Raw genomic sequence first — 115343 nt, forward strand, 5'->3', positions numbered from 1 at the left:
GTGAGTCCGGCTTCGAGGGTGGATAACGCCGCCTCTACCGACGGGTCGGTGATCGAGGCGGGGTTCGAATCCATGTTCGAATTATATCTCGAAATTCTTTGTTGGACACCCCTTTTCACATACCATCATTGGAGAACCGGTAACAAATATTTACTGTTCACCGCTCCTCGATATCACATCGTGCATCGTTCCGCGATACACCCGACGAAGCTGTCCGTACGGCAGAAAGCCGCAGCCCTGCTCGTCGCACACTCCGGCACCGCTTGCCATTCCACATCATGAAATCATTGTCAATTCCGTTTCGCAGTGATCGGCGTTGGTGAAATGGCTATCGACGGTAGTAAAAATGGCGGCAGCGAACGCCCATAAAAACACCCTATGACTACCTTTCGTTACTCAAACCGCTTGTAACGCAACCATAGCCAGTCCTCACGCTGGAAACCGGCGCCTGCCCGCCCGAGTCGCGGTAGAGAAAGTCGGGTACCCCACCTGACGTGCCCAGCATTACCCCCGGCAAAACCATTGACCGCCAACCCCTCCTGGAACGCTGATCCCGAAGAGTTTCTGCATGACCACCACCCCAAACCGCAGCCCGACCAACCCCCTCACCCAACCCACCCCCAACTCGACCCAACCCACCCCCAGCGCCCGCCCACCGACCGCTCGACACGCACCTCCCATGCCGCTGCCACCCCCGAGCGGTAAACTCCCCCAGATGCACGTCGTCGTCATCGGTTCGGGGATTTCTGGTCTCTCGTCAGCGGCCGAACTGCTACGCGGCAGCCACGATGTGACCGTCGTGAGTGCGGAACCGATCAGCGCGACGACATCATTTCTTGCTGCGGCCGTGTGGTTTCCGACCGCGGCAGGCCCCGCCGACCGAGTCGATGCGTGGAGTACGGAGACATTCGCGCATCTGGAAAAGAAGGCCGCCGCCGGTACGCCCGGCGTGCGTATGTGCGAATCGCTGGCCCTGTACCGGAACGAGCCCTCGATTCCGATGTGGTCGCACACCGTCCGCGGGTTTCGCGCCGCCGAACAGGACGTGCTCCCGCCCGGCTACACCTTCGGTTTCCGATTCGCGGTGCCGCTTGTCGAGATGCCCGTCTTTCTGCCGCATCTTCGCGACCAGGTCGACGCGGCAGGGGCGCGGTGGGTCCAGCGCACGGTCCACCGGATTGATGACGTCGCCGATCTGACACCGGACGTAGTGATCAACTGTGCCGGGTTGCGCGCCGGAGAACTGGTCGACGATCACACGATGTATCCGATTCGCGGACAAATCGTTCGCGTGAGCAATCCCGGACTGTCCGTATCGGTCCGCGACGAGACGCATCCGCTGGGCCGTGCGTATGTCCATCCACGCGCGAACGACTGTATCCTCGGCGGGTCTCTCGATACCAACGAGTGGGATGTGACTCCCGATCCCGCTCTGACACAGTCGATCCTCGACCGATGCCGCGACCTCGCCCCACAGCTGGCCGAGAGTCGAGTCCTCGAAACGCTCGTCGGCTTGCGGCCTGGCAGGAGCGAGGTTCGCCTCGAACTCGACCGATCCACCGCCACGCCCGTGATTCACAACTACGGTCACGGCGGGTCCGGCATCACCATCGGTTACGGCTGCGCACGCGAGGTCGCGACGATCGTCGACAACCTCTGAGAGAGCGTCTGGAAACTCAGATCTTTGGCGGGTGGTGCGGGCTGTTCGTTGAGTGAAGGCACGATGGTCTGGTCAGAAGGGAAGGCGTCCGACAGCGCCGACGCGCACGTGGGTATCGAATGAGCGGACGTTGGATGCGAGAGGTTGGTGGGACGGCGGGGTGAGCGAGTTGGACACGGAGTCGAGTGCTGAGGAGATGTGGGATCCGCAGGTCGCGCGGTGGCGTGATCCGGAGGGTGACTATGTCCTGCCCCGCGCCCTGCGGTCCTTGCCGCAGCCCTGGGACGAATGCGACTGGAGCCGGATCCTAGACCTGCCGCGCACCGACGAGCGGGTGGCCGAGGCCCGCCAGGTGGTAGCCGTGCTGCTGGAGGACTCGGAATTGGCGCCTTATGTGCCTGAGCCGCCGTCGCCTGGACTGTTGTGGCACGTGTGGGAGGAATTCCATCAGGCCGTCGGGATGAGGATGCCCCGCACCAGTCAGGTGACGTGGGCCGGTGTGGACGAGCTCGTGCGGGAGTGGCGGGGGCGGGAGAGGCTGTACTCGTTGCAGCGGCACGTCGTGGATCACGTCGAAGTGGTGATGCGGGCGCTGATCCCGTTCCTGCGGCATGACACGGCCGACTCGGTGTTCCGCTGGCTGGCTCTCGACCCAGATCCGGGCCGTTTCGCCGAGTGGGCGGTGGAGCTGACCGAGCGGTGCGTGATCGAGGACATCGGTGCCGACTCGGCCATCGAGCTGCTGGGCGCGATGGGTGGCCCGGAAGCCATGGCGGCGCTGGAGCGTCTTTCGGTGAAGCCGAGTGGTCCGGCGAGTTGGGACAACGCGGAGGCTGCACTGGGGATGCTCTGCTGGCCGGTCCTGTGAGCTAATCGACGGGTGAGGGTTCGGATGGCGGCGATGTAGATCATCGCTTCGTGGTGGTTGGGGCGGGTTTCGTAGTCGCGGACCAGGCGCCGGTGTTTGGTCAGCCACCCAAATGTTCGTTCGACAACCCAGCGGCGGGGCAGTACCTCGAACCCGGCGGCGGTGTCGCTGCGCCTGACGATCTGAATCGCTGGCGCAACAACGGATTTCGACCAAAAACCAGGCGGCCTGCGTAGCCGCCGTCGGCGAACACCAGCGTGATGGTGGCGAAGCGGGCGCACACGGCGGCCAGCAGCCGGTGTGCGGCGTCGCGGTCCTGGATGCAGGCGGCGGTCACCACGACCGGCAGCAGCAGCCCGGTGGTATCGGTGGCGATATGGCGCTTGCGGCCCTTGGTCTTCTCGGCGGCATCGTATCCAGTTATGCCGGTGGCCACGGTGTCGGCGCCGCGGACGGTTTGTGAGTCGATGACAGCTGCGCTCGGTTGAGGGTTCCGCCCGGCGCGTACCCGGACGCGATCACGCAACATATCGCGGATACGTTGCCACGCACCGGCTTTCGCCCACCCTCGATAGATGTCGTAGACGGTTTTGGCTGGCGGGAAGTCGTGCGGAAGCTGCATCCAGGCGATGCCGCCACGCACCAGATAGAACGGGTACTTCGGCGAGCCGGCCGGCGACTTGCCGTGGGCCGGGCACGACGAACACGAGCAGGTAAGCGACACTGGCACAGGGACTCTCGGTAGTGACGTCATGGTGTGGAAATCTCAGTCGTACCGGGAGTCCTCTCAGATCCCACGCCTGACACGCCGACCAGACGCCGAGTTCTCAGATGCGCTCTGAGACAACGGCACCGTCTATACGGCATCGGGCGCGACCTACCGACCAGCCATGCGCTTCGCCGAACACACCGCCCGTACACCCGCCGTCCGACCTCAGAGTGCCGCTGCCGCCGTCACCAGCTCCGAGATCGCCTCGAAGTCCTCGTCTACGAACGCCCCCGACCGCCCGAGCACAATGTGCTCTATCCCGATCTCGGCATACCTGCCGAATGAATCGACCTGCTCGGCAACAGATTTGTCCGGGTGAAAGTACTCCACCATCGTCTTCTCGATGTCTTCGTACGGCCGTCCGACCGACTCGCAGTGTCCGCGCAGGACATCGAGTTTGGTTGCCACGTTCTCGACCGAGCCGCCGAACAGATTGCACGCGTCCGCGTACTGCGCGACCAACCGGAGGGTCTTTCGCTCGCCTTGCCCGCCGATCATGATCGGCGGGTGCGGACGGGTCAGCGAATTCGGGACGTTCAACGGCCGCGTCAGGGTGTAGTGCTTGCCTTCGAACGGCCGATCGGAGCCTTCCCACATCTGCTTCGCGATCTGCAGGGTCTCTTCGAGTCTTTCGTAGCGCTCGGAAGTCGGCGGGAAGGATAGGCCGAGGCTCACGGACTCGTCGGCGTTCCATGCCGCACCGATGCCGAGCCAGGCTCGGCCGCCCGACAGCACATCGAGCGTGGTGACACTCTTGATCAGCAGGCCGGGGTCGCGGTAGCTGACCGCTGTTACCAAGGCACCGATCCGGACCCGTTCGGTCCGTCCCGCGATATACCCGAGCGCGGCATATGCCTCGAGCATGTCGTTCTCCGGCGGCCCGTTCGAGCCGATCTGGAACAGATGATCCATCACGAACACAGTGTCGAGCCCGACCTGGTCGGCGGCACGGGCGATCCGGTCGACCCGCGGCCCGATCTGTGCGGGCGAGTCGGGCCAGGTGAAATCGGCAATCGAAAGACTCAGGCGCATACACCAACAATGGCACAGCGACGGGCCGCCGGGCAGGCACCATCAGTCCTAGGACAGCGGTGCCGCCCGGAGACCGTCAACTATCGAAGGCGTCGAGTATCTCTTCGGCGGCGAGGGCAGCGGTGAGAGAACCCTCGCGGACCTGCCTTTCCACCGTGGCGCGGATGGCTTTCACCTTCGGGTTGTCCGCCAGGCGGCGTGACAACTGGTCGTGAACCATGGTCCAGGTCCAGTCGATTTGCTGACGGCGGCGCTTCTCGTCGAACTCCCCCGCGTCGGTCAGGACTCGTCGGTGCTCGAGGACGGTGTCCCAGAACTTGTCGAGGCCTTGGCCTTCCAGTCCACTCATGGTGAGAACCGGTGGGCGCCAGAGGGCGTTGTGTGGGTGGATGAGGCGCAGCGCGCCTGCAAGCTCGCGGGCGGCGCCCTTGGCTTCGAGTTCGTGTCTGCCGTCGGCCTTGTTCACCGCGACCAGGTCCGCGAGCTCGAGGACACCTTTTTTGATGCCCTGCAACTGATCTCCGGTCCTGGCCAGGGTGAGAAAGCAGAAGACGTCGACCATATTTGCGACCGTCACCTCGGACTGCCCGACGCCGACGGTCTCCACCAGGATCACGTCGTAGCCCGCTGCCTCGAGCAAGACGATGGTTTCGCGCGTCGCCTTGGCGACCCCGCCGAGGGTGCCCGCGGTAGGCGACGGGCGGATATAAGCGTTGCGCTCCAACGACAGTCGCGCCATACGGGTCTTATCGCCGAGGATCGAGCCGCCGGTGCGGGTCGAGGACGGATCGACCGCCAGCACCGCGACACGGTGCCCCTTACCGAGCAGATCCATGCCGAGCGCATCGATGAAGGTCGACTTGCCGACGCCTGGAACACCGGTGATACCAACACGATTCGACACCACAGCGTCCTTGGTGCCCGCGCCGGGGGTCAACCGCAGCAACAGTTGCTGCGCAAGGGCCCGATGATCGGCCCGTGTCGATTCGACCAACGTGATCGCCCGCGCCAAGGCGGCCCGCTCGTTGTCGCGGACCGCCTCGGCGAGTGCGTCTACGTCGATGACGCGTTTGCTCATTCGGCGCCGGTGGAGTCCACGGTGCCGCTCCCGATCTCATGTCCGAGTTCGGTAGCGAGCTTCTTCAACAGGTCGATCGCCGCATCGGCGATAACGGTGCCCGGCGGGAAGATGGCCGCAGCACCCGCCTCGTACAATTCGTCGAAGTCACCGGGCGGGATCACGCCGCCGACAATGACCATGATGTCGGGGCGACCGACGTCGGCCAGTGCCTGCCGCAGGGCGGGCACCAGCGTGAGGTGGCCTGCCGCGAGCGAGGACACACCGACGACGTGCACGTCGTTGTCGGCCGCCTGCTGCGCCACCTCTTCCGGTGTCTGGAACAGCGGCCCCACATCGACGTCGAAGCCGATGTCGGCGAAGGCCGTCGCGATCACCTTCTGACCTCGGTCATGGCCATCCTGTCCCATCTTCGCGACCAGGATGCGCGGTCGACGGCCTTCCGCCTCGGCGAATTCCTCGACCAGCTCGATGGCCTTGCTGATGTTGGTCACCTTCCCGGCTTCGTCGCGGTACACACCCGAGAGCGTACGGATCTCGGCCTGGTGGCGGCCGTAGACCTGCTCCAGCGCGTCGGAGATCTCACCGACGGTCGCCTTGGCGCGCGCGGCGTCGATTGCGAGGGCGAGCAGGTTGTTTGCCATGCCGCCTTCCGAAGAACCAGCGGCACGGGTCAATTCGGCGAGCGCACGTTCGACCTCGGCCGAATCACGTTCGGCGCGAAGCTGTTGCAGCTTCTCGATCTGCTCGGTACGCACCCGCGAGTTCTCGACCTTGTGGACCTCGACCACCTGGTCCTGTTCGACCTGGTACTTGTTGACGCCGATCACCGGCTGCTGACCGGTGTCGATACGCGCCTGGGTGCGGGCCGCTGCCTCCTCGATGCGCAGCTTCGGGATGCCCTCGCCGATGGCCTGCGCCATACCGCCGTGCGCTTCCACCTCGGCGATGTGGGCACGCGCGCGGTTGGCCAGCTGGTGGGTCAGCCACTCCACGTAGTACGAGCCGCCCCACGGGTCGATCGGCCGAGTGGTGTTGGACTCCTGCTGGATCAGCAGCTGGGTGTTGCGGGCGATGCGGGCGGAGAAGTCCGTCGGCAGCGCGAGCGCCTCGTCGAGGGCGTTGGTGTGCAGCGACTGGGTGTGGCCCTGGGTCGCGGCCATCGCCTCGATGCAGGTGCGCGCCACATTGTTGTAGGCGTCCTGCGCGGTGAGCGACCAGCCGGAGGTCTGCGAATGGGTGCGCAGCGACAGCGATTTCGCGCTCTTGGGCTCGAACTTCGCGACCAGCTCGCTCCACAGCAGCCGCCCGGCCCGCAACTTGGCGACCTCCATGAAGAAGTTCATGCCGATCGCCCAGAAGAACGAAAGCCGCGGCGCGAACTTGTCGACCTCCATGCCCGCCGCGATACCGGCGCGCAGATATTCGACGCCGTCGGCCAGGGTGTAGGCCAGCTCCAGGTCGGCGGTCGCGCCCGCTTCCTGAATGTGGTAGCCGGAGATGGAGATCGAGTTGAACTTCGGCATCTTCGAGCTGGTGTAGGCGAAGATGTCGGAGATGATCCGCATCGAGGGCTTGGGCGGATAGATGTAGGTGTTGCGGACCATGAACTCTTTCAGAATGTCGTTCTGAATGGTTCCCGCCAGCTGGTCGGGCGTCACGCCCTGTTCTTCCGCCGCAACGACATACAGCGCGAGGATCGGCAGCACCGCACCGTTCATGGTCATCGAGACGCTGACCTGATCGAGCGGAATGTGATCGAAAAGCTGACGCATGTCGAGGATGGAATCGATGGCGACTCCAGCCATGCCGACGTCGCCCTGGACGCGCGGATGGTCGGAGTCGTAGCCGCGGTGGGTGGCCAGGTCGAAGGCGACCGACAACCCCTTCTGCCCGGCTTGCAGGTTGCGGCGGTAGAAGGCATTCGAGTCGGCGGCGGTGGAGAAGCCCGCGTACTGGCGAATGGTCCACGGCTGGTTGACGTACATCGTCGGGTACGGTCCACGAAGGAACGGCGCGATCCCTGGCACGCTGTCGAGGGGATACCCTTCCGCGGCAACGGCATCCCGGTCCGCCTTGGTGAACACCGGAGGCACCTCGATGCCTTCCGGCGTCGACCACACCAGCTGCTCGGGCGTGTAGTTGTTCGCCTCGGCGGCAGCATGAACGTAGGCGTCCACCTGTGCGGCATCCACCGCGGCGGGCTCGGCGGGGCGCTCGGCCAGCGGCACGTCGGCGAAACTGCCGATCACGTGCTTTATCTCGCCCTGTCGTTCGATTCCACTCAGTGTCATCAGGCTCCCACCTTCTCCAGCAGGCCGGATAGCGCGGCGACCGCATCGATGCGCGCCGCGAGGTAACCGTCGGGGCGCTGCGCACCGGTCAAGTCCGCGACGGCCTTCGCGGAACCGGCCAAAAGCACCGTCACGACCCCAGTGGCACGCAAAGCATCGACCGCGTCGCCCGCATCGGTGCCGTAGCGTTTGTCCGAACCACACAGCACCGCGATCGTGGCACCGGATTCCGTTGCCGCCGGGCCGATTCTATCGGCCGCCAGTGGCCCGGGGTTGATCGATTCGATGCCGCCCGAGGCCAGCAGGTTGGCGATGAAAGTGACCCGCACATTGTGCTCGGCAACCGAACCGAGCGGCACAAGCAGTGCACGCGGCCGAGAACCGTTGGCCGCCAGGTAGGCATCCGACCGGTTACGCAGCGCCTCGAATTGCGCGCCGTAGCGAGCGATCCGCGCATCCTGACGCGCGGCCTCCGACAGTGGCTGCTCGGCCAGGTTCGGGAATTCGTTCACGCCGGTGACCGCCGTCTTACGGTGCGCGACATCGGAATCCCGCGCCGCCCTCGTCGCGGCGATCCGCTCGGCGATCAGACCGGACGCAAGCGCGGCCTGATAGCCGCCCGCCGCCTCGATCTCCTGCATGAACTCCCACGCCTTGGCGGCGAGCGCGGCGGTGAGGTCCTCGACGTACCAGGAACCCGCGCCCGGGTCCTGCACGTGACCGATGCGCGATTCCTCGAGCAGCAGCAACTGGGTATTGCGAGCCATCCGGTCGGCGAACGGCTTGGAAACTCCGAGTTCACCGGCGGGCAGGGCCGAGTCGAAGGGCAGCACCGTCACGGTGTCCGCGCCGCCGACACCGGCGCCGAACGCGGCAAGAGTGGTGCGCAGCATGTTCACCCATGGGTCACGCTGAGTCATCATGGCCGCGGAGGTCACGGCCTGCTGCGGCGCGCCACCGAACGCGGGTGCACCGCACACATGCGCGACACGGGCCCAGAGCTGCCGGGCCGCGCGGAATTTCGCGACGGTGGCGAACTGGTCATCGGTCGCGGCGTAGCGGAACTCGAGCTGGCCGAGCGCATCCGCGATGTCCTGGCCCTCGGCGAGGGCGCGGAGATACTCCAGACCGGCCGCTACCGCGGCCCCCAGTTCCTGGGCATCCGAAGCGCCGGCGTCGTGGAAAACGGTGCCGTCCACGGTGATCGCGCGAACGGTCTCGGCACGCGCGATCGCCTGCCCGGCAAGGCCGAGCGCCTCGGTGAGGTCGACGTCGTCGGTGCTCGCGAAGCGGCTGGTGAGCGGAGCCGCGCCGAGCCCGACCTGTATGTCCTTACGCGCGGACAGCTCGTAGCCGTCGAGGACGGTGAAGATCTGCGCGGCCGCCGCTGAGGCCGCATTACCGGCATCCAAGGTCAGCGGAGCCAGCTCGAACAGCAGCCCCGACAGAGCTCCTGGCACGTCGGCGACCGGCACGCCACGCTCGCCGACGCCGAGCCACACCGCGCTGACGCCGTTTTCCAAACCGAACATGATCTCGCGGTTCGCCGCCGCGGCATCGGCGGCGCCGACGTAGGCGCTCACATACCAGCCGCGGTTCACATCACGGGTCGCGTCCCGGCCCCGCACGAAGGGGAAGGTACCCGGCAGCGGCTGTTCGGCCCGCTCGTCGCGGCGGGTGTAGAGCGGGTTGACGGTCAGCCCGTCGTAGGTAGTCTCCGCGAGCAGCCGCTCGGGGTCCTCGGGAAGATCGGCGGCGTCGACCCTGCGAGCCTTCGCGAGAACTCCGGCCACACCCGTGCGCCACGCGGCGTACTCGGGCACCGGATCCGCTGTCGGATCTGAAGCAATCGGCATGCTGCTGTCCTCTTCCACTCGATTACGGGCGCACTCACTGCGTGGCCCGATACCGTCGTATTCGCCCAGCTCAGCGAGCATTTAGGTTAACGGTCATTCGTCCCGTTTCCTTTGATGCTAGCGGGAGGTTTCCGGTCGGTTGACCTTGGCCGCCACTACTACCCGGTAACCTCGCACGGGTGACCAGGTTGATCCGTGACCCGCGTGTCGTCGCGCTGCTCGTCGGCGGCGGCGCGCTCTTCGTCGCGGCGATGCTGATTCCGCTGCCGAGTCCGCAGCAGATGCAGGACTGGGCGAGCACGGTCGGTCCCCTTTTTCCGCTGCTGTTCTTAGTGGTGCACGCGCTGGTTACGGTGGCGCCGATGCCGCGAACAGTGCTGACTGTGAGCGCCGGTGTGCTCTTCGGTCCGGCACTCGGCATCGCACTCGCGGTGACAGCGACGACGGTCAGCGCGGCCTTGGCGATCCTGCTCGTGCGCGCCCTCGACCGGGACAGGGTGGCGGCGCATCTCACCCATCCGGCCGTGCGCGCCATCGATGATCGCCTCGAACGCCGCGGCTGGCTGGCAGTCGGATCGCTGCGGCTGATCGCGTTCGCGCCGTTCTCGGTGATCAACTACTGCTGTGGACTGTCCTCGATCCGGTTCTGGCCCTACATGATCGCCACGGTCGTCGGTATCCTGCCCGGCACTGTCGGCACCGTCATCCTCGGCGACGCGCTCACCGGCGGCACCCATCCGGCCATGTTCGCGGTGTCCGGTGTCTGTATTGCGGTCGGGATCATCGGCCTCGTCGTCGACGCGCGGTGGACGCAGACTCCTGAACCGGCGACGGCTGCCGATGCGCCCGCGCCGGTCTCGGTACCCGAATAGTCCCCACCCGGACAGGCCAACGCATCAGTCGACGGTCAGCTCGATCGGCACCGCGAAGACATCCACCATCGCCCCATTGCGCAACACCGTCACCGGCAGCGAGACCCCGATCGCCTCGGCGAACAGTTGACGCTGAATGCCTTGCGCATCACGAACTTCCGAGCGCGCCACGCTCAATACCAAATCGCCTCGACGTAATCCGGCATGGTCGGCGGGACCACCGCGCACTACTTCCACGACGCGCACGCCCGCCGGCTGCCCGGTGCGCGCGGCGACGGTAGCGGGCAGCGGCGCGGGCACCCCGACCAAACCGAGATAGGCGCGACGCACCCGACCTTCGCTGAGCAAGGTGGTGATGATCAGCCGGGTGGTCGTGTTGATCGGAATCGCAAGGCCGAGACCGACTCCCGCGACCGCGGTATTGACCCCGACGACCCGGCCCGCCGAATCTGCCAGTGCCCCACCAGAATTGCCTGGATTCAATGCGGCGTCGGTCTGGATCACATCCTCGATCACCCGTCCGGCGCGGCGTGACGCGACCGGGACCGCCCTGCCGAGCGCACTGATCACGCCTGCGGTGACCGAGCCCGCCAGCCCCAGCGGACTCCCGACCGCCACCACGAGCTGCCCGACGACCAGTCTGTCGGCGTCGCCGAGGACGACGGCGCCCGGCGCCCCGCCTCGCGCGCGCAACACCGCGAGGTCCGATAGGGGATCGACTCCGACGACATCGATCCGCGATTCCACCCCGTCGGCGAACACCACCTCGCCGCTGGCGCCCGAGCCGACGACGTGCGCGTTGGTCAATAGAAAACCGTCGTCGGTGAATACCACCGCCGACCCGGTCCCCCGGCGCGTTCGCACGCTGGCCACATGCGGCGTAACCGACGCCGCCACCGCGCTGACCGTACGCGAATAGGCATCCATCGCAGCATCTTCGGCGTTCGACGCCGAGGAACGAACCGAATCGTCGTCCACGACGGCCCCCATCTGCAGCCCGGTTTACACCTTCTCTCCACCAGGATGCGCCTGCCTGTGCCGATCGCGCACCCTCGTTCGCCGCCGGCGCAATCGGCGATCGCCGCACCGTCCGTCCGATCGGCATACCGATCCGTCCCGCACGCGGCACACACCCAGTCGAGCCGTGGCACGGCCTGCGGCGTCGACCGAATGCAAACCACTGCCGGAATCGGGGCGAGTGCGTATCGCGTTCGATCAGTGACCTCGGTGACAGGCGGGTCGCCGAAAAGCCGACCACCGGGCGGGTCCGTCTCAGCGTTCGGCTACCACCTTCGGGTCCGTCTCGAGATCATCGGTCTCGGCCATCACCGCTTCGCCGCGGGCGACCATGCCCGCCTCATCGGAGAGCTTCAGGTGCGGGATGAACAGGGCGAGCAGGAACGCCAGCATCGCACCGGGGATCAGGTACCAGAAGCCGGGCACGAGGGCGTCGACGTAGGCTCCGACGATCGCGTCGTGCAGGGTTTCGGGCAGTTGCTTGACAACCGACGGCACCAGGGCACTCGGGTCGAGTTTCGCCGCCGCCGCTTCCGGTCCGTTCGACACGAAGACGTCGGTGAGCCCCTCGGTCAACCGACTGGTGAAGATCGAGCCGAAGATCGCGACGCCGAGCGCGCCACCCATTTCCCGGAAGTAGTTGTTGGCGCTGGTCGCGGTGCCGATCTGGTTGGGCGCTACGGAATTCTGCACGACCAACACAATGATCTGCATGATCAAGCCGAGGCCGGCACCCATCACGAACAGCATGGCAGAAACAACCCACATCGAGGTGTTCGCGTCGAGTTGGGTCAGCCACAACAGGTCGAGACCCATGAGCGCCGCACCGACCGGCGGGTAGACCCGGTATCGGCCGGTCTTGGTGATCACGGTCATGGACGTGATCAAGGTGGCCATCATGCCGACCATCATCGGTATCAACAGCAGGCCGGAGACCGAGGCGGACGCACCGGTGGCCATCTGTAGATAGGTCGGGATGAAGGCGAGCGCGGCGAACATCACCAGACCGATCAGGAACCCGATCACCGAGGTCAGCACGAAGGTCCGGTTGCGGAACAGCCACAGCGGCAGCATCGGCTCCTCCGCGCGCGCCTCCACCATCACGAAGGCCGCGACCACGATCACGAACGCGGCAATCATCGACACCATCGTCGTCGAGCCCCACGCGTGCTGCTTGCCGCCCCAATCGGTGATCAGGATCAGCAGCGCGGTCGCCGACGACATCAAGACGACGCCGAGATAGTCGGGCCGGGTCTTGGGGCGGTGGCTGGGGATATTCAGGTAGTGGAATGCGATGACCAACGCCGCGATACCGACCGGCACGTTGATCCAGAAGCACCAGCGCCAATCGAGGTGATCGGCGAAGAAGCCGCCGAGCAGCGGACCGCCGACCGAGGTGATGCCGAAGACGGCACCCATCGGCGCCATGTACTTGCCGCGGTCCTTGGCCGGCACCACATCCGCGATGATGGCCTGCGCCAGGATCATCAGCCCGCCACCGCCGACGCCTTGCAGCCCGCGGAACACGATGAACTCCCAGAAACCTGTCGACGCGGCCGCACCGATCGAGGCTGCCGTGAACACGGTAATCGCGAACAGGAAAGGCCAACGCCTGCCGAACATGTCGCCGAATTTGCCGTAGATCGGCATGACGATGGTGGTGGCCAGCAGATACGAGGTTGCGGTCCAGGCCATATGGGAGATGCCGCCGAGATCGCCGACGATGGTGGGCATCGCGGTGCCGACGATCATTTGATCGAGGCTGGCCAAGAACATCCCCGCGATCAGCGCGGCGAAGATCAACCAGATCCGCTTCTGGGTCAGGATGATCGGGGTTGGCGGCGAATCAGCCGTCGTGGTCATCGACACGTCTCCTTTTCTGGTCCGCGGGCCGATCGAACAGCCGAGCGGCCATGGCACAGTGATCACGTATTGCGGTCGCCAGCGACCCGGTCGGGTCACCGGCCAAGGACATTGCTGCCCTGGAGGTGATGGTCGTTGTGAGTCCCGCTGTGAGCGCGACGAATTCGGATGACACCTCGGTACCGAGCCGCGCCGAGAGCAGCTCGCCGATGGCGGACTCCAACCGGACGCCGGAGGCTATGAAGGCCGCGAGCACCCGCGGTTCGGTCTTGATGATCTCCGTCACCAGCAAGATGCCCTCGCGCACTTCGCTTTCAGGCTCGAATCCCAAGGCGAACAGCCAGGTGAGATCGTCGATGAGGATGCCGCTCGGGCCACCCGCCCTGAACTGCTCGCGCAGTTCCGGTGTGCCGATCTCACCGACCGGACCGACCACCGCGTCCATCTTCGTCTCGTAATAGTTGAAGAACGTGCGCGGAGAGACTCCGACCGCCTTCGCGATGTCATCGACGGTCGTGGCGTCGAGCCCACGCTCGACCGTCGAACGCCGTGCCGCCATGCAGAGGTCGAGCAGGGTCCGGCGCTTCTTCTGCTCGCGCAGACCCATCGGCGGCTCGTCATCCCTCGCATGAGACATGATCGAGAATTTAGCACGATCTGCAATATTTCAGAAACTGCAAATTTCTGCCGAGGGCGACCTGCCACGCCACAAGAAGGCCGGAACCCCGGCCGAGCAGATACGGTGGTCCGGAAAGCCCGGCGTGCGAGAATGTGGTGCCCTGTGAAGCTGTTACTCACCGGAGCGTTCGGCAATATCGGCTCGCATGTGCTGGCCGAGCTGCTGCGGCGCAAACATGAGGTGCGCTGTTTGGCCACGCGGACACCCGCGGACGAGCGGCGTGCGGCGCGGTTCCCGACCGTGACCGATGTCCGTTGGGCAGACATCCGCGACGCGGACGCGGTGACCGACGCGGTGGCCGGTGTCGAGGCGGTACTGCATTTCGCGGCGGTGATTCCGCCCGCGAGCGATGACGATCCCGAGTATGCGCGGCAGGTGAATGTCGACGGCACCGCCAACGTGATCGCCGCCTGTCGCGCTCAATCGAAGTCACCGCGCCTGATCTTCGCCTCGACCTTCGACGTGCACGGTCGCACCCTCGACAGGCCGCCGCCCCGCCGGATCGAGGATCCGCTGGAGGCCAACGATGCCTACAGCAGACACAAGATCGAGGGCGAGGCGCTGGTGCGGCGCAGCGAATTGACCTGGTTCATACCGCGTTTCGCCGATGTACCCATCATCGGCGTGCGCAGGGCCGAGCCGATCATGTTCGAAATCGGCCTCGACAACCGGATCGAGGTACTCCATCCCGCGGATGCTGCGTTGGCGATGGCGAACGCACTGGAGACCGAACTCGTCTGGGGCACAACCATGTTCATCGGCGGCGGGGCTTCCTGCCAGGTCACCTACCGGCAGTTCGTCGCAGGAGTGCTCGAGGCCATGGGGCTGCGGATGCTGCCGGAGGCGGCATTCAGCGACAAGACCTACGTCACCGACTGGCTCGATACCGAGGCGAGCCAGCGGATGCTCTGGTACCAGCGCTGCGACTTCGACACCATCACCGCCGACATCGCGGCGACCCTCGGCTGGAAGCGCCACCTGATGCCGCTGACCCGCCCGTTCGCCGAACGCGCGATGCTGCGCCTGTCCCCGTATTACGCCGATGCCACAGACAACTCATGATCGAGTTCGTCAGCTGACCGATACCGGCCGCCCACAGTCCTCATGGTGGCCAAAATATGAGCGGAATATCCATTACGTGCTATTCCGCGCAGCATCCGCGTACGCTGCGAGAATGCTGGCCGCTCCAAAAGGGCGTCCGCGCAGCCGCTGACACATCGCGGCAACCACGATCGGCTCCCGGGCGTCCACACTGACCGGCCTGCTGGAGTCGCGGTCGGTACTCGGGGGTACCGGCGACAGCGATACCGCTGCTCGAGTGCGAAGCACTCCACCTGATGATGTTTTGCACCCTGCCTGGAATCTCGTAGCCCGCAAGACAGGTGGTCGACTCAATGACCCCATTGCAAATTTCCCTGGTCATCGTGATGATCGCGTTTGCAGCCATCGTCATATGGGGCGCCGCCTATCCGCACCGACTGCTCTCGTTCTCACCACCGGCGGCGCGACTTCGACGAGCCGCGAGTCACCGCCCTGGCAGCACCTCGACGAGACCCGCCCCCGTCCCGAACCCTCATGCCGCCCCCGAAACGTCATTGGCGATCCACGAAGCACACGAGGTGATGCAACAGCACATGATGTGTCGGGTAGATAGCTGCGCACGCAAGGCTGCCGCATTAACCACCCTCGTCGACGCTGGTCGCATCACACCGGACCGCTCCTATTTCCGATCCCGACTTTGAATTCACCTGGGCCGAGCGGTCAGCGCAACCAACTCTTCCGTTTGCTGTAGGCCAACGGAAGCAATAGCGACTGCTGTCGATAGCGGACCTTGTCGTGCTCGAAGCCGGCGTGCTCTTTCACGCCGTTTATGTCGGCGATCAGGACCGCGATCATCGCTTCGAGACCATCCAGGCTCTTCGGCGCATCCGCCATCAGGTGCCGAGCGGCTCGGGCAAGCTGGAGTTGAGTTTCCCGGACGCGAGACACGACCTGCTCGACCTCGTTCATCCGCGAAGTGATCTCGCGGACCTCGGCGACACCGACATCGCGATGTCCTTGCGTGGCCTTCTCGATATCGTCGCTGACCGCGTCCAGTGCATCGCTGCCGTCCCGAACAACGTCCGAGGACACCTCGTTCAAAGCCCACAGCAGTGCGTACATGACACTGTGCGACGACGCCGTCAGCGCAGGGTTGCGCTGCATCTTCGCGACAGCCTTGTCGAAGAGCGCGAAGTGCGCGTCCGGTTGCAGCGTGATCAAGAAATCGGCTCCGAGCGCGAAGACGATCGAATCCCGCTCGGTCCCATCGCCATGGGCGGAGTTCATCGCCACCGGCAAGTACAGGAAACTCTCGCTCTCGCGCACGCCGCTCCCGACCTGCGCGAAGTCCACACCCAACCGTTCGCGAAGCACCGCGGCCGTGTCGATGTCGGACTTGGACAGCGTAATCCAGTGCCGCTGAAGGACTTCAGTATCGAACCGGCCAGCGGGAAGCGCAAAGGTCGCCATTTCTAGCACCTTACCCACGAGCCCGCCGCCGACCTCACGGGCAAGCGCCGCTCGCAGGTCAGCTGGCAATCTCGCTGACCTCGTCGTTGTGCGGATGCAGCCTGCGAAATTTGCTCCCGTGGAACACGAGTGGCTCGACCTCGCCGGGGGCGGCCAGGCGGGTGACGCGAAGCAGAACCACTGCGTGGTCGCCCGCGGGCACCTGGACCTCCAGCACGCCTTCGATCCACGCCGCGGCCCCGTCGACGAAGATCGCGTCGGTGGCGCCCCGATAGAGCTCGACATTGTGGAAGCGGTTGCCGTTGCGGGTGCTCAACGCGCGCGCCGCGTCCTCCTGGTGGTTACCGAGCAGGCTCAGACCGAGGTGCGTCGCGTTGAGCAGCTTCGGCCAGGTCGCCGAGCTGTTCTGTACGCAGAACGACACCAGCGGCGGATCGAGTGAGACCGGGACGAAGGTGCTGACCGCGAGGCCATGCCGGACACCTTCGGTCTCGGCGCATACCGCGACGACACCGCTGGGGAAACTGGCGAAGGCGCGGCGAAGGCCTGCGCCGTCGGCGGGGAATTCGAAGAGATCATGCATGATCGGTGGTCCTCGTACCTAGTGCCTGCGCGACCGAACGCCACCGGTCGGTGTAGCGCTCGATCACACCGTCTTCCTGGAATGTGCGGTCCGACAGATAAAGACCGGGCAAGGCCGCCGTCGCGCCGAGCTCGACCAGTACCGGCTTGAGCAACAGATCCGGCGCGAGCGCGTGGACCGGCCCGGCGCCGAGCATCACCGGAACGGCGACGACATCGGCGAGGCCGGTGCCGCCGTCGAATTGTTCGAGAAACAGCTTCAGCAGGCCGGTGTAGGTGGCCTTGAAGGTGGGGCTGGCGAATACGACCAGTTCCGAGGCCGCGACGGCCTGCACCGCTGCGGCGACCGCGGGGTCGCCCCACGACAGCAGGCCGGAGCCGAAGGATACGAGGTCGATCACCGTGGGCTCCGAGTCCTGGCGCAATCCCTTCGCGACGAGACTCGCCGCGGTCAGTGTGCGAGAGGCGGGCTTGGGGTTGCCGACGACGACCGTCACTGTCACTTTTGTATCCTTCTCTCGCGCAATCATTTTCGGCGGCCAGCGGGTCAGATGACCCCATGCAGCGGTGGCGGCGTGTCATGCAGCAGCGCTCGGCCGATGTGCTGATACTTCCAGCGGACCGGGTCGTGCAGGGTGTGGGTGCGGGCATTGCGCCAGTAGTGGCTCAGGTTCAGATCCGCTGCGGCGCTGCGTGTTCCGCCTACTTCGAACAGTGCGGCGGACACCTCGGTCGCGGCCAGGTCGGCCAGCACCTTGGCCGTGGCGACCGCGAGCGAGGCGCGCGTCGCCAACTCCGGAACCCCCGAGCCGTCAGGAGATCCCGCACCGCCCGGCACGCCATGGGTGGCGGCATCGACAGCCGTGCCTGCGGCTACGAGCGTCGCCTCCGCTGCCGAAACCGCCACCGACAGCTCGCCGAAGCGCTGAATCAGCAGGGGGTCGTCGACCGCTCGGGCCACGCCTGCCTCGAACCAAGGGCGGCTGTTGGTTTGGACGAATTCCGTTGCGGCCGTGAGTGCGCCGCGTGCGATACCCGCATCGATCGCGGTGTGCAGCAGTTGAGCGAAGGCACCGTATCCGGTAGGCGCGTTGACCGCGGCCGCGCGCCCGACCAACTGGTCGCCTTCGACGACGACACCATCGAACGACACCGTTCCGCTGCCGGTGGTGCGCTGACCGAGACCGTTCCAGTCGTCGATGACGCGAACCCCTGGACTGTCCGCGGGAAGAAAGACGATGTACTCCCCCGCGGGCAAGCCGCTGCGATTGTCCGGATCCTCCAGCCGCGTGAGCACCGCGAGCAGATCAGCGAAGAGCGACCCGGTGCAGTAGTACTTGACGCCATCGATGCGGAACCGTTCACCGTCGGGCCGGACGGTGGTGGCGATCTCGGCGACTGTCGCGGCGCTTCGTTCGGACTGGGCGTTGGCGATTCGCCCGCCGTCGAGCACCCTGGCGAAGTACCGCCGCCGCTGCTTTTCGGTACCGGCCAGACGCAGCAGATTCAGATAGACGAAGTGACTGTGCGGAATCTGCGCGATATTCGGGTCGGCCGCGGCGAGAATCCGTACCACCTCGGCCACGGCGCTCGGCGGTAGATCGGCACCGCCGTGCACCGACGGCACGGTAACCGCGAGCAGACCGCTGGCAGCCAGCAGATCGATCTCCCGATGCGGTAGTTCCCGATCGCGATCCCGCGCGGCCGCCCCCGACGCGAAGTCGGCCGCGAGTCGGGTAGCAATCGAACGTGCCTGCGCCGCGGACTCGACACGGTCGGCACTGACCGCGGTCATCAGCTACCCACCGCGGCGGGGCTGCGCACCGACTCCAGCTCGCGCACCAGCGGCAGCACCTTCGCACCGAAGTATTCGACCTCTTCCTGGAAATGCAGGAAACCACCGAGGATCAGATCGACACCCAGCTCCTTGTAGGCGACGATTCGTTCGGCCACCTGCTCGGGAGTACCGATCAGCTGGGTGCGGAACCCGTCGTTGTATTGGACGAGATCCTCGAATGTCGAATCGGCCCACATGCCCTTGTGGTCCCTGGTCGACGCACCCGCCTGTTGTACTGCGCTCCGGAAGCCCTCTACCGCAGGCTTATCAGCCTTCTCGACGATCTCGCGGAGGGTGTCGCGCGCCTCCTTCTCGGTATCGCGGGCGATGATGAACCCGTTGAGCCCGAACTTCACTTCCCGATCATGCGCCCGGGCGACCGTGCGCAGGTCGTCAAGTTGTTCGGTGACGCCGTCGAAGTCCTTGCCGTTGGAGAAGTACCAGTCGGCGTGCTGCCCGCCATTGCGTCGGGCGGCCGTGGAATTGCCACCTTGGAACAGTTCGGGATTCGGGCGGTCGGAGGTGTTGAGGGGCTTCGGCTTCAGCGTGAAATCGCGAATGCGATAGAAGTCGCCGCCGTAGTTCACGTTGTCCTCAGTCCAGATCTTGCGAATCACCTCGAGAAATTCGGCGCTGCGTCGGTAACGTTCGTCGTGCTCGAGCCACGGCTCCCCGAGCGCGGTGAATTCACCAGCGAACCAACCGGATACGACATTGATAGCGAATCTGCCGTTCGAGAGATGATCGGCGGTGGCGCCGAACTTGGCGAGCACCGCAGGATGCCACAGCCCGGGATGAATCGCGGCGATCACCTTCAGCCGCTCGGTCGCGCCGAGCAGCGCCAAGCTGAACGAGGTCGATTCGTGCTGGAATTCGGCGCCGTAGGAGGCGGTGTAGCGCACCTGCGAGAGCGCGTAGTCGAAGCCGTTTCGCTCCGCGGTCTGCGCCAGCTTCTTGTTGTATTCGAAATCCCAGCCGGTGCGCTGTTCGATATCGCTGGTGACCAGTCCCCCGCTGACGTTGGGCACCCAGTAGGCGAACCGGATCTGCTCGGCGATGTTCTCCGTGGTCATGTTGCTCCAATGTTGTCGGGGAACCCGTCGATCGGAGGCCGGGCGGCCGTGCACCCGGCGCTTCTTCTACTCCAGCACCGCGCTCCGATAGGCACGAGGGTTTGAATCTGCGCGATCGGATCGGTGTATTCGCGGATCGATCAGGCGGTGGCCGAAGGTGGACCCACGGAATAGCTAGGGTTGCGGTTCGGCCGAGTCTGTGGACCCGACCTTGGCCATTTTCACCAGAACTCCGTGCAGAACGGTCGCCAGGCTGCCCGCCCGCTCCCCACGCAGCACGACCTCGGTGAACCCTTCGACCAACGCGTTGCCCGGGTCGAGCAGACCACCACCGAAACTTCCCCCGCCACGCAAACTTTCGGTGATCAGGGTGCGCTGCGCCTCCTGACGGGCGCGGAAGTTACCGGCGGTATCGAGTGCTCGACCGAATTCGCGAACGATCGTCGTATACACCGGCCGCTCGTCGTAGCCGAGCCGATCGGCGGCCGTTGCGCTTGCCGACGGGGCCGATCCCGGCGGAAGGCCCCAGTTCGCGACGGCCGCCTTGTCGAGGACGATCCACATCGCCGGGGACTCCGATCCACCCGCGCCCGAGCCTCGGTCCGGCACGAGACGTGCCGTCGCGGCGTCGCCGACATCGGCGATTTCGATGCCGCGCAAAGGGATCGGGTACTTCGCGAGCAGCTCGTCGACGGCGACCGAGATCTCGCGAACGGTGGGTTCATCGACGCCCGGCGTATCGAATCCGACGATCTCCAGGTCGTGCCGAACCGCCATCTCCCGTGCGATCCGCATGGTTTCGCCTCCGGGCGCGGTGCTGGTCGGCGGTCGAGGCACCGCAGAATCCGGGCGGCGAGACGGAGCCCGCCATCGAGCAGGCGGCACCGGTATGGCTCTGCGCCCAGCACGCGGCACGCTCGGCGTACTCGGCACATCCGGCACGCTCGATACATCCGGCGTACTCGGCACATCCGGCATGCGCGGCACATCCAGCGCACTCGGCACATCCAGCACGCTCGATACATCCGGAGCACTCGGCACATCCAGCGCACTCGATACATCCAGCGCACTCGGCACATCCGGCGCACTCAGCACATCCGGCATGCGCGGCACATCCAGCACGCGCGGCACATCCAGCACGCGCGGCACATCCAGCACGCGCGGCACATCCAGCGCACTCGGCACATCCAGCACGCTCGATACATCCGGAGCACTCGGCACATCCGGAGCACTCGATACATCCAGCGCACTCGATATGTGCGGCACGCTCGCAACATCCGACGCACTCGGCACGTGCGGTCTTCTCGAGACAGGCGCGCTCGCCACGCTGTGCACAGACGCTCGGGAGGATGCGGCCGTCGTCGGTGCACAGTGCGTGACGGGATTCGACAACGGCGTAACCTCTGATCTTCGTGACCATGGGGTAGGTCTTGCCTTGCGATCCACACCGTTGCCGCGGGCGGCCGGGCCTTCAACGTTCGCAACTACCGCATTCGCGCTGGTGACGCGCGACCGTACCGAGCGGCCCGTCACAGCGGACGGTGCCCGGTGATCGACGTCGGGGATCAGCGAGTCGCCGTCGCGATCGCGCTGGTCAGCACCCGAGTACGCTTCCGCATTCGCAATGGTGGCCTTCAATTCGGCAACGGTTCGATTCGCCTCGGAGATGAGACGCTCGAGCGACGACACCATCGCGCGTAGTTCGCCCGAGTCGATCCGTAGCGACTGACTCACCGGTGCCTCCCGCATGTCGTTCCGGCCGCCAGGATTTGCCGAGTCTGCTCGTGCACCAGCGTGCCGATCTCACGGTGGTCCGTCGGCTGATTGTCGCGCAAACCGGTGCCGCTCGACTCCGCCGAGTGCCTCCCAGCCCAGGGAAGACTCGACAATTGGAAGTCAGTATCGAAATGGGTTGATCGTCGCCCTTGCGACGGTCACGATTCCGTCAGCCCGCACCAACCTCACTGACCGGGCCGCGTCGTCGGTCGCGTCGCTGATGATGGTGGCCGGCGCTTAGATCAGGGCCGCGTATCGGTCTCGGTCGGCTGTCTCCCGCGCATCGCGGATGCGCGAAACCGTTTGTGCACGAATTCGTTTGGTCGGACCTGCAGCAAAGATCGCCTCGGCGTTCTCGGTGGCGAACCGAACTCCGGATGGTGCGGCACCCTCCCACGAGCCTTCCGCAACTTGCAGAGCACATCGTGATACGCATCCTAGAGCCCGGGCAGTGGAGAAGGCCTGCGAGGCCATGGCTATGCGGCCACCCGCAGCCATCCGCGCGCGGCGATCGCCGACCGGCCGTCGACAGCGGGTCCAGCTTTCTACCTGCCGAAAACCTCTCTGCCGCAACTGGTGTCATCGCAGGCAGACGCGGCGCGGTCGTAGCCGGGCCGCACCTCGACCAGATGTACTCGATACCTCGCGACACACTTTATCGGGCCGACAGCTAACGGTACATTTAACAGCGGGCCAACATAACTGGAATCTCGGTGTAACCTGAATTCCCGCCCATCGGCGGTGAGGAGCGATCCCAATGCAGAAGTCCTGGCTCGACGCGTGGGACGCGACGTACTGGGCGCCGAAGGCTGTGCGTGGGCGGCTTCGCGATTGGGTCGCCGCCACCTCACGCCGCCGCGCCGTGGTTCGGTTACTGATCATCACGCAAGCTCTCCACGTGGTCTCGGCCATCCTCGGCGGAGCCGCCGCCGCCAGAACCGATTCGGACGTCCCTGCCGGAAATCTGTCCGCCATCGACGGACTCGCTTGGACCGGCGTCAAGGACTCCGCCGGAATCCCGTTGTCGAATTACCTGTTGGTCACCGATCACGGCGGCCTTTTGGACCCGGGAAATGTTGTGTTATCAACAATACTCGGGTTGGAATTCACGGTATTCATGGTCATTGTGATCAGCGCCATCTGGCTGATCGATTATGTAGTGAGTTTCCGCTGGCTCGACTGGCTCGCCACGCCGTTGACGGCCGTCGGCGATCGGCTGACCGATCAGATAGCCACCCCGATCGTATTGACCTTGGCGGCGTCGATCGGCGCGTTTTTCGTGGCATGGTTCGTTGTGCGTGGATATCACGCCAAAGCCGTATTGCAGGTCGCGACAATGCTGGCGGTCGCCGTAATAGGTGTCACCTACCTGGCGAATCCACTGGCCGACGTGCTGTCGTCACACGGCCTGCTGGTCCAGGGACGCGACGTCGGAATATCCGTCGCGGCGGGACTAAACGGTGATGCCACCCCGGCGCCACAGACGATCGTCGACACGTTGAACGGCACCTTGGCCGACAACTTTGTACGGCACCCACTGCAGGTATGGAATTTCGGCCACGTGGTCGACGACTCGCCGAGCTGTCGCGCGGCATGGTCGGCGGGAGTCGGGGCGGGCAATGAGTCGCAAGTCGTGCGAGGCATGCGGGCCTGCGGCGACTCCCATGCGTATGCCCAGAGCACGAACCCGAGCATGGGGCAGATCGGTACCGGCCTGCTGCTGTTGATCTTCGGCTCGATCTTGCTGCTCTTTCTTGCCTATTTGGCCATTAAAATATTCCTCGCCGCGCTCTCGTCGGTCTATCACGCCATTCTGGCCATCTTCGGCTTCGCCGCGGGAGGATTCATATACGGCGCCACGCAGGTATTCTTGGTTCGCAACCTGGTCGGCATTGTAGGCGACGCTCTATCAATGGTGGCATACACCGTATACCTAGGCGTTTACGCTCTGGTGCTGGACAGTGTCTTCCGCGCGGCATCCGGCGGTGGTATGGCGGTGATATTCGTCGGTGGCATGCTTTTGATTGCAGGCTTCGCGCTACTGAGGCGACTCGATATCAGCCTCATCGGTGGCCAGACCCAGATATCTGAGCAGCTCCGTGCCGCGCTTGCCGGCCGACCAGCGCCGGCCCCGGCTGCTATGGCCGAAACGAGCCTTCGCTATACGCTGTCACCCGGCCACCTCACCGAGGCCGCAATGCGTCGCTTCAACGACATGAGCGCCGTCAACGCAAACCCCGCGACCTCTTGGATTTTCCGCCGTCCGATGCCGTTTACGCACTTTTCCAAAGATCAACAGCACATGAACTATCTGAATTACAGATTGCTTCTCGGCGAAGTGCCGACCGAGACAAACGAGAGCTGGATGGGCCGTCTCACCGCAGGAAAGAATGCGCATGATGCGTCCGCTCGGGCGGCGGTAGAAGAATTCGGCGGCCTCAACCCACGAGCTGCCGCAGCCGCCATCACGAATGTACTGCACCTCGGTGGGGACCGCGGCGACGCCATCGGCGCCCTGGGCGTTGCCGGATTCTCTCGAGAAATGTCCGCGAGGGCAATTGAGGCCAACATTCGCATGGACGCTGTAGCCGAAGATAACCAGGTGACATACAACCCGCTTGCACGAGCCGCTGCCTCTTTGGAACTCGCCGAAACCGCCCGAGGGTTCCAGCCCCAGGAGAGGGCCGCATATAATGCCCAACTCGCGGAATCCGCAAGTTTGTTCCGGCTGCTCGCGCCACGCCCGCTGGAGCAGAACAACAGAAATGTGGACCAAAATTTCGTTCACAAAGTCCAGCAGCATTGGGACAGGCCGGTGGAGGAATTCAGGAACGCCGTGCCTGTCACGGAATGGGGATCGGTCAACGACGACACTCGCCGGTATATCGGCAGCCAGCTCGCCCGGGACCTGAGCCAAGCGTCCGTACGCTATTCGAGGGACCCGACCGAGCAGAATCTTACCGACGCGGTCCGCGCTAAGACTCGGGCCGTAAATATAGATATGATCCTGTCCAATACTAATGTAGGCCCGTGGACCAATTAATATTTCTTTGACAAGTTGAGATGAACATAGGATGTCAATGGCTGAAACAGCAGTAATAAAAAGCTTGGTTCCGGCACGAATGGACCGGCTTCCGTGGGCCAAATTCCACTGGCTCATCGTCACGGGTCTAGGCGTGTCCTGGATTCTGGACGGACTCGAGATTCAAATCGTCAGCAGCATGAGCGGAGCACTACAGAACGCCGGGACCCTACACCTGACGAGTGGACAGGTCGGCGCTACGGCATCGTGGTATCTAGCAGGCCAGGTCGTGGGCGCACTCTTCTTCGGTAAGCTCACCGACAAACTCGGCCGCAAGAAACTTTTCATCCTGACCCTGGCGATCTACCTGATCGGCAGCGGATTGGCCGGTCTTTCCTGGAGTGCGTGGTCGCTGTATTTCTTCCGTTTCATCGCGGGTACCGGAATCGGTGGCGAGTACACGGCAATAAACTCGGCGATAGACGAGATAATACCGTCCAAATATCGGGGCCGGGTCGACATCGCTGTCAACGGCACCTATTGGGGCGGCGCGGCGCTGGGAGCGGCGGCCAGCCTGGTCCTGTTCAACGAGAACTACGTCCCGATCCATTGGGGTTGGCGAATCGGCTTTTTCATCGGCCCGGTCCTCGGGCTCATCATTATCTTCCTGCGTAAGCAGATCCCCGAAAGCCCGCGCTGGCTGCTCACTCACGGAAGGGTCGCCGAAGCCGAACAGACTGTCGACGAGATCGAAGCGCAGCTGCGCAGCCAAGGCGTCGAAGTTCCTCCGGTCGACGAGAGCAAGGCCCTGGAGATCGTCGACGCGGGTCAACTGTCATATGTGCGGATGGCCCGGATCTTCTTCGGCCAGTATCCTTCCCGTTCCTTCCTCGGGTTCACGATGATGGCCACCCAGGCGTTCTTGTACAACGCGATCTTCTTCACCGCGGGTATGGTTCTGATCCACTTCTACGGGATATCGAACGAGCACACCGGCTACTATTTCTTCCCGTTCGCCGTAGGCAATCTGATCGGCCCGCTGGTACTCGGCCCGTTCTTCGACACCATCGGCCGCAGGAAGATGATCTGCGGGACGTACGTAATTTCCGGCCTGCTCCTACTCGCCTCCGCGTGGGCGTTCCATGCGGGCATTCTGAACGCCACCACCCAGACCCTCTTCTGGTGTGTCATCTTCTTCTTTGCCTCGGCCGGCGCTTCCTCGGCATATCTCACGGTCAGCGAGATCTTCCCGCTGGAGCTGCGCGGTCAGGCCATCTCGTTCTTCTTCGCGATCGCGCAGGGCGCCGGAGGTGTTGTCGCACCGTATTTGTTCGGTCGCTTGATCGGAGGCGCCGATAACCCGAACCTCGATCGATTCCCGCTCACAATGGGTTACGTGATCGGCGCCGGTGCCATGATCTTCGGTGGCGTGGTCGCCTGGCGCTTCGGTGTGAACGCCGAGGGCCAGTCTCTGGAGGACATCGCGGACCCGCTGTCCAAGGCGAAACCAGCGGAGAAGATTCCCGATCCTGCCATCAGCGACTAGGGCTGCTTGCGCTTCTGTAAATCGAATACAGTCGCGTTGCCGACTGTGGTCGACGTGAAGTTCGCGGCGACCCATTCCGCGATGTCGCTATGACCACTGCCCTGTGGTCCGCCGCGTGCCCGGCCCGGGCCCGGCACCCGCCCCGATCCCGTGGCGGGTGCCGAATCCTGGCCGGGCTCTTGGCTCCTGGGGTTCCGAGGCTTCACCACGATGTAGTAGGCGACCTCGTCATTGCGCGCATAGTTCTGGAACTCACCGAGAGTCGGCGTCGGGTCGTTCTTGAAGCCCCCGATAGCCATTACCGCAGTGTTGCTGGACAATTCGAGGGCGGCCGCGGGTGCGGAGTGATCGATGGCGGCGGACCATCGTGTCGTTGTCGCTCGCAGTATCGCGTCGAGTTGCGGGCTCGCGATGTCCGCGCCCATATACCCGTTCCCACGCCCCGGCTCGGCCGGTCCGACGGATGGACCGCCGCCGGTATGTGCCTGCCCCAGAGTCGCTACCGCGTATGCCGAGGTGCCGCCGAGGCCCGCGAAGACACCGATGACGATCAGCACCGTCGAGAAGCGGCGCAGCGCAGACCACGAGGTGGCGACGACGCCGACGGCCGTCGCGATGGTCACCGCCAGGATGACCCAGCGCAGCGCTGGCAGCCACTCCGCATTGCGCTGTAACAGCACGAAGCCCCAGACGCCGCTGGCCAGAATCAGTGCCGCGCAGCCGTAACGGCCGAGGGCGCGGTCACGCAGCCGCCACATTTCATGCACGCCGAGCCCGAACAGTCCGGCGATCGCGGGAGCGATGGCGAAGGTGTAGTAGGCGTGCATGCCGCCGTTCATGTAGCTGAAGACCACACCGTCCACGATCAGCCAGACCCCGAAAACGATGGCGCCCGCGCGGACCAGATCGGTGCGCGGGCGGCGGCCGCGAGCGAACAGCACCAGGACGAGGGCCAGCAGCGCCGCCGGGATCAGCCAGCTGATTTCGAAGCCGATCTCACCGGTGAACAGCCGGGTGCTGCCCACCTGCGAGCCCATCGCGCCGAACCCCGAATTCCCGTGCGGTGGATAGGCGTCGGCGGGCGGCGTTGCACCGGCAGGCAGGTTCGGCCGTCCGGCACCGCCGTTGCGACCTTGGATGCGTTCGAGCCCGTTATAGCCGAGCACCAGATCCATGAAGGTGTTGTTCGTCGAACCCGCCATATAGGGCCGAGAATCCTTGGGCCACAGCATGGTCAGCACGACGTACCATCCCGAGGACACGACGAGGGCCAGCGCCGCACCGAGCAGGTGCACCACCCGCTTGACGAGTCCGGTCGGCGCGGCGACCAGATAGGCAATACCCAAGGCGGGCAGCACCATCAGCCCCTCGAGCATTTTGGCAAGGAACGCGAACCCGAGCGCGACCCCCGCCAACGCCAGCCACCACGCGCTCGCCCGCGGCAGCGCCCGGATCGTGCAGTACGCGGCCGCCGTCATCAGCAGCACCATCACCGCATCCGGGTTATTGAATCGAAACATCATGGCGGCCACCGGTATCAGCGCAAGCGACGCACCCGCGAGCAATCCGGCTCCATGACCGCTGACGCGTGCGACCGCGCCGTACACCAGCGCGACCGCCGCTACCGCCATCAAGGCCTGCGGCGCCAGCATGCTGGCACTGGAGAACCCGAACAGCTGCCCCGACAGGCCCATCACCCACTGCGACACCGGAGGTTTGTCGACGGTAATGAAGTTGCTGCTGTCCAGCGATCCGAACAGCAGCGACTTCCAATCCTCGGATCCCGCCTGCACCGATGCGGCGTAGAACGAGTTCCCCATCCCGTTGACGGTGATGTGCCACAGGTAGGCGACCGCGGTCCCTACCAGCAACACCGCTAGCCCGATCCGCTCCCAGGTTCGGCTCGACCACCGGGGCGACCGCCCATCCGCCCGGTCGGGCCCCTCGGTCTTCTCGACATCAGCACTGGTCAGGGTCACAGCGGCATTGGTCACAGCGAAATTCTCGACACCGCAGGATCACACCCGCTGTGTACAGCCTGTCAGTTTCCTGGGAGTCCGGGTCAGCCCGACGCACAGTCATTGCCGACCCGGGCGTACGGCGCTGTTGACAGCAGGCACGGTGCTGCGCCGGAAATCGATCAGCGTTCTTCGTACTGAATGTCGTAGGTCGCGGCGATCGGGTTGATCTTCGCCGGGTCGAGTTTGCCATCGGTCAGCACGGCGGGCCCGGCCTCGAACAAGTCCTCGAGGTAGTGCTCCCAGCCACCGGGCGAGGAGATTTGCAGTACCCGCGGCGGCGGAGTCGAGACGCACCGCAATGCGTGCGGGATCCCACGCGGCAACAGCGTGAAGGTCCCCTGCCCTGCGATATATGTCCGGTCGTCGTAGTCGATCCCGAGTTCCCCCTCCAGGACGTAGATGCCCTCATCGGCCGAGTGGTGGATGTGCCGCGGAATGTCGCGTGCGAGAGTCACTTCGAGCAGGGAGAAGCGACCATCGGTGTCGGCCGTCATGGCCTTCACCGCGAAGGCGGGCGGCATCGGCACGCGCCCTTGGCGTACCTGGGTGGGCTCGAGATAGATGAAACGGTCTTCTGACATGGAAACCTGTCCTCCATTGTGCGATACTGGAACCGGAATCCGATTCCATTTCAATTAATGCGAAGGAGCGCAGCCTTTGTCAACCCCCTCGACATCCGGCCGAAAAGACGCGCAGCGCAACCGGTTACGCGTACTCAAGACGGCACGCGCGTTGTTCGCTGAACGCGGCGACGACGTACAGATGCCGGAGTTGGCGCGGGCGGCGGGGGTCGGCGTCGGCACCGTGTACCGACACTTCCCCACTCGGCAGGCCCTCGTCGAGGCCGCCGCCGAGCACCGTTTCGCCGAGCTGGCCGCGTACGCGGGTACCGAATGTCGCAGCCGACCCGAGCTGGGCGGCGGGCTGGAGCGGTACCTGACCAGGGTCGGCGAGGTACTGGCCGCCGACCGCGGACTCTCGGCGGCCATCGAAGCCGCCCGAGGGACTTCGGAGACCGAACCGCGCGGCCCGGCCCTTGCCGAGCTCGAAGCGGCGATCGAGGTGTTGATCGCCGACGGCAAGGCCGCGGGAACGCTGCGAGCCGACGTCACGGTTGCCGACGTCTACATGCTCGTCGGAGCCTTGTCCGCGACCATCCGCACCGGGAGCGGTGACTGGAAACGTTTCATCGATCTCGCCATGAACGGTTTGCGTACAGCATGAATCGACCACTGCGACAACAAAACCGCCCTGAAGTCCAGGTGGACTCCGGAGCGGTTTCGTTGCCAGGAACTACTGCTGCGGGTTATTGCCGGGCTGCTGCCACGGCCGCCCCTGGGGATCGTCGGGGCGGGGTTGCTGCGGCGGGGTTGCTTCGTGCACGGGAAGCACCGGTTGGTGCGGCGAAGGTTCGTACGAACGACGCGGCGGGATGGCCCCTTCGACCGGTGCGCGGGCATCGGCCTCCGCGGCGCGGACCGCTCGTTCGATAGCAGGGTCGCGGGCGATATCGAACCAACCCGCGACATCGGAATCGTCCTCCGGCTTACTGGCCACATCCTCGGTAGGTGAGGGCTCGTACCGGAACACACCGTCCTCACCCTTGGTCGCGAAGTTCTGCGCGAAGCCTTCGAGCGCCTTACCGAAGTCGCTCGGCACCAACCACACCTTGTTCGCATCGCCGCGAGCGACCAGTGGCAGTGTCTGCATGTATTGGTAGGCAAGCAGTTCCGGCGTCGGCTTGCCGGATTTGATGGCGGCGAAGACCTTTTCGATGGCCTTTGCCTGCCCCTGTGCCTGAAGGTAGGACGCGGCGCGTTCACCCTGGGCACGCAGGATACGGCTCTGCCGCTCACCTTCGGCCGCGAGGATCGCCGACTGCTTGGCACCCTCCGCGGACAGGATCGCGGCCTGCTTAGTACCCTCGGCCGTCTTGATCTGCGACTCCCGGGTGCCCTCTGCTGTGAGGATCATCGCGCGCTTCTCGCGATCGGCCTTCATCTGCTTTTCCATCGACTCCTGGATCGACGGCGGCGGATCGATGCTCTTGAGTTCGACCCGCGCGACGCGAAGACCCCAACGGCCGGTCGCCTCGTCCAGCACACCGCGCAGTTGACCGTTGATCTGGTCACGGGAAGTCAGCGTCTGTTCCAGCGTCATACCGCCGACCACGTTACGCAGGGTCGTGACCGTCAACTGCTCGACCGCGGCGATGTAGTTGCTGATCTCGTACACCGCCGCCTGCGGGCTTGTCACCTGGAAATACACGACGGTGTCGATATGCAGCGTCAGATTGTCCTCGGTGATCACCGGCTGCGGCGGGAACGACACCACTCGCTCGCGCAGATCCACCTTCGCCCTGATCCGATCGGCGAAGGGCACCAAGAACGTCAACTGGCCGGACACGGTCCGCGAATATCGGCCGAGCCGCTCGATAACGGCCGCCTCGGCTTGCGGCACCAGCGCGATCGACTTGAAGACGACCACCACGACCAACAACACAAGAACGGCGGCCACGATCAGTACAGCCATTACGGCCCCTTCCACACGACGGCGGTCGCGCCGTCGATCTTCATGACGAACACCTTGGTCCCCTCGGGATACTCTTCGGTCGGATCGAACGGTCGGGCGGTCCACACCTCGCCGCCCAACTTGACCTGCCCGCTGTGCTCGGTCACCGGTTCGAGTACCAGTGCCGACTTACCGGGCAGCGCATCCGCATTCGTCGGTATCAGCGGCGGTTTTCCGTAGTGCCGCAACAGAACCGGACGCACACCGAGCATCAGCACCACCGACACCACCGCGAAAACGATCGCGTCCACGATCACCGATGTGCCTGCGGTGAAGCTGATTCCGGCGGTTAGGAGCGCCCCGCCACCCAACATCAGCAGAGTGAGATCTCCGGTGAGCATCTCCGCCGCCGCGAGCAAGATCCCCGCGACCAGCCAGACAATTGCGGCCACAAATCCACTGTAGTAGCCCGAACCTCATCTGGGGCGAGACAAACGCAAGATCAGTCACCCCTGTTGCCGTGCGCGTGCTGCCGCTGATGCGGGCGCAATCGCCCGCCGCGCCGGGCCGAGATGGCGCGCTGGACGGCCCCGGCCCGGTAGCTTCGGGCGGGTGAGTTCGCGTGACATGTATGGCAATGACATCTTCGGCGGGCATTCGCGCAAGCAGAAACGAGCGGTGCCACAGGTGACGGCCGAGCGAGATCTCGTCGTCGAGGATGCGGCCACCGGGTTCTGTGGCGCGGTGGTCGGATTCGATCGCAGCTACGATGGCGAGTTCGTGAAGCTGGAGGACGGGCGCGGTGCGGTACGGCTGTTCGCGCTACGCGAAGCCGCCTTCCTGATCGACGGCCGACCCGTCACCCTGATCCGGCCCACCGCCGTCGCGCCGAAGAAGGAGACCCGCTCGGCGTCCGGCTCGACCCGAGTCGATGGATTGCGGGCCCGAGTCGCGCGAACCAGCCGGATCTGGGTGGAGGGCGTGCACGACGCCGCGCTCGTCGAGCGGGTCTGGGGTCACGACCTGCGCGTCGAGGGCGTCGTCGTCGAGCATCTGGAAGGGTTGGACAACCTCGGCGAACGACTCGTCGAATTCGATCCCGGCTCCGGCCGCAAGGTCGGTGTGCTGGTCGACCACTTGGTCACCGGCTCCAAGGAAACCCAGTTGACCACCGGCCTCGGCCCGTACGTCCTGGTTACCGGCCACCCTTACATCGACGTCTGGCAGGCCGTCCGGCCCGCCACCGTCGGCATCGAGGCGTGGCCGCAGGTCCCACGCGGAGAAGATTGGAAAACCGGCATCTGCCGCCGCCTGGGCTGGGGCACTCCACAAGAGGGCTGGCGACGTGTCTACAACGCCGTCGAATCCTTCCGCGACCTCGAACCCCCACTTATCGGAGCGGTGGAGCGACTGATCGACTTCGTCACCGAACCCGAGTAGACGGCGCACGTTCCAACGAGCCAGCCGACGGTGCGCCGGGACGTCGATCCGACAGTGCCCGCGCGTTCTGCAAGACTCGATGGGTGACCAACCCTCGTGACGTGGACGCAACCCGGCTGGCTACTCGCTCGCTCGCGCAAGGCGATCCGACCGGATGGTTCGAGCAGTTGTACGCCGCCGCCCAGGCGGGCTCCGCGATCGTGCCATGGGATGCCGATGAGCCCAATCCGCTGCTGGTCGACTGGGCCGAACGCCATGAGCCCGCCGGCGTCGGCGGGCAGGCGCTCGTAGTCGGCAGCGGTCTGGGCCGAGACGCCGAACATGTTGTGCGACTGGGCTTCCGGACCACAGCATTCGATATTTCGGAGACGGCGATCCGTACCACGCGCGAGCGCTTCCCCAACTCGCCGGTGGACTACGTGGTGGCCGACCTGCTCGATCCGCCTTCCGAGTGGACCGCCGCGTTCGACCTCGTGGTCGAGTCCATCACCGTGCAATCGATGCCGCTGTCGGTACGCGCGGACGCGATCGCGCGTGTCGCGGGCATGGTGGCGGCGGGCGGTGAGCTGTTGGTGATCTCCGGCATTCGAGTGGAGGGCGAGCACGTGGACGGTCCGCCATGGCCGCTGACGCGCGCGGAGATCGAATCGTTCGCGGTCGGCGGGCTGCGAGCCATTCGAATCGAGCAGGTATCCCTGCCGACAAGGCCGGATGCGTATCGGTGGCGAGCGGTATTCCGCAAGGATCTGACACCGATGAGTTAACCATGTGCATTTCGAATCATTCGGCCCATCCGTGCACGCAGCTCACCGGGGTACCCGGCATGGATGCCCCCCAGTAGCGATCACCCTTTATGCTCGATGATTATGTGCTCTCCTAGTGCCACGCTGACGGTGTGGGCCGGCTCATGGCTGGCCGGCAGCAGCGCGCCCGACGACATCCTGGAGGCTTTGTACGCCTGGGCGCCGCAGCACACCATTGCCGCAGGTGACCCGGTGAGCGGCGGCCGCAACGATCTGCCGTGGTCCTCGCGGAGCAACCTGCCCGGCACCGGAGTCATGGCATTGCTCAAGGTGATTCGCGAGACCATGGCCGAACCCGGCGCACAGCTTCGGCTGGTGCTGCCGGTGCCCGGCGACGTACGCGGCCTGCCGACCGGCACCGTGTTCGCCTCCGACGCCGTTGACACCGCTGAGGGCTTGCTCATCGGCGTCCCAGGTACCGACGGCACCGGCCTCATTCCGCAGCGGGTCGCCGATGACACACTCCAGTGGACCGTCTACAGCACCCCCATCCCGCCCGCGCCAGGCCCGGACATGTCGCTCGGCGAGGCCGAATACGCCATGCGCGAGGCCGTCCGCGACGCCGCCGACGCCCTGATGCAACTGCACACCACCTCGGTGAACGCCGCGGATTCCGACCCACGCGAGCTCATCGAAGCCGAGCTCGCCGACTACTCGAAACACGACTACCCGGAATCGATCCCGCTGCGCGCCAGGCGAATTCTGAACACCGCCGACCACGTCGCCGCGATACTCACCGTGGCGCAACGAGAACCGGCGTCCTCCCCTACCTCGGCAACGGCCATCGGCGCGCAGGAAGATCTGCTGCGCCCCCTGTGGGACGCCATCCGCGCCGCCCGCCTCGTCGCCGTCCACGCGGCCGCCCGCGGCTCGTCCTGAGTCGCCGAGGCTGCTATCCGGTTGCATGAGCCGATCAGCCCGACTATCCGAATCTAGGTGGTGCGCAATGCTTCTCGACCGGCGACTGCTCGACCGCCGCACCGTCGCCGTACTTGTTGCCACACTGGTCGTTATCGGTCTCCCGACAGCGGTTCCCGCCTCGGCGATCGTGGGTGGAAGCACCACATCGGCCACCACGTACCCGTGGCTCGCCGCGATCGGCAGCCCACTTTTTCTCACTCGCGCATCAGGACAGTTCTGCGCGGGCGCGCTCATCGGACCGGATCAAGTAGTCACGACGGCACACTGCGTCGAGCTCACCCGAGCGCTGCCGCAGGCGCTCGCCGTCACCTTCGGCCGCACCGATCTGCGCTCCCATGACGGAACCACCGTGCGCGTCAAGAACATTCGCATCAATCCCGACTTCGAAGACACCGACTTCGACGGCGTAACCGCGCACCACAACGACGTCGCGATCCTCACACTCGACCGGCCGCAACCTGGACCGTTCGTGGAAATCGACACCCCACGAGGCAACGTCGGGACCGTCCTTGGCTGGGGCGCGACCGCCGAGGGCGACTCCTCGAATACCACCCTGCGTGCCGCCGTCGTGCCGCTGGTCTCCGACGCCGTCTGCGCCACTGTCTACGGCTCGGCTTTCGACCCGCACGACATGTTCTGCGCGGGCTCAACCGAAGCGGACACCGGCGAATACGACAGCGGTGGACCATTGCTCGTCGATGGCCACCTCACCGGGCTGACGTCCTGGGCAAAGGGCAGTGCTCGTCCCGGCTTCCCCGGCGTCTATGCCCGACTGCCACAGCTGGATTGGTGACTCGGCTGGCCTGAGCCGACACCTCGACAGTCCTCCGAGGTCAGTAGGTGGGCGGCTGCTGCGGATGCTGCGGCGAGTATTGCTGGGGTTGTTGAGGATAGGGCTGCTGCTGGTAGCCCTGCGGCGGCGCTTGTTGCGGGTACGGCTGCCCGGGCGTCTGTTGCGAGTACGGCTGGCCGGGCGCTTGTTGCGGATACGGCTGCCCGGGCGTCTGTTGCGGATAAAGCTGTCCGGGCGTCTGCTCCGGATACGGTTGGCCCGGCGTCTGTTGCCCGTAAGGCTGCTGGTCAGGTGGCTGCTGCGGGTAGGGCTGCGGCGCATATTGCTGCTGGGGGTACTGCTGCGGCGGGTATGGCGGCTGGTGCTGCGGCAACTGATTCCGGTTTCTACTGTTGGACGACGACCGGATGACGATGATGACCCCGACAATGATCACGATCAGGCAGATGGCGCCGAGGATGTAGGCGGAGGCACTGATACTGCCACCACTGCCACTGCTGCCACCACGCCTGCGCGCGTCGTAGGCGTCCAATGCCGATGTCCACGTCGCGCTTTCGGACCAGACGTGAGTATCGAGCAAGCCTGCATTGGTCAGCAGGTCGACATAGACCATCGGGTTGTTTTCCCCTTCGAGTGGATTCGGCCCCTACCGAAGCCGAAAGGGATGTTATCGCAACCGCGTTGATGCTCCCGCCGATGGGCAGGCCTGATTCAGCGACCTGCGGGAACACTCCGGCGGGCGGGAGCGCAGCAGCCGACCGCGCACGGATCTCCGTTCCGCGTGCAGCCATAGCCCGGAACCGCACCGAGTCGGCGCGCGGCCGCCTCAGCCACCTGTTCCCTGATCAATTCGACGACCAGCCGAGCGAATCGCGGATCGGCACCCGGTGTTGCCGCTCTGGCGAACGCCATATCCAGTTCGGCGGCTTTGTCTTTCGCCTCGTTATCCAGGTCCCAGATAACTTCGAGATGATCGGAAACGAATCCGACCGGGCACACCACCACCGCGTCGACACCCTTATCGGACAAGACTTCGAGGTGATCGACGATGTCGGGATCGAGCCACGGGACCTGCGGCGGCCCCGAGCGCGACTGCCATACCAGGTCGTATTCGGTAAATCCGGTCGCTTCCGCGCACAGGCGGGCGGCCTCGGCGACCTGGCGACTGTAGAGCCTGCCACCGTCGGCGGGCGGACCTGCGGTGACATCGGCCGAGACCGGAATCGAGTGTGCGGTGAACACCAGGCGCGCCCGGTCACGGCGACCGGCGGGAAGCTCCGCCACCGCGGCACGAATCGCGTCGGCGAACGACTCGATCAGCAGCGGATGGTCGAAATACTGGCGCAGCTTCACCAATTCCGGCGCACCCGCGCCGAAAGCGGCACGCGCCCTGGTGATGTCCTCGTGGTATTGCAGGCAACCGGAGTAGCCGCCCCACGCCGAGGTCGGGAAGACCAGCGCGGAGCGCACACCGTCGGCCGCCATCCGCGCGACAGTATCCTCGACCATCGGATGCCAGTTCCGGTTGCCGAAGTACACCGGCAGATCTATTCCGGCAGTGGCCAATTCGGCCGCCACCGCGGCGATGATGTCGAGGTTGAGCACATTGATCGGCGAGACGCCGCCGAAGTGCAGATAGTGTTCGGCCACCTCTTCGAGACGCTCGCGCGGCACTCCCCTGCCCCTGGTGACGTTCTCCAGGAACGGCATCACATCTTCGGGGCGTTCGGGTCCACCGAAGGAAAGCAGCAGCAGCGCATCAAAGCTCATGCTCGAACCATCCTCATGCCAGCGCCTGCCGGAACACCGGCGGCGGTTACCTCCGCCCGCGCGAACATCCCGGGGCCGAGGCGAACCGCAAGCATCCGGGCGACGGGGATACCCCGCGCCCGGATGACCAGTGCTTCGCACGCCCGGATGTGCGCGAGATTCACGCGTTCGCGGGCTCGGCTTCGCTCGCGGGCGCGTCTTCGCCGAGCATGCTGGCCGGGATGGACCAGTTGTGGCTGGCGCCGCCGTCGACGTAGACGATCGAAGCGGTGGTGCCGGGCAGCCAGTCCGAGAGCAGCGCGCAGACCGACTTCGCGACCGGGGTCGGGTCGTTGACGTCCCAGCCGAGCGGGGCGTTCTCGTCCCACACGGTGTTGAGCGCCTCGAGCTTCTTGGCCTCACCGGTCGCGGCACCGGCGATGGCCTTGGCGGCGAGGGTCTTGACCGGGCCGGCCGCGACCAAGTTGGAGCGGATGCCGCGATGGCCGACCTCGCGGGCGACGTAACGGTTCACCGACTCCAGGGTCGCCTTGGCGACACCCATCCAGTTGTAGAACGGCACCGCCTGGCGCGGATCGAAGTCCATGCCGACGATGGAGGCGCCGTCGTTGAGCACCGGCAGCAGCGCCTTGGCGAGGCCGGCGTACGAGTAGGCCGAAACCTCGAGCGCCACAGCAACATCGGACCACGGTGCGTCGAGGAACTCGCCACCGATACCGAGGCACGACATCGGCGCGAAGCCGATGGAGTGCACAACGCCGTCGATGCCCTCGGGAGCGATCGCACGCACCCGGTCGGCCAACGTCGCCAGGTGCTCCTTGTTCTGCACGTCCAGCTCGATGGCCGGTGGCACGGGCAGCGGCAGCCGTTGCGCGATCCGGTCGATCAGCCGCAGCCGGTCGAATCCGGTGATGATTACCTTCGCGCCCGCCTCCTGCGCCACCTTGGCGACGTGCCAGGCGATGGACGCGTCGGTGATGATGCCGGTGACCAGGATGGTCTTACCTTCGAGCAGTCCGCCCATGAGTTCTCGGTTCTCCTGAAAGTCGTGTGTAGGTTGCTTGCGGTCACCGACGGTGTCGGCACCACCCGGATTTCCGTCGACTCAGTGGCCCATACCCATGCCGCCGTCGACCGGGATGACAGCGCCGGAAACGTAGCGCGAATCCTCCGAAGCCAGGAAGCTGATCACGGCCGCGACATCCTCGGGCTTGCCCAGACGCTGCAGCGGAATGAACTTCTTCGCGGTGTCGCGAAGATCGTCGGGCAGTTCCGCAGTCATATCGGTCTCGATGAAGCCCGGTGCGACGACATTCGCGGTAATCGACCGCGAGCCGAGCTCACGGGTGATCGAACGCGCGAGACCGATCACGCCCGCCTTGGAGGAGGCGTAGTTGATCTGGCCGGGCCCACCGCCGAGGCCGACCACGGAGCCGAGGAAAATCATCCGGCCCCAACGTGCCCGCAGCATGGCCCGGTTGGCCCGCTTGGCACACCGGAAGGCACCGGTCAGGTTGGCGTCGATAACCCGGGTGAACTGCTCCTCGGTCATCCGCATCAGCAGGGTGTCGTCGGTAATGCCCGCGTTGGCGACCAGCACCTCGACCGCGCCCTGATGCTGCTCCACCTCGGTGAAGGCGGCGTCGACCGATTCGCTGTCCGTCACATCGCATTTCACACCGAACAGCCCGTCCGGCACCCCCGACCCGCGATGCGTGACGGCGACCTTGTGGCCGTCGGCGAGCAGACGCTGGGCGACCGCGAGACCGATGCCGCGATTGCCGCCGGTCACCAGTACCGATCGGGATGTGATGTTCGACATGAAGACCAACCTATCTGTTCGAGTTCGTGCGCCGCGCCCGGGCACCACACATTTGGTGTGATGCCACAGTCGCGGCGTCCACAGGCGAGGCCACTGCTCAGGGCAGGCGTTGACGATAGAGCAATCCGGTCACCACACCGGCGGCGACGAGGAGCATCCCGAGTAACAACCACGGCCTACTCGCGTCGCCGCGGGTCATCTCGTAGCCGATCTGTTCTTCGAGGGTGTCATATACGGCGGTCAGCTCGGTCAGGCTCGACGCAGTATAGAAATCGCCGCCGGAGAGTCTGGCGATTTCGCGCAGCGAGTCGTCGTCGACGGGGACCTTGACCCGCTGCGCACCGTTGCCGTCCGGGTCCGGGATCTCCACGGTGCCCCACTGGGTGCCGAATGAAATCGTCGACACCGGAACGCCTTTGTTCTTCGCGAGGCGGGCCGCGGTGAAACCATGGCGCGGATTGTCGACGTCCTTGTCGTCGGGCACGGTCTGCTTGCCGTCCGACATCAGCACGATGCGAGCCGGCGGTGGCGTGCTCGCGCCGCCGAGCACCTGCGCCAGGGTCTCGATCGACTGCAACGCCGTAAGAATGCCCTCGCCGGTGGCGGTACGCTCGGCCAGCTTGATGTTATCGATAGAGGCCTTGACCGCTTCGCGGTTTGTCGTCGGCGGTTGCATCACCGAGGCGGTGCCCGCGAAGGTGACGAAACCGAGGTTGATGCCGGGGGTGAGCCCGTCGACGAATTCCTTACCGGCCTTCTGTGCGACCTGTAGCCGGGTCGGCTCGACGTCGGTGGCCTCCATGGACAGCGAAACATCCATCACCAGCACGACTGTCGCGCGATTGCGCGGCACCTTCTTGACCGCCGTCGGCCCTGCGGCGGCGATGGTGAGGAAAACCAACCCGACCAGCATCAGCGCGATCGGCACGTGCCGCATCGGGCTCGGCCGCGCTGGGGCGACCTTCTCCAACATCTCCATGTTGGAGAAGCGCAGCATGTGCTTGTGCCTGCTGCGCTGAACAAGGATGTAGCCGAGCGCGATCAGTCCGATGATGGCGAGAAAGCCCAGCCAGATGAGCGCGGTGAAATGCGAAATGCTCACTGGCGCGCCACCTTTCCGGTCGGCGCGCCGAACGCATGGCGGCGCGTGGACACGAAACGGACCACGTCGGCGATCCAGTCCCGATCGGTTTGCAATGACATGACCGGCGCGCCGCAACTGCGCAACGCCTGCTCGACCTGCTCACGATGGCGCTGTGCGGCGCTCGCGAAATCGGCACGCAGAGTGGGTGTCACGCTGAATTCTCGGGTGCGCCCGGTCTCCGGGTCGTGCAGCACCACATCTCCCATGTCGGGCAGTGAAAGGTCACGCGGATCGAGGACCTCGACCGCGAGCAGGTCGTGGCGCGCGGAGATCGCGCGCAGCGACCGCTGCCAGTCGATGTCGCCGAGGAAATCGCTGATGACAACCGCGAGGCCGCGTTTGCGCTGCGGTCGGCGCAGGGATTCGATCGCGGTACGCAGATCACCGCGGACGCCGTCGGGGGCGTGCGGGGTGGTCGCGATGTCACGCAGCAGCGACTGGGCGTGCACACGACCGCTACGCGCTGGAATGCGGATCAGTTGCTCTCCGGTGGCGACGACAGCACCGATCCGATTGCCGCCACCGCTGGTGAGATGGGTGATCGCGGCGGCGGCGGCGATCGCGAGATCGCGCTTCTGGCAGTAGGCGGTACCGAAATCCAGACTGGCCGACAGGTCGACGACCATCCATGTTTCCAGTTCCCGATCGGCGATCGACATCCGCACGTGTGGGTGGGTGGTGCGGGCGGTGACCGACCAGTCCATCTGCCGCACATCGTCACCCGGTTGGTAGGTGCGCGCCTCGCCCGGCTCCGAGCCGGGGCCGGGAATCAGACCTTGGTAGTCGCCGTGCAGCACACCGTCGAGCCTGCGACGCACGGTGAGCTCGAGCGACTTCAGCGCTGCCGTCAACTTCGGGTCGGTCAGCTCTCCTGCGCGGAACGAAGGCGGTGCGTGTGATGACGTCGTCACTCGTGGATCCGGGTCGGATGCTCGGGTCACTTGGGCTGGTTATTGCCGGCGGGCTGTGGAATCTGCCCGACAGACTGCTGCGGGACCGGAGGCTGCTGTTGCGGGGCCGGGGGCTGCGGAATTTGCTGCTGCTGCGGTGCACCGTGCGGGCCCGGCGCGGACGGTGCCTGCGCACCGGGCACCATGGCCTGCGGTGCGACCTGGGGCAGGCCGATGGTCTGCAGCACGCGCTTGATCACATCGTCCGGGGTGACCTCGTCGGCGAGCGCGTCATAGGACAGCACCAGACGGTGACGCAACACATCGGGAATGACCTCGACGACGTCCTGTGGAACCACGTAATCGCGCCCACGGATCAGGGCGACCGCGCGGGCCGCGGCGATGATGCCGAGGCTGGCACGCGGCGAGGCACCGTAGGAGATCCAGCTCGCCACATCCTGCATGCCGAACTCGGCGGGCGTGCGGGTCGCCGCGATCACTCGAACCACGTAGTCGACCAGCGCATGGTGCACGAAGGTATTGGCCGCCAGTTTCTGCAACCTGATCACATCGGTCGGGTCGAGAATCTGCTTGGCCTCCGGCGGTGTGACACCCATCCGGTAGATGATCTCGCGTTCTTCCTCGACCGACGGGTAGTCGACGACGACCTTGAACAGGAAACGGTCGCGCTGCGCCTCGGGCAGCGGGTACACGCCCTCGCTCTCGATCGGGTTCTGCGTCGCCATGACGAGGAACGGATCGGGCATCGGGTAGGTCTTCCCACCGATGGTTACGTGGCGTTCGGCCATCACCTCGAGCAGTGCCGACTGCACCTTGGCGGGCGCGCGGTTGATCTCGTCGGCGAGCAGGAAGTTCGCGACGACCGGGCCGAGCTCGGTGTCGAACTCCTCGCGACCCTGCCGGTAGATCCTGGTACCGATGAGGTCGGTCGGCACCAGGTCCGGGGTGAACTGCACCCGGGAGAACGAACCGCCGATAACCTTGGCAAAGGTCTCCACCGCAAGGGTCTTCGCGATGCCCGGCACACCTTCGAGCAAGACGTGGCCCCGGGCGAGCACACCGACCAGCAGCCGCTCGACCAGTCGATCCTGGCCAACGATAACCCGCTTGACCTCGTAGATCGCCTTTTCCAGGGCCTGGACATCACGCTCCAGGGTGCTTGGTACGGGAGCAGGCGCCTCTTTCGCCAAGCTTGCCCCGCTCACACCGTCCGTCGAAGTCACCAACATCCCCGCTTTCGCTTTGGTCCTGTGCGTGCTGCCACAACTATTCCAGGTAATGGCCGCAATCGCCGCAACCGGCTCCGACAGTACGGGAATCCGATGGATTCGCCAGCCTGGTTACGCCGCAACGCCACAACCCTCAGGAGACGATACGCACCGCGTACGGCATGATGCCGCCCTCACGTACCGGGGACACCCGGACGACCTCACCGGATTGTGGCGCTTCCACCATCTTTCCGTTGCCCAGATACATCGCGACATGCTGGCTACCATTCGGTCCCCAGAACAGCATGTCGCCGCGGGCACGTTCGTCGACCGGCACCCGGGTGCCCGCGTTGTACTGGTAGCCGCTGTAGTGCGGCAGCGAAACACCGACTCCGGCGAAGGCATAGATCATCAGCCCCGAGCAGTCGAATCCGACCTTGTTGTAATCGCCGTAGCTGTCGGCGACGCCGCCGTCACGGATACCGAGGGTCGGTCCGTCCTCGTCACCGCCGCCCCATGCGTAGATGACACCGATTTGCGACATGGCCCGGTCGACGACCGTTTCGACGGCATCGGAGCCGCCGATCGACGGCAGGCTCGGACTCGACCTCGGCGTGCTCGACCTCGGCGCGGGTGAATCCTCCATCTGGATGTGCGGGCGCTTTCCCTGCCCCGCCTGGGCGGCACGCGCCCTTGCGGCGGCGTCCTGAGCAGCGCGGGCCGCCGCTGCCGCGGCCGCGGCGCGGATCGCGGCTTCTTCTGCCTTGCGCTGGTCGTCCCAGGCCAGGAATGCTTCCCGTTGCCCTTGCAACCCAGCCACATTCGTGCGCGCGAGGTCCAGCCTGCCCTGGGCGGCGGTGCGTTCACGCATGATGTTGTCGCGCAGCACGGTCTGCTGATCCAGCTCGGATTTCGCGGCGGCGACGGCGTTCGCCGCGTCGACTTTTCTCTGCTCGGCGACCGCGGCCGCGGCATCGGCCTCGGATTTCGCCTGGCGCGCACTGGAATTCTTGTTGGCTTGCTCGATCTGGGCGCGCCGCAGGCCGTCGAGCACCTGCTGCTGATTCTTCGACACCATGCTCAACACTTGAGCGCGGTCGAGAGCGAGGTCGGGGGTGGCGGAGGCGAGATAGGTGACCATCGAGGCGGAGCCGGGGTTGGTATATACCCGGGTGGCGAACTGGTCGAAGTTGCGTCGCGCCTCGCTGACTTTGGTTCCGGCGTCGGCGAGTTCGCGCTGGGTGTCCTCGACCATCGCAGCGGCGGTGTCGGCGGTGTCGCGCGCGTTCTGCAGGTCGACAAGCGCCTTGTTGACCTCTTCGCGCTTGCTCGCAACGGCGTCGTCGAGGTGCTGCAGCTGCTGGTCCGCCGCTGCGACCTGATTGATCAGTCCACCGACCTCGGTCACTCTGGTGTCGACTTGGGCTCCGGCGTCAGCGATCTGGCCGTCGCTCGGGTTCGGTGGGGCCGGTGGTACCGCGGTGACGGGTCCCGCCGTCACGATCACTACCACCATCACCAGCAACCCCAGAGCGACCCACAGCGGGCGCCGAGAACCGGCTTCGCCGTTGTTGCGCATCGCACCTCCCAAAGGACCCGACCTCGGCTACGCCTCACGAGCATCAGCCGAACCATCGAGCTCAGTAGTCGGCAAATAGCTCTCTGAACACTTCTTCCCCATCAGTGATCATTCGAACCGTACGACACATCCCTCACCAAAGAAACTCCAGTAACAGAATCACAGCCGCGTAATTTTCCCTTTGCCCGAAATTAGCCGGATACGCAAAAGGGTTCACTCGGTCAAAACAAACCGAACGTTAGGAAAAGTCGCCGAGCAGATACCTGTCAGCGCGTAGGGGCGCGGTCGTCGTCTCGACCCGAGACGCCCGCCGGCACGGATTCCGCCGAAGCCCGCCGCGACTTGATCCAATACAACCCGCCGACCACAATCGCCGTACCGATCAGCAGCACACTCGTGATCGCGGTCCAGGAGACAGTCTCCGGCCGCTCCAGCTGGTCCACGAAAAGCTGGGCCGCCTGTGCCGAATGCGCCTGCTGACTCTTCGAGACGTCCTCCGCCCGCTCCAGCTTCACCCTGCTGATCGAGTCGCTGTAGGTGCCGACCCAGTCGTCACTGAGCACCACAACGGTTCCGTGTTCGGTCTTACCGACCGCGGTGGCGAGGTCACGTAAATTGGAGTCGTGGCCTGGATTGCCGGGAATCACCACGACGCTGAGCTCGATCCCATGGGACCGAGCGTTGGCGACGACCGCCTCCAACGCCTGCTGATCCTTGCCCTTCGGCGTGGCGACATGGTTGTCCGCGACGTCCTTCTTGATGGTGTCCATGGCTTTGTCATCGATCCCCGGCGGCAGTTCGGCGGCCATGGGCGTGAAAACCGAGGTGTGCGAGACGGTCATCTTCCATCCGGTCTGTCGAGCCGCACGCGAGGCGACGGGCATCCAACACTGCGGGGTGAGCAACGCTCTGAGCCGGTACATACCACCGGCCACGCCTGCAACTCGAAAGCACAGTACGCGACAGAGTGTCGAACTTCCCCCGCACGGCACCCCGACGGGCCCCCGCGCGTTTCACAGGACAAGCGTACTGTTAGGCTCGAAGGTGCGAGGAGCCAGCACCTTACAGCGCTGGAAACCTCCGAAAACGTAAACATGCGACTGCTCGCAGGTCGCTGAATCCAGCCGCTGGCACAGCCCCGCCGGTGGCTACCCTCACAGACGAGTGGAGCTGACGTGACGACAAGTAACGATACTTTCGGCGCCAAGGGCACCCTCGAGGTCGGAAGCAACTCCTACGAGATCTTCCGCCTCTCCGCCGTGCCCGGCACCGAGAAACTCCCCTACGCACTCAAGGTCCTCGCGGAGAATCTGCTCCGTACCGAGGACGGCGCGAACATCACCGCCGATCACATTCGCGCCATCGCGCAGTGGGATCCGTCGGCCGATCCGAGCATCGAGATCCAGTTCACCCCGGCCCGCGTGATCATGCAGGACTTCACCGGAGTCCCGTGCATCGTCGATCTCGCCACCATGCGTGAGGCCGTCGCGACCCTCGGCGGCGACCCGAACAAGGTCAACCCGCTCGCGCCCGCCGAGATGGTCATCGACCACTCCGTGATCATCGACGTCTTCGGCCGTGCCGACGCACTCGAGCGCAACGTCGATATCGAGTACTCCCGTAACCGCGAGCGCTACCAGTTCCTGCGCTGGGGCCAGGGCGCGTTCGACGACTTCAAGGTCGTCCCCCCCGGCACCGGCATCGTGCACCAGGTCAACATCGAGCACCTCGCGCGCACCGTCATGGTCCGCAACGGCCAGGCCTACCCGGACACCTGCGTCGGCACCGACTCGCACACCACGATGGTCAACGGCCTCGGTGTATTGGGTTGGGGCGTCGGCGGTATCGAGGCCGAGGCGGCCATGCTCGGCCAGCCCGTCTCGATGCTGATCCCGCGCGTCGTCGGCTTCAAGTTGACCGGTGAGATCAAGCCGGGCGTCACCGCGACCGATGTGGTGCTCACCGTCACCGACATGCTGCGCAAGCACGGCGTGGTCGGTAAGTTCGTCGAGTTCTACGGCAAGGGTGTGGCCGAGGTACCGCTGGCGAACCGCGCCACCCTGGGCAACATGAGCCCCGAATTCGGTTCCACCGCAGCGATCTTCCCGATCGACTCGGTCACCATCGACTACCTGCGCCTGACCGGCCGTAGCGATGATCAGCTCGCGCTGGTCGAGGCCTACGCCAAGGAACAGGGCATGTGGCACGACGCCGAGCACGAGCCCGCTTACTCGGAGTACCTCGAGCTCGACCTGGGCGACGTGGTGCCCTCGATCGCAGGTCCGAAGCGTCCGCAGGACCGAATCCTGTTGTCGGAGTCCAAGTCCGCGTTCCGTAAGGACATCCATAACTACACCGACGACGCGGAGAGCGGCCCGGCCGCGAGCACCCCGCATACGCACCTGGACGAGGCCATCGAGGAGTCTTTCCCGGCCAGCGATCCGGCGGTGCTGTCCTTCGCCGACGACGGCTCGGAATTCGTGGCTTCCGCGGCCAACGGTGCGACGGGTCGTCCGAGCAAGCCGGTCAAGGTTTCCTCGGAGGAGTACGGGGACTTCGTGCTCGATCACGGTGCCGTGGTGGTCGCCTCGATCACCTCATGCACCAACACCTCCAATCCGTCGGTCATGCTCGGCGCCGCGCTGCTCGCACGCAACGCCGTCGACAAGGGCCTGACCTCCAAGCCGTGGGTGAAGACCTCCATGGCGCCGGGTTCGCAGGTCGTCAACGACTACTACAACAAGGCAGGCCTGTGGCCCTATCTGGAGAAGCTCGGCTTCTTCCTGGTCGGCTACGGCTGCGCCACCTGCATCGGCAATACCGGCCCGCTGCCGGACGCGGTGTCGAAGGCGATCAACGACAACGATCTCTCGGTTACAGCGGTGCTTTCCGGCAACCGCAACTTCGAAGGCCGCATCTCCCCCGACGTGAAGATGAACTACCTGGCCTCGCCGCCGCTGGTCATCGCCTACGCGCTCGCGGGCACCATGGACTTCGACTTCGAGACCGACGCGCTCGGTCAGGACACCGACGGCAACGATGTCTTCCTGAAGGACATCTGGCCTTCCTCGAAGGAGATCGAGGAGACCATCGGCACCGCGATCAGCCAGGACATGTTCATCAAGTCCTACGCCGATGTGTTCAAGGGCGACGAGCGTTGGCGCGGGCTTTCCACCCCCGAAGGCAAGATCTTCGATTGGGATCCCCAGTCCACCTACGTGCGCAAGCCGCCGTACTTCGACGGCATGCCGCAGACGCCCGCGCCTGTCACCGACATCACGGGTGCGCGCGTGCTCGCCCTGCTCGGCGATTCGGTCACCACCGACCACATCTCCCCTGCGGGCAACATCAAGCCGGGCACTCCGGCCGCGCAGTACCTGGAGGGCCACGACGTCGAGCGCAAGGACTACAACTCCTACGGCTCGCGTCGCGGTAACCACGAGGTGATGATCCGCGGTACCTTCGCGAACATCCGGCTGCGCAACCAGCTGCTCGACGACGTCTCGGGTGGTTACACCCGCGACTTCACCCAGGACGGCGGCCCGCAGGCGTTCATCTACGACGCCTCGCAGAACTACCAGGCCGCGGGCATCCCGCTGGTGGTGCTCGGTGGCAAGGAGTACGGCTCGGGTTCTTCGCGTGACTGGGCCGCCAAGGGCACCAGCCTGCTGGGTGTGAAGGCCGTCATCACCGAGTCCTTCGAGCGCATCCATCGCTCCAACCTCATCGGCATGGGCGTCATCCCGCTGCAGTTCCCCGCGGGCGAGTCGGCCGCGTCGCTGAAGCTGGACGGCACCGAGACCTTCGACATCGCGGGCATCACCCAGCTGAACGAGGGTGCGACCCCGAAGACGCTGAAGGTCACCGCCACCAAGCAGAACGGTGACAAGATCACCTTCGACGGCGTGGTCCGGATCGACACCCCCGGTGAAGCCGACTACTACCGCAACGGCGGGATCCTGCAGTACGTGCTGCGCAACATGATCAAGGGATAACTCCCGACAATCACGGTGACTGTGCGTGAAAGTTCTTGCCCTGCTTGTGAAAGGCTAGGCTCGAACTTTCACGCACAGTTCGTTGGCTGCATCGGCGTGGAGCCTGGAGACTCTAGCCACGAAACGGAGACTGTGTGCCCAAGGTCAGTGACGATCACCTCGCCGCCCGGCGCAACCAGATCCTCGACGGCGCACGAAGCTGCTTCGCCGAATACGGTTACGACGGTGCCACGGTGCGACGCCTCGAAGAGGCCACCGCGCTCTCGCGCGGCGCGATCTTCCATCACTTCCGCGACAAGGACGCCCTGTTCCTGGCGCTCGCGCAGGAGGACGCCGTCCGGATGGCCGACGTCGCCGCGCACCAAGGTCTGGTGCAGGTGATGCGGGATATGCTCGCCGACCCGAAGCAATTCAATTGGCTCGGAACGCGGTTGGAGATCGCGCGGCGGCTGCGCACCGACCCCGAATTCCGAGCGAACTGGGAGCAGCGCTCCGAGGAACTCACCGCCGCTACCCTCGCCCGCCTGGAGCGCCGAAAGGCCGAGGGCAGACTGCGCGACGACGTCCCCACCGACGTCCTTCTCGGCTACCTCGACCTGGTACTCGACGGCCTCATCGCCCGCATCGCTTCCGGCCATACCAACGAAAACCTCTCAGCGGTACTGGATCTCGTCGAAGCCTCGGTCCGTCGCAGGGAATAGACACCCGCACAACCCAGCCGAGTCGATGGCAGGCCCGAGAAGCCGGCGGCCGGTCCCGGCCGGCGTCAAGGCCGCCGCAGCTGTGCGTGCAACTCGTCGAATCGGTTCCCCAGCACCGCATAGGCATCCACCCATCCGCTGCTGACCGCGATCTCACACAGCGGCCCGGTCGTCACGAACAGGAAGTGCAGATCGGGCAGTCGGCTGAAGTCTTGCCCTCGGATGCGCCCGGCATGATCGGTCAGATCATCGACGAGCTCTTGTTCGTCCGTGTACAAAGATTGCCAGGTCAAGTCCTGCGGCAGTTTGTGCACGATCGCCAACACTTGATCGAGGATGTCGAGGATCTGCGCCGCGGCCGACTTCATGCCGATGCTCGTCGCGCATCGTTCGTGGCGGTCACAGTTCGATCGAAACCGATCACATTGTCGATGGCAAGCCGCCGCGTCAGTAGGTGGCGTTGAGGTAGTTGGCGGCGTGGGTTGTCCAAAGGACGTTGGTGCCGGGCATGTTGTGGCCGGAGTAGAGCACATGCTGACCGTCGGGCCAAGGGGTGAGGTAACCGATGACTCCGTTGACCGCCGTGGCATAACGGTTGAGGTTGGCGATGGGATCGTTCATCAGGAAAGTCAGCAGTTCGGCGAAGATCAGCGGTGTGACGTTGCCGATGCGGGCTCCCTCGATGAAGGAGAACGGTGAAATGCCGACGTCGATAACTCGCAGTGGGGAGTCCTCGGGTGACGAGGTGATGATGTCGCCGGGGTTCGCGTATTCACGGACGTCCAGCGACGGCCAGGCGCCATGTTCTCCGTGCAGGCCGTATGTTGTTGCGGGACAGAGGTTGTCGACCGACTGGCCGCGCTTGCGCAATGGGTTCGCGATGTTCACCGCGAAGGCGATCTCCAGGGGCGAGCCGTCGGCGTTGGTGTATTTACCGGATCGGACTCCATCGAGGATCTCGCTCGCACAGATGCTGCCGAGCGAATAGCTCAGCAGCCCACAGACATTCGGCGAGTCCCGGATTGCTTTCACCCCGGCTTTCACGCCGCGCCGTATCGAGGTGTTCAGCGATGGACCCCACAGGTCCGGGGTCGGGCCGATCGAGGCGGGCCAGTCCGGTTCGAAGCAGGTGAAGCGATCGGTGTCGAGTAGCTTGGTGACATCACGCAGCATGCCCGAAGGCGTTCCGTCGGTGTTGCGCGGCTCGCCCGTGCCGCGAAGGGTGATGACATCGATCATCGCGCTCTCCGTTCCGCCTCCCAGCGATTGTAAGCCGACGCGAGTAGCGAACTACCCATTTCCGTTGCTACTCGGCTTCGAGGCTGCCGAGCAGGACACGGGCGATGCGGTCGAGTTCACCACGGTCCTTGGCCGACAGCACCGAAAGGATCCGGGTTTCGTTCGCCGTATGCGCGGTGACCACGGTATCGATGAGCGTGCGGCCCGCGTCGGTGAGCGCGACGCGGACGGCGCGGCGGTCCTCGACGTCGGCGATGCGGCGGACGAGCCCGGCCGACTCCAGCCGATCGAGCCGTCCGGTCATTCCGGCGCGCGACAGCATCAGCGTGTCGGCGAGCACCGACGGGTTCAGTTCGAAGGGCGTCCCCGAACGGCGGAGTGCGGCAAGCACATCGAACTCGCCGCGATGTAGTCCGTGCGCGGCGAAGACCGCCTCGATCGCCCCTTGCGCGACAACGAGGAGCCTTCCGAGACGACCTATCACGGCCATCGCTTCGAGCTCGAGGTCGGGCCGTTCCCTGCTCCACTGCTCGACGATCACATCGACGGGATCCTGCTTCATTTCGCCCATGGACAAGATTCTATTCGCTGCGATATAGTTCGGTAGCGAATTACTAAGGACCGAATCAGTTGGAGAGCATCGTGAACGACACCACCGCCACCCGCACCGCTGCCATCCGCCACCCGCAGGACGCCGAAGTACTGGGGACCGATCAGGTCACCATGCGACTGCTCATCGACTCGCGCGAGGCAGGCGGAGCGGTGAGTCACCTGGAAGTGAACATGGCCGAGGGCGCCGACGGCGCAGCCCCGCACTACCACACCAAATCCGACGAACTGTTCTACGTCGCGGACGGCGAGCTACAGGTGCTGGCGGGCGACGAGATCGTCACCGTCGCAGCGGGCGGATCCATCGTCGTACCCAAGCTCATGCCACACGCCTTCGGCGCTACCCCGGACAGCTCGGCACGGATCCTGATCGCACTCATGCCCGCCGTCGAGCGCTTCGGATACTTCCGGCTGCTCGACCGGCTCATCAAAGGCGAGGCGACCTTCGAAGATCTCGCCGCATCCCAGGAAGAATTCGATAACTATTTCATCGACGCGCCGAGCTGGTGGGCCGAGCGCAACGCGAATCGGCGTTGATTTCGGTACTCGCCGAATGGCGGACGGCGAGCGGTACGGCGATTCTCGATCACTCGAATGTGGCGAAGACATCACTCCATAGGGGAACAATCCGCAGTGCGCGTGTGGTTTTCCGAACATGACATTCTCCGTCCCCGTCGTTGTGCGCGGCTACGAGCTCGATACCCAAGGCCATCTGAACCAGGCCGTGTATCTGCAATACGCCGAGCACGCCCGCTGGGAACTGCTGCGCGCAGCCGGTGTGGGCCAGGACAAGCTCCTGGCTACCGGCGTCGGACCGGTCGTGCTGGAGACCACCATCAAGTACCTCCGCGAGCTGCGCGGCGGCGACGAGGTGAGCGTCACATGCGAATTCGAATGGCAGCAGGGCAAAACCTTCCGCATCCGCCAGGAGATCCGCAAGCTGGACGGAACGGTCGCCGCAGAGGTTTCGGTCATCAGTGGCGTGCTGGATCTCAGTGCGCGCAAGCTCGTCGAGTCGCCCGCCGAACGCTTCCGCGCTCTCGCCGAACGACCGGACCTACTCGGCATCTGAAGCGAGCTCGCCGAGCAGCGCAGGAAATCGGCCTCGGGCGCAACAGCACGGTTGACTGCAAGGCCGTCAATACTCGGCAATCCACTAGGCATACCTAAGTATTCCGATAGCCTCACGATTGCTGTGTATGACTCTTCGGCGCACCGAAAATCTTTCGGCTCTAGCGCATCCCAGGCAGGATCCGGTTTGCCAGCTGCCGTGAAATCCTTCGATCCGAACCGATCAAGGGCGCTGCACGTTATGATTCAGAATCACGCTCGGGGGCCCTGGCAAATCGCGAGCAGATCGGAGAACCTACTATGACCGACGCTATCCACCTTCCCGGTACCGCGCCGACGGGAGATCGCGTTCCCGCGTTGCAGGGCCTTCTGGTGGCCGAGTCGGAGCGAGCGATCACCGTCAGAGTCAGCGAGGGTACCTGGACGTTCCATAAGGACGACGTGCTGCGTTTGCTCCCCGACGACCATGTCGCGAGTTCCGACGGCCGTCCGGTACTTGTCGACATTCGCCCCGGCGCCACCGCCGACTTCACTCGACGCCTGCGCGTCGACCTCGTCGAGCGACCGATGACCATCGCGGCCCAACCGTCGCTCGCACTGGGAGATGAACTGCTGCAACAACTCACAGCGTCCTGGGCCGATTCGCTCGAGCTGGTCGACTGCCCCGGCGCCAGCAGCACGTCGTTCACCTATTGCCAGACAAAATCGTTCGACAGTAGTGACGACGGCATCAACTGCGACAGTCTCGACTGAGCGGGACCCCGCATGGCGGCGAGCCGTACCGGTTCGGTCCTGATAGTCACCGAATCCGATGATCTGCACGGCACCGCGATGGCGGCGACGTTGCGAGAACACCACGGGCTCAGCCCGATTCAACTCGACCTGCGTGATTTTCCACGCGAATCCGGAAGTTTCCGGCTCGACCGGTTCGGTACCGCGCGGTCACTGTCGCATCTGATCGGGATCGACAATGTGCGTTCGGTGTGGTGGCGACGACCGCATCCGACGAAAGTTCCTGTCGGCGTGCGCGCCTCCGATGACGCCTATCGCCAGGCCGAATGCGATGGCTTCATCCAGGGACTGCTCTGGTCGATTCCGGCCAACTGGGTCAACGACCCCGGCGCCGACCGCACCGCTACCCGCAAGATCGTGCAACTGCAGACCGCACAGCGGGCCGGATTCACCATCCCGGAGACTCTCATCACCAACGATCCGGACGAGGCACGCAGTTTCGTCGAATCACGTTCCGGCGGGGTCGTTTACAAGCGCACCGGCACCGGGCGCGCGGAATTCGCCGAAACCAGGATCATCACGAGGGCCGATTTCGGAAGGCTCGAAGGCATCCGCTCCGCGCCGACCACCTTCCAGGACTACGTCGAGGCCGAGTGCGATCTGCGCATCGTGTGGGTCGACGGCGTCGAATGGACCGTGCGGATCGACTCACAGGCCGGAGTCGGCCATGTCGATTCGCGCCTGGACACCACCGTCGACTTCACGCGCGCCAGCCTGCCCGCATCGGTCAGTAAGTCACTGGCCACGCTTATGGGCGCGCTCGGCCTGAGCTTCGGTGTCCTGGACCTGCGCCTCGGCCTCGACGGCGAGTACTACTTCCTCGAGGTCAATCCGCAGGGCCAGTTCGCCTACCTGGAGATCAAGACGGGGCTGCCGATGTTCCGCAGCCTCGGCAACCTCCTGATGCACGGTGACGGCGCAGTGCCGGGGTACTGAGCCGCTGGCAGCGGTCCTCGACCGCTACGCGCTGCTCTTCCGACGGTTCGCGCCACCGCGGCCGCGGAGTTGCACATGCGACTCCACCAGCACGTTGTGGATGAAGCCGTACGAGCGGCCGGTGGTCCTTGCCAGCGTACGGATGCTGGCACCGGCCTCGTACTGCTTCTTCAATTGGGTTTGTAGCCGATCGCGTGACTTGCCGGTGACGCGTGTGCCCTTACCCAATGGGGCCTTGACTTGTGTGGGCCTGTCGCTCATGGCTTCCTCCGAGTCGCCGAGCCGCGTGTATCCAGGCTAAGCATTCAGCGGGCCGTGATCAACAGATCCTTGTGATGAAAATCACGCAAGCTGAATAAGTTCCAGATAATCCTGGGACCAGTGGTCCTCGGTGCCGTCCGGAAGCAAGATCACTCGCTCCGGGTTCAGGGCCTCAGCGGCCCCAGGATCGTGTGTTACGAGCACAACGGCACCCGCGTAGCTACGCAGCGCGTCCAGCACCTGCTCGCGGGAAACGGGGTCCAAGTTATTGGTCGGCTCGTCCAGAAGCAGCACATTCGCCGCCGAGGACACCAGACCGGCCAGTGCGAGGCGGGTCTTCTCACCACCGGACAGCGTGCCCGCGGGCTGATCCAGCTGCGGACCGGTGAACATGAACGCTCCGAGCAGGCTGCGCAGCTCCTGCTCTCCGGCGTCCGGCGAGGCGTCCCGAATGTTTTCCCACACCGACGCGTTGTCGTCGAGCGTGTCGTGTTCCTGGGCGAAATACCCGATCTTCAGGCCACGACCTTCTTCGAGTCCGCCCGAATCCGGTGTTTCCACGCCCGCGAGCAGCCGCAGCAGCGTTGTCTTGCCCGCACCGTTGAGTCCGAGCACCACCACTCGGCTGCCCTTGTCGATCGCGAACTCGACACCGGTGAAGATTTCCAGCGAGCCGTACACCTTCGTCAGGTTCTTCACCATCAGCGGCGTCTTGCCGCACGGCGCGGGCTCGGGGAACTTGATACGCGCCACCTTGTCGGCCACGCGAATGTCGTCGAGCTCCGCCATCAGCCGATCGGCGCGCTTGGCCATGTTCTGCGCCGCGGTGGCTTTGGTGGCCTTGGCACCGAGCTTGGCAGCCTGCACACGCAGCGCGCCCGCTTTCTTCTCGGCGTTGGCGCGCTCCCTGCGGCGGCGCTGTTCGTCGGTGGCGCGGGCGTCGAGATACTTCTTCCAGCTCATGTTGTAGATATCGGCCTCGCCGCGCACCGCGTCGAGGAACCACACCTTGTTGACCACATCGCCGAGCAGTTCGACATCGTGGCTGATGACGATGAGCCCGCCGTCGTGGCTTTGCAGGAATCCGCGCAGCCAGGTGATGGAGTCGGCGTCGAGGTGGTTGGTCGGCTCGTCGAGCAGCAGGACGGTGTCGGAGCGGCCGCCGCTGCCATCGGAGGCGGCAAACAGGATGCGCGCCAACTCGATTCGGCGGCGCTGGCCACCGGACAGGGTGCGCAACGACTGGCCGAGCACGCGATCGGGCAAGCCGAGACTGTTGCAGATGCGCGCCGCTTCGCTCTCGGCGACGTATCCACCGAGTGACGAGAAGCGCTCCTCGAGCCGCCCGTACTTACGCACGGCCTTGTCGCGTTCGTTGTCGTCGGCCACCTCGGCCATCAGCGCCTGCTGCTTCTCCATGTCGCGCAGCAGCGCATCGAGGCCACGTGCGGAAAGCACACGGTCGCGGGCGAGCACGTCCAGGTTGCCCTCGCGCGGGTCCTGCGGCAGATATCCGACGTCGGTCGAGCGGAGGATTTTTCCGGCGTAGGCTTCGCCCTCGCCCGCCAGGATGCGCAGCGTGGTGGTCTTGCCCGCGCCATTGCGCCCGACCAGTCCGATCCGGTCGCCGGCCTGCACCCGCAGTGCCGACCCAGGGGCCGACAGCAGGGTGCGGACTCCGGCCCGGACCTCCAGGTCCGTCGCGGTGATCACAGGCTTCTCCTCACTGGTTTGTTTCCAGCGACCTGCAAGCAGTCGCTCTGATCGTTCCGAGCGGCCTGCAAGCAGTCACTACGGTCACATGGTGCTGGTCGGTAGCTGCTCGATTGTGCGACGAGTTCAGCGCAAGAACCACCGATTTTACCTGGCCCGAGCGACGACTCTTGCACTCGATGAGCTCGGTGTGACCGCAGTAACGCTCACGAGCCGATATCGACCGCTTCCAACCCCGGCGGCGGGCCGATCCAGCGCATACAGTGACGGCTGAACCACACACTGCGGGTGTCACCCGTACGCTCGTTCTCTCGGCGGCCGTCACTCCCCGCGGACGCACGCATCTACGACCCGGACGAGGTACTGCGTGATTATCGAAGCTCTGCGGGTGCCACTGATTCCCGGCGTGATCGCGTTGACCGAGCTGGGTGCCCCTTACATCACTCCGCGCGGCTATTCCGACTACTGGCTGTATGCCGAGTTGTTCTCCTCGACCTGCCGAGTTGCCCTCGATGGCGGTCGCGTCGTCGGTATCGCGCTCGGATTCCGCAGCCAGGACGCCCCCGAGGACCTCTACGTCCAAGACGTCATGACTCATCCCGACCATCGACGGCGCGGTGTCACCCGCGGCCTCGTCGATGAGCTGCGCGAGCAAGCGTGGGAGTTGGGGTGCCGTCGGCTGTACCTCACCTCCAAACCCGGCAACAGCGCAGCTCACAAGACCTGGGAAAGGCTCGGATTCACCAATATTCGCGGCGATAGCTTCATCGACGGCGTCTCCCTCATCACCGACTACAAAGGCCCCGGGCAGACGAGGGCGGTCTACGAACTGGTGCGCGAAGGTTGACCGGCTCCGTCTGCTTCGACGCGCGCACCGAATGCATGGCCATGAGGGACCGCCGCGGGACGCTGATCTGGCTGATGTAGCCTGCCGTCACATGAGTACCGATCTGTTGGGCAAGAGCGCACTTGTCTCCGGAGCCAGCCGGGGAATCGGCAAGGCCGTGGCGGCGGAACTACTGAGTCGCGGCGCGAACGTGGTGATCACCGCGCGTAAGCCGGAGCCACTCGAAGAGGCGGCCGGTGAGCTGCGTGCGCTCGGCCATCAGGGGGAGGTCGTCGCGCTCGCGGGCAATTCCGGCGATGCGGAGAGCCGGGCGGCCGCGGTGGGACGCGCGGTGGCGGAGTTCGGCTCGCTGGACATCCTCATCAACAACACCGGCATCAACCCGGTCTACGGCTCACTGATGGAGGCGGACCTCGACGCCGTCCGCAAGATCTTCGACGTCAATGTCGTCGCCGCGCTCGGCTATATCCAAGAGGCGTACAAGGCCTGGATGCGTGACAACGGCGGTGCGGTCGTCAACGTCGCCAGTGTCGCAGGCATCCGATCCTCCGGCGTGATCGCCGCGTACGGCGCGTCCAAGGCCGCCCTGATCCGCCTCACCGACGAACTGGCCTGGCAACTCGGCCCGAAGATCCGCGTGAACGCGGTCGCACCCGGCGTGATCAAGACGAAGTTCGCCGACGCCCTCTACTCCTCCGACGAGGAAGCGGCCGCCTCGGTGTATCCGCTGAAGCGCCTGGGCACACCGGAAGATGTCGCGAAGTTGATCGGCTTCCTCGTCTCCGACCAGGCCGCGTGGATCACCGGTGAGACCGTCCGTGTCGACGGCGGCCTGCTCTCCACCGGCGGAATCTGAACCGTCCGGACAACAGTCGATGGCCGCTCGGCGATACCGAGCGGCCATCGACTGTTTGATGTCAGACCCGAGCAGGTCGACGTTCGTCCCTGCTGCGCATCGGCGGCGCGGCACCGCCTTCGTCGAAGCCGAAGCGCGCGTGCAGCTTCTCCAGCGGCCCAGGCGCCCACCAGCTCCAGTCACCGAGCACCGTCATCACCGAGGGCAGCAGGAGGCCGCGCACGAGGGTGGCGTCGACGAGCACGGCCAACGGCAGTCCGATACCGAACGCTTTCATGAAGGTGATGTCGGAGGCGAGGAAGCCGAGGAATACCAGGGAGATCAGCACCGCGGCGGCGGTGATGATGCGGCCGATACGTTCGAGTCCGAACGCCACCGCCGACTCGTTCTTGCCGGTGCGTTCGTACTCCTCGAGGATCCGGGACAGCAGGAACACCTGATAATCCATCGCCAGCCCGAACGCGACGGCGAACAGCATGACCGGCACCGTGGCAGGAAGATCGCCGGTCACGGTGAAGCCGAGCGGCCCGGACAGATGCCCGTCCTGGAATATCCAGACCAGCGCGCCGAAGGTCGCGGTGAGGCTGAACGCACTCAGCACGATGGCGACCAGCGGCAGCACCACGCTGCCGGTCAGCAGGAACAGCACGATCAGCATCACGATCACCACGAAACCGAGCGCGGTCGGGAGGGTCGATTTCACCGCGTCGATGGCGTCGGCGTTGGCCGCGGCAGTGCCGCCGACCAGTACCCGTGACGGCGCGGGCACCGCACGCACGTCGCTCGCCACCCTGTCGAGGATGTCCGGGTCGGTGGTGTCGGGATGCACCGCGAGGTATGCGGCGTCGGCGGTGCCGAAGCGCTTGTGCTGCTCGGTCGGCAGTGCGAGGAAGCCGCCGTGCGAGTAGCTACCGGTGGCGGTGTCTACCCGTTGCACATTCTCGACCTGCGAGAGTTTCCTCGCGTAGTCGTCGAGTCCCGTTGCGCTGTCGGGCAATACGGCGAACAGGCTGGTGGCGTCGGTCGCGGTGAAGTCGCGCTGGACGATCTCGGTGACCTGACGATTGTTCATCGACTCCGGCAATGCCCGCTCATCGGGGAAACCCAGCTTCACTCCGAGGAACGGGGTGCCGAGCAGCAGCAGGATCGCGGCGACCACGAGCCCGATGGGCACTGGACGACGCATCACGAAGGTCGCGAGGCGATGCCAGAAGCCTTCGCCGGGCGCGGGCCGCGGCGCACGCAGGAACCAGCCGAGTTGGCCGTTGTCGATACGGCTTCCGAGCAGCAGCAGGATCATGGGCAGCAGGGTCAGCGAGACCGTCGCCGCGATCACCGTGACCGCCAGGCCCGCGTACCCCATCGATCGCACCGCGAGCAATGGGAAGAACAGCAGCCCCGAGAGCGCGACGCCGACCGTGACGGCGGCGAAGGCGACGGTCCGACCCGCCGAGCGCATGGTCAGGCGCACCGCTCGGGCCGGCTGTGCACCGGTGGCCAGTTCGGCGCGGAAACGGTTGATGATCAACAGGCTGTAGTCGATCGCCAAGCCGAGCCCGAGCAGAGTGGCGACATTGGTCGCGGTCGCCGCCAGATCGACGAACAGCGTGAGTAACCACAGCGCACCCATGGTGATCATGACGGTGACAAGGGCGACGACCACCGGCAGACTGGCCGCGACCAGGCCGCCGAACACGAACAGCAGCGCGAGCAGGGTGATCGGGAAGGCGATGGACTCGCCCAGGATCGCGTCCCTCTCGCTCTGTTCCACCGTCTCGTGCAGCAGCATTGCGTACCCGCCGACGCGCACATCGAGTACGCCGTGGCGGCCGCCATACTTGTCGGCGAGTGCGCCGACCTTTCGGTCTACGTCGGCCTCGGCACCCAGAATGCCGGCCACGATGAGGCCTTTCGCGCCGTCGCTACTGGCCAGCGAGGGCTGCGTACCCTCGGTCCAATACGACACGACACCCGAAACATCGGGTTCGTTCTTCAGCCGACGCGCCAACTCGGTTGCTGCGGTGGCCGATTCCGGGTCGTCGACCGACTTCTCGGTCTGCACCAGCAGTACGAAGTTCGGTGCCGCCTGACCGAACTCGTCACGCAAGATCTCGGTGGCGCGACCGGACTCGCCGCCGGGGTCGGAGTATCCACCGCCGTGCACCCGGTCGAACAGCGTCGAGCTCAGTATGCCCATCGCCAGCGCGAACACGGCGAACACGGCCAGGACCTGTCGGCCTCGCCGCCTGGTCAGTTCGAACACTGCCTTACCCCTAACTCCATATGCCGCAACGTGTCCTGTGACTCGCTAACGGCTCGCCCGGCATTCGCCGCCAACCTGGCCGTTCCGGAACCGGACAACCGACCAGAATGGACCAGCGCGCCGATCGCCGTCGACCACCGCGACACCGGGCATCGGGATGTCGGCGTCGGCGCCTCGAGATCGTAGCAACCGAGCTTGCAAACCCGGTGAGCGAGAACACAATTCCCGCAACCGCCGAGCAAAGGGCGTGGTCGGCCACTGCGAGCTGCTCCGAACGCGGCCACAGATCACCGCCGGTCCGGCGAATCGTCACCGGGAATCTCGGATGTCGAAGGCGGCAACTAAGCTCGTCCCGAGGAAAGGACGTACCCGACCCATGCCTCGATCTCAACCCGCACGATCGCGGCGAGTACCTGCCATGACAGGCGTGGCATGACCGCCGACCTCATCGTGTGTGGCCTCGGCCCCGCGGGTCGCGCGTTGGCCCATCGCGGTCTCGCCCATGGCCTTTCGATCACCGTCATCGATCCGCTGCCTGATCGACTATGGTCGGCGACCTACGCCGCATGGGAAGACGAACTGCCCGCATGGCTGGATCCGGCCGCGGTCGGCGCGACGGTCGACCAGCCGACCGCGTGGGGCACCCAGTGGCACCGCATCGCGCGTCGCTATGCCGTACTCGATACGGCCCGGCTACAAGACTCCCTCGACCTCGCCGATGCCGAGGTGGTCGCCGATCGGGTAGTCGAACTCGGACATCATTCGGTGACCCTCGCCTCGGGGACCGTGCTCAACGGCAAGCGGGTCATCGACGCCCGCGGCATCGCCCGCTCCCCGGCCTTGGCCGAACAGACCGCCTACGGAGTGATTGTCGAGAGTGACCGCGTCGACCCACTGTTCATGGATTGGCGCCCGGATAACGGCGCGCACCCGCAAGCCCCGCCCTCTTTCCTGTACGCGGTACCGCTCGGCGGCGGCGCGATGCTGATCGAGGAGACCTGCCTCGCCGGGCGGCCCGCACTCGACGGCGCGACACTCCGCGACCGACTCGAACACCGATTGCGTTCCCGCGGAATCGAACTCACCGGCAGCGAACCGGTAGAGCGGGTGCGTTTCCCGGTGCAGGGCGGTCGGCCGGGACCGCGAACCTTCGGCGCGGCAGGCGGATTCACGCACCCGGCCACTGGATACAGTGTCGCGGCGGCGCTCGCCACGGCGGACGCGGTAGCGACGGGAACCTCGCCGTGGCCCGCGTCGGCGCGGGCCGTGCAGGCGCTGCGGGCGGCGAGTCTGCGCGCCCTGCTCGCCCTGCCACCCGCCGATGTTCCGGTCTTCTTCGACGCCTTCTTCACGATGCCACCAGCAGCACAGCAGGCATACCTGTCGGGGCGCACCGACCTCGGTGGCACCGTCGAGGCGATGCGGCGATTGTTCACCGCGCTGCCTACCAGGCTGCGGCGCCGAATCGCCGCTGCGACCGTCGGAATTCCGCTTCGCTCGCATATTCGAATGGGTTCGTTCATCATGGAATGATGCGAGCTATTTGGAAGGGCTCGATTGCATTCGGGCTGGTAAACGTCCCGGTAAAGATCTACACGGCAACCGAGGACCACGACATCCGGTTCCATCAGGTGCACGCCAAGGACGGCGGGCGGATCAAGTACGACCGGGTGTGCACGGTATGCGGGAAATCCGTGCAGTACGCCGATATCGATAAAGCCTACGAATCACCCGAGGGCGAGAAGATCATTCTCACCGACGAGGACTTCGCGAAGCTGCCCGCCGCGGAAAAGCACGAGGTTCCGGTGTTGCAGTTCGTCCCTTCCGAACAGATCGATCCGATCCTGTTCGACAAGAGCTACTACCTGGAGCCTGATTCGAACACGCCGAAGGCCTACGTGCTGCTGGCGACGACGCTCGAACGCATCGACCGGGTCGCTCTGGTGCACTTCACGCTGCGGCAGAAGACCCGGCTCGCGGCGCTGCGAGTACGCGACGGAATGCTTGTCCTACAGACGCTGCTGTGGCCCGACGAGGTCCGTGCCGCCGAATTCGAATCGCTCGACGGCGTCGCCGAACCCAAACCGCAAGAGATCAAAATGGCCGAGACACTCGTCGAGACCATGTCCGATGATTTCGACCCGGGCCAGTACACCGACGAGTATCAGATCGAACTGAAGCGGCTACTCGACGAGGCCATCGCCAGTGGCACCGGCAAGGTGGCCGACCAGCCCGAAGCGGCGCCCACCGCGATCGACGCCGAGGTGGTCGACCTGGTCGCCGCGTTGCAGCGCAGCCTGGAAGCCAGCGGCCGCCGTACCACATCCGGAAACGGCAGTGGCGACAGCAAGAAGGCAACTCCTGCGAAGAAGACCGTAGCCAAGGCGGCGAAGAAGACCGCGGAAAAACCTGCCAAGAAGCCCGCGAAGAAGGCGGTCGCCCGCAAGGGGGCGTGACACCAGGCCGACCAGGCGCGCCGGACCGGCAGACCATCGGCCGCCACGCCCTGCTGGCAAACCGTGAGCTATGGACCCTGCCGTAGCGATCGTCCCGATGGGCCTCGGACACCTGCGCCGAGTGCTCGATCTCGGGCACGAGGTATTCGACGTCACCACCAAGCCCTACACGTCGTGGTCGCTGACCTCAGTGGCCGAACACCTCGACAGTCCGGACAACGCCTGGACGCACGGCCTGCGGTAGCGCCGGGCACCAGGCGCGCCCTCATTCGCCGAGGCAGGCTGGCCGGTGAGGGGCGGGCGCGCGCTGAGCGCGCCCCGCACCCGATCCGCTCAGAACATCCCGTGCGGGATCTCGTCCGCGTCGGGCACCGGCTGCACGACGTCCCAGTGCTCGACGATGCGACCGTCGACCAGTCGCCACACGTCGATCACGGCGAGGCCGTGCTCGTCGCCTGGCGCAATCATGTGATAGTGCACGACCGCATAGTCGGCGTCGGTGACGACGCGTTTGATCTCCAGCCGCGCCGCGGCCACCGGAGATTTCGCGATGAACTCGATAAAGGCGTCCCGGCCGGACGGATTGCCTGGACTGTGCTCGATGAAGTCTGCATGCAGCAGTTCGCGCAATACCTCGATATTGCCCTTGGCGAACTCGCTCAGACCATGCAGGATGAGTTCTTTGTTATCGGTTGCCCGTCTGTCTTTCGTCATGGCGCAACCGTCGCAACAGCGGGTGCGTCTGTCGATTACCAGGCATGTAATGGCCGCCATCCCACCGTGCCCCGATACTGGTCCCATGGATCATGATCGCCGGGTCGGCGAGCTGCTGCGCGAGTGGCGTACTCGTCGCGCGCTGAGTCAGCTCGCGCTGTCGATCCGATCCGGGATCTCCACCCGGCACGTCAGCTTCGTCGAAACCGGACGGACGATACCGAGCCCTCAGATGCTCGAGCGGTTCGCCGAGCATCTGAATATCCCACTACGCGAACGCAATCGGCTGCTGATCGCTGCCGGGCACGCGCCGACCTACCGACAGCGGCCGTTGGACGATCCCGACCTCGCGCAGGCGCGGGCCGCGGTGCGACGGGTAATGGATGCCCAGGAGCCCTACCCGGCACTTGCCCTCGATCGCCGCTGGAATCTGCTGTTCGCCAATGTGGCCGCGGAGATCTTCTTTCAGGATGTGGGCGCGGGGTTGCTCGAGCCACCGATCAACATGATGCGACTCGGCTTGCACCCCAACGGATTCGCACCGCGAGTGCGAAACCTTGCCCAGGTGCGCGGCTTCCTGCTGCCGCGCCTTGCCCGGCAGGCCGCGCACACCGGTGATCCCGAATTGGCCGCGCTACACGAGGAATTGTGCGGCTACACCACCGACACCGATCCGGTGCACCTCGACGCTGCCGATGTCGCGCTGACCATCCAGTTGCGACACAAAGGCACGGATCTGTCGCTGTTCAGCACAATCATGACCTTCGGTGCGGCCTTCGATGTCACGCTCGACGAGATCGCGGTCGAGTCCTACTTTCCCGCTGACGCCGCGACGGCGGACTATCTGCACACGCTGGCGCTCGATGCCACGAATCGGGTTGCCGCGCCACCTACGCCACCGGACCGCTGATCAAGCGCGCTCCGCCGCGCGGGCCCGGCCTTCCTCGAAGAACGCGAGCAGGTCCGCCTCGCTGCTCACCTCTTCGCGTGGCAGCAGCGCTCCGAACGGGGCATTCCAGAAGTCACCGCGCCGCGGCGTCCACGGGCCGACGTAGGCGTAGGGGCCCGGATGGGCGTCGTCGCCGGGGGACACGCCGTAATTGACCTCGTTCAAGGTGTTGGACAGGTCGAAATGCTCCGGCCACAGCACCGCGGTGGCATCGGGCGCCAGGCAGCGCAGTGCCGAATTACCGAAGGCGAACCAGTCGGCGATCACCGCGGCCGCCTCCGCGTCGACCCGGATCAGGTCATCGGAGTCGACGCCGGTGGTGTCTTTGTAGACCTCCGCAGGTACCTCCGGTTCGAAGCCCGCTTGTACGGCGACCTCGCGATATGTGCCCTCCAGCGGGATACGTCCGGCCGCGGAGACCAGTTCGGTACCTACCACGGAGACCGGCCACCGCACACCGCCGAATCCGCCGAGCACCGACCGCAAACGAATGGTTCCGAACATCCGATACTGCGGTCCCGCGATCAACAACTCCCCTGCCGCGTGCAATGCGAGCCGGGTCTCCCGGTACTTTGCCTCGTCCACCTAGGCATCATCGCCGGTAAGCATGTCGCGCGCAGGGAATTCGACAGCGCGAGTCGGATGGTTCGCGTCACACACTCGCGGACTCGTCCGACCGTCACCGCTCATCGATGCGCGAGCCGGCCGAATACAACACTCGCAGAAGCGAACCCGACCAGCGCGAGCCCGACGCACCAGCACACGGCGAGCGTCGCGTCATGCCAGGAGCCGGTCGAATCGAGCAGGCCGCGCACGGTATCCACGATGGGCGTTGCCGGTTGATTTTCGGCGAAACCACGCAACCATCCCGGCATGGTGGCGGGCTGCACGAAAGCGCTGCTGATGTAGGGGATGAACATGATCGCGTAGGTGAGACCACCGGCGGCCTCGGGATTCTTGGCGACCAGCCCGAGTGCGACGGCGATCCAGGAGATCGCCGACACGAACAGCGTGATCACCGCCAACGCCGACAACCAGCCGACAATGCCGGCGTGCGGTCGGTATCCGAGCATCAGCGCAGCACCGACCGCGATCCCGATGGCCGCCAGATTCCGGACGGCCCCTTCGGCAACGTGTCCGGCCAGGACGGCCTGCCTGAACATCGGCAACGTCCGGAACCGGTCGATGCTGCCCTTCGTCATATCGGTCGACACACTGGTTGCCGTGATCGAGGATCCGAATCCCGTGCACAGCAGCATGATTCCCGGCACCACATAGTCCAGGTAGGGGCCGCCGACGTCGATGGCGCCGCCGAAGACGTAGGTGAACAGCATCATCACCAGCACCGGCATGAGCAGCGAGATGATCAGGGTGTCCCTGCTGCGCAGGGTATGCCGAGCACAGCGCCGGAACATGACGGCCGTGTCTGTGACAATGTGCGTTATCACCGTGCGGTGGCCTCGACGATGTCGGCGGCGCGGACGGAGCCGTCCTCGGCACTCAGCGTTTCAGCGAATTGCATTGCGCGAGAGCGACGTTCCGGCGTGAGTATCGACGCGACCGCCTGCTCCAGCCGATCCGTGGTGAGCTGCGTGAACTTCATGTGCGCACCGACGCCGAGGCGCTCGACCTGCCCGCCCCACATCGGCTGCTCGAACGACACCGAGCACACCAGCGTCGGCAATCCGGCGCGCAGACCCTCGAACAGTGTCCCGATGCCGCCATGATGCACAGCGGCAGCGCAATGCGGGAAGACGATGTCGTGTGCGAAAGGGCCGACGACCTTCACCTGCGGACCGGCTTGCGCGGCGGCGACGTCCAGATCGCTCCAGCCCGCACTCACCAGCGCACGCATGCCGAGCCGGGCCGACACCTCGGAAGCCATGGCCAACACGGCCGCGGTGTCGCGAATCGGCATGCTGCCGAAGCCGAAGAACACCGGCGGATCGCCCGCTTCGATCCAGGACAGAATGTTCGCGTGGTCGCCATCGAGGTCACCGACCGCCGCCCTGGCAGCCTGATCGAGAGTCAGGAAGCCGGTGAAAGGCCTGCGCTTGTCCCATTGCTCCGGCAAACCGGGGACGAGCGCGGGGTCGTAGATCTGCACCTCCGGCACGTTCGCGCGGGCCAGCACCGCCGCGGTGCTCGCAAACGACCTCGGCAGCCCCAGCGTCGCCCGCAGATCGTTGAGGTAACGCATGAATACCACGCGACGCAGGTTCTCGGCGAGCCCCCAGGTAGCTCGATTGATCGACGCCGGCGGATTCCAGTGCGAAGGCAGCGCGCCGGGGAACGGATAGACGCTGTTGGACCGGCAGGGAAAGTAATGCAGGCTGACGAGCGGGACATCCATCGCTTCGGCGACCGAACTCGCCCGATCCTCCGTGACGGTGCTGGCGACGATCAGGTCGGTGCCCGCGCACACGTCGATGACCTCGCGGTTCATCTGCTCCGCGTATCCGGCCATCTGCTTGGCGACCAGTTGCATCAGGCGAAGCGTATTGCCCGCCGCCAGCGCCTGCTGCCCAGCGTCGGAGCTGTAGAGCTGCTGCACGTCGGGGCCGCACGAGCGGGCTGCCAGGCCCGCATCGGTGGCGAAATCGACCAGGTTGGGCGGCGTACCGAGCAGCACATCATGACCACGCCGTTGCAGCTCGAGACCCAGCGCTACGACCGGCTGTACATCACCACGGGTTCCGGTGAGCGGAATCGCTATTCTCACGGCGCTTCTTTCGGTGCTGTTGTCGTCCCGGTCCGCTCGGGTAGTCGACGGAATTGTGGGCTCCGCGTTGAGGTCCGGCGTCGGTACAGTGCCCATTGTGCACATCGCTATGTTCATGGATTACCACCCGACCACACTCGGCGGTGTCCAGACTGCGGTCGGCTCGCTGTGTCGCGGGCTGGAACGCGCAGGCCACCACGTCACACTCTTCGTAGCGCCGCTGCCGGGCAAGGCCACCGATGCCATCGCGAACGTGGTCGCGCTCGAAGCAGTCGCGCTCGAGATGAACGGTTTCCCGGTCGTGCTGCCGACCAAGCGCAATGCCGAGTTGATCGACGCCGCTTTCGCCGCGCACGGCCCCTTCGAGGTTGTGCATACGCACACCACCTACGGTGTCGCCATCGCCGGGATGAAAGCGGCACGGCGGCATCGGGTTCCACTGGTGCACACCGCACAGAGCCGTGACGACGCATTCATCGAACACACCTCACCCGCGCCCTATGCGGCGGCGTTGGCGATGCGCACGCTGCACGGCCGGTTCGTACCCCACAACCATCACATGCCGCACGGTCCCGAAAGCCGGGCGGCGCGCCATGCCTGGTGGACGATCGTGGGCCAGGCTCAGGCCGCCGACCGGGTGATCGCGCCGACACGGCATTTCGCCGCCCTGATGGTCGCGCACGGACTGACGCGACCGATTCAGGTGGTGTCCAACGGCGTCGACGACGCATTGCTCGAAAGCCGCACCAGCAGTGCCATTTCCGGACCGGCCGATGGGCCGCTGCGGCTGGCATGGAGTGGCAGGCTCTCCACCGAGAAGCGTCTGCTCGAGTCGATCGAAGCGGTCCGGCGCACAGACAACTGCACCTTGGATATCTATGGTGACGGAGATTTGCACGACGCTGCGGTCACCGCGATCTCCGAGCACCGGCTCCACGCGCGAATCCGTTTGCACGGCAGGGTCACTCAAGCCGAATGCATCGACGCCATGTCCGGCTGCGATGCTCTGCTTTTTCCGTCCTGCGGCTTCGACACCCAGGGCATGGTCCTGCTCGAAGCGGTAGCGGTCGGGCTTCCGATCATCTACTGCGACCCCGATCTCGACGAGTCGGTGCCCGCCGGTGGCGGTATCCGCACGGTCGACGCATCGGCCACGGGGATCGCCGAGACCATTGCCGCGCTCGCCGCCGATCGTGCCGCGCTCGCCGAAATGCGTGCGATGCTCGGCAAGTACAGCGACTCTGTGTTGCAGTCACGCCATACCGGTACGGTGCTGGAGATCTATCGGCAGGCCCGCGAGAAGTCGGCTCACAGCCCGGAGTTGGTAATGCCGCAGTCACTTTCGGAGGTGCCCACCGCCCCGGGACAGCTGCCGCTGGTCGGCCACAGCCTACGAGCACTGCGCGACGCCCCCGAGTTCGTGACGTCGCTTTCCGAGCTCGGGCCGATCGTGCGAATATTCTTCGGCAAGCAGACCGGATACCTGCTCACCACCCCGGATCTGGTGCGCGAGGCCGGTCTCGGCGACACGGAACTCAATCGTGAAGACCTGCGTGAGGCGATCGAGGATGTCGCCGGCGGATCGGTCAACGTCCTTCGCGGCGAGGAACACAAGCTGCGGCGCAGGATGATCGCCCCGGCATTACGCCAGGGCCGCCTCGCCGAGTACACGAAGTCGGCGGCCGATATCGCCGAACGCTGGTCGGCGGGACTTCCGTCGGGTGGACGCGTGAATCTGATGGACGAGGCGCACGGCCTCGTGCTCGACACCGTCTCCTCGACGCTGTTCACCGCCGAGTTCAGTGACGACGCGCGGCGCGAGATCCGGGACAATGTGCCGTGGCTGCTCGGTCAGGTCATCCTGCGGACCGCGCTACCGCCGCAATTGCGCCGCCTCCGGGTGATCGCGAACTGGCGGTGGCGCACCAAAGCGCGCCACCTGCGTGGCGCCATCGGCGATGTGGTGTCCGAATATCGCCGCCGCGACGAGGATTTCAACGATGTCGTGTCCGCGCTCATCCGACATACCGATGCCGAGACCGGGGCGACGCTGTCCGACGAGCACATCATCGACGAAGCGATCCTGATGCTGGCAGGCGGAGTCGGATCGATGGCGTCACTGACGGGATGGCTGTGGCACGAGATCATGCGCCGCCCTCCGATCGCCGAACAGCTCTATGCCGAGCTCGACGCCGTCGTCGGGTCGGACCCCGTTCGCCCAGAACACCTCGCCGCACTCCCTTACCTGAAACAGGTTGTGGCGGAGACGCTTCGCTTCTGGGGACCATGGATCAGCGCGGGCACCGCCGACGGCGACGTCACCATCGGCGGCCTCACCATTCCGGACGGCGCGGCAATCATGTTCAGCCCCTATATGGTTCAGCACGACAAACGCTATTTCACCGATCCGGAAGCTTTCGACCCGGCACGCTGGTCGCCCGAGCGCGCCGAGGACATCGACAAGAAGGCCAACCTGTCCTTCGGCGTCGGCCGCCGCCGTTGCATGGGCGATCACTTCGCGCTGCTGGAGATCACACTGGCCTCGGCGGCGCTGCTCGCACGTTGGCGGCCGGTACCCGACCCGGACTATGTTGTGCGGGCGTCGAATCGGGACTTCGTCCTGTCACCATCGGCGTTACCGGTCATCCTGATCCGTCGCTGAACGCTCGTGTGAGCAGGCCGGATTCGTCCCCGGCCGGTGATCGATGAGACCAGCGGCAGGGCCGGGTGTCGCCGAACATGCCTCGACGTAGCGGTAACTACACGATGGGTGCAGGAGTGGCGGTGACAAGTCCACCGTCGACGGACATGTCCTGTCCGTTGATGTAGGACGCTTCGTCCGAGGCGAGAAAAGCGACGGCGGCGGCGATGTCGTCGGATGTACCGATCCGGCCCGCGGCCACCGCGGCGACGGCGGCGGCCTGCACCTGTGCCGAGGCTTCGGCATAGAAGGCCGGGGTCGCGGTGTAGCCGGGGCTCACGGAGTTGACCCGGATTCGCCTGGGAGCCAGTTCGGCGGCCAGGGTGCGCGCCAAGTTGTGCACGGCCGCCTTGGTCGCCGAGTAGAGGGCCGCGCCCGGCCCACCCCGGTGTAGCGCGAACGACGCGTTGATCACGATCGCGCCATGGTCGGCCAGCAGGGGCAGGGCCTTTTGGATGGTGAAAAACGCCGCCTTGAAATTGATGTCGACGACGCGGTAGAACTCGGCCTCTGTGACGTCGAGGTACGGCTGGAATGCGCCGACACCCGCGTTGGCGAAGACCACATCCAGTCGCCCGAACCGGTCCTGGATCGCGGTGGCCAGCGCGTCGAGATCGGCGAGATTCGCCGCGTCGCCGGATATCCCGAGGACGCGGTCCCCGCCGTTCAACTCCTCGACCGCGGCGTCGAGTCGGGTCTTTTCGCGGCCGGTGATGACCACATCGGCACCCTCGGCGAGCATCCTGTGCGCGGTGGCCAGCCCCATGCCGCTGGTGGCGCCAGTGATGAGGACGATCTTGTCGTTGAAGCGGGAACCGCTGGCAAACATCGCATGACCTTTCAGACTGTTTAATTGTTCAAATACTTACGTACAGTTCGACTGTATGTCAACAGTGGAGCTATCCTGGTCTGCGTGATGACGGCACATCCCGAGCGGGCTCAGATCCAGTTGGCGAGCGTGCTCGCCGCCGCGGGAAACCCACTGCGGCTGCGCATCGTCCGAGCGCTCGCAGACGGGGGCGAGCACACCTGCGGCTCGATAGTGGACGGCGTACCCAAGTCGAACCTGACCCATCACTACCGGGTGCTGCGAGACGCCGGGATCATCTGGCAGCGCCCCTCGGGCCGGGAGACTCTGCAATCGTTGCGCCGCGAAGACCTCGAGGCTCGGTTTCCCGGATTACTGGACTCCCTGCTCGACGCGGCACATCGCGACGCCGAGGAATCCGGCAGCCTCGCCGAGTGAGCCTCCGGCGATCATTTCTCGATCTCGTAGCACAAAGTGCCACACCGTTTTCGAATGAGCCCGCCGTAGTTATCGGAGAACTGGGCCGACACCAGCTACCTGGGCCGTTTCTGCAGCACCTCGGTCAACTGCTCGCCGATCGCCGGTGTCAACCTGCCCGTCAGCTCGAAACCGAGCTGGTTGGCGACGTCCCGGGCGTACAGGTCGATCGAGGCCTCCACGAGGTCCGCGTATACCCCCACCGCACGGCGGATCCGACGGCGTGACACCAGCAACGCCCATACCCCCGACACGAGCGCTGGCCACCAGTACACACCGACCGCCAGATAGGCCAAGCCCCACACCGGGGTGCGGGCGGCGGAGGCACACCGTTCCTGGACCGTCGTCACCTCGGTTCGCGCCGCGTCGGGCAGCACCAGCCACAATCGCGGCCACATCGTGGTCAGGTCGAGTCCTGTGCCACGGCTGACGCGGTCGTCCACGCTCAGCAGCCGGTCGCCTGCCCACGTTGGGCATGCTGGTTCGATCTCGGAGATCGCGTTGCGTCGCAGCACGGCTCGACGCGCATTGCTCTTCGCCCGGCGGTCCGATCGGTCGGCCAGCGCCGCCTTGACCGCGGCGTCCGCCTTGGCCGTCGCACGCCGCCAACGGCGGTGGCGCAGTGCGACGAACGGTCTGCCGACACCGGTGCCTGTCGCGCCCCACGCGGCGATCACGACGCCGCCGAGCGCGGTCACCGCCAACCCCACCACGGCGGTCGCGGCGAGGAACACCGCCGCGGCCCACACCAGCGCGGGACCGGTCGACACCGTCGTCACCCGGGTCCACAACAGGTTGAAATCGAGTGCGTGCGAGGGTCCGAGCGCGACCGCCACCACCACAACGGCCACGAACAGCGCGGCGGGCAGCGCGAGCGCGGTAGCCCAGCGGGTAGCCAGGTTCTTGCCGAGCTCGGTGAGAAACGCGTTCACAGGTCGATCCTGCGGAACGGCTGCCCGGTGAGCCCGCATCGCGGACCTTCATCGATCCCCGCCCGGGTGCACGCACTCGTGGGACACGCCCACGCCGTGACCACGACGTCCCGAGGACCCTTCCACGGCTCGAAGCCGCGGTGCGCCCGCGTCAGGTTGTCGATGCCGTGCCGGGCGAAGGCGCTGTCGAGCAGGTCGAGGTCTGCTTCGGACACCTCGCCCCGCTCGGCCGCCGCGACGATTCTGGCAAGTACGTCCGCGACGCCGTAGCGGGAAGCGCGTTCGGCCAGCGCCGCTCCGGCCTGTTCGCAGAGAACTTCGACTCGGGGACCGGTCGTTGATGCCATGCCGACTCCGAACCTCCTGCTTGGTGATCCGGATCACGCTACCGTGGACCGAACGGGATCGGGGGCTGCGCGTGTACGACTACGTTCGGTTGGTGGTCGAGAACTTCGTGTCCACCTACGACGTCGGCGCACTGCTCGCCGTCGGCCTGCCGCTACCGCAGCAGTGCCCTGCGCACCTGTTGCCGCATCTCGCCCAAGCGCACTGGCACCGGTTCCAGGCGCAGAGCGGGTTCGCCGGGCTGGTCGACCGGGAGATCGCGGCCGCCATCGCGGGCACGGCGGGTGATCCGGCGGTCACGGGCATTATGGCCATGCCGGAGTACCGGGCGCTGGACGAGGCGCGCGAGGAGTTCCAGGACTACCAGGACCGTGACTCGCTGGTGCCGTTCGCGAACGCCTATACGACGGTGATGAACGCACTGGACGACGAGCGAATGAAGGCCGCGCTCACCGCCGACCACACCACGTTGCTGCTTCTGCTCGACGAGCACGACGGTACTGACACCTACCGCGAGGCCGTCGTCAACGCGCTGAACTGGACGATCGCCCACACACCTCGCGACGATCCGCAACGCGCCCGCAGGCTGGTCGATCGCGCCCGAGCACAGGACAACGCGGGTCGGCCGCTGGGAAGGATCGTCGCCGACTACCGGGCCGCTGCGCAACTGGCGCTGCGGGAACGCCCAGTGTGGCGCGACGTCGTGCTCGAGCTCGCCCAGTACGAGTCCGATCTGTACACCGGCGGTGGGGCGCCCATCCACCTGGCCGGCGCGCTGGTCGCATGCCGTGACCTCGCCGACGCGTTGGAGCGGGACTACGGCGGCACGGCTACGGTGCCCGCGCTCGAGCAGCTCGAGCAAGAGGTCAGCAGCGAGATCGGTCCCGATATCGCGCGATTCCTGATGACCTGCCATCGCGATCCGCGCGCTCTGCAGGCGCAGTACGACCTGGTCGAGAGCCTGCGGCGGCAGTCGGTCACCCCTGATGTGCTGGCGCGGCGACGTGACGAGGCGTGGGTGCTCGCCGTCGGACTGCCGCTGGACCACGACGGCAGACCGGCCGCGCTGCTCGACCTTTACTACGCGCATAGCAACCTCTGGGATATCGGTGGCGACACCGATGCGATCGCGCTCGCCTACGATGTGGTGACCGAAGCGCTGCTCACCACATCACTGGACGACGCGCTCCGTGCCGACCTACTGAGGGCGCTCGCCCACTGCGCGACGACCGCCGCCATGCGGACCGACTCCCGCGACGAAGCGAAGCTGGCGGTCGACGCCGCCCGCGCCGCGCTGAACCTACCGGCCGCGGACCATGACCAGCGCGCACTCCGGCTCTCCGCGCTCGCATCCGCGCTGATCATGCAATGCCAAGTCGGCGGCAACCCCGCGGCGAGCCGGGAGGCCGTCACCGTCGCGGAGGAGGCCGCCGCGCTGACCCCACCCGGCGACTCGAATCTCCCGCTGCGCTGGTCGACCCTGTCCAGGGCGGCCGCGAAGGTGGCCGAGGCCGGTGACCACGGCATGTTCACCACAGCGGTCGAGGCGGCGGCATCCGCGGTGTCCACCATCCCGGCGGACGATGTGCGCCGGGTCGGCATGCTCTACAACTATGCCGCCGCCGTGCAGGCACGGGCGGTCAGCACAAATGTCACGCATGCGGAACCGTTCCACGAGGCCGAACGCGCCTACCGGGCCGCACTCGCGCTCGTTGGTCCCGATCACCCCGACGTGCCGCGCATCGAGAGCACGATCGCCGACGTGCTGTATCACCGGTACTGGCAGTGCGGCGATCTCGGCGCGCTGGACGACTCGCTCGAGCTCGCGGAGAAAGCCGTCGGTCAGACACCTCGGGAACACCACTGGTGGCCGTTGCGGGCGTTCGCACTCGCGCGCTCGGCCCGTGCGCTCGCCACCTTCGGCGGGCCGGGTGCCGACCGGTTGCGCGAGCTCGCGATCAACTACTACCGGGCAGTTTCCGCGCACCCGGCCACCAGCACGCAGCATCAGATGATCTGCGAACAGGCCCAGGCCGCGATGTTCGCCGAGACAAACCCGGCGACGTGGCTGGACGCGCAGGAACGTGTGATCACCGCCATCCCCGCCACGGTCAGCCGAGCGCTGTCGTGGGTCCGCAGGGTGGAGGCGGCGCGGCAGCTGGACGGCCTCGCCGACCGGGTAGTGGACGCCGGTGTGCGGTCGGGTCAGCTCGACCGAGCGCTGGAACTGGTCGAACGGTGCCGCGGCGTGCTGTTCGGCGACGCGTGGGGTATCCGCCGCGGCTGGGCACGACTGCGCGAGACACAACCCCGGCTGGCCGAGGAGCTCAGCGAGGTCGAGCGTGAGCTGACTGAGGCCGACGTGTACGCCGACGTAACGCTCCACATCGAGGTGGAGTTCGACGGCCGGATCTCCGCCCGGGACTGGGACCCGCGACCACAGGCCGTCGAAAAGATCCGGCAGCTCTCGGGGCGGCGGGACCGGCTGCTCGCCGAAGCGCGGACGTTGCCGGGGTTCGAGGATCTGCTGGCGCCGCCGAACCTCGAAGTCCTGCGCACGCGCACGGCCGGGCACACCGTGCTGATCGTCAGCGCCCAGGGCACCGCGCTCGTGGTTCCCGCCGACTATTCGGAGCCCGTCGAGGCCGTGCCGCTATGGCAGATGACCGAGACCGCCGCCCACACCCAGGTCAGGCGGTTGCGAGCGGCGCTCGCCGATGTGAAGGACCCGGCGTGCTCGTTCGATCGGCGTGAGCAGGCCCAACTGGACATGCACGCTCTGCTGGAATGGCTGTGGAACACCACCGCCGGGCCGGTGCTGGACCGGGTCACGACGACGCGGCTGTGGTGGTGCCCGATCGGAATCATGGCCCAACTGCCACTGCACGCGGCGGGCATGCACCGCGACGGCGCGGGGCAGACCGTGTTCGACCGGGCCGTCTGCTCGTACACGCCCTCCCTGACCGCGCTCGCCGATACGTTGAGCACACCTCGGCCGCGCCACGCCCGCCACACCGCGCTCATCGTCGGTGTCGGCGAGCGCAAAGGCGTATCGGTGCTGCCGAGCGCCCGCGCCGAGGCCGAGGCGGTGGCGGGGCTGCTGCCCGGCTCCACTGTGCTCATCGACGCCGCCGCCGACTTCGATGCCATCGAGCAGGGCCTGCACGAGCACGCGATCGCCCATTTCGCCTGCCACGGCCGGGCGGTCAGCTCGGCGAAGCATCCCGCCCAGGGTGGGCTGGTGCTCAGCGAGGGGATGTTCGTGCCCTCGTTCGTGCACGACCTACGCACCACGCGGGCGCAGCTCGCGTTCCTGTCCGCCTGCGACACCGCGGGACCCGATCCGGCCCTGCTGGACGAGCCGCTGAACTTGGCGTCGGCGTTCCATCTCGCGGGCTTCCGCGGCGTCATCGGCACGCTGTGGCACACCGCGGACAGCTCCGAGACCGCCGAGGCGGTCTACGCGGCGCTCACCGCGCACGGCACCCGGCCGCCCGACACGGCCGAGGCGGCCACCGCGCTCACCGAAACATTGCGCAGCATGCGGAACGCCTATCCAGCCGTGCCGACCAGGTGGGCCGCACACGTCCACGTCGGTGACTGAGCTACCCGGGGTGATGGAACACTCGATAATCCTCCGTGATTCGATCACCGACGGCCGCGAAATCTGCGGCGAACCAACCGCGACCGGTGTCAAGGCTGATGACTGATAAGACCTGCCGTCACAAGGAGCCCTCTCGTAGCCCGACACCACGAACCTCTAGTAGTATCGAACATACGTTCGAGACAGGGGAGGTTGGGTATGCGGAGGCTTCGCCCGGCCGAGGTCGCTGGGCTGCTGGCACACGACGTCGTCGCGCATCTGGCGACGATCGATGCGTCGGGATATCCGCATGTCACACCGATCTGGTTCCTGTGGGACGACGGCACATTCCGTCTCACCAGCTACGCAGGTCGCCCACATCTGCGCCGGATCCGTTCGAATCCACGCGTCGGTCTCGTCATCGACAGGGAGGGGAGTGTGCGCGCTGACGGTCAACGCCCCAATCGGCAAGTCCGTGTGCTCGGCGACGCCGAGCTCGCCGCCGACCCGAACGGTATCTGGACCAAGCGCATTCGCGAAAAGTACATCGACGACCGCATCGCCCCAACCGTGCCCGAACGAGATCTCCTCGACGATCGGATACTCATCACGGTCACACCGAACCTGTTCCTAGCTGTCGCGAGCATCTGACGACCCGTATTACCACCCCGCCGATCGCGGCCTTCGAGCATGCGCAGTCGAGCTGGCGGGCTCGCTTGCGCCGCAACCGAATACGAACGCGCAGCGCGAGGCCGCACGGGTGCTGTCCGCGATGAACAGATGAGGCCTACTTGCGAAACTTCGTCTCGAGCTCTTTCAGGGTGGCCTGCAGGTCCGCGGGATCGTTGGTCTTGAATACGCCCCGATAGCCGGTCTCGGCGCGCACCGCGGCCTCGACCTCCGGGTCGTGATACAGCTTCGCGAGCGCCACCAGTCTCGGATTGTCCTTGTCCGCGGCGCGGGCGGCGAAGACATTGATGTACTGCTTCAGCTCCGGTCGCTCGGGGTCGTCGGTGAAGATCACCTCGTTCTCGGTCAGACCGGCGGGCCGAGCGAAGGTGTCGTCGACGAATGCCGCATCCGCGCTATCCAGCGAGGGCGCGGTCAGCGTCGGTTCGATCGCGGTCAGGCGCACCTTGGAGGCGTCGGTGTCGACGTCCTCGATCTTGGAGTCCCAACTCGCGCCGCCCTTCAGGACGATCAGGCCCGCCGCGGCCAAACCGAGCAGCGGCCGCACCTGATTGGCCGGGTTGTTGCTGAGTGTGATCTGGCCACCCTTCGGAATGTCGTTGACCGACTTATGCTTCCGCGAATACAGGGTGAGTGGGAAGATCTCGCTCGCGCCGATCGGCACCAAAGTATCGCTATTGCGGACGTTGTAGTTCGCCAGGTACCGGATGTGCTGAAACTTGTTGAGGTCGATCCGTTGCTGCGACAGTGCGGGATTCGGCTGGTTGTAGTCGGTGAAGTTGACGAATTCGACCGTGATGCCCTGCTCAGCGGCCTTCTTTCGGTAGATGTCCCAGTGCGGCAATGCGATGTCGTTCACCCCGACCCGGACCACGTCGGGATTGCGCTCATCACCACATGCCACCGCGCCGGCGGCGAGGGCGAACAGAATCGGGATCACCGCAACACGGCGCAGAACTCGCATTTCTCGCAAACTAGACGCTCGTCCAATAGTTCGCGAGAGTTTTGCTCAACACAATTCAAACCGTTGTCCCGCCCGGCCCGAGACCGCTTGGATAACCGGGTTCAGAAAACGCTCGACCGGACGCGTCCGCCGGGCACATATCGCGACAAGCATTCGGGAGCACGAGTGAAATTCCATCGGGTACTGGCGATCCCGGTCCTGGTTGCCACCGCGGCGCTCACCCTTACGGCGTGCGGCTCCGACGACAAGGCCTCCTCCGACACGGTAGTGCGCATCGGCACCACCGACAAGGACAAGGCCTGGGACGTCTTCGAACAGAAGGCGAACGAACAGGGCATCACCCTGAAGATCACCAACTTCTCGGATTACAAGCAGCCGAATCTCGCGCTGTCCCAGAAGCAGATCGACGTGAATCTGTTCCAGCACTTGCAGTTCCTCGGTGCCTACAACGTCGCCAACAATACGGATCTGACTCCGATCGGCTCCACCTACATCGTGCCGCTCGGCCTGTACTCCAAGAAGCACAAGACCATCGCCGACCTGCCACAAGGTGCCGAGATCGCGATACCGAACGACCCGACCAATCAGGCACGAGCGCTGTTCGTGCTGCAAGCCGCAGGCCTGCTGAAACTGTCGTCGGAAACCAAGGCCCCTTCGCCCGCGGACGTCGACAAGGGCGCGTCCAAGGTCAAGGTGACACCGGTCGACGCTGCGCAGACTGCGCTGTCGCTGGCCTCGGTCGACGGTTCGATCATCAACAACACTTTCCTCGATCGTTCCGGCATCGACCCCAATTCGGCGCTGTACAAGGATGATCCGAGCAATCCTGCCGCGGAGCCATACATCAACGCGCTGGTCACCAGGGCCGAGGACAAGAACGACCCGAGGTACCAGAAGCTCGTCGAGCTGTGGCACTCCCCCGAGGTGCTGCAGGCCCATTCCGAGGTGACAAAGGGCACCGCGGTCGAGGTCAGGCGCAACGGTCCCGAGCTGGAGCAGATTCTGCAACGGGTGCAGCAGACCATCCGCGACGGCAAGTGAGCGAGAAAATTGTCCCTGCGGTCGAATTCCGTTCAGTTACCAAGGCTTTCGGCAAGGGACCGGATCGGCACGTCGCGCTCGACAACATCGATCTGCGCATCGAAAAGGGTGAGATCTTCGGCGTGATCGGCTATTCCGGTGCGGGCAAGAGCACGCTGGTGCGGCTGATCAACGCCTTGGAGAAGCCGACAAACGGCACCGTCGAGGTTTCCGGCACCCCGGTCACGGGGGTGCGGGAGGCCGAGGTGCGGCGGATTCGCAGGGACATCGGCATGGTGTTCCAGCAGTTCAACCTGTTCCGATCACGCACGGCAGCAGGGAATATCGAGTATCCGCTGAAGGTCGCGCGATGGCCGAGGGCCGAGCGCAAGGCGCGCGTCGCCGAGCTGCTCGAGTTCGTCGGGCTGACCGACAAGGCAGGCAGCTATCCCGATCAGCTCTCCGGTGGCCAGAAGCAGCGCGTCGGTATCGCCCGTGCCCTTGCCACCTCGCCATCGCTGCTGCTCGCGGACGAATCGACCTCGGCGCTCGACCCGGAGACCACCCAGGAGGTGCTGCGGCTGCTGAAGAAGATCAACCGCGAACTCGGCGTCACCATCGTGGTCATCACCCACGAGATGGACGTCATCCGCGCGGTGGCCGATCGGGTCGCGGTGCTCGCCGAGGGCCGAATCGTGGAGCTGGCCCGCACTTTCGACGTTTTCGCCGATCCACAGGCGACGCCGACCCGGTCGTTCGTCGATACGGTGCTGCACAACCGGCCCAGCGACGAGGAGTTACGCAGGCTCAGCGAGTTGCACGGCGGCAGGCTGGTCACCGTCGATATCGACGACAGGCGCGGGATCGGCGCGGCATTGGCCACGGCGACGCAGGCGGATGTCCGGTTCGAGGTGGTGTACGGCGGGGTGAGCACGTTGCAGGACAAGACGTTCGGCAGCGTCACGCTGGCATTGCACGGGCGCGATGACGCCGTCGACAAGGTGGTCGACGAGCTCGACCGTCGATCGGCCTGAGAGGAGCAACCACCATGCATACCGATTGGGACAAGCTGCGGCCGGTCTTGCAGGAAGCGATCGGCACCACCATCTATCTGGTGCTGCTGACCTTCGTGATCGGCGGACTGATCGGGCTGTTCATCGGGACCGCGCTGTACACCACCCGTAAGGGTGGTCTGCTCGCGAACGCCCCGATCTACTTCCTGCTCAACGTGATCGTCAACGTGGTCAGGCCGATCCCGTTCATCATCCTGCTCGCGGCGCTCGGACCGGTGACATTGGAGGTGGTCGGCACTACCATCGGCACCGAGGCCGCCGCCTTCGTCATGATCGTCGCGGCCTCCTTCGGCATCGCCCGGATCGTGGAGCAGAACCTCGTCACCGTCGACCCCGGCGTGATCGAGGCGGCGCGGGCCGTCGGCGCGGGCCCGCTGCGGATCATTCTGACGCTGCTCATCCCGGAGGCGCTCGGCCCGCTGGTGCTCGGCTACACCTTCGTGATCGTCGCGATCGTCGATATGTCGGCCATGGCGGGCACCGTCGGCGGTGGTGGACTCGGCGACTTCGCGTTGGTCTACGGCTACCAGCGGTTCGATTGGCAGGTCACCCTTGTCGCGACGCTGATCATCATCGCGGGAGTACAGGGCATCCAGTTCCTCGGCAACTTCCTGGCCAGGAAAGTATTGCGGCGCTGACGCAGTGATGCGCGCGGCCGGTTGTCGTGAGACAGCTTGCCGCGCGCACGCTGCTTCGTCAGTGCGCGTTCGCCGTGCACTCCGTGGTCACGATCGTCGCGCGGCTCGGTGCCGCGCTACCAAGGGCCACCGCCACCGGTGACGGATCGGGGCCGAGTTGGCCGAGGGCGCCTTGCTCGGCCTCTACCCGCGAGTTTCCCCATGCCCAGGTGTAGTGGCCGTCGCGCACCGCGACGGAGCCGCAGCCGTTGGAGAAACGCACGATAACGCGGCAGTCGGGCGCGCCGCATTCCAACATCGCCCGCTGATCCGACTTCGCGTGGCTCGGATAATTGTTCCCGGATCCGACGACCGCGTCGCGCGAGCCGAACGAGATCGCCAGCGACCCATAGAGGTCGGCCGCCGCGTCCGCGGTTGCGGCCCCGAGGGCGACGAACACGGCCGCGGACGATACGACCAGCCCCGTAGCCGCCTTGCCCGACACAAACATAATGATTTCTCCCCGTCTCACGGAATAGGTTCCGGCCAGATCCTCGTCCGGCACGCCTGAATTGTCCACACGCCGAATCCTCGAGGCAGGGAGGTCGTCGCTCAGAACCAGCGAGCCAGCAGTGTGGCCAGACCATCCTCGGTGACCGGTGGGCAGACCTCGTCGGCGACCGCGCGGACCAGCTCAGGGGCCTGCCCCATGGCCACCCCGTGCGGCGGCCCACACCAACATTTCCACGTCGTTGGTGCCGTCGCCGACGGCGAGTGTGTCGTCGACGGAGACCCCTAGACGCAGCCGAAGCGCTTCCAGCGCAGAACCTTTGGTGACGCCGATCGGGCTGATATCCATCCAGGCACCGTCCGCTTCGTACACGCAATGCGCGCCGGGCACCTGCACACCCATCAGCGCGGCGGCCAGTTCGAAGCGGTTACGGTCGGGCCAGTGCACTGTGAGACGTGTACTCGGGGTGGCAACCAATTCGTCGAGTTCGACCACCCGCAGAACGCCGCCGAAGTCCGGCAGACCGGGAAGGCGCAGTGTGGTCCGCTCCCCGATCCCGATCTCCTCCACCGTGAATACCGCGCCGGGCAAAGCTTCCCGCAGCATCTCAACCGGCTCGACCAGATCGAATACGGCTTGTTCCAGCACCGCACCTGTCGCCACGTCGATCGCTACCGCGCCGTTCGAGCAGATCGCGGTACCGACCGATACCCCGAGTTCGGCCAAGAAGGGCAGCGTGGCGATCGTCGACCGGCCGGTCGACAACACCACATGGGTGCCGGAGCGCAGCACCGCACCGATGGCCGCTCGCACCGCCGGACTCATCGTGGTGTGCGCGAGGATGGGGCTCACGCCACCTTCCGGACACAACGTGCCGTCGATATCCAGGGCCACCAGGCGTGGTCGCCAATCCGCTTCCATCATTTCGATCGTACGGCCACCGCGACTGCGGGACAGTCGAATACCCGCGCTACCCGCCGCTCGGTGCGCCAGTGCTACCTGTACAGAACGGCTGACACGAGCCAGGCGTGGACGGGACCGGCGTCGTCGTCCCGTCCCCGAAATCCCCTGTGCTGACCAACACCAGCACCAGCAGCGCGAACAGCACCACGGCGAGCAAGAGAAGCACGATCCACCCCCAACGCGGCTGACGGTGCCGCGAGAACTCGCGTATTTCCAACCAGAACATCGCAGCTTCTTCCGCGCTCCCCAGGCCATCATCGCAGCCACCGCGCCAGGAGATGGCCGAGTTCCCGGATTGCTACGCCCCCCACAAACGCGAACACCCCGACCGAGATCGGGGTGTTCGGTGGCTCGTATTGCCGGTTCAGACGGTGAAGCCGAGGGCGCGGAGTTGTTCGCGGCCGTCTTCGGTGATCTTGTCGGGGCCCCATGGGGGCATCCAGACCCAGTTGATTTTGAGGTCGTCGACCAGGCCGCTGCGCACGAGGGCGTTGCGGGTCTGATCCTCGATGACGTCGGTCAGCGGGCAGGCCGCCGACGTGAGGGTCATGTCGAGGGTCGCTACTTCTTCCTGGACCGAGATGCCGTAGACCAGGCCGAGGTCGACTACGTTGATGCCGAGTTCAGGGTCGACGACGTCGCGCATCGCCTCCTCGAGGTCCTCGAGGCGCTTGATGTCTTCCGCTGACAGCTCGACCTGCTCGACCTGCTCGACCTGCTCGACCAACTCGGTTACTGGTGTCTCACTCATGCCGTTCCCCATTCGTTGGCAAACTACTGCCCATCGGGCGCTTGGCTTCCTCTGCCGAGGTTATCCGGACCACCGCGTCCTTGAAAGCCATCCAGCCGAGCAAAGCGCACTTCACCCGAGCCGGATACTTGGCGACGCCCGCGAAGGCGATGCCGTCGCCGATCATGTCCTCGTCACCCTCGATCGTGCCGCGGCTGGTGACCATCTCGTTGAACGATTCGACCACCTTCAGTGCCTGCTGCAACGGCAGTCCGATGACCTGATCGGTGAGCACCGAGGTCGACGCCTGACTGATCGAACAGCCCTGGCCGTCGTAGGAAACGTCCACGACGTCACCATTGTCGTCGAGCTGGACGCGCAGAGTCACCTCGTCACCGCAGGTCGGGTTCACGTGGTGCACCTCAGCACCGAACGGCTCCCGCAGCCCGCGGTGGTGCGGGCGCTTGTAGTGGTCCAGGATCACTTCCTGGTACATCTGCTCCATGCGCATGTCTTAAACAACTCCACTGTGGCCATTGTCGGCCTTCGCTACGCTCACGCCGAAGAAGCTCTGAGCCTTCCGCACCGCGGCGATCAGCTTGTCGACCTCGTCGAGAGTGTTGTACACCGCGAAGGAGGCACGGGCGGTCGCGGGCACGCCGAGGCGGCGCATCAGCGGCCACGCGCAGTGGTGACCCACCCGAATGGCAACACCTTCATCGTCGAGGATCTGGCCGACATCGTGGGCGTGGATGCCCTCGACCACGAACGAGACCGCGCCACCGCGGTCGATGTTGTCGGCCGGGCCGACAATCCGCACACCGTCGATGGCACCGAGACCGGCCAGCGCCGCATCGACGAGCGTGTGCTCGTGCGCGGCAACGGCGTCCATGCCGATCGCCTCGAGATACCGCACCGCGGCGCCCAATCCGACCACCTGCGAGGTCATCGGCACGCCCGCCTCGAACCGCTGCGGCGGCGGTGCGTAGGTGGTCGCCTCCATGGTGACGGTTTCGATCATGGAGCCGCCGGTGATGAACGGCGGGGTCTCCTCCAACAGCGCACGGCGGCCGTAGAGCACACCGACACCGGAGGGGCCGAGCATCTTGTGACCGGAGAACGCGGCGAAGTCCACGCCGAGCTCACGGAAGTCCACCGGCATGTGCGGCACCGACTGGCACGCGTCGAGCACCGTCAGCGCGCCGACAGCCTTTGCCCTGCGCACCAATTCGGCGACCGGTGACACCGCACCGGTCACATTCGACTGGTGGGTGAAGGCGACAACCTTGGTGGCGGGCGACAATTCGAGCGAATCGAGATCGATCCGGCCGTCATCGGTGATGCCATACCACTTCAGCGTCGCGCCGGTACGGCGCGCGAGCTCTTGCCACGGCACAAGATTCGCGTGATGCTCGAGCTCGGTGATGACGATCTCGTCGCCGGGGCCGACGTGGTACGGGAATCTGCTGTCGGCGAAGGAGTACGTCACCAGGTTCAGCGATTCGGTCGCATTCTTGGTGAACACGATCTCACCGGCGTGTACACCGACGAACCGGGCGATATCGGCCCTGGCGTCCTCGTAGGCGTCGGTCGCCTCCTCGGCCAGCTGGTGCGCGCCGCGATGCACGGCCGAATTGTGCTGGACCAGGAATTCACGTTCCGCGTCGAGGACCGCGACGGGCCGCTGCGAGGTCGCGCCGGAGTCCAGGTACACCAACGCTTTCCCGTCCCGAACCGTACGGCTCAGGATCGGGAAGTCGGCCCGGATGCGGGCCACGTCGAGCGCGGGGACCGTGGCGGTCATATCAGGCTCCTGCTGTCGCAGACTGAGTGAAGCGGACGTAGCCGTTGGCGTCGAGTTCGTCGGCCAGTTCCGAGCCACCCTCGGCGACGATGCGGCCGTTGACGAAGACGTGCACGAATTCCGGCTCGATGTAGCGCAGGATCCGGGTGTAGTGCGTGATCAGCAGCACGCCACCGTTCTCGCGCTCCTTGTAGCGGTTGACGCCCTCGGAGACGATACGCAGCGCGTCGACGTCCAGACCGGAGTCGGTCTCGTCGAGGATGGCGATCTTCGGCTTGAGCAGGCCGAGCTGCAAGATCTCGTGACGCTTCTTCTCGCCGCCGGAGAAGCCCTCGTTCACATTGCGTTCGGCGAAAGCGGAATCGATCTCGAGCTCACTCATCGACTCCTTGACTTCCTTGACCCAATGCCGCAGCTTCGGGGCCTCACCGCGAACGGCGGTGACAGCGGTACGCAGGAAGTTCGACGTGGAGACGCCGGGCACCTCGACCGGGTACTGCATGGCGAGGAACAGGCCCGCGCGCGCACGCTCGTCGACGGACATCGCGAGGACGTCTTCGCCGTCGAGGGTGATCGTTCCCGAGGTCACCTTGTACTTGGGGTGGCCGGCGATCGCGTACGACAGGGTCGACTTGCCGGAGCCGTTGGGGCCCATGATGGCGTGCGTCTCACCGGATTTGATGGTGAGGTTCACGCCCTTCAGGATCTTGATCGGCTCGCCGGACTCGTCCGGGTTGGCAACCTCGACATGCAGGTCGTTGATTTCCAGGGTGGTCATCGAATTCGGGTTCCTTTGTGGGGGTATGTGTTCGGGATCAGACGCCGACAGCGGCGAGTTCGGCCTCGATGGCCGACTCCAGCCGCTCCCGGATCTCGGGGACCGCGATCTTCTGGATGATTTCCTGGAAGAAGCCGCGCACGACAAGGCGTCGCGCCACATCCTCCGGGATACCGCGAGCACGCAGGTAGAACAGCTGCTCGTCATCGAAACGACCGGTGGCCGACGCGTGGCCCGCACCGGCGATCTCGCCCGTCTCGATCTCGAGGTTCGGCACCGAATCGGCGCGTGCGCCGTCGGTGAGCACCAGATTGCGGTTCACCTCGAAGGTATCGGTGCCCTCGGCGGCCGCGCGGATCAGCACGTCGCCGACCCACACGGTGCGGGCATCGCCCTTCGGCGAGTTCGGATCACCTTGCAGCGCACCCTTGTACAGCACGTTCGACTTGCAATTCGGCTGCGAGTGATCGACGAGCAGACGCTGTTCGAAGTGCTGACCCGCGTCGGCGAAGTAGAGACCGAGCAGTTCGGCGTCGCCGCCGGGACCGGCGTAGCGCACGGTTCCGGTGAGCCGCACCAGTTCGCCACCGAGGGTCACCGCGGTGTGGCGCAGCGTGGCGTCGCGGCCGAGCAGGGCGTGGTGCGCGGTCACGTTGACGGCGTCGTCGGCCCAGTCCTGGACCGCGACGACGGTCAGCTTCGCGCTGTCGCCGAGCACGAATTCCACGTTCTCGGCGTAGGTTCCGCTGCCGCGCTGGTCGATGACCACGGTGGCGACCGCGAAGTTTGCCAGCCGGACCTGGAGGTGGCCGTAGGCGGTCGTGCCCTCGCCTGGGCCGGTGACCGTGACGATCACCGGCTCGGCGACCTCGGTCTCCGCGCCCACCGACAGCACGGTGGCCGACTCGAAGCCCGAATAGGCCTGCGCGGCAACCCGATCGGTCGGCTTACCGGCGACGCCCAGGCGCTCGTCGGTCCGGTTCACGGTCTCGACGGTCACACCGGCGACCGGGCTGACCTCGACCGCTGCCAGACCGTCGCGCACCGCGGTGCCGTCGTGCAGGCCGCGCAGCCGACGTAGCGGGGTGAACCGCCAGGCCTCGTCCTTGCCCGTGGGGACCTCGAAGGCGTTGACGTCGAACGAGGCGAAGACCTCGCCCTTGTTCGTCGCGGCACCGGCGCCCGGGTTCTGAATTGGCTTGATTGTCGGGTTCTCGCCCTCGACAGCTTCGGCCAGCGCGGAGCGACCCGACTGACTGTTATCGCCGCTTGCCATCAGCCGACGGATCCTTCCATTTGCAGTTCGATGAGCCGGTTCAGCTCGAGGGCGTATTCCATCGGCAGTTCCTTGGCGATGGGCTCGACGAAGCCGCGCACCACCATGGCCATGGCTTCGTCCTCGGTCATGCCGCGGCTCATCAGGTAGAACAGCTGGTCTTCCGACACCTTGGAGACGGTGGCCTCGTGGCCCATCGTCACGTCGTCCTCGCGAATGTCGACGTAGGGGTAGGTATCGGAGCGGCTGATCGTATCGACAAGCAGCGCATCGCATTTCACGGTCGACTTGGAGCCGTACGCGCCCTTGTTCACCTGAACGAGGCCACGGTAGGAAGCCCGGCCGCCACCGCGCGCCACCGACTTGCTGATGATGTTCGAGGAGGTGTGCGGCGCCAGGTGCAGCATCTTCGCGCCGGTGTCCTGGTGCTGGCCCTCGCCTGCGAAGGCCACCGAGAGCACCTCGCCGCGAGCGTACTCGCCGGTCATCCAGACCGCCGGGTACTTCATGGTGACCTTGGAGCCGATGTTGCCGTCGACCCATTCCATGGTCGCGCCCGCCTCGGCCTTGGCCCGCTTGGTGACCAGGTTGTAGACGTTGTTCGACCAGTTCTGGATCGTGGTGTAGCGGCAGCGGCCGCCCTTCTTCACGATGATTTCGACGACCGCGGAGTGCAGTGAGTCCGACTTGTAGATCGGCGCGGTGCAGCCCTCGACGTAGTGCACGTAGGCGTCTTCGTCGACGACGATCAGGGTGCGCTCGAACTGGCCCATGTTCTCGGTGTTGATCCGGAAGTAGGCCTGCAGCGGAATATCCACGTGTACGCCGGGCGGGACGTAGATGAACGAGCCACCCGACCACACGGAGGCGTTCAGCGCGGAGAACTTGTTGTCGCCCGCCGGGATCACGGTGCCGAAGTACTTCTGGAACAGTTCGGGCTGCTCCTTCAGTGCGGTGTCGGTGTCGAGGAAGATCACGCCCTGCTTCTCCAGATCCTCACGGATGGAGTGGTAGACGACCTCGGACTCGTACTGTGCGGCGACACCGGAGACCAGGCGCTGCTTCTCCGCCTCGGGGATGCCAAGCTTGTCGTAGGTGTTCTTGATGTCCTCGGGCAGGTCATCCCAGGTCGCGGCCTGCTTCTCGCTGGAGCGCACGAAGTATTTGATGTTGTCGAAGTCGATGCCATCGAGGTTGGACCCCCAGTTCGGCATCGGCTTGCGATCGAAGATGCGCAGCGACTTGAGCCGGTAGTCCAGCATCCAGTCCGGCTCGCTCTTCTTGGCCGAAATATCGCGGACAACCGCCTCGGAGAGGCCTCGTTGTGCGCTGGCACCGGCCACATCCGAATCGGCCCAGCCGTAACCGTATTTGCCCAGCGAAGCGATGGTCTCTTGCTGAGTGAGCGGTTGCACCTGGTCGGTGGTTGTCGTCATTCGGCACTCCTTCCGGAGTCGTTCGTTCGTACCGCTGCGGGCTGTGCAGCGATTGTTTTGGAAGCGTTCTTCTTTTCGGTAATAGGCAGAACGAGTAGCGGCACGTGGGTCGTGCACGCGCAATCGCCGTTGGCGATCGTCGCAAGTCGCTGAACATGAGTTCCGAGCAGGTCCCGGAATGCTTCGAGTTCCGCCGCGCACAACTGCGGGAATTCCTCGGCGACGTGAGCCACCGGGCAGTGATGCTGGCAGATCTGCACACCGGCGCCCACCTTGCGGGTGGTCGCGGCGAAACCGGCGTCGGTGAACGCCTCGGCGATCTCCTCGGCCTTCGCGGTAGTCGTCTCCGGCGTGTGCTGACCGACCGGCTCGATACCTGCCACGATGGTCCGTGCCCGCTTGCGCGCGAACTCCGCGATGGCCGCATCGCCGCCGATCTCGCCGAGCTGCCGAATGGCCGCTCCAGCCAGGTCGTCGTAGGCGTGCCCCAGACGGCCACGGCCTGCCGAGGTGAGCTGGTACTGCTTGGCGGGCCGACCGCGCCCCTGCTGCTGCCAGGGCGCCGACCTGCTGGCGCGCGCCTGGCCGGAGTCGATGAGCGCATCGAGGTGGCGGCGGACCCCGGCCGTGGTCAAACCCAGCTTGGTCCCGATGGCAGTCGCGGTGATCGGCCCGTCCTCCAACAGCAGCTGGACGATGGCCGCCCGCGTGTGCCCCTCGCCACCCGCGACCAGGGTCGCGGGCGCAGCCGAAGACGCGGCGCCGGTGCGGCGACCAGCTCCTGAGTCCTCGTCATGCGGCAAACCCACGGTTTTCACAACACCAGTGTGGCGGAATTCCTTCCCAGAATCTAATAAGGGTGCCCTGGCTATGTGGGCAGCTTCGAGAGACTTCTTCAGATTCTGCTCCACCGACGCTGGTCGACGGGCCGAGCTCGACGGTCGCCGTCCGCCACAATGGCAGTACCCGCATTCCTCTAGGCTTCGTCTCGTGGCGGTACTCGACAGCGCGCGGCGCAGCACGAAGGCATTGGGACGCCGGGTACTCGGACTCGAAGCGCCTGCCGCCGACCACTCTGTAGCGGTACTGCATCGCGATGAATCAGAGGTGCCCGAGCTCGACCGCAGGGAGCTGGCGCAGCTCGACCGGATCCGCCTACTCGGCGCGACCGGGACGGTGCTGATGGTCATCAGCGCGTTGGGAGTCGGCGCACAGCCGGTACTACAGAATCCGACCTCGGGCATTCGCATCATCGCGATCTTCGGCCGGGCGCACACCGGGTCGCTCGCGGTATGCATGGTCGGCACCACGATGGTGGTGCTCGCGTGGTTGCTGCTCGGCCGTTTCGCGGTCGGCGGTTTGGGTGGTTCTCCCCTGCACCGTCTGACCCGCTCACAACTCGACCGCACGCTGCTGCTGTGGATCGTCCCGCTGTGCGTCGCGCCGCCGCTGTTCAGCAACGACGTGTATTCCTATCTGGCACAAAGCGAGATCGCCGCGCGCGGCATCGATCCCTACGAGATGGGACCGGCCCAAGCACTCGGCAACGACAACGTGCTGACCAGAAATGTCCCGAACATCTGGCGCGAGACTCCCGCACCGTATGGCCCGCTGTTCCTATGGGTAGGGCGCGGTATCGCCACCTTGACCGGCGACAACATCATCCTCGGTGTCTGGATGCACCGATTGCTCGCACTGGCCGGTGTCGCGCTGATCGTCTGGGCGCTGCCACGCCTGTCGGCCCGCTGCGGAGTCGCACCGGTCAGCGCGCTGTGGCTCGGCGCGGCCAACCCGCTGGTGCTGTTCCATCTCGTCGGCGGCGTGCACAACGACGCGCTCATGCTCGGGCTGATGCTCGCCGGACTGGAGCTCTGCCTGCGCGCGATCGACATCGAACCGTTCGACGGACGTGCCTACGCGCTGTTGATCGGCGGGGCGGTGGTTATCACGTTGTCTTCGTCGGTCAAGGTCACCTCGATTGTCACGATGGGATTCGTCTGGGTGGCGCTTGCTCGGAAATGGGGCGGCGGTACGCGATCGCTTGTCATCTCGGCCGCGCTACTCGGGGCGATCGCCCTGAGCACAACGGCGGTGATCAGCTCACTGAGCGGCCTCGGGTTCGGTTGGGTCCATACACTCAATACCGCGAGCGCGGTACGCAGTTGGATGTCGCTGCCCACCGCTGTCGGCATCGTCACCGGGTTCGGCGGCGTGCTACTGGGCCTCGGTGACCACACCACCGCGCTACTGAGCATCACGAGGCCGATCGCCGCGGTGGTCGCTGCCTTCGTGACGGTGCGGATGCTGGTCGCCGCCGGTACCGGGCGGCTACATCCGGTGGGGGCGCTCGGCGTCTCGCTCGGCGCCATCGTGCTGCTGTTTCCTGTGGTGCAGCCCTGGTATCTGCTGTGGGCCATCGTGCCGCTCGCGGCTTGGGCGACCCGGCCGATATTCCGTGTGCCCGCCATTCTGTTCTCGGCGATCGTCAGCGTCCTGCAGATGCCGCGCGGCGGCGAGTTCGAGGTCTTCCAGATCGTCGGCTCGGCGATCGTCACCGTGATCGTCTGCGTGCTGTTCATCGTGATCACCCGCAATGCGCTGCCGTGGCGTGGACAGTCGGGGGTGTCGGCTCCATCACAGCGGCCGAGGTCCTACGGTGTCACATCGTGACCGCAGCCTCCGGACCCGCCGTACGCATCGACGGCGTCGTCAAACATTACGGCGAAACCACTGCGGTCGACGGAATCCGCTTCGACGTCGAGCGAGCGCAGGTGCTCGCGCTGCTCGGCCCGAACGGCGCGGGAAAGACCACCACGGTCGAAATGTGCGAGGGCTTCGTGACACCCGACGCCGGGTCGGTTCGCGTGCTCGGCCTCGATCCGATCGCCGATTCCGATCGACTTCGACCACGAATCGGTGTGATGTTGCAGGGCGGCGGCGCCTATCCCGGCGCCCGAGCGGGCGAGATGCTCGACCTGGTCGCGGCCTACTCCGCGAACCCGCTCGATCCCGAATGGCTGCTGAAAACCCTTGGTCTACAGGACAATCGGCGCACACCCTACCGCCGTCTTTCCGGCGGTCAGCAGCAGCGGCTCGCGCTGGCATGCGCGCTGGTCGGCAAGCCGGAGATCGTGTTCCTCGACGAACCGACCGCCGGCCTCGACGCACAGGCCAGGCTCATCGTGTGGGAGCTGATCGACGCGCTGCGCCGCGACGGGGTCACCGTCCTGCTCACCACCCACCTGATGGACGAGGCCGAGCAGCTCGCCGACCAGTTGGTGATCATCGATCACGGGAGAATCGTCGCCTCCGGAACGCCCGCCGAGGTGACCGCGCACGGCGCTGCGGGGCAACTGCGCTTCTCCGCCCCACCGAAACTCGACCTCGATCTGTTGAAAACGGCACTGCCGGAGGGTTTCTCGCCACGCGAGACCACACCCGGTTCCTACCTCGTCGAGGGTGAAATCGATCCGCAGGTACTCGCAACGGTGACCGCGTGGTGCGCACGGGTCAATGTGCTCGCCACCGATATCCGGATCGACCAGCGCCGCCTCGAAGACGTCTTCCTGGAACTCACCGGACGGGACCTACGCGGATGAACCAGCCCGACTTTGTCGAAAACCGGTTCGCGCCCGGTACCTTCACCCCCGACCCACGCCCCAACGGCCGGGTCTCGATGATGCGGGCACAGACCGGGCTCGAACTGGTCCTGTTGCTGCGCAACGGCGAACAACTGCTGCTGACCATGTTCATCCCGATCACGCTGCTGGTCGGCCTCGCGCTGCTGCCCTTCGGCGATCTCGGCGACGACCGGATCGACAAGATCGTGCCCGCGGTCATGATGGTCGCCGTCATGTCCACCGCGTTCACCGGCCAGGCCATCGCCGTCGGTTTCGACCGTCGCTACGGCGCACTCAAACGCCTCGGCGCGACCGCGCTGCCCCGCTGGGGCATCGTCGGCGGCAAGAGCGCCGCGGTCCTGATCGTGGTGGTGTTGCAGGCGGTGCTGCTCGGCGCCATCGGATTCGCACTCGGCTGGCGGCCCGAACCTGGTGGACTCGTGCTCGGGGCGCTGGTGATCGCCTTGGGGACGGCGACTTTCGCGGCGATGGGGCTGCTGCTCGGCGGCACCCTCAAGGCGGAAATCGTGCTCGCCCTCGCCAACATCCTGTGGTTCGTGATGCTCGGCGTCGCCAGCATCGTCTTCGCCTCCGACGACCTGCCCGCCGCCGTGAACGTGCTCGTCAGGCTGGTTCCATCGGGCGCGCTCGTGGTCACCCTCGAAGACGCGATGCGCAACAGCATCGACTGGTTCGGCATCGCTGTCCTCGCCGCGTGGGGCGTGGTCTCCGCATTCCTCGCGGCCCGCTTCTTCCGATTCGACTGAGGCACGGCCACCACACAACGACGCCATGTAGTAGACCGGGTGAATTGCCCCGAACCGCAGCCGCTACCATCGTTCGCGTGCTGTATCGCGCATTTTTGCGACTCGTCGACAAGCTTCCGCTCCCCTCACTGAAGGTGCAGCGCTGGATCGCGGTCGCCGTCATCCTGTCGCAAGCGGGCATCGCGGTCACGGGCGCGATCGTCCGCGTCACCGCCTCCGGCCTCGGCTGCCCGACCTGGCCGCAATGTTTCCCTGGCAGCTTCACACCGATCGGCGTGTCCGAGGTGCCGGTGCTGCACCAGACGGTCGAGTTCAGCAACCGCCTGCTGTCCTTCGCGGTCACCCTGTGCGCCGCACTCATCGTGCTCGCCGTGACCCGCGCCCGACGCCGCCGTGAGGTGCTCACATACGCGTGGTTGATGCCCGGCGGCACCGTCCTACAGGCGATCATCGGCGGCATGACCGTCCGCACCGGCCTGCTGTGGTGGACCGTTTCGGTGCACCTGCTCGCCTCGATGCTCATGGTGTGGGTCGCGGTGGTGATGTTCGCGAAGGTCAGCGAACCGGACGACGGCATCGAGGTCATCCAGGCCCCCGCTCCCCTGCGTTGGCTCACCGCGTTGAGCGGTATCGCCCTCGCCGCCGTACTCATCGCGGGAACCCTCGTCACCGGCGCGGGACCGCACGCGGGCGACAAGAGCATCGAACGGCAGGTCGAACGCCTCCAGGTCGAGATCGTCACCCTGGTTCACCTGCACTCACAACTACTCGTCGGCTACCTGGCCCTGCTCGTCGGCTTGGCATTCGGCCTGTTCGCCGTCGGCATCACCCCCGCCATCCGAATCCGCCTGTTCGTCCTACTCGGGTTGGTCTGCGCACAGTCACTGATCGGCATCGTTCAGTACTTCACCGACGTACCCGCCGCCCTGGTCGCAATCCACGTCGGTGGCGCCGCCGCATGCACCGCCGCCACCGCCGCCCTCTGGGCGTCACTGCGCACCCGCGAACACGTCTCGGCGACACTGCCAGCAGCCGCCGCGCAGTCCGCGTAGCTCCACTCGACCGCTCGCCGCCGATCATGATATCGGACATGGAAACAACTCCACCCCAACCATTCCCAGACATCGAACCGTACGCGCACGGCCTCCTGGACGTCGGCGACGGAAACCAGGTCTACTGGGAAACCAGCGGTGCCCCGGCAGGCAAAGCAGCATTGGTCGTGCACGGTGGGCCGGGTGGCGGCGGACGTCGCGGAGCCCGAAAGATGTTCGATCCCAACGTCTATCGGATCGTCCTGTTCGATCAGCGCGGATGTGGCGAAAGCCTGCCGAGCGCCGCAGATCCGTCGACCGACATGGCGCACAACACCACCGAGCATCTGCTCGCCGATATGGAGCGGCTGCGCGAACATCTCGGCATCGACCGCTGGCTGCTCTACGGCGGTTCCTGGGGCTCGACGCTGATCCTCGCCTACGCCGAACGTTATCCCGAGCGTGTCAGCGAGATCGTGCTGGTCGCCGTCACGATGACGAGGCCGGAGGAGATCGACTGGCTCTACCACGGTCTCGCACGCCTACTGCCCGGCCCATGGGAAGCCTTCCGTGCCGCGGTACCGGCGCAAGACAGCGACGACAACCTCGTGGCCGCCTACGACCGGCTGATGAGCAACCCGGACCCGGCGATCCGAAGGCAGGCAGCGCAGGACTGGTGCGTCTGGGAAGACGCCGTCATCTCCCACGAAACCCTCGGAGCGCCAGGCCAATACAGCGCCAAACCCGACACGACGATGCTGGCGTTCGTGCGAATCTGCACGCACTACTTCGTCAATATCGCCTGGCTCGAGGACGGTCAGCTACTGCGTGACGCGGACCGGCTCGCCGGTATCCCCGCGATACTGATTCATGGTCGCCTCGACCTCGCCAGCCCGTTGGGGACCGCATGGGAACTCGCGGAGGCGTGGCCGACCGCCGAACTGCGGGTCGTGGACGATTCCGGCCACACCGGCAGTCCCATGTTCCACACTGAAATACTTGAAGCCCTGGCGTGTTTCGGGCGCTAGGTCGGGCGGCCCGAGGCGCGCTGCCCGCAAGGGTCGTCGGGCCGGTTCCTCGGTTCAAGTAGAAGAACGCGCCAATGCAGATGAACATCGCTGGCCGATCGCTTGGTGTCCAAGGCGAAACCCGCGTAGCACGGTGAACCGTCGGCGACGAGTCCGATGATTCCGGGGGCACCCTCGCCGAGCCATCAATATTTCGATGTCTCCTATCGGCGATCCTATTGGTGCTCTGATAAATGCCTGCTTACGGTAGTCCCAGCGACGAACTGACGAACCGCACACGACATGTCGGTACGTCGACCCCAATCCCCGAGCAGGAGGCAATGATGTCGAAGATCCTTTTCGTCATGACAGGCGTCGACTACTGGACGCTTGCCGACGGAACCAAGCACCCGACCGGCTACTGGGCCGAAGAAGTGGTGGCACCCTACAAGGCATTCAAAGAAGCGGGCCACACGATCGTGGTCGCCACCCCGGGCGGCGTGGTCCCCACAGTCGACAGGGGCAGCTTGGCACCCGAGGTAAATGGCGGCACCGACGGCGCGACCGCAGTGGGGAAGGTGCTGGAGGACGCGACCGAGCTGCGGCAGCCGATCCGGCTCGAGGATGTGGATCTCACCGAATACGACGCCGTCTACTACCCCGGCGGGCACGGCCCGATGGAAGACCTCGCGGTGAACGCGGATTCCGGCGCGCTGCTCGACGCCGTGCTGGCCTCGGGCAAGCCGCTCGGCATTGTCTGCCACGCCCCCGCCGCATTGCTCGCGACCGCCGCCGAAGGCACATCCCCGTTCGCGGGCTACAGGGTCACCGGTTTCACCAATGCTGAAGAGACACAGGCCGGTCTCGCCGACAAGGCCAAGTGGCTGCTGCAAGATCGGCTCGTCGATCTCGGCGTCGACTTCCGCGCGGGCGAGGCGTGGGCACCGCACATCGAGGTCGACCGCAACCTCTACACCGGCCAGAACCCCGCGTCGTCGGCACCGCTCGCGGCAGAACTCATCAAAGCGCTGAGCTGATCGGGAAAGCACTGGGCTGATCATGACAGTGCCGGTGCCGAGCTCGATCTCACTACCGGCCCCTTCGCGGACTCCCCACGGCATTCCGACCGACGTCGAGCTCACCACCACGGCAATCCGCGCCCCTGGTACCAAGGAAACGGTCCGCCCGGGCATAGATGACTCGCACGACGCGTTGTCGGTGTCATGCCGGGCGGACATGCTGTGCACCTCGACCACAGCTGACGTCACAACACCGAATCACCGACCCCCACGGAGCCCGTATGACCACACAGAACACCTCTCGCCCCGCCGATGCGTCGGGAACCTTCGCCATCGGCGGTGACCTTCCCGTCAACCGCCTCGGCTACGGAGCAATGCAAATCACCGGCCCCGGCGTCTGGGGCGACCCCAAGGATCCGGCCGAGGCCGTTCGCGTCTTGCGCCGCGCGGTGGAGCAGGGCGTCAACTTCATCGACACCGCCGACTCCTATGGTCCGTTCGTCAGCGAGAGCCTCATCCGGCTCGCCCTGCATCCCTACCCCGACGACCTGGTGATCGCCACCAAGGGTGGTCTTACCCGCTCCGGCCCCGGTGACTGGCGCCCGGTCGGCAGGCCCGAATATCTGCGCCAGCAAGTGCATTTGAGCCTGCGGCACCTCGGCCTCGAACGCATCGATCTCTACCAGCTGCACCGCATCGATCCGGCGGTCCCGCTCGCCGACCAACTGGGCGCGCTGGTGGAGTTGCAGCAGGAGGGCAAGATCCGCCACATCGGCGTCTCGGAGGTGACTGTCGAGCAGCTGAAGCAGGCACGGGAGATCGCCGACATCGCCTCGGTGCAGAACCTCTACAACCTCGCCAACCGCAACGCCGAGGACGTGCTGGACTACGCGACGGCCGAGAACATCGCCTTCATCCCGTGGTTCCCCATCGCGACCGGCGAACTCGCCCGCCCCGGCGGCCCGCTCGACACCTTCGCCAAGGAGCACGGCGCGAGCCCCTCGCAGCTGGCGCTGGCCTGGCTGCTGCGCCGCTCCCCGGTCATCCTGCCGATTCCCGGCACCTCCAGCGTTGCGCACGTCGAGGAGAACACCGCTGCCGCGACCATCACCCTCACCGACGACGAGTTCGCGGCGCTGACCGCCGCAGTCTGACCGCTGTTCGAGGGCAGCCGCGGCTCCGTACCGGGGGGCCGAGTCACCGTGTAGTGGCTCGGCTTTCGGGGCGGGACTATTCGCTGGGGTTCGCGGTGACCGGTTGGTCCCAGTCGATGGTGTGGCAGTGGGTGTAGCGGAACATTTCTTCCGGGGCGGGGAGGGCGGGTTGGCCCGCCGACGTGCCTTCGGCTTTGGCCTTGTTCGCGCCGCGGGCGCCGTCGGCGATTGCCTCCACTCGCGGGCGGCGCAGTTGCTCGTAGGCGGTGAACGCGTCGGCGATGGGGAGATCACGCAGGCAGCGGGCGAGTTCGACGGCGCTTTCGATGGCCAGCGAGGCGCCCTGCCCGGAACTGGAGGACGGGGCCTGCGCGGAATCGCCTACCAGCACGATGCGCCCGCGATGCCAGGTCGGCACGGACGGCATCAATTCCATCGGACCGACGATGGTCACATCCTCGGGAGCGGTGTGCGCGAGCAGGGTTTGGCCCGGCACGTGCCCGGCGTACAACTCGCGCAACCGTGTCAGCCACTCGGCGTTGGAGATTTCGTTGGTTTCGGCGGCGGTCAACGGTTGCGTGCGCGGCAGGCTGGCGAACCAGGCGATATTGCCGTCATTGTCGGTGGCTTCCGGGTCGTCCTGCTCGCGACCGACACCGACCCTGGCGCCGGCGGGGACGCCGTAGTAGCCGAGGAAGGTACGGCCGAAGGCGAAATACATCATGCCGTCTTTTGTCTCCACGTCGCTTCCGCGAGCGATGCCGCCGAAGCTCAGGACACCGCCGTACTCGGGTCCCGGTGCGTTCGCGTCGATGAGAGTGCGCACGGTGGACCGGATGCCGTCGGCGCCGATCAAGATGTCGGCGGTCGCGGTATCGCCGTCGGCGAAAGTCGCGGTCACCGCGTCCTCGGCTTCGGCGACAGAGACGAGCCTCTTGCCGTACTCGAAGCGCACTCCGCTGGCGGCCGCGTGGTCGGCCAGCGCCCGGAAGAGATCGGCGCGCGGCATGATTTTCGTTGCAGGCAGATCCGGGAAGCCTGCGAACTCGGTGAAGATGTTGCCGTTGGCGTCGCCGAAGATCGATCCGGGGATTTCGAGCCCGAGTGAATCGATGGCTTGGTCGGCGCCGATAACCCGCAGTGCCTGCTGCCCGTTGGGGGCGAGGCTCAGGCCTGCGCCGACGCCGTCGGCGGCGACGGGGTAGCGCTCGTAGACGGTGGCGGCGATACCGGCTTTGCGAAGTGCCAGCCCGATTACCGACCCGGCAACGCCGCCGCCGATCACCAATGCCGTTGTTGCCTTGTTCATTTCGTGCTCCGATCGGTTGGTTCGTCGGAGCCATAGTATCCAGAACACTAGTTTCATTGCAACTAGTTTTGGATGTCGGATTCCGATGGCCGAGGGAGGCACATGGAATGCTCGGCTGATCGGAGATCCGCGGCCCACAGGGAGAATGCATGGAAATCGGGTTCAGCACGTTCCTGATCTTCAACCTCGATGCGCTGCCGACCAACGAAACCCACGCGTTGCTGGACGAATACGCTGCCGCCGGCGCGGACCACCTCCACACCGACTAGTCGCGCTCGACGAGCCGCGGGCGAGGAAAACCCCTCGGCGAGCTCGGCCTGGGCATCTGCCTGTCGAGCAGCACTCCCACGGTTAGTGTGGGGAGCATGCCGGTCACTGTCCTCGTTTCAGATGCTTACGGAGTCGGCGTGCTCGCCGCGGTCGATGGCGTTCGCCCGCTGCGCTTCGAGCCGGGTGGCCCGCTGCCATCCGGTGCCGACCGGGCCGAGGTTCTGATCCCCGCGTTCCTCACCCGGCCGGATTCGATCGATCTCGCCGGTCTCCCGAAACTGCGACTGGTGCAGATGCTCACCGCGGGGGCCGAGGGCTGGATCGGGAAACTGCCGGACGGTGTGATGCTGTCGAATGCGCGTGGCGCGCACGGGGCCAGCGTCGCTGAATGGGTCCTCGGGGCATTGCTTGCGACCTACCGCGAATTCGGCGGGTTCGCCGACGCGGGGCGTGCGCACCGCTGGAATCAGCATCAGACCGACACCTTGGCGGGCAAACGGATCCTCGGAGTCGGTGCGGGCGATCTCGGCGTCGAGCTGCGGCGCAAGCTGGAACCGTTCGACGCGACGCTGACGCTGGTCGGGACGAATGCCCGCGACGGCGTGCACGGGGTCGATGAATTGCCGGAACTGCTCGGCGAATTCGATGTCGTCGTCTTGATGGTTCCGGTGACCGACAAGACCATCGGGATGGTGGACGCGAAGTTCCTCGCTCGGATGGCCGATGGCGCGATACTCGTGAATGTGGCGCGCGGTCCCGTCGTGGATACCGAAGCGCTGCTCTCCGAGCTCAGGTCGGGGCGGCTGCGGGCCGCATTGGATGTCACCGATCCTGAACCGCTGCCGCCCGACCATCCGCTGTGGACGGCTCCGGGCCTGCTACTGACACCGCACGTCGCGGGTAGCAGCCGAGGTAGCGTCGAACGCGCCTACGCCGTCGCCGCGGCGGAGATCGCCCGTTTCGCGGCGGGAGAGTCGCCGAAAAACCTTGTCCACGGCGACTATTGACCGGGCGCGGCGTCGTGCGGGCGCGGGCAGCGACCAGGTTCGCCGGTGTCGGTATCGTGCGGCTATGGAACTGCGCCAGCTCGAATACTTTGTCGCGGTCGCCCAGGACCTGCACTTCGGGCGAGCCGCCGAGCGGTTGCACATCGGACAGCCGGCGATAAGCCAGCAGATTCGTCGGCTCGAACGCGAACTCGGCACCGATCTCCTCGACCGATCGCCGCGACATGTACGGCTGACCGACGCCGGGGAGTGTTTCCTCCCCGAAGCCGAGGCGGTGCTCGCCGCGGTAGATCGAGCGCGCGCCACGATCGCCGGGCATGCCGCCACGCGCACCGCGACGCTGCGCATCGGCACCAGCGCCGGGCTCGGCGCTCATCTGGAGCGGGTGCTCGACGAGTTGATCGCACTTGCCCCCGATCTGGCGGTCGACCTCGTCTCCGCGCCGACACGCACCAGGCTGGAACAAGTGGCGGCGGGTGAGCTCGATGCCGCATTTCTGCGTGGCGGACCCGACCCGGCCGGGTTGCCGCAGCTACCGGGCGTGCGACTGATCCCCATCTGGCGTGATCCACTGCTGGCGGCGCTGCCTGCGCAACATCCCTTGGCCCACGCCGAGACGGTGGCACTGACCGACCTGGCGACCCTGCCGCTGCGGCTGACACAGCGACGGAACAATCCCGCGCTGATCGATCTGATTATCGGCGCCTGCCACAGTGCGGGCGTCGAACCACTGCCCGGCCCGAACTCGGTGAACCTGGAAAACACCCTGGCCGCAATCGGCACAGGTCCACCGAGCTGGACCCTTGTCTACGCCTCCCATGCCGCTCGACTGCGTACCGCCCGCGTCGCCTTCCTGCCGTTCGGCGAACCGGCCGAGCTGGCGATGACAACCTTCCTGGCAACGAGGCAGGAAGCTCCCACCGAACAACTGAAGCTGCTGCTGAAAGCCTGTGGCGATCACGATCACGAATCGTGATCACTGCCGGTTTCGACTGCGCCTGGTTCGGTATCAGCGAACACGATTTACTTCATATGTGCAGGTGAGCGGTTCGGAAAGCCGGGAAGCCCCTGTCGACACCCAGGAGTGGATCATGCCCAACGTCACCATTCAACAGCTTCCCAAGACTCCGGAACTCAAGCGAGCGCTGGTCGCCAAGATCGCCGACGCTTTCGTCGACGCCTACCAAATCCCAGCCGAGACGGTGCACGTCTGGTTCGAGGAGTATCCCGCCGACGGCTACGGCGTGGCCGGAAAACTCATCGCGGACAAGTAGCCGCGGTAATCGTCATCACGAACAGCGGCGTACGCACGGTACCCCGCGAACTGCGTCAGTTCGCGGGGTGCCGTGCGAGAGTGCGATGACCGACCTGTGGGACGGACATCGCACCGGGATCAGGCGAGGTCGAACCGGTCGAGGTTCATCACCTTGTTCCATGCGGCGACGAAGTCGTCGACGAACTTCTGCTTCGCATCGTCGGTCGCGTAGACCTCGGCGAGGGCGCGCAGCTGCGAGTTCGATCCGAAGACCAGGTCGACGCGGCTGCCGGTCCAAGTCGCGCCACCGGTGGTGCGATCCTTGCCCTCGAAGGTTTCCGCGTCGCCCGAGGTCGGCTCCCACTCCGTGCCCATGTCGAGCAGGTTCACGAAGAAGTCGTTGGTCAACGACTCGGGGTTCGAGGTGAAGACGCCGAGCGGCGACTGCTGGTGGTTCGCGCCGAGTACGCGCAGGCCACCGACAAGAACCGTCATTTCGGGAGCGCTGAGGGTCAGCAGGTTGGCCTTGTCGATCAGCAGGTACTCGGCGGGGAGCCTGCTGCCCTTCCCGAGGTAGTTGCGGAAGCCGTCGGCGTTCGGCTCGAGTGCGGAGAAGGACTCCACATCGGTCTGCTCCTGCGTGGCGTCCGTGCGTCCCGGCGTGAATGGCACCTCGACGTCGCGCCCGGCGTTCTTGGCGGCCTGCTCGACCGCCGCTGATCCGCCGAGCACAACGAGATCGGCGAACGAGACTCTCGTGTTCCCGGTCTGGGAGGCGTTGAAGGATTCCTGGATTCCCTCCAGGGTGCGCACCACCTGTGCGAGCTCGTCAGGGTTGTTGACCTCCCAGCCGCTCTGCGGCTGCAGGCGAATACGCCCACCGTTGGCACCGCCACGCTTATCGCTACCACGGAACGACGACGCCGCCGCCCACGCGGTCGAAACAAGCTGCGAGACAGTCAGACCCGACGACAGGATCTGGCTCTTGAGGGCGGCGATGTCGGCCGCGCCGATGAGTTCGCCGGTCGCCGCGGGGACAGGGTCCTGCCACAGCAGCGTTTCTTGTGGAACCAGCGGGCCGAGGTAGCGGGCGACAGGGCCCATGTCGCGGTGGGTCAGCTTGTACCAAGCCTTGGCGAACTCCTGCGCGAGTTCCTCGGGATGGTCGAGCCAGCGACGGGTGATCTGCTCGTAGACGGGGTCGATCCGCAGCGAGAGGTCCGTTGTCAGCATGACGGGGGTGTGGGTCTTCGACGAGTCGTGGGCGTCGGGCACGGTGCCCGCGCCGCCGCCGTCCTTGGGGATCCACTGCCAAGCGCCCGCGGGGCTCTTGGTCTTCTCCCACTCGTAGCCGTACAGGGTCTCGACGAAGGTGTTGTCCCAGGTCCGAGGGGTAGGCGTCCAGGCACCCTCGAGGCCGCTGGTGATCGCGTCCTTGCCGACGCCGGTACCGAAGGAGCTCTTCCAGCCGAGGCCCTGCTGCTCGAGCGGGGCGGCCTCGGGCTCGGGGCCGACGAGCTCGGCATCACCGGCGCCGTGAGTCTTGCCGAAGGTGTGGCCGCCGACGATGAGCGCTGCTGTCTCGATGTCGTTCATTGCCATGCGCAGGAACGTCTCACGGATGTCGGTGGCTGCGGCGAGTGGATCCGGATTGCCGTTTGGCCCCTCCGGGTTCACGTAGATCAGACCCATTTGGACCGCACCGAGGGGCCTCTCGAGCTCCCGGTTGCCGGTGTAGCGTTCATCGCCGAGCCACGTGTGCTCAGGACCCCAGTAGACGTCTTCCTCGGGCTCCCACTGGTCGACGCGACCGCCGCCGAAGCCGAAGGTTTCGAAGCCCATCGACTCCAGTGCGACATTGCCCGCGTAGACGATCAGGTCGGCCCACGAGAGCTTCTTGCCGTACTTCTGTTTGACCGGCCACAGCAGTCGGCGCGCCTTGTCGAGGCTCGCGTTGTCGGGCCAGCTGTTGAGCGGCGCGAACCGCTGCATGCCCGCACCGGCACCGCCGCGGCCGTCGTTGACGCGGTAGGTGCCCGCGGCATGCCAGGCCATCCGAATGAAGAACGGTCCGTAGTGGCCGTAGTCGGCGGGCCACCACTCCTGCGAGGTCGTCATCACGCCCTCGATGTCCTGCTTCACCGCGGCCAGATCGAGGGTCTTGAACTCCGCGGCGTAGTCGAAGTCCTCGCCCATCGGGTTGGCCACGGCGGGGTTCTTCTGCAAAATCTTCAGATTGAGCTGGTTTGGCCACCAGTCACGGTTGCCTCCTCCCTCGGTCGGATACTTGAGGCGACCGGTCACGGGGCAGCCGCTTTCAGCGGGTTCCGTGTTCGCCTCTCCGATGGGCGGGTGTTCTTCAGACACGGCAATTCCTTTCGGGAGTGAGTGAATCGGGCTGTGATTACGGGGGATTATGGGTGTGCCGAGGCCGTGTGCGGTGCCGAGCAGTCGGCGCAAAGACCCCAGTAGATGACCTCGGCCTCGTCGAGAACGAAACCGTTGTCGTCCGCCGCCGTCAGGCAGGGTGCCTCGCCGACCGCGCAGTCGACGTCGTTGATGACGCCGCACGACCGGCACACGAGGTGATGGTGGTTGTCCCCGACGCGCGTCTCGTAGCGGGCAACGGCGCCCATCGGCTGGATACGCCGGAGCAGGCCCGCGGCAGTCAGTGCACGCAGGACGTCATACACGGCCTGATGGGACACCGCACCGAGGCTCTCGCGCACGCGACCGAGGATCGTGTCCGTGTCGGAGTGGGGTTGGTTGTGCACCGCGGTGAGCACCGCTATCCGCGGTGCGGTCACACGCAGCGCGGCACCACGCAGCATGCGCTCGAATTCCGGAATCGTGGACACATTCCGAAGTATGAATCATTCAAGTATCGACCGAGGGCGGTTCGGCGAAATTGATTCCCTGTTATTTCTTCCTGGCACGGTAGGCGGCGACGGCGTTGCGGTTTCCGCACGCGGTGCTGCAGTAGCGGCGCGACCTGTTGCGCGAGAGGTCGAGAACGAGGCCATCGCAGGTACTGTCCGCGCAGGTCGACAGCCGACTCATCTCGTCGGAGCGGATCAGGTCGATCATCGCCATCGCGGTCTCGACGGCGATCCGGACAGGAAGGGGAGCCGCCGCGGACACCGCATGGATGTGGTAGTCGACCTCGCCGTGCTTGACGAGTTGCGGCACGGCTCGATATTTCACCAATGTCTCGTTCACCAGCCGCACTGCCGTGCCGCGTTCACTGGTGAGCATCCGGCGTAGCGGCGCGCGCAGCGCACGCACCGCCATGAGCTCCACGGCGTCGCCGGTGTGCGCTCCGGTGTAGACGTGCTTGCGGAAAAACTCATCGAGTTGAGCTGCCTCGGTCAATGTATCCGGCTCCTCCGCCGAATTCACCAGCTCCACCGCGGCAACCAATGCCGCCTCGGTGTCATGAGCAAAAGTCATGTTGACATATTACCAACCCGATCTTAACGTCATCACTCATGGCGACGATGACTCATGACATTGCGGTACGGCGGCGACTGAGGTCCGGACTGATCTGCGCGGTGGTGTCCGCATCGTCGTTCGGGCTTTCCGGTCCGCTGGCACGCGGTTTGATGAACGCCGGCTGGAGCTCCGCGTCCGTGGTTGCCGTCCGAGTGCTCGTGGCCGCCGCCGTACTCGCGCCGATCGCGGCAGTGCAGTTACGTGGCGACTGGCATCTATTGCGCCGCGACGCATCCCTTATCACCGCCTACGGGCTGGTCGCCGTCGCAGGCACCCAGTTGGCGTACTTCAACGCCGTCGCGCACATGGAAGTAGGGGTGGCGCTGCTGATCGAATACACCGCCCCGATCGCCGTGGTGAGCTGGCTGTGGCTACGCCATCGCCAACGCCCCGGCGCGGCGACCGTCGCGGGCGCTCTGCTCGGGACCACCGGCCTTGTCCTCGTCATCGACCTGCACTCCGGTCTGGACACCAGCTGGGTCGGCATCGCGTGGGCCCTGGCCGCCATGATCGGTGCCGCCGCCTATTTCGTACTCTCCGCCCACGGTGATGGCACGTTGCCCGGCACCGTACTTGCCGCAGGCGGGCTCCTCGTCGGCGGACTCGCCCTACTGGTAGCGGGCGCGATCGGCATCGTTCCCCTGCACGCCACCACGAATGCCGTTGTCTTCCAGAACTTCACCTTGTCGTGGTGGCCGCCGGTGCTGGCCCTCGGCACAGTGACCGCAGCCCTCGCCTACGTCTCCGGCATCGCCGCCACCCGCATGCTCGGCTCCCGCCTGGCCTCCTTCGTCGCCCTCTTCGAAGTCTTGGCCGCACTGACCTTCGCGTGGACCCTCCTCGGCGAGGCACCCCGTGCCATCCAACTCCTCGGCGGCGTGCTGATCCTCACCGGCGTCGTCGTGGTCCGCCGTGGCGAGCCCACCGACCATGGTCCTGAGACCACACGTGCTGATTGACAGCAAATGTCCGACCTGCCAACGTATCGAAGGACATCGCGGTCCCGATTCGCCCGGCCTCGGTGGCGGTGAATCGGAGAGTGCGTGATGGGGTTTCTCGAACCCGACCTACCCGTGGTCGATATGGCGGAATGGAGCAAGGGCACTCGTAGCGAGCGAATCCGCCCTATGGCCAGGCATTGGGCCGAGGTGGGTTTCGGGACGCCGGTGGCGCTGCATCTGTTCTACGTCGGCAAGGTCTGTCTGTATATCCTCGGCGGCTGGCTGATCATGCTGTCCACCAAGGGTATCGACGGATTCGCGAGCGTCGGTGATTGGTGGTCGGAGCCGATCATCTTCCAGAAGGCCGTGCTGTACACGTTGCTGTTCGAGGTGGTCGGACTCGGCTGCGGGTTCGGTCCGCTGAACAACAGGTTCTTCCCACCGCTGGGCTCGATCCTGTATTGGCTGCGACCCAAGACCATTCGGCTGCCACCGTGGCCCAGGTATGTTCCGCTGACCAAGGGAACCGGCCGGACGGCGGTGGATATCGCGCTGTATGCGGCACTGCTGGTGATGACATCGATCGCGTTGCTCTCCGACGGCACCGATTCGATATCGGAGTTGGACACCGCGACGGGGTTGCTGCCGGTGTGGCAGATCGCGGTGATCCTCGGCCTGCTCGCGATACTGGGATTGCGCGACAAAGTGATATTCCTTGCCGCGCGCGGCGAGGTCTATGCGACGCTGGCAGTCACTTTTCTGTTCGCGGGCGCCGACATGATTGTCGCCGCGAAGGTGGTTTTCGTGGTGATCTGGATGGGCGCGGCGACATCGAAGCTGAACAAGCATTTCCCGTTCGTGGTGTCCACGATGATGTCCAATAGCCCGGTATTTCGACGAAAGTCGCTCAAGCGCAAGTTCTTCGAGAACTTCCCCGATGATCTGCGACCGGGCCGCTTGTCCCGCATCTTCGCCCACGGCGGTACAGCCGTCGAAATGTGTGTTCCATTGGTGCTGTTGTTCTCGCACGGCGGCATGGCGACCGCGATTGCGGCGCTTGTGATGGTGGGCTTCCACCTGACGATCCTGACGGCCGTTCCCATGGGCGTGCCATTGGAGTGGAACGTCTTCATGATCTTCGGTGTGCTGGTGTTGTTCGTCGCGCACGCCGATCTCGGGCTCGGCAGTCTCCACCACCCAGCGCCGGTAGCGCTGCTGTTCGTGGTGATCGCGAGCATCGTGGTCGCCGGAAACCTGTTCCCACGCAAGATCTCGTTCCTACCCGGCATGCGGTACTACGCGGGTAATTGGGATACGACGATGTGGTGCATCAAACCCTCGGCCGCGGAGAAGATCGGCAGCGGCATCGTCGCGATCGCAAGCATGCCGCAGGCACAGCTGGAACGGTTCTACGGAAAGGACCGAGCACAGATTCCGATGTTCATGGGATACGCCTTCCGCGCCATGAATACGCATGGTCGCGCGCTGTTCACCCTCGTGCACCGAGCCATGCCCACCGGCCGCGAGGACGAGTACACCATCACCGACGGAGAGCGCATCTGCAGCACCGCGGTCGGCTGGAACTTCGGCGATGGCCACATGCACAACGAACAACTCATCGCCGCGATGCAGCAACGCTGCCATTTCGAACCCGGCGAAGTACGCGTAGTTCTGCTCGACGCCCAGCCGATCCACCGGCAGACACAGCAATACCGCCTGGTCGATGCCGCCACCGGCGAGTTCGAGCGCGGATTCGTGAACGTCGCGGACATGGTGACTCGCCAGCCATGGGCCGATGACGTGCCTGTGCACGTGTACCCGAGCGACCAGGCCGACCCCACCTGACAAGGTCGACGCCAGAGATCGCTACCGGATCAGTAGGCGATGAACAAGATCTCATCCCGTGAGTAGTCATGCCCCGGATGGTTCGCGGCCAAGTGGGCTTTGGTCTTCTCCACAAGATCGTCTTCGTCGGACCCGACGATGGTTTCTCCGCAGGGGCAGTTCAGATTTCGCTTCATAAGCCATCCTTCCTTCTCGATCGACAGTCTAAGCACGCGACCCCGCCACTGCCCCACACCGGCCTACTGATAACGCGGCAGCATGACCGGCAAGTGTCGCCGCCGCCCAATTCGACGCAGTTGACTACACCGCCGACGGGATGCCCTCCGCCGTTCTCGATCAGCGTGGGGTAGATCGGCGGTAGATCGCCAATCCACTGCGGACACAACGCCCGTTTACTGTCGGTGCATGGCAACCCCTGACTTCATCCACACCATCCGGGCCGACGCGGGCAATCAACTGCTCTGGTTGCCGGGAGTAGGCGCTGTTGTCTTCGATGACCGGGGCAAGCTACTGCTGGGCCGTCGCGCCGACAGCGGCAAGTGGGCGATCATCGCGGGGATGCCGGATCCCGGCGAGCAGCCCGCGGCATGCGCGGTTCGGGAAGTGTACGAGGAGACTGCCGTTCGGTGTGTCGCCGAGCGCATCGTGATGGTCCGGGCAATGCCGCCGCACACCTATCCGAACGGCGACATCTGCCAGTTCATGGACATCACGATCCGGTGCCGAGCTGTCGGCGGCGCTGCGCGCGTCAATGACGAAGAATCGCTGGAAATCGCGTGGTTCGACGTCGACGCGTTGCCGGAACTGCCCGAGCACGAACTTCTGCGTATCGCACACGCGCTGTCGGATGGACCGACCTGGTTCGAGCCTGCACCCTGAACGGCAGCGATCCGCCCACACATCGTTACTCCCGTGGAATCCGACCAGCGGTCCCCTGCAATACGAGATCGACTGCGCCATTGAGGTAGTCCGGAGTCAGCGGCTCATTGCGCAGCAGGATTCGGAACCAGATGGCGCCGGCGAGCAGGTCCATGATCATGGCCGGATCCACCGAGAGCGGCAGTTCGCCGCGCCCTATCGCGCGCTCGAACATCGGCTGCTCACGGGTGAGCCGTTCGACGAAGAAGGTATGCGCGACGGCCGCCAGTTCCGGCCTGCGGGGTGCGGCGGCGAGAACGGTGGCAACGATCGGCGCGGTGTTTGCTCCGGTGAGCAGTTGGGTGATCTCTCGCATCAACGCCAGGAGATCGCCGCGCAGGCTGCCGGTATCCGGCATAGCGAAAGCCAGCAGATCGGACTTGACCAGTGCCGCGGCCAACACCGCGTCTTTCGAGGGCCACCATCGGTAGATGGTCGTCTTGTTGACGCCGGAACGGCTGGCGATGGACTCCATCGCCAGGCCCTCATAGCCCTGTTCGACCAGTAGATCGAGGGTCGCGGCGAAGATCGCCGAGGCTTGCCTCGGCCCTGCCTTGGCACGTTCTGCGCGTTCGGTCACCCGCCCGATAATACAACGCAACGTTGCGTTGTGTAGGCCCGGGATGTACGTTGGAACACAACGCAACGTTGCGTTGCAGATCGGAGCTTGGGATGAGTCTTCCTTTGGTGTTCGTGCACGGCATTCGACTCAGCGGTGCGTCATGGTCGGTGGTGCGTGAGCAGCTCGGCGAGCACCCGTCGGCGGCTGTCGATCTACCCGGCCACGGTGCGCGGCGCGGCGAACGGTTCACCTTGGCCGCCGCGATCGATGCGGTCGCCGAAGGGGTGGACGAGGTGGGTGGGCGCGCCCTGGTGGTCGGGCATTCGCTCGGCGGATATGTGAGTATCGCCGCGGCGGCCCGGCATCCGGAGCGTGCGGTCGGGCTTGTCGTCGCAGGAGCGAGCAGCCTGCCCAGTCGGCGCATGACGACTCCGTTCACGCTGATCCACCGCGTGTTGTCCAGGCAATCCGATGGCGGCGAGCGAGCCAGTGGCCGCATTTTCGACGCAATGCTTCCACCGCAGGTGGCTACGGCGATCAAACGCGGAGGGATCGCCACCGAGGTCATCCCGGATGTGGTCCGAGCGAGCGACCGATTCGACCCGCTCACCAACCTCGCCGCCTACCCCGGTCCCCTGTGGTTGATCAACGGCAGTCGCGACCACTTCCGCGCCGACGAACGCCAATTCCTGGCCGCGAGTACGAACGGCCGACTGCTCGTCACGCCGCGAGCAGGCCACTACCTACCTCTTGCCCACCCTGCCGAGTTCGCCCGATCCGTCCTCGACATCTCCTATGCGGCAGCTGGCCACGCCAGCACAGAGTGAGGGAACCGGCCGACGGCCATCGCCCGATCCGACGCGTAAACAACACGTACGCTTCAGGATTCATGGCCGGAGCTACTGACGTGGCTGGGTTTGGTCGGTCCACTGATGTCCGTCGAACCAGCGGACAAACGCCGGGTTCACATGATCGGGGTACCAGCCGGGTGCGATCGCGCTCGGCGACTGATGTCCGGATCCGGAGCTCGATCTGACCTTGACGATCACTGCGATTACGGCCAGGACGACGAGCAGGATGAGGATGTGCCAGACGCTGAATGCTCCCATCTGGTCAGTATCCCGGGCGGGGAGCAGCAGACCACATCGGCGGCATAGCTATGTCTCCGCGGCGGCGGATCAGGAATCGTTGCGGGCCTTGGGGAAACGGGTTTGGTGGGCGACCCAGCCTGCCATCTTGGCCCAGTGGCCTTTGCGCGGCGTAACGATGGAGGTCAGCTCGCGGTTCCATTCGTCGGCCTCGGTGAGGCCGTCGACCGTGGCGATCAGGTCCTTGGCGGTACCGAGGTCGGATACGACCCGGTCACCGAGGATGCCGTCGGAGCCTACGAGGGTGACGCGGACGCCCATGCGACCGATCGGCTGGAGGACGGCGGTTGCGGAGCCGCCATGCTCGGCGACGAACCCCTTGACGGAGTCCACCAGGGAACCCGACAGCTTCACTGGGACAGGGGTGACATGAGCACTCATGGGAGTTAGTTTACTGACCGGTATGTTCAGGTCCAGAGTCTGTGGGTGTAGAACGGATCTCATGCGCGCGATACAGGTTTCCGAGCACGGCGGTCCCGAGGTCCTGCAACTGACCGAGGTGCCGGACCCACAGATCGGCCCAGGCCAGCTCCTGGTCGACACCGAGGCTATCGGGATAAATTTCATCGACACCTACATCCGCACGGGGCGGTACCCGCAGGCAGTGCCCTATATTCCGGGCGGGGAGGGCACCGGAGTCGTAGCCGAGGTCGGTGCCGATGTGACCGAGTTCGCCGTCGGGGATAGGGTCGCCTGGGCGGCCGCGCCGGGTAGTTACGCCCAACGTGTCGCGGTAAACGCGGCGGTCGCGGTCGCGGTACCCGATGGGGTGGACCCGCCGGTCGCGGCCTCGGCCCTGCTACAGGGTATGACAGCGCACTACCTGATCGAATCGATCTACAAGCCCGAACCCGGCGAGACCGTACTTGTGCACGCGGGCGCGGGTGGTGTCGGCCTACTGCTCACCCAGCTCGCGACCAACCGTGGGGTTCGAGTCATCACCACGGTGTCCTCCGATGCCAAGGAAAAGCTGTCGAGGGAAGCGGGCGCTGCGGAGGTGCTGCGCTACAGCGACGATCTCGCCGACCAGGTGCGCGCGCTCACCGACGGTGTCGGTGTCGCCGCCGCGTACGACGGCGTCGGCGCGGCGACCTTCGAAGCCAGTCTTGCCTCGTTGCGCATCCGGGGCATGCTCGCGCTGTTCGGCGGCGCGAGCGGGCCGGTACCGCCCTTCGATCTGCAGCGGCTCGGTCCCGCGGGCTCGGTGTTCGTCACCCGCCCGACGCTGGTCCACTACACCCGCGATCGCGCCGAATTACTGTGGCGCGCAGGCGATATCCTTTCCGCCGTCGCCGACGGTTCGCTGCATGTTCGGATCGGTGCGACCTATCCGCTTGCCGAAGCCGCTCAGGCACATCGCGATCTCGAGGGCCGCAAGACCACAGGCTCGATCGTGCTGCTGCCCTGACCGAGTTCAGCGCCCGTTGGTCGCACCGGCCGGGAACAGCGGGCCGGTGAGACCGCAGAGTGCCATGCCCGCGAGCCGGAGCACAGCGATCTGGAACTCGGTGCTCATCGCCGCGAACGTGCCCTCGGTTACGGATATCACCACACCGGCGCGGCCATCGGGAGTGGTGAGCATTTCCGACGAATAGCCGGGCATGCGGCCGTTGTGCCCCACGGTGACGCACTCGCCGGGAAAGTCGTATTCGAGCAGTCCGAGTCCGTACCCGACGTTCGGACCCGGTCGGCGAATATCGCGCATCTCGCTCATCAACGCGGGCGACAACAGCCTGCCACCCACGAGCGCCGTGGCGAACGCCGCCAAATCCTGTGTGGTGGAGATTATTTCACCGGACGCTCCAGCCCAGGAGGGGTTCTGCCTTGTGGCGTCGGTGCGCTTGGTTTCACCACCTTCGGTGTAGTGCACGTATCCGTGCCCATGCGGTCCGAGAATCTCCGTCCTCGTTCCCGGCATCTCGGTGCGCCACAATCCGAGCGGCAGCACGATGCGGAGGTTGACCTGCCATGCGTAGGGCGTCCCGGTGAGTTTTTCGATCAGCAAACCCGCGAGGACATAGTTGGTATTGGAGTACGACCAACCCGCGCCCGGGTCGAACTTCAGTGGTTGGGCCACAACGAATCGCACGATTTCGTCAGGGAGGTAGGTCCGGTCCACGCTGTCGACCAGCACCGGGTCGGACGCGTCCGCGGGATCCGCGCTGGTGCTGTGACTACGCAGCCCACTGGTGTGCTGCAAGATCATTCGCACGGTAATGCGCTGATCCAACCCGAATTGCGGCAGATATCGGCCTACCGAATCGTCGAGACCAACCTTGCCCTCACCCACGAGCTGCAACAGCACCGTCGCGATGAAGGTCTTCGTGATGCTCCCGGCCCGGAACCGCCCATCTACCGGAACGCCTTCCTGGCGACCGATTTCCGCAATGCCGGCACTACCGGCCCATTCACCCGACTGATCGTGCACTCGCAGTTGAACTCCGGTAACGCCCGCCGCGACGAAATCGTTCATCGCCTGTTGCAGAGCGGCCCGATCCGCGCCACCGGACTCGGCAGCGGCATTCGTCCCCGCCGATCCGGTCAGGGCCACCAGTGCCGCTACCGCAACGATCCCCGCGCGAATCCCCATGGCCCCCCTCGACGAAATCCGTAGCGCCGACACTGCCACCTCGATGCCGCGGCTGCAAGCAATCTTCGACGCCGCCGGACCAGGTTGGCACTACCGGTGGAACGGCGGACGCCGCCGCGACGCGAGATTCAGTAGTCGCGCCCGGTGAGACCTCGGTAGATGAACCTGGTCAACCCTTCGACGGCCTGCTCGTCGGTCAGCGCGACGGTGCCGTCCTCGACCGCGAGCAGCAATCCCTGCATCACCAGGAACATCATCGCAAGACTCGCATCGGTCGTGCTCGGCAGCCGCAAACCCTTGTCGGCGAACCCGTCGACATGGTCGGCGACGTCCGCGCGCTGCTCCACACCGAAATGGCCGATCATCCGCGCGAAGTCCTCGTTGACTATCGCGGCTTGGCCGATCGCACGCAGTACCGGCGCGTGCTCGGTGGCGAAATTCCAATAACCGGCAACGTGATAGCGCACGCCGTCCGGGTCACTGAAGTCCGGATTGTGGTCCGGCCCCTCCGCCCGCATGTCCCCGGCGTCGGCCATGTCTTTCAGCAACGACTGGAGTAGCTCTTCCTTGCTCGCGAAGTGGTTGTAGAACGACCCGGCCGCGCGACCCGCCGCGGTGGTGATGTCGGAGATCTTCGCGTTCAGGTAGCCACGTTCGGCGAAAACCCGCAGCGCGGCGGCCTTGAGCGCCTGTTCGGTTTCCGCGGACTTCTCTCGGCGACTTGTCGACACCGACATCACCTCCTTGACAGCGAAAGGTACCAACTCCAATACTGAACAGACATTCAGTGAATTCTAATTCAGTAAGGACACCTCGTGCAGACCCAGGTACTCATCGCAGGCGCCGGACCCACCGGCCTCACCCTCGCCCTCGATCTGGCCCGTCGAAACATCGCGGTGCGCATCGTCGAGCAGGCCGATGAGTTTTTCAACGGTTCGCGCGGCGATGGCATCCAGCCCCGCACACTGGAGGTTTTCGACGATCTCGGCGTGCTCGACGCCGTACTCGCGGCCGGATCACCACTACCGGTGATGCGCGCGTACTTCGGCGGGCAGTTCGTCGGCGAACGCCGGATGAGCGAGCCGACGGCGCCGACGCCCGCGACCCCCTACCCGAACCCATGGATACTCGGACAGTCCAGGACCGAGGAACTACTGCGAGACCGGCTGGCGCAGTTCGGCGTTCACGTCGAACTGCGCACTGCGCTGACGGCATTCGATCACGATCAGACGGGCGTGACCGCGACACTGACGCACGACGGTCACCGCGAATCCGTCCGCGCCGCATATCTGGTCGGCGCCGACGGTGGCCGCAGCACCGTGCGCAAAGCACTCGGTATCCCGTTCGAGGGCAGCACCGACGAATCGATTCGAATGCTGCTCGCCGACGCGCGGGCCGATGCACTCGATCACGAGTTCGGCTACTGGTTCGCCGCTTCGGCACAGCGGCCGATGGAGGGAATCGCCCTGTCCCCCTTGCCCGGTGGGCGCCATTTCCAGTGCGCGGCACCGCTGGCGGCCGATGCCGAGCCGACTCTGGAGTTCCTGCAGGAGTTCGTCGACCGGTACTCCGGACGCGAGGACCTCATCATGAGCGAGCTCACCTGGTCCACGGTGTGGCGGCCGAATATCCGTCTGGCGCGGCGCTTCCGCGAGGGGCGAGTGTTCCTGGCGGGCGATGCCGCGCACGTGCATCCGCCCACCGGCGGACAGGGCATGAACACCGGAATCCAAGATGCCTACAACCTCGGATGGAAACTGGCCGCCGCGCTGAGCGGCGACGAGTCACTGTTGGACAGCTACGAAGCCGAGCGCAGGACCGTCGCCGCCCGAGTGCTCGGCATCAGTACCGACCTGCTGGACAAGCTGGTCGACGGCGACGAGAACGCCATGCATCGGGGCGAGGAGACGCGCCAGTTGGACATCAGCTATCGCGATACCGCCACCGAGGGCACGCTCGTCGCGGGCGATCGCGCACCCGACGCCCCACTCAAAGATGCGGCAGGGCGTCCGATTCGGCTGTTCGACCTGTTCCGTGGACCGCACTCGACATTGCTGGCCTTCGGCACGAGTAGCGGGCAGTCAGCATCGTCCAGCGTTCGGGAGTACACCGTGGTTCGCCCGGACGATACGACGAGCGGACATCATGTGGTGGATGTCGACGGTCACGCCTTCGCCGCCTACGGTGCGGGCGAGGGCACTGTTGTCCGCGTCCGGCCGGACGGATACATCGCCGAACACATCGCGGCCGAACGCTAGCCCGGACTGTCACGGCACAAGCTTCTTCGGCTACCGGAACTAGCCGAAGAAGCTGCCGATGGTGTCCCAGCCGAGCACCGAGTCCACCGCGAGACCGCAGAACACCACGGCCAGATAGTTGTTCGACTGCAGGAACAGCCGCAGCGGCTTCACCGATTCGCCACGCCGCACACCCGAGTACAGCTGGTGGGCCATGAGCAGGAACCACGCTCCTGCCACCAGCGCGACAGCGGTGTAGATCACGCCGGTCGCGGGGGCGAGGGCGAGCGTGGTGAGCACGGTGAGCCAGGTGTAGATGACGATCTGCTTGGTGACGACCTCTTCGGTCGCGACCACCGGCAACATCGGCACACCGGCCGCGCGGTAGTCCTCCTTGTACCGCATAGCCAACGCCCAGGTGTGCGGCGGCGTCCAGAAGAAGATGACGCCGAACAGTGCGATCGCTGGCCAGCCGATGCCTCCGGTCGCCGCGGACCAGCCGACAAGGGCGGGCATGCAGCCCGCGGCGCCACCCCACACCACATTCTGCGAGGTGCGGCGCTTGAGACCGAGGGTGTAGACGAAGACGTAGAACAGGATGGTCGCGACAACGAGCACGCCGCTGAGCAAGTTCGCCTGCCACCACAGCCAGGCGAACGACCCGATACCGAGCACAACGCCGAACACGAAGGCGTGCGAGGTCGGCACGGCGGCCCTGGCCAGCGGGCGCTTCGCGGTCCGCTTCATCACCTTGTCGATATCGGCGTCGGCCACACAGTTCAACGTGTTCGCACTCGCCGCGCCCATCCAGCCACCGAACAGTGTCACCAGGATGAGGCGGATATCGATGTTGCCTCGGTCGGCGAGCAGCATCGTCGGAATGGTCGCTACGAGCAGCAATTCGATGACGCGCGGCTTGGTGAGCGCGATATAGGCCAGCGGTTTCCGCAGCATTCGGGACGCGAGACCGTCGCCCGTGAACCGCTCGGCCAGCGCCGTCGGGGAGGAGCCGTGCGCGCCGTCGCCACCCGGCTGTTGCCCAATCCGCACTGTCTCTCCTCGCACGCTGTGCATCGCATCCGGCAATGGAACGAGCAGCACGCGACGTGCACCGTGCGGCTACTACTACAGAGGATGGTAGACCCACGCCGGTGGCGTTCTCGCCATCGCCCCCTCACGTGGCCGCGCGCAAAGCCCGCCGCGACCGGTCGGTACTCGGCCGTTGAACCGCCCGGTCGACGGCGCGAAACGGCATCCGCACGGCCCTGAACGAACGACACGGGACCCTGTAAGCCGGGTTCCCGCCCAGCCGGTCACCGGGCACATCTAGGGTGGTTGGGGTACACCGGTGCGCATTCGCCGCTGCCGCGGGGTCATCGCCGCCAGTAACCACCACAGTCGACGAAACCAATGTCAGGAGAACCTCGGTCGTGTCAGTCACAGACGACATCCGCGCCCTCACCCAGCCGAACTACCCGGACGACTGGACGGATCTGGACACCAAGGCCGTCGACACAGTACGGGTGCTAGCTGCCGACGCGGTACAAAACGCCGGAAACGGTCACCCCGGCACCGCGATGAGCCTCGCGCCGCTGGCGTACAGCCTCTACCAGCGCACGATGCGTATCGACCCCAGCGACCCGAGCTGGGTGGGCAGGGACCGGTTCGTGCTGTCCTGCGGGCACTCCAGCGTCACCCAGTACATCCAGCTCTACCTGGCCGGTTTCGGTCTGGAGCTCGAAGATCTGAAGAACCTGCGCAAGTGGGGCTCGCTCACCCCCGGTCACCCCGAGTTCCGCCACACCGATGGTGTCGAGATCACCACCGGCCCGCTCGGTCAGGGTCTGGCCTCCGCGGTCGGCATGGCAATGGCCTCGCGCCGCGAGCGCGGCCTGTTCGATCCGGATGCAGCACCGGGCTCGAGCCCGTTCGATCACTTCGTGTACGTGATCGCCTCCGACGGTGACTTCGAGGAGGGCGTCACCTCCGAGGCGTCCTCGCTCGCGGGCACCCAGCAGCTCGGCAATCTCGTGGTGATCTACGACGACAACAAGATCTCCATCGAGGACGACACCACCATCGCGTTCACCGAAGACGTGGCCAAGCGTTATGAGGCATACGACTGGCACGTCCAGGTGGTCGAGGGTGGCGAGGATGTCGTCGCGATCGAGGCGGCGCTGAGCGCGGCCCAGGCCGAGACCGGCAAACCGTCGATCATCGTGCTGCGCACCATCATCGGTTACCCGGCCCCCACCAAGATGAACACCGGCGCAGCGCACGGTGCCGCGCTCGGTGCCGACGAAGTGGCCGCCACCAAGAAGATCCTCGGCTTCGACCCCGAGCGGAGCTTCGACGTCGCCCCCGAGGTCATTTCGCACACCCGCGAGGTCATCGCGCGCGGCAAGCAGGCGCACCAAGCCTGGCAGCAGCAGTTCGACGCCTGGGCCGAGGCCAACCCGCGGAACAAGGCACTGTTCGACCGCCTCACCGAGCGCAAGCTGCCGGAGGGCTGGACCGCGAATCTGCCCACCTACGAGGCGGATCCGAAGGGCATGGCCACCCGCAAGGCGTCGGGCAAGGTGCTCGCAGCGCTGGCGCCGATCCTCCCGGAACTGTGGGGCGGCTCGGCCGACCTCGCCGAGTCCAACAACACCACCATGCCCGACACACCGAGCTTCGGCCCCGAGTCGATCTCGACCGGGATGTGGAAGGCCAACCCCTACGGTCGCACGCTGCACTTCGGTGTCCGTGAGCACGCGATGGGCTCGATTCTCAACGGCATCGCGCTGCACGGCCCGACCCGCCCCTACGGCGGCACTTTCCTGGTGTTCAGCGACTACATGCGCCCCGCGGTGCGCCTTGCCGCGCTGATGCGGCTGCCGGTCACCTACGTGTGGACCCACGACTCCATCGGCCTCGGCGAGGACGGCCCGACGCACCAGCCGATCGAGCACCTCGCCGCACTGCGCGCCATCCCCGGCCTGAACGTGGTCCGCCCCGGTGACGCCAACGAGACCACCTACGCCTGGCGCACCATCCTGGAGCGCGACAGCAGCGAGCACAGCTCGCACTTCTCGGTGT

108 protein-coding genes (1 of these 108 running past the window's edge) are annotated in these 115343 nt (G+C 65.6%); 46 read left to right on the forward strand and 62 right to left on the reverse strand.

Features of this window, described 5'->3' with window-relative positions:
* Positions 1–568 precede the first annotated feature (568 nt).
* Positions 569–1660 (forward strand): FAD-dependent oxidoreductase, encoded by a 1092-nt coding sequence (locus ACLMAJ_RS20645; RefSeq protein ID WP_412015406.1) that lies wholly within the window; start codon positions 569–571, stop codon positions 1658–1660.
* Between the two features lie 567 nt (positions 1661–2227).
* On the opposite strand, the gene ACLMAJ_RS20650 is transcribed toward ACLMAJ_RS20645, so the two are convergent.
* From ACLMAJ_RS20650 to ACLMAJ_RS20675, 6 genes are all read right to left on the reverse strand, one after another.
* Entirely contained in the window at positions 2228–2716 is a 489-nt protein-coding gene (locus tag ACLMAJ_RS20650) for a transposase (RefSeq protein WP_412015680.1), read from the reverse strand.
* A complete protein-coding gene (locus ACLMAJ_RS20655; RefSeq protein WP_412015407.1) occupies positions 2629–3258 on the reverse strand; it encodes a transposase in 630 nt (209 codons plus the stop codon). The genes ACLMAJ_RS20650 and ACLMAJ_RS20655 overlap by 88 nt, the downstream gene beginning before the upstream one ends.
* Positions 3259–3462: 204 nt before the next feature.
* Entirely contained in the window at positions 3463–4329 is an 867-nt protein-coding gene (locus tag ACLMAJ_RS20660; RefSeq protein ID WP_412015408.1) for an LLM class F420-dependent oxidoreductase, read from the reverse strand.
* Between the two features lie 76 nt (positions 4330–4405).
* Positions 4406–5407 carry a methylmalonyl Co-A mutase-associated GTPase MeaB gene (gene meaB / locus ACLMAJ_RS20665; protein WP_412015409.1) on the reverse strand — a complete coding sequence of 334 codons (1002 nt, stop codon included), beginning with the start codon at positions 5405–5407 and terminating at the stop codon, positions 4406–4408.
* Positions 5404–7701 carry a methylmalonyl-CoA mutase gene (scpA, locus tag ACLMAJ_RS20670; protein ID WP_412015410.1) on the reverse strand — a complete coding sequence of 766 codons (2298 nt, stop codon included), beginning with the start codon at positions 7699–7701 and terminating at the stop codon, positions 5404–5406. Before scpA ends, meaB begins: the two co-directional genes overlap by 4 nt.
* The gene (locus ACLMAJ_RS20675) at positions 7701–9557 is read right to left on the reverse strand and encodes a methylmalonyl-CoA mutase family protein (protein WP_412015411.1); all 1857 of its coding nucleotides are present in this window, start codon (positions 9555–9557) and stop codon (positions 7701–7703) included. The genes scpA and ACLMAJ_RS20675 overlap by 1 nt, the downstream gene beginning before the upstream one ends.
* Before the next feature lie 179 nt (positions 9558–9736).
* Here ACLMAJ_RS20675 and ACLMAJ_RS20680 point away from each other — a divergent pair, with 179 nt between their 5' ends.
* Positions 9737–10429 carry a TVP38/TMEM64 family protein gene (locus ACLMAJ_RS20680; protein ID WP_412015412.1) on the forward strand — a complete coding sequence of 231 codons (693 nt, stop codon included), beginning with the start codon at positions 9737–9739 and terminating at the stop codon, positions 10427–10429.
* Positions 10430–10453: 24 nt separating this feature from the next.
* On the opposite strand, the gene ACLMAJ_RS20685 is transcribed toward ACLMAJ_RS20680, so the two are convergent.
* The 3 genes from ACLMAJ_RS20685 to ACLMAJ_RS20695 all read right to left on the reverse strand — a co-directional run bounded on the left by ACLMAJ_RS20685 (position 10454) and on the right by ACLMAJ_RS20695 (position 13946).
* Positions 10454–11356, reverse strand: coding sequence for a S1C family serine protease (locus ACLMAJ_RS20685; protein ID WP_412015413.1), 903 nt, complete (start codon positions 11354–11356; stop codon positions 10454–10456).
* Positions 11357–11701: 345 nt separating this feature from the next.
* The gene (locus ACLMAJ_RS20690; protein WP_412015414.1) at positions 11702–13309 is read right to left on the reverse strand and encodes an MDR family MFS transporter; all 1608 of its coding nucleotides are present in this window, start codon (positions 13307–13309) and stop codon (positions 11702–11704) included.
* Positions 13293–13946, reverse strand: a complete 654-nt coding sequence (locus ACLMAJ_RS20695) for a TetR/AcrR family transcriptional regulator (RefSeq protein ID WP_412015415.1) — start codon at positions 13944–13946, stop codon at positions 13293–13295. The genes ACLMAJ_RS20690 and ACLMAJ_RS20695 overlap by 17 nt, the downstream gene beginning before the upstream one ends.
* A gap of 144 nt (positions 13947–14090) precedes the next feature.
* Here ACLMAJ_RS20695 and ACLMAJ_RS20700 point away from each other — a divergent pair, with 144 nt between their 5' ends.
* The gene (locus tag ACLMAJ_RS20700) at positions 14091–15050 is read left to right on the forward strand and encodes an NAD-dependent epimerase/dehydratase family protein (RefSeq protein WP_412015416.1); all 960 of its coding nucleotides are present in this window, start codon (positions 14091–14093) and stop codon (positions 15048–15050) included.
* Positions 15051–15749: 699 nt separating this feature from the next.
* On the opposite strand, the gene ACLMAJ_RS20705 is transcribed toward ACLMAJ_RS20700, so the two are convergent.
* From ACLMAJ_RS20705 to ACLMAJ_RS20730, 6 genes are all read right to left on the reverse strand, one after another.
* Entirely contained in the window at positions 15750–16499 is a 750-nt protein-coding gene (locus ACLMAJ_RS20705; RefSeq protein WP_412015417.1) for a CorA family divalent cation transporter, read from the reverse strand.
* A 58-nt stretch (positions 16500–16557) separates the two neighbouring features.
* On the reverse strand, positions 16558–17082 hold the full coding sequence (locus tag ACLMAJ_RS20710) for a flavin reductase family protein (RefSeq protein ID WP_412015418.1): 525 nt from the start codon (positions 17080–17082) through the stop codon (positions 16558–16560).
* Positions 17075–17584: an NADPH-dependent FMN reductase gene (locus ACLMAJ_RS20715; protein WP_412015419.1), complete on the reverse strand. Its 510-nt coding sequence runs from the start codon at positions 17582–17584 to the stop codon at positions 17075–17077. Before ACLMAJ_RS20715 ends, ACLMAJ_RS20710 begins: the two co-directional genes overlap by 8 nt.
* 44 nt (positions 17585–17628) lie before the next feature.
* Positions 17629–18876: an SfnB family sulfur acquisition oxidoreductase gene (locus ACLMAJ_RS20720; protein WP_412015420.1), complete on the reverse strand. Its 1248-nt coding sequence runs from the start codon at positions 18874–18876 to the stop codon at positions 17629–17631.
* Positions 18876–19991: a dimethylsulfone monooxygenase SfnG gene (gene sfnG / locus ACLMAJ_RS20725; RefSeq protein WP_412015421.1), complete on the reverse strand. Its 1116-nt coding sequence runs from the start codon at positions 19989–19991 to the stop codon at positions 18876–18878. Before sfnG ends, ACLMAJ_RS20720 begins: the two co-directional genes overlap by 1 nt.
* Positions 19992–20165: 174 nt before the next feature.
* Complete coding sequence (locus ACLMAJ_RS20730) at positions 20166–21257, reverse strand: hypothetical protein (RefSeq protein WP_412015422.1); 1092 nt, start codon at positions 21255–21257, stop codon at positions 20166–20168.
* A gap of 1267 nt (positions 21258–22524) precedes the next feature.
* Here ACLMAJ_RS20730 and ACLMAJ_RS20735 point away from each other — a divergent pair.
* Both ACLMAJ_RS20735 and ACLMAJ_RS20740 read left to right on the forward strand, forming a co-directional pair.
* Entirely contained in the window at positions 22525–24810 is a 2286-nt protein-coding gene (locus ACLMAJ_RS20735; protein ID WP_412015423.1) for a hypothetical protein, read from the forward strand.
* A 37-nt stretch (positions 24811–24847) separates the two neighbouring features.
* On the forward strand, positions 24848–26335 hold the full coding sequence (locus tag ACLMAJ_RS20740) for an MFS transporter (protein WP_412015424.1): 1488 nt from the start codon (positions 24848–24850) through the stop codon (positions 26333–26335).
* On the opposite strand, the gene ACLMAJ_RS20745 is transcribed toward ACLMAJ_RS20740, so the two are convergent.
* Together ACLMAJ_RS20745 and ACLMAJ_RS20750 are read right to left on the reverse strand one after the other, a co-directional pair.
* Positions 26332–28329 carry an ArnT family glycosyltransferase gene (locus ACLMAJ_RS20745; protein ID WP_412015425.1) on the reverse strand — a complete coding sequence of 666 codons (1998 nt, stop codon included), beginning with the start codon at positions 28327–28329 and terminating at the stop codon, positions 26332–26334. The two genes, ACLMAJ_RS20740 and ACLMAJ_RS20745, sit on opposite strands and share 4 nt — an antisense overlap.
* A 146-nt stretch (positions 28330–28475) precedes the next feature.
* On the reverse strand, positions 28476–28937 hold the full coding sequence (locus ACLMAJ_RS20750; protein WP_412015426.1) for a cupin domain-containing protein: 462 nt from the start codon (positions 28935–28937) through the stop codon (positions 28476–28478).
* A 76-nt stretch (positions 28938–29013) separates the two neighbouring features.
* Between ACLMAJ_RS20750 and ACLMAJ_RS20755 the strand changes: the two genes are divergently transcribed.
* Positions 29014–29580: a TetR/AcrR family transcriptional regulator gene (locus tag ACLMAJ_RS20755; RefSeq protein ID WP_412015427.1), complete on the forward strand. Its 567-nt coding sequence runs from the start codon at positions 29014–29016 to the stop codon at positions 29578–29580.
* Between the two features lie 69 nt (positions 29581–29649).
* On the opposite strand, the gene ACLMAJ_RS20760 is transcribed toward ACLMAJ_RS20755, so the two are convergent.
* Positions 29650–30888 (reverse strand): SPFH domain-containing protein, encoded by a 1239-nt coding sequence (locus ACLMAJ_RS20760; protein WP_412015428.1) that lies wholly within the window; start codon positions 30886–30888, stop codon positions 29650–29652.
* Positions 30888–31319: an NfeD family protein gene (locus ACLMAJ_RS20765; RefSeq protein WP_412015429.1), complete on the reverse strand. Its 432-nt coding sequence runs from the start codon at positions 31317–31319 to the stop codon at positions 30888–30890. The genes ACLMAJ_RS20760 and ACLMAJ_RS20765 overlap by 1 nt, the downstream gene beginning before the upstream one ends.
* Positions 31320–31479: 160 nt before the next feature.
* On the opposite strand from ACLMAJ_RS20765, the gene ACLMAJ_RS20770 reads away from it, so the two are divergent.
* The 4 genes from ACLMAJ_RS20770 (at position 31480) to ACLMAJ_RS20785 (ending at position 34824) form a co-directional block, all read left to right on the forward strand.
* A complete protein-coding gene (locus ACLMAJ_RS20770; RefSeq protein ID WP_412015430.1) occupies positions 31480–32307 on the forward strand; it encodes a DUF3097 domain-containing protein in 828 nt (275 codons plus the stop codon).
* Positions 32308–32390: 83 nt separating this feature from the next.
* Positions 32391–33071: a class I SAM-dependent methyltransferase gene (locus tag ACLMAJ_RS20775; protein ID WP_412015431.1), complete on the forward strand. Its 681-nt coding sequence runs from the start codon at positions 32391–32393 to the stop codon at positions 33069–33071.
* A 102-nt stretch (positions 33072–33173) separates the two neighbouring features.
* Positions 33174–33989 carry a hypothetical protein gene (locus ACLMAJ_RS20780; protein WP_412015432.1) on the forward strand — a complete coding sequence of 272 codons (816 nt, stop codon included), beginning with the start codon at positions 33174–33176 and terminating at the stop codon, positions 33987–33989.
* 67 nt (positions 33990–34056) lie between these two features.
* A complete protein-coding gene (locus tag ACLMAJ_RS20785) occupies positions 34057–34824 on the forward strand; it encodes a serine protease (RefSeq protein ID WP_412015433.1) in 768 nt (255 codons plus the stop codon).
* Positions 34825–34864: 40 nt separating this feature from the next.
* Here the strand turns inward: ACLMAJ_RS20785 and ACLMAJ_RS20790 are convergent, their stop codons facing one another.
* From ACLMAJ_RS20790 to ACLMAJ_RS20830, 9 genes are all read right to left on the reverse strand, one after another.
* Entirely contained in the window at positions 34865–35437 is a 573-nt protein-coding gene (locus ACLMAJ_RS20790) for a hypothetical protein (RefSeq protein ID WP_412015434.1), read from the reverse strand.
* Between the two features lie 98 nt (positions 35438–35535).
* A complete protein-coding gene (locus tag ACLMAJ_RS20795) occupies positions 35536–36594 on the reverse strand; it encodes a ferrochelatase (RefSeq protein WP_412015435.1) in 1059 nt (352 codons plus the stop codon).
* Between the two features lie 160 nt (positions 36595–36754).
* Positions 36755–37618: an NADH-dependent enoyl-ACP reductase InhA gene (gene inhA / locus ACLMAJ_RS20800; protein WP_412015436.1), complete on the reverse strand. Its 864-nt coding sequence runs from the start codon at positions 37616–37618 to the stop codon at positions 36755–36757.
* Positions 37619–37699: 81 nt separating this feature from the next.
* Positions 37700–38416, reverse strand: a complete 717-nt coding sequence (fabG1, locus tag ACLMAJ_RS20805) for a 3-oxoacyl-ACP reductase FabG1 (RefSeq protein WP_412015437.1) — start codon at positions 38414–38416, stop codon at positions 37700–37702.
* 97 nt (positions 38417–38513) lie between these two features.
* Positions 38514–39518 carry a VWA domain-containing protein gene (locus ACLMAJ_RS20810; protein ID WP_412015438.1) on the reverse strand — a complete coding sequence of 335 codons (1005 nt, stop codon included), beginning with the start codon at positions 39516–39518 and terminating at the stop codon, positions 38514–38516.
* Positions 39515–40471 carry a DUF58 domain-containing protein gene (locus tag ACLMAJ_RS20815; RefSeq protein WP_412015439.1) on the reverse strand — a complete coding sequence of 319 codons (957 nt, stop codon included), beginning with the start codon at positions 40469–40471 and terminating at the stop codon, positions 39515–39517. The genes ACLMAJ_RS20810 and ACLMAJ_RS20815 overlap by 4 nt, the downstream gene beginning before the upstream one ends.
* Before the next feature lie 26 nt (positions 40472–40497).
* Positions 40498–41700, reverse strand: a complete 1203-nt coding sequence (locus ACLMAJ_RS20820; RefSeq protein WP_412015440.1) for an AAA family ATPase — start codon at positions 41698–41700, stop codon at positions 40498–40500.
* A gap of 133 nt (positions 41701–41833) precedes the next feature.
* Entirely contained in the window at positions 41834–43258 is a 1425-nt protein-coding gene (locus tag ACLMAJ_RS20825) for an NlpC/P60 family protein (RefSeq protein ID WP_412015441.1), read from the reverse strand.
* 266 nt (positions 43259–43524) lie between these two features.
* Positions 43525–44100 (reverse strand): Rv1476 family membrane protein, encoded by a 576-nt coding sequence (locus ACLMAJ_RS20830; protein WP_412015442.1) that lies wholly within the window; start codon positions 44098–44100, stop codon positions 43525–43527.
* Between the two features lie 333 nt (positions 44101–44433).
* On the opposite strand from ACLMAJ_RS20830, the gene ACLMAJ_RS20835 reads away from it, so the two are divergent.
* Both ACLMAJ_RS20835 and ACLMAJ_RS20840 read left to right on the forward strand, forming a co-directional pair.
* Positions 44434–47253, forward strand: a complete 2820-nt coding sequence (locus ACLMAJ_RS20835) for an aconitate hydratase (RefSeq protein WP_412015443.1) — start codon at positions 44434–44436, stop codon at positions 47251–47253.
* Positions 47254–47387: 134 nt separating this feature from the next.
* Positions 47388–47954: a TetR/AcrR family transcriptional regulator gene (locus tag ACLMAJ_RS20840; protein WP_412015444.1), complete on the forward strand. Its 567-nt coding sequence runs from the start codon at positions 47388–47390 to the stop codon at positions 47952–47954.
* Between the two features lie 65 nt (positions 47955–48019).
* Here the strand turns inward: ACLMAJ_RS20840 and ACLMAJ_RS20845 are convergent, their stop codons facing one another.
* The 3 genes from ACLMAJ_RS20845 to ACLMAJ_RS20855 form a co-directional block, all read right to left on the reverse strand.
* Positions 48020–48322, reverse strand: a complete 303-nt coding sequence (locus ACLMAJ_RS20845) for a hypothetical protein (protein ID WP_412015445.1) — start codon at positions 48320–48322, stop codon at positions 48020–48022.
* Positions 48323–48401: 79 nt separating this feature from the next.
* Positions 48402–49193: a hypothetical protein gene (locus tag ACLMAJ_RS20850; RefSeq protein ID WP_412015446.1), complete on the reverse strand. Its 792-nt coding sequence runs from the start codon at positions 49191–49193 to the stop codon at positions 48402–48404.
* Positions 49194–49260: 67 nt separating this feature from the next.
* On the reverse strand, positions 49261–49764 hold the full coding sequence (locus ACLMAJ_RS20855) for a MarR family winged helix-turn-helix transcriptional regulator (RefSeq protein ID WP_412015447.1): 504 nt from the start codon (positions 49762–49764) through the stop codon (positions 49261–49263).
* A 152-nt stretch (positions 49765–49916) separates the two neighbouring features.
* On the opposite strand from ACLMAJ_RS20855, the gene ACLMAJ_RS20860 reads away from it, so the two are divergent.
* The 4 genes from ACLMAJ_RS20860 (at position 49917) to ACLMAJ_RS20875 (ending at position 52601) form a co-directional block, all read left to right on the forward strand.
* Entirely contained in the window at positions 49917–50339 is a 423-nt protein-coding gene (locus ACLMAJ_RS20860) for a cupin domain-containing protein (RefSeq protein ID WP_412015681.1), read from the forward strand.
* Positions 50340–50457: 118 nt separating this feature from the next.
* Positions 50458–50874, forward strand: a complete 417-nt coding sequence (locus tag ACLMAJ_RS20865; protein ID WP_412015448.1) for an acyl-CoA thioesterase — start codon at positions 50458–50460, stop codon at positions 50872–50874.
* Positions 50875–51173: 299 nt separating this feature from the next.
* Positions 51174–51626: a hypothetical protein gene (locus tag ACLMAJ_RS20870; protein ID WP_412015449.1), complete on the forward strand. Its 453-nt coding sequence runs from the start codon at positions 51174–51176 to the stop codon at positions 51624–51626.
* Positions 51627–51638: 12 nt separating this feature from the next.
* Complete coding sequence (locus ACLMAJ_RS20875; protein ID WP_412015450.1) at positions 51639–52601, forward strand: MvdC/MvdD family ATP grasp protein; 963 nt, start codon at positions 51639–51641, stop codon at positions 52599–52601.
* A gap of 24 nt (positions 52602–52625) precedes the next feature.
* Here the strand turns inward: ACLMAJ_RS20875 and ACLMAJ_RS20880 are convergent, their stop codons facing one another.
* Positions 52626–52862 (reverse strand): helix-turn-helix domain-containing protein, encoded by a 237-nt coding sequence (locus ACLMAJ_RS20880; protein ID WP_412015451.1) that lies wholly within the window; start codon positions 52860–52862, stop codon positions 52626–52628.
* 81 nt (positions 52863–52943) lie between these two features.
* Positions 52944–54575 carry an ABC-F family ATP-binding cassette domain-containing protein gene (locus tag ACLMAJ_RS20885; RefSeq protein ID WP_412015452.1) on the reverse strand — a complete coding sequence of 544 codons (1632 nt, stop codon included), beginning with the start codon at positions 54573–54575 and terminating at the stop codon, positions 52944–52946.
* 367 nt (positions 54576–54942) lie between these two features.
* Between ACLMAJ_RS20885 and ACLMAJ_RS20890 the strand changes: the two genes are divergently transcribed.
* Positions 54943–55422, forward strand: coding sequence for a GNAT family N-acetyltransferase (locus ACLMAJ_RS20890; RefSeq protein WP_412015453.1), 480 nt, complete (start codon positions 54943–54945; stop codon positions 55420–55422).
* Between the two features lie 91 nt (positions 55423–55513).
* The gene (locus tag ACLMAJ_RS20895; protein WP_412015454.1) at positions 55514–56278 is read left to right on the forward strand and encodes an SDR family oxidoreductase; all 765 of its coding nucleotides are present in this window, start codon (positions 55514–55516) and stop codon (positions 56276–56278) included.
* Between the two features lie 61 nt (positions 56279–56339).
* Here ACLMAJ_RS20895 and ACLMAJ_RS20900 read toward each other — a convergent pair whose 3' ends face one another.
* Positions 56340–58541 (reverse strand): MMPL family transporter, encoded by a 2202-nt coding sequence (locus ACLMAJ_RS20900; protein ID WP_412015455.1) that lies wholly within the window; start codon positions 58539–58541, stop codon positions 56340–56342.
* Positions 58542–58973: 432 nt separating this feature from the next.
* Between ACLMAJ_RS20900 and ACLMAJ_RS20905 the strand changes: the two genes are divergently transcribed.
* The 3 genes from ACLMAJ_RS20905 to ACLMAJ_RS20915 all read left to right on the forward strand — a co-directional run bounded on the left by ACLMAJ_RS20905 (position 58974) and on the right by ACLMAJ_RS20915 (position 61241).
* Complete coding sequence (locus tag ACLMAJ_RS20905) at positions 58974–60074, forward strand: lycopene cyclase family protein (RefSeq protein ID WP_412015456.1); 1101 nt, start codon at positions 58974–58976, stop codon at positions 60072–60074.
* On the forward strand, positions 60074–60997 hold the full coding sequence (gene ku, locus ACLMAJ_RS20910) for a non-homologous end joining protein Ku (RefSeq protein ID WP_412015457.1): 924 nt from the start codon (positions 60074–60076) through the stop codon (positions 60995–60997). Before ACLMAJ_RS20905 ends, ku begins: the two co-directional genes overlap by 1 nt.
* A gap of 70 nt (positions 60998–61067) precedes the next feature.
* Positions 61068–61241: a hypothetical protein gene (locus ACLMAJ_RS20915; RefSeq protein WP_412015458.1), complete on the forward strand. Its 174-nt coding sequence runs from the start codon at positions 61068–61070 to the stop codon at positions 61239–61241.
* A gap of 89 nt (positions 61242–61330) precedes the next feature.
* Here ACLMAJ_RS20915 and ACLMAJ_RS20920 read toward each other — a convergent pair whose 3' ends face one another.
* Positions 61331–61711 (reverse strand): nuclear transport factor 2 family protein, encoded by a 381-nt coding sequence (locus tag ACLMAJ_RS20920; protein ID WP_412015459.1) that lies wholly within the window; start codon positions 61709–61711, stop codon positions 61331–61333.
* A gap of 85 nt (positions 61712–61796) precedes the next feature.
* Here ACLMAJ_RS20920 and ACLMAJ_RS20925 point away from each other — a divergent pair, with 85 nt between their 5' ends.
* The gene (locus ACLMAJ_RS20925) at positions 61797–62621 is read left to right on the forward strand and encodes a helix-turn-helix domain-containing protein (protein WP_412015460.1); all 825 of its coding nucleotides are present in this window, start codon (positions 61797–61799) and stop codon (positions 62619–62621) included.
* On the opposite strand, the gene ACLMAJ_RS20930 is transcribed toward ACLMAJ_RS20925, so the two are convergent.
* From ACLMAJ_RS20930 to ACLMAJ_RS20940, 3 genes are all read right to left on the reverse strand, one after another.
* Positions 62622–63245, reverse strand: coding sequence for a hypothetical protein (locus tag ACLMAJ_RS20930; RefSeq protein WP_412015461.1), 624 nt, complete (start codon positions 63243–63245; stop codon positions 62622–62624).
* A 101-nt stretch (positions 63246–63346) separates the two neighbouring features.
* Positions 63347–64108, reverse strand: a complete 762-nt coding sequence (locus ACLMAJ_RS20935) for an ABC transporter permease (protein ID WP_412015462.1) — start codon at positions 64106–64108, stop codon at positions 63347–63349.
* Positions 64105–65382 carry a glycosyltransferase gene (locus ACLMAJ_RS20940; RefSeq protein ID WP_412015463.1) on the reverse strand — a complete coding sequence of 426 codons (1278 nt, stop codon included), beginning with the start codon at positions 65380–65382 and terminating at the stop codon, positions 64105–64107. Before ACLMAJ_RS20940 ends, ACLMAJ_RS20935 begins: the two co-directional genes overlap by 4 nt.
* 97 nt (positions 65383–65479) lie before the next feature.
* On the opposite strand from ACLMAJ_RS20940, the gene ACLMAJ_RS20945 reads away from it, so the two are divergent.
* Entirely contained in the window at positions 65480–68044 is a 2565-nt protein-coding gene (locus ACLMAJ_RS20945; RefSeq protein WP_412015464.1) for a cytochrome P450, read from the forward strand.
* Between the two features lie 97 nt (positions 68045–68141).
* Here the strand turns inward: ACLMAJ_RS20945 and ACLMAJ_RS20950 are convergent, their stop codons facing one another.
* Complete coding sequence (locus ACLMAJ_RS20950) at positions 68142–68912, reverse strand: SDR family NAD(P)-dependent oxidoreductase (protein WP_412015465.1); 771 nt, start codon at positions 68910–68912, stop codon at positions 68142–68144.
* Between the two features lie 87 nt (positions 68913–68999).
* On the opposite strand from ACLMAJ_RS20950, the gene ACLMAJ_RS20955 reads away from it, so the two are divergent.
* On the forward strand, positions 69000–69329 hold the full coding sequence (locus ACLMAJ_RS20955) for an ArsR/SmtB family transcription factor (RefSeq protein WP_412015682.1): 330 nt from the start codon (positions 69000–69002) through the stop codon (positions 69327–69329).
* Positions 69330–69424: 95 nt separating this feature from the next.
* Here the strand turns inward: ACLMAJ_RS20955 and ACLMAJ_RS20960 are convergent, their stop codons facing one another.
* Positions 69425–70300: a hypothetical protein gene (locus ACLMAJ_RS20960; protein WP_412015466.1), complete on the reverse strand. Its 876-nt coding sequence runs from the start codon at positions 70298–70300 to the stop codon at positions 69425–69427.
* The gene (locus tag ACLMAJ_RS20965; RefSeq protein WP_412015467.1) at positions 70297–70647 is read right to left on the reverse strand and encodes a hypothetical protein; all 351 of its coding nucleotides are present in this window, start codon (positions 70645–70647) and stop codon (positions 70297–70299) included. Before ACLMAJ_RS20965 ends, ACLMAJ_RS20960 begins: the two co-directional genes overlap by 4 nt.
* 23 nt (positions 70648–70670) lie before the next feature.
* On the opposite strand from ACLMAJ_RS20965, the gene ACLMAJ_RS20970 reads away from it, so the two are divergent.
* The gene (locus tag ACLMAJ_RS20970) at positions 70671–74249 is read left to right on the forward strand and encodes a CHAT domain-containing protein (RefSeq protein WP_412015468.1); all 3579 of its coding nucleotides are present in this window, start codon (positions 70671–70673) and stop codon (positions 74247–74249) included.
* Between the two features lie 198 nt (positions 74250–74447).
* Entirely contained in the window at positions 74448–74879 is a 432-nt protein-coding gene (locus ACLMAJ_RS20975; RefSeq protein ID WP_412015469.1) for a pyridoxamine 5'-phosphate oxidase family protein, read from the forward strand.
* Positions 74880–75015: 136 nt separating this feature from the next.
* On the opposite strand, the gene ACLMAJ_RS20980 is transcribed toward ACLMAJ_RS20975, so the two are convergent.
* The gene (locus ACLMAJ_RS20980; protein ID WP_412015470.1) at positions 75016–75882 is read right to left on the reverse strand and encodes a MetQ/NlpA family ABC transporter substrate-binding protein; all 867 of its coding nucleotides are present in this window, start codon (positions 75880–75882) and stop codon (positions 75016–75018) included.
* 165 nt (positions 75883–76047) lie between these two features.
* Between ACLMAJ_RS20980 and ACLMAJ_RS20985 the strand changes: the two genes are divergently transcribed.
* The 3 genes from ACLMAJ_RS20985 to ACLMAJ_RS20995 are packed head-to-tail and all read left to right on the forward strand — an operon-like array spanning position 76048 to position 78613.
* Positions 76048–76923: a MetQ/NlpA family ABC transporter substrate-binding protein gene (locus ACLMAJ_RS20985; RefSeq protein ID WP_412015471.1), complete on the forward strand. Its 876-nt coding sequence runs from the start codon at positions 76048–76050 to the stop codon at positions 76921–76923.
* Between the two features lie 8 nt (positions 76924–76931).
* Positions 76932–77936, forward strand: coding sequence for a methionine ABC transporter ATP-binding protein (locus ACLMAJ_RS20990; RefSeq protein ID WP_412015683.1), 1005 nt, complete (start codon positions 76932–76934; stop codon positions 77934–77936).
* Between the two features lie 14 nt (positions 77937–77950).
* Positions 77951–78613, forward strand: a complete 663-nt coding sequence (locus tag ACLMAJ_RS20995) for a methionine ABC transporter permease (protein ID WP_412015472.1) — start codon at positions 77951–77953, stop codon at positions 78611–78613.
* 58 nt (positions 78614–78671) lie between these two features.
* Here ACLMAJ_RS20995 and ACLMAJ_RS21000 read toward each other — a convergent pair whose 3' ends face one another.
* From ACLMAJ_RS21000 to ACLMAJ_RS21040, 9 genes are all read right to left on the reverse strand, one after another.
* On the reverse strand, positions 78672–79103 hold the full coding sequence (locus tag ACLMAJ_RS21000) for a DUF4189 domain-containing protein (RefSeq protein ID WP_412015473.1): 432 nt from the start codon (positions 79101–79103) through the stop codon (positions 78672–78674).
* Positions 79104–79286: 183 nt separating this feature from the next.
* Entirely contained in the window at positions 79287–80027 is a 741-nt protein-coding gene (locus tag ACLMAJ_RS21005; protein WP_412015474.1) for an HAD family hydrolase, read from the reverse strand.
* Between the two features lie 403 nt (positions 80028–80430).
* On the reverse strand, positions 80431–80817 hold the full coding sequence (locus ACLMAJ_RS21010) for a metal-sulfur cluster assembly factor (protein ID WP_412015475.1): 387 nt from the start codon (positions 80815–80817) through the stop codon (positions 80431–80433).
* Positions 80810–81307 carry a Fe-S cluster assembly sulfur transfer protein SufU gene (sufU, locus tag ACLMAJ_RS21015; protein WP_412015476.1) on the reverse strand — a complete coding sequence of 166 codons (498 nt, stop codon included), beginning with the start codon at positions 81305–81307 and terminating at the stop codon, positions 80810–80812. The genes ACLMAJ_RS21010 and sufU overlap by 8 nt, the downstream gene beginning before the upstream one ends.
* 3 nt (positions 81308–81310) lie before the next feature.
* The gene (locus tag ACLMAJ_RS21020; protein WP_412015477.1) at positions 81311–82600 is read right to left on the reverse strand and encodes a cysteine desulfurase; all 1290 of its coding nucleotides are present in this window, start codon (positions 82598–82600) and stop codon (positions 81311–81313) included.
* Between the two features lies 1 nt (position 82601).
* Positions 82602–83378, reverse strand: coding sequence for a Fe-S cluster assembly ATPase SufC (gene sufC, locus ACLMAJ_RS21025; RefSeq protein WP_412015478.1), 777 nt, complete (start codon positions 83376–83378; stop codon positions 82602–82604).
* Positions 83379–83415: 37 nt separating this feature from the next.
* Entirely contained in the window at positions 83416–84654 is a 1239-nt protein-coding gene (gene sufD, locus ACLMAJ_RS21030) for a Fe-S cluster assembly protein SufD (RefSeq protein ID WP_412015479.1), read from the reverse strand.
* Positions 84654–86090 carry a Fe-S cluster assembly protein SufB gene (sufB, locus tag ACLMAJ_RS21035; RefSeq protein ID WP_412015480.1) on the reverse strand — a complete coding sequence of 479 codons (1437 nt, stop codon included), beginning with the start codon at positions 86088–86090 and terminating at the stop codon, positions 84654–84656. The genes sufD and sufB overlap by 1 nt, the downstream gene beginning before the upstream one ends.
* Entirely contained in the window at positions 86087–86908 is an 822-nt protein-coding gene (locus ACLMAJ_RS21040) for a helix-turn-helix transcriptional regulator (protein ID WP_412015481.1), read from the reverse strand. The genes sufB and ACLMAJ_RS21040 overlap by 4 nt, the downstream gene beginning before the upstream one ends.
* A 172-nt stretch (positions 86909–87080) precedes the next feature.
* Between ACLMAJ_RS21040 and mptB the strand changes: the two genes are divergently transcribed.
* The 7 genes from mptB to ACLMAJ_RS21075 all read left to right on the forward strand — a co-directional run bounded on the left by mptB (position 87081) and on the right by ACLMAJ_RS21075 (position 94688).
* A complete protein-coding gene (mptB, locus tag ACLMAJ_RS21045; RefSeq protein WP_412015482.1) occupies positions 87081–88760 on the forward strand; it encodes a polyprenol phosphomannose-dependent alpha 1,6 mannosyltransferase MptB in 1680 nt (559 codons plus the stop codon).
* Complete coding sequence (locus tag ACLMAJ_RS21050; protein ID WP_412015483.1) at positions 88757–89689, forward strand: ABC transporter ATP-binding protein; 933 nt, start codon at positions 88757–88759, stop codon at positions 89687–89689. The genes mptB and ACLMAJ_RS21050 overlap by 4 nt, the downstream gene beginning before the upstream one ends.
* On the forward strand, positions 89686–90477 hold the full coding sequence (locus ACLMAJ_RS21055) for an ABC transporter permease (RefSeq protein WP_412015484.1): 792 nt from the start codon (positions 89686–89688) through the stop codon (positions 90475–90477). The genes ACLMAJ_RS21050 and ACLMAJ_RS21055 overlap by 4 nt, the downstream gene beginning before the upstream one ends.
* Before the next feature lie 77 nt (positions 90478–90554).
* Entirely contained in the window at positions 90555–91529 is a 975-nt protein-coding gene (locus ACLMAJ_RS21060) for a COX15/CtaA family protein (RefSeq protein WP_412015485.1), read from the forward strand.
* A gap of 38 nt (positions 91530–91567) precedes the next feature.
* A complete protein-coding gene (gene pip, locus ACLMAJ_RS21065) occupies positions 91568–92536 on the forward strand; it encodes a prolyl aminopeptidase (protein WP_412015486.1) in 969 nt (322 codons plus the stop codon).
* A 323-nt stretch (positions 92537–92859) separates the two neighbouring features.
* Positions 92860–93552, forward strand: coding sequence for a type 1 glutamine amidotransferase domain-containing protein (locus ACLMAJ_RS21070; protein ID WP_412015487.1), 693 nt, complete (start codon positions 92860–92862; stop codon positions 93550–93552).
* A gap of 263 nt (positions 93553–93815) precedes the next feature.
* Positions 93816–94688: an aldo/keto reductase gene (locus tag ACLMAJ_RS21075; RefSeq protein WP_412015488.1), complete on the forward strand. Its 873-nt coding sequence runs from the start codon at positions 93816–93818 to the stop codon at positions 94686–94688.
* A 76-nt stretch (positions 94689–94764) separates the two neighbouring features.
* Here the strand turns inward: ACLMAJ_RS21075 and ACLMAJ_RS21080 are convergent, their stop codons facing one another.
* The gene (locus ACLMAJ_RS21080; RefSeq protein WP_412015489.1) at positions 94765–95997 is read right to left on the reverse strand and encodes an FAD-dependent oxidoreductase; all 1233 of its coding nucleotides are present in this window, start codon (positions 95995–95997) and stop codon (positions 94765–94767) included.
* A gap of 365 nt (positions 95998–96362) precedes the next feature.
* Here ACLMAJ_RS21080 and ACLMAJ_RS21085 point away from each other — a divergent pair, with 365 nt between their 5' ends.
* From ACLMAJ_RS21085 to ACLMAJ_RS21095, 3 genes are all read left to right on the forward strand, one after another.
* On the forward strand, positions 96363–97274 hold the full coding sequence (locus ACLMAJ_RS21085) for a 2-hydroxyacid dehydrogenase (RefSeq protein ID WP_412015490.1): 912 nt from the start codon (positions 96363–96365) through the stop codon (positions 97272–97274).
* A 64-nt stretch (positions 97275–97338) separates the two neighbouring features.
* Positions 97339–98250 carry a LysR family transcriptional regulator gene (locus tag ACLMAJ_RS21090; RefSeq protein WP_412015491.1) on the forward strand — a complete coding sequence of 304 codons (912 nt, stop codon included), beginning with the start codon at positions 97339–97341 and terminating at the stop codon, positions 98248–98250.
* 64 nt (positions 98251–98314) lie between these two features.
* A complete protein-coding gene (locus ACLMAJ_RS21095) occupies positions 98315–98548 on the forward strand; it encodes a tautomerase family protein (protein WP_412015492.1) in 234 nt (77 codons plus the stop codon).
* Positions 98549–98667: 119 nt separating this feature from the next.
* Here the strand turns inward: ACLMAJ_RS21095 and katG are convergent, their stop codons facing one another.
* From katG to ACLMAJ_RS21110, 3 genes are all read right to left on the reverse strand, one after another.
* Complete coding sequence (katG, locus tag ACLMAJ_RS21100) at positions 98668–100896, reverse strand: catalase/peroxidase HPI (protein ID WP_412015493.1); 2229 nt, start codon at positions 100894–100896, stop codon at positions 98668–98670.
* 47 nt (positions 100897–100943) lie between these two features.
* Positions 100944–101387 (reverse strand): Fur family transcriptional regulator, encoded by a 444-nt coding sequence (locus ACLMAJ_RS21105; RefSeq protein WP_412015494.1) that lies wholly within the window; start codon positions 101385–101387, stop codon positions 100944–100946.
* Between the two features lie 61 nt (positions 101388–101448).
* A complete protein-coding gene (locus tag ACLMAJ_RS21110; protein ID WP_412015495.1) occupies positions 101449–101979 on the reverse strand; it encodes a CGNR zinc finger domain-containing protein in 531 nt (176 codons plus the stop codon).
* Positions 101980–102017: 38 nt separating this feature from the next.
* Between ACLMAJ_RS21110 and ACLMAJ_RS21115 the strand changes: the two genes are divergently transcribed.
* The gene (locus tag ACLMAJ_RS21115) at positions 102018–102980 is read left to right on the forward strand and encodes an EamA family transporter (RefSeq protein WP_412015496.1); all 963 of its coding nucleotides are present in this window, start codon (positions 102018–102020) and stop codon (positions 102978–102980) included.
* Between the two features lie 87 nt (positions 102981–103067).
* Entirely contained in the window at positions 103068–104807 is a 1740-nt protein-coding gene (locus tag ACLMAJ_RS21120; protein ID WP_412015497.1) for a DUF3556 domain-containing protein, read from the forward strand.
* 29 nt (positions 104808–104836) lie between these two features.
* Here the strand turns inward: ACLMAJ_RS21120 and ACLMAJ_RS21125 are convergent, their stop codons facing one another.
* Positions 104837–104983 (reverse strand): DUF1059 domain-containing protein, encoded by a 147-nt coding sequence (locus ACLMAJ_RS21125; protein WP_412015498.1) that lies wholly within the window; start codon positions 104981–104983, stop codon positions 104837–104839.
* A 229-nt stretch (positions 104984–105212) separates the two neighbouring features.
* On the opposite strand from ACLMAJ_RS21125, the gene ACLMAJ_RS21130 reads away from it, so the two are divergent.
* On the forward strand, positions 105213–105686 hold the full coding sequence (locus ACLMAJ_RS21130) for an NUDIX hydrolase (protein ID WP_412015499.1): 474 nt from the start codon (positions 105213–105215) through the stop codon (positions 105684–105686).
* A 25-nt stretch (positions 105687–105711) separates the two neighbouring features.
* On the opposite strand, the gene ACLMAJ_RS21135 is transcribed toward ACLMAJ_RS21130, so the two are convergent.
* Entirely contained in the window at positions 105712–106305 is a 594-nt protein-coding gene (locus ACLMAJ_RS21135) for a TetR/AcrR family transcriptional regulator (protein ID WP_412015500.1), read from the reverse strand.
* Positions 106306–106397: 92 nt separating this feature from the next.
* Between ACLMAJ_RS21135 and ACLMAJ_RS21140 the strand changes: the two genes are divergently transcribed.
* Entirely contained in the window at positions 106398–107114 is a 717-nt protein-coding gene (locus ACLMAJ_RS21140) for an alpha/beta fold hydrolase (RefSeq protein ID WP_412015501.1), read from the forward strand.
* Positions 107115–107186: 72 nt separating this feature from the next.
* Here ACLMAJ_RS21140 and ACLMAJ_RS21145 read toward each other — a convergent pair whose 3' ends face one another.
* On the reverse strand, positions 107187–107396 hold the full coding sequence (locus tag ACLMAJ_RS21145) for a DUF2510 domain-containing protein (RefSeq protein ID WP_412015502.1): 210 nt from the start codon (positions 107394–107396) through the stop codon (positions 107187–107189).
* A gap of 69 nt (positions 107397–107465) precedes the next feature.
* Positions 107466–107816, reverse strand: a complete 351-nt coding sequence (locus ACLMAJ_RS21150) for a hypothetical protein (RefSeq protein ID WP_412015503.1) — start codon at positions 107814–107816, stop codon at positions 107466–107468.
* A 61-nt stretch (positions 107817–107877) separates the two neighbouring features.
* Here ACLMAJ_RS21150 and ACLMAJ_RS21155 point away from each other — a divergent pair, with 61 nt between their 5' ends.
* On the forward strand, positions 107878–108843 hold the full coding sequence (locus ACLMAJ_RS21155; RefSeq protein WP_412015504.1) for a quinone oxidoreductase family protein: 966 nt from the start codon (positions 107878–107880) through the stop codon (positions 108841–108843).
* A gap of 6 nt (positions 108844–108849) precedes the next feature.
* Here ACLMAJ_RS21155 and ACLMAJ_RS21160 read toward each other — a convergent pair whose 3' ends face one another.
* Entirely contained in the window at positions 108850–110025 is a 1176-nt protein-coding gene (locus ACLMAJ_RS21160; protein WP_412015505.1) for a serine hydrolase domain-containing protein, read from the reverse strand.
* Positions 110026–110153: 128 nt separating this feature from the next.
* Complete coding sequence (locus ACLMAJ_RS21165; protein WP_412015506.1) at positions 110154–110756, reverse strand: TetR/AcrR family transcriptional regulator; 603 nt, start codon at positions 110754–110756, stop codon at positions 110154–110156.
* Positions 110757–110840: 84 nt separating this feature from the next.
* Here ACLMAJ_RS21165 and ACLMAJ_RS21170 point away from each other — a divergent pair, with 84 nt between their 5' ends.
* A complete protein-coding gene (locus ACLMAJ_RS21170) occupies positions 110841–112283 on the forward strand; it encodes an FAD-dependent monooxygenase (RefSeq protein ID WP_412015507.1) in 1443 nt (480 codons plus the stop codon).
* Positions 112284–112322: 39 nt separating this feature from the next.
* Here the strand turns inward: ACLMAJ_RS21170 and ACLMAJ_RS21175 are convergent, their stop codons facing one another.
* Entirely contained in the window at positions 112323–113312 is a 990-nt protein-coding gene (locus ACLMAJ_RS21175) for a heme o synthase (RefSeq protein WP_412015508.1), read from the reverse strand.
* Positions 113313–113692: 380 nt separating this feature from the next.
* Between ACLMAJ_RS21175 and tkt the strand changes: the two genes are divergently transcribed.
* Positions 113693–115343: the 5' portion of a transketolase gene (gene tkt, locus ACLMAJ_RS21180; RefSeq protein WP_412015509.1), read on the forward strand. Its footprint extends 491 nt past the window's final position; 1651 of the gene's 2142 nt are visible here — the first part of the coding sequence; its start codon is at positions 113693–113695; its stop codon lies off the right edge, out of view.

Source organism: Nocardia arseniciresistens (assembly GCF_046764875.1).
GTDB classification, from domain to species: Bacteria; Actinomycetota; Actinomycetes; order Mycobacteriales; family Mycobacteriaceae; genus Nocardia; species Nocardia arseniciresistens.

Excerpts from the sequence above, each read along its gene's own strand:
- ACLMAJ_RS20645 (WP_412015406.1), top strand. The coding sequence starts at position 569 with ATGACCACCACCCCAAACCGCAGCCCGACCAACCCCCTCACCCAACCC.
- ACLMAJ_RS20660 (WP_412015408.1), bottom strand. The coding sequence starts at position 4,329 with ATGCGCCTGAGTCTTTCGATTGCCGATTTCACCTGGCCCGACTCGCCC.
- meaB (WP_412015409.1), bottom strand. The coding sequence starts at position 5,407 with ATGAGCAAACGCGTCATCGACGTAGACGCACTCGCCGAGGCGGTCCGC.
- scpA (WP_412015410.1), bottom strand. The coding sequence starts at position 7,701 with ATGACACTGAGTGGAATCGAACGACAGGGCGAGATAAAGCACGTGATC.
- ACLMAJ_RS20675 (WP_412015411.1), bottom strand. The coding sequence starts at position 9,557 with ATGCCGATTGCTTCAGATCCGACAGCGGATCCGGTGCCCGAGTACGCC.
- ACLMAJ_RS20685 (WP_412015413.1), bottom strand. The coding sequence starts at position 11,356 with ATGGATGCCTATTCGCGTACGGTCAGCGCGGTGGCGGCGTCGGTTACG.
- ACLMAJ_RS20690 (WP_412015414.1), bottom strand. The coding sequence starts at position 13,309 with ATGACCACGACGGCTGATTCGCCGCCAACCCCGATCATCCTGACCCAG.
- ACLMAJ_RS20695 (WP_412015415.1), bottom strand. The coding sequence starts at position 13,946 with ATGTCTCATGCGAGGGATGACGAGCCGCCGATGGGTCTGCGCGAGCAG.
- ACLMAJ_RS20705 (WP_412015417.1), bottom strand. The coding sequence starts at position 16,499 with ATGGCGACCTTTGCGCTTCCCGCTGGCCGGTTCGATACTGAAGTCCTT.
- ACLMAJ_RS20710 (WP_412015418.1), bottom strand. The coding sequence starts at position 17,082 with ATGCATGATCTCTTCGAATTCCCCGCCGACGGCGCAGGCCTTCGCCGC.
- ACLMAJ_RS20720 (WP_412015420.1), bottom strand. The coding sequence starts at position 18,876 with ATGACCGCGGTCAGTGCCGACCGTGTCGAGTCCGCGGCGCAGGCACGT.
- sfnG (WP_412015421.1), bottom strand. The coding sequence starts at position 19,991 with ATGACCACGGAGAACATCGCCGAGCAGATCCGGTTCGCCTACTGGGTG.
- ACLMAJ_RS20735 (WP_412015423.1), top strand. The coding sequence starts at position 22,525 with ATGCAGAAGTCCTGGCTCGACGCGTGGGACGCGACGTACTGGGCGCCG.
- ACLMAJ_RS20740 (WP_412015424.1), top strand. The coding sequence starts at position 24,848 with ATGGCTGAAACAGCAGTAATAAAAAGCTTGGTTCCGGCACGAATGGAC.
- ACLMAJ_RS20750 (WP_412015426.1), bottom strand. The coding sequence starts at position 28,937 with ATGTCAGAAGACCGTTTCATCTATCTCGAGCCCACCCAGGTACGCCAA.
- ACLMAJ_RS20760 (WP_412015428.1), bottom strand. The coding sequence starts at position 30,888 with ATGGCTGTACTGATCGTGGCCGCCGTTCTTGTGTTGTTGGTCGTGGTG.
- ACLMAJ_RS20780 (WP_412015432.1), top strand. The coding sequence starts at position 33,174 with ATGTGCTCTCCTAGTGCCACGCTGACGGTGTGGGCCGGCTCATGGCTG.
- ACLMAJ_RS20785 (WP_412015433.1), top strand. The coding sequence starts at position 34,057 with ATGCTTCTCGACCGGCGACTGCTCGACCGCCGCACCGTCGCCGTACTT.
- ACLMAJ_RS20790 (WP_412015434.1), bottom strand. The coding sequence starts at position 35,437 with ATGGTCTATGTCGACCTGCTGACCAATGCAGGCTTGCTCGATACTCAC.
- ACLMAJ_RS20795 (WP_412015435.1), bottom strand. The coding sequence starts at position 36,594 with ATGAGCTTTGATGCGCTGCTGCTGCTTTCCTTCGGTGGACCCGAACGC.
- inhA (WP_412015436.1), bottom strand. The coding sequence starts at position 37,618 with ATGGGCGGACTGCTCGAAGGTAAGACCATCCTGGTCACCGGCATCATC.
- fabG1 (WP_412015437.1), bottom strand. The coding sequence starts at position 38,416 with ATGTCGAACATCACATCCCGATCGGTACTGGTGACCGGCGGCAATCGC.
- ACLMAJ_RS20820 (WP_412015440.1), bottom strand. The coding sequence starts at position 41,700 with ATGTTGGTGACTTCGACGGACGGTGTGAGCGGGGCAAGCTTGGCGAAA.
- ACLMAJ_RS20825 (WP_412015441.1), bottom strand. The coding sequence starts at position 43,258 with ATGCGCAACAACGGCGAAGCCGGTTCTCGGCGCCCGCTGTGGGTCGCT.
- ACLMAJ_RS20830 (WP_412015442.1), bottom strand. The coding sequence starts at position 44,100 with ATGACCGTCTCGCACACCTCGGTTTTCACGCCCATGGCCGCCGAACTG.
- ACLMAJ_RS20845 (WP_412015445.1), bottom strand. The coding sequence starts at position 48,322 with ATGAAGTCGGCCGCGGCGCAGATCCTCGACATCCTCGATCAAGTGTTG.
- ACLMAJ_RS20850 (WP_412015446.1), bottom strand. The coding sequence starts at position 49,193 with ATGATCGATGTCATCACCCTTCGCGGCACGGGCGAGCCGCGCAACACC.
- ACLMAJ_RS20855 (WP_412015447.1), bottom strand. The coding sequence starts at position 49,764 with ATGGGCGAAATGAAGCAGGATCCCGTCGATGTGATCGTCGAGCAGTGG.
- ACLMAJ_RS20860 (WP_412015681.1), top strand. The coding sequence starts at position 49,917 with ATGCGACTGCTCATCGACTCGCGCGAGGCAGGCGGAGCGGTGAGTCAC.
- ACLMAJ_RS20865 (WP_412015448.1), top strand. The coding sequence starts at position 50,458 with ATGACATTCTCCGTCCCCGTCGTTGTGCGCGGCTACGAGCTCGATACC.
- ACLMAJ_RS20870 (WP_412015449.1), top strand. The coding sequence starts at position 51,174 with ATGACCGACGCTATCCACCTTCCCGGTACCGCGCCGACGGGAGATCGC.
- ACLMAJ_RS20875 (WP_412015450.1), top strand. The coding sequence starts at position 51,639 with ATGGCGGCGAGCCGTACCGGTTCGGTCCTGATAGTCACCGAATCCGAT.
- ACLMAJ_RS20880 (WP_412015451.1), bottom strand. The coding sequence starts at position 52,862 with ATGAGCGACAGGCCCACACAAGTCAAGGCCCCATTGGGTAAGGGCACA.
- ACLMAJ_RS20895 (WP_412015454.1), top strand. The coding sequence starts at position 55,514 with ATGAGTACCGATCTGTTGGGCAAGAGCGCACTTGTCTCCGGAGCCAGC.
- ACLMAJ_RS20905 (WP_412015456.1), top strand. The coding sequence starts at position 58,974 with ATGACCGCCGACCTCATCGTGTGTGGCCTCGGCCCCGCGGGTCGCGCG.
- ku (WP_412015457.1), top strand. The coding sequence starts at position 60,074 with ATGCGAGCTATTTGGAAGGGCTCGATTGCATTCGGGCTGGTAAACGTC.
- ACLMAJ_RS20915 (WP_412015458.1), top strand. The coding sequence starts at position 61,068 with ATGGACCCTGCCGTAGCGATCGTCCCGATGGGCCTCGGACACCTGCGC.
- ACLMAJ_RS20920 (WP_412015459.1), bottom strand. The coding sequence starts at position 61,711 with ATGACGAAAGACAGACGGGCAACCGATAACAAAGAACTCATCCTGCAT.
- ACLMAJ_RS20925 (WP_412015460.1), top strand. The coding sequence starts at position 61,797 with ATGGATCATGATCGCCGGGTCGGCGAGCTGCTGCGCGAGTGGCGTACT.
- ACLMAJ_RS20950 (WP_412015465.1), bottom strand. The coding sequence starts at position 68,912 with ATGTTTGCCAGCGGTTCCCGCTTCAACGACAAGATCGTCCTCATCACT.
- ACLMAJ_RS20955 (WP_412015682.1), top strand. The coding sequence starts at position 69,000 with ATGACGGCACATCCCGAGCGGGCTCAGATCCAGTTGGCGAGCGTGCTC.
- ACLMAJ_RS20965 (WP_412015467.1), bottom strand. The coding sequence starts at position 70,647 with ATGGCATCAACGACCGGTCCCCGAGTCGAAGTTCTCTGCGAACAGGCC.
- ACLMAJ_RS20975 (WP_412015469.1), top strand. The coding sequence starts at position 74,448 with ATGCGGAGGCTTCGCCCGGCCGAGGTCGCTGGGCTGCTGGCACACGAC.
- ACLMAJ_RS20980 (WP_412015470.1), bottom strand. The coding sequence starts at position 75,882 with ATGCGAGTTCTGCGCCGTGTTGCGGTGATCCCGATTCTGTTCGCCCTC.
- ACLMAJ_RS20995 (WP_412015472.1), top strand. The coding sequence starts at position 77,951 with ATGCATACCGATTGGGACAAGCTGCGGCCGGTCTTGCAGGAAGCGATC.
- ACLMAJ_RS21000 (WP_412015473.1), bottom strand. The coding sequence starts at position 79,103 with ATGTTTGTGTCGGGCAAGGCGGCTACGGGGCTGGTCGTATCGTCCGCG.
- ACLMAJ_RS21005 (WP_412015474.1), bottom strand. The coding sequence starts at position 80,027 with ATGATGGAAGCGGATTGGCGACCACGCCTGGTGGCCCTGGATATCGAC.
- ACLMAJ_RS21010 (WP_412015475.1), bottom strand. The coding sequence starts at position 80,817 with ATGAGTGAGACACCAGTAACCGAGTTGGTCGAGCAGGTCGAGCAGGTC.
- sufU (WP_412015476.1), bottom strand. The coding sequence starts at position 81,307 with ATGCGCATGGAGCAGATGTACCAGGAAGTGATCCTGGACCACTACAAG.
- ACLMAJ_RS21020 (WP_412015477.1), bottom strand. The coding sequence starts at position 82,600 with ATGACCGCCACGGTCCCCGCGCTCGACGTGGCCCGCATCCGGGCCGAC.
- sufC (WP_412015478.1), bottom strand. The coding sequence starts at position 83,378 with ATGACCACCCTGGAAATCAACGACCTGCATGTCGAGGTTGCCAACCCG.
- sufD (WP_412015479.1), bottom strand. The coding sequence starts at position 84,654 with ATGGCAAGCGGCGATAACAGTCAGTCGGGTCGCTCCGCGCTGGCCGAA.
- sufB (WP_412015480.1), bottom strand. The coding sequence starts at position 86,090 with ATGACGACAACCACCGACCAGGTGCAACCGCTCACTCAGCAAGAGACC.
- ACLMAJ_RS21055 (WP_412015484.1), top strand. The coding sequence starts at position 89,686 with ATGAACCAGCCCGACTTTGTCGAAAACCGGTTCGCGCCCGGTACCTTC.
- pip (WP_412015486.1), top strand. The coding sequence starts at position 91,568 with ATGGAAACAACTCCACCCCAACCATTCCCAGACATCGAACCGTACGCG.
- ACLMAJ_RS21070 (WP_412015487.1), top strand. The coding sequence starts at position 92,860 with ATGTCGAAGATCCTTTTCGTCATGACAGGCGTCGACTACTGGACGCTT.
- ACLMAJ_RS21075 (WP_412015488.1), top strand. The coding sequence starts at position 93,816 with ATGACCACACAGAACACCTCTCGCCCCGCCGATGCGTCGGGAACCTTC.
- ACLMAJ_RS21080 (WP_412015489.1), bottom strand. The coding sequence starts at position 95,997 with ATGAACAAGGCAACAACGGCATTGGTGATCGGCGGCGGCGTTGCCGGG.
- ACLMAJ_RS21085 (WP_412015490.1), top strand. The coding sequence starts at position 96,363 with ATGCCGGTCACTGTCCTCGTTTCAGATGCTTACGGAGTCGGCGTGCTC.
- ACLMAJ_RS21090 (WP_412015491.1), top strand. The coding sequence starts at position 97,339 with ATGGAACTGCGCCAGCTCGAATACTTTGTCGCGGTCGCCCAGGACCTG.
- ACLMAJ_RS21110 (WP_412015495.1), bottom strand. The coding sequence starts at position 101,979 with ATGACTTTTGCTCATGACACCGAGGCGGCATTGGTTGCCGCGGTGGAG.
- ACLMAJ_RS21115 (WP_412015496.1), top strand. The coding sequence starts at position 102,018 with ATGGCGACGATGACTCATGACATTGCGGTACGGCGGCGACTGAGGTCC.
- ACLMAJ_RS21120 (WP_412015497.1), top strand. The coding sequence starts at position 103,068 with ATGGGGTTTCTCGAACCCGACCTACCCGTGGTCGATATGGCGGAATGG.
- ACLMAJ_RS21125 (WP_412015498.1), bottom strand. The coding sequence starts at position 104,983 with ATGAAGCGAAATCTGAACTGCCCCTGCGGAGAAACCATCGTCGGGTCC.
- ACLMAJ_RS21130 (WP_412015499.1), top strand. The coding sequence starts at position 105,213 with ATGGCAACCCCTGACTTCATCCACACCATCCGGGCCGACGCGGGCAAT.
- ACLMAJ_RS21140 (WP_412015501.1), top strand. The coding sequence starts at position 106,398 with ATGAGTCTTCCTTTGGTGTTCGTGCACGGCATTCGACTCAGCGGTGCG.
- ACLMAJ_RS21145 (WP_412015502.1), bottom strand. The coding sequence starts at position 107,396 with ATGGGAGCATTCAGCGTCTGGCACATCCTCATCCTGCTCGTCGTCCTG.
- ACLMAJ_RS21150 (WP_412015503.1), bottom strand. The coding sequence starts at position 107,816 with ATGAGTGCTCATGTCACCCCTGTCCCAGTGAAGCTGTCGGGTTCCCTG.
- ACLMAJ_RS21155 (WP_412015504.1), top strand. The coding sequence starts at position 107,878 with ATGCGCGCGATACAGGTTTCCGAGCACGGCGGTCCCGAGGTCCTGCAA.
- ACLMAJ_RS21160 (WP_412015505.1), bottom strand. The coding sequence starts at position 110,025 with ATGGGGATTCGCGCGGGGATCGTTGCGGTAGCGGCACTGGTGGCCCTG.